Source organism: Pseudoalteromonas sp. McH1-7, from assembly GCF_013366255.1.
In the GTDB taxonomy this organism is placed as follows: Bacteria; Pseudomonadota; Gammaproteobacteria; order Enterobacterales; family Alteromonadaceae; genus Pseudoalteromonas; species Pseudoalteromonas peptidolytica.
Genome location: NZ_JABWPQ010000012.1, coordinates 57,672 through 147,688, shown reverse-complemented (window position 1 = coordinate 147,688; position 90,017 = coordinate 57,672). Strand labels below are relative to the sequence as shown.

Genomic DNA, 90,017 nt, shown 5'->3' with positions numbered 1-90,017 from the left:
GGGAGGCGCGACTAGCCATTGCAATATAGGATTGATGACAAATGAGTTTCAATCCACGCGCCTGCGGGAGGCGCGACTAGCCATTGCAATATAGGATTGATGACAAATGAGTTTCAATCCACGCGCCTGCGGGAGGCGCGACCTTTAGTGGCCTCATCTCCGCGCAGAATCACCAGTTTCAATCCACGCGCCTGCGGGAGGCGCGACTTCAGAAAACATAGGTGGAGTTTGTTTTTTGGTGGGTTTCAATCCACGCGCCTGCGGGAGGCGCGACGCCTGTGAAAACTGTGTAACCCGGCCATTCCTAGTTTCAATCCACGCGCCTGCGGGAGGCGCGACTTCAGCGCAGTCAGGAAGTCCCAAAGACAATTTGGTTTCAATCCACGCGCCTGCGGGAGGCGCGACCGTGCATTTTATCTGATATTGGCTTGGGTAGACGTTTCAATCCACGCGCCTGCGGGAGGCGCGACGGCTTAAACAACAGATCCAGCACTTAGAAGAAGCCGTTTCAATCCACGCGCCTGCGGGAGGCGCGACTTGATACCAAGCATCTGGCTCAGGTGTTATTTTAGTTTCAATCCACGCGCCTGCGGGAGGCGCGACTTAGTTATTACTCAGATGCTCAGCCTGATTATTTTGTTTCAATCCACGCGCCTGCGGGAGGCGCGACATCAGCAATATCCACTATTGTTGATTACAAAGAAGTTTCAATCCACGCGCCTGCGGGAGGCGCGACGTAGCGTAAGCACAGGCCTCTCTGGACGAGAGGGGTTTCAATCCACGCGCCTGCGGGAGGCGCGACTGCCTTCTCTCAAAGGCACAAATACACTATCATGGTGTAGAGGTTTCCGCTAGCCATGAGCAAATGTATCAATATCCTTAGTGCTAATCACCAAGAATAAAATTTTTCTTATATTTTTAAAGAGCTTATAAAATCGCTAGAACCACAGGGATTTCATGAGAACCAAGCCCTAGCGATTACAAAATTAATGGGTCACGAAAAATATCTAACGCAACTTTAGCACCATGATGCTCAACTTTGTTATGCCAATTTTTGCCGAGTTTATAAAAACGCAGGCTATCGACTTCAGGGTCATAGATAGATAAAAGCTTATTTTTAAAAATAAGCCATTGCGTTGCATCTATTTCACACTCAAATACAGAGTATTGCACCCGAACGCCATAATCTAAACATACTTTTGCTAATTGCCTAAGGCGTTTTTGCCCATCTTCACTAGTAAACGAGACATCGTAAGTGACTAATACCATCATGGTTCATAATCCTTATTTTTTAATCACAAATGGCGGATAACTTGCTAAATCACCACGTAAATGGCGTGCTAATAACATTGCCTGTACATGAGGCAACAAACCAATTTGCACTTTCTCTTGTAAAAAGGGGTGGAGTACTTCTTCTTGTTTCTTGGCTTGATATGCTTGGAACACTTGCTTTCGAGCATCATCTTTAATGGTCACGCCACCTAAACAATCAGTTTCAAAATCTCTCAAAGTGAGGGTTTGGTTGTTAAACAGCTTTAACGCAATACTATCGACGATATAGGCTCTAAACTCTTCTAAAATATCGAGGGCTAAACTGTTTCTTCCGGGTCTTTCTTTATGTAAAAAACCTACTTGAGGGTCAAGCCCGACGCCTTGCAATGCACCGCTTATCTCTTGTCCAAGGACTGAATAGAGTAAAGAAATAACGGCATTGACTGGATCTTTAGGTGGCCTGCGTGTGCGTTTATCAAATAGCTGCTTTTCACCATTGCCTTTGAACATATCTGCAAAGGCTGCGAAGTAATGCGATGCGGCTTCACCTTCTAGCCCTAAAATGGTTTCGTAGGCAGTTGCACCTTTTAGTTGCTCAATAATTTGTTTTAAGCGTTCTATGGCTTTTTCGATATGTGGTGTGGCTGTGTGATTACGCCTAAAACGCAACAGCAACATACGTGATGAACGAATTTTTGCAGCAACAATATGTTTTGCCAGTTCGTTTGCGGTTAATTCATCAACATTAAACTGCTGCCTGCGCAGCAATACATTACCCGTTTGCTTACCGACCACATTAGCTAAAAAGCGGCCGTGCATATCAAAAAAAGCCAAGTGTGTACCTTTTTCGCCACAAAAACCCAATAACTGCGGCGAAACCATAATGTTACCAAAGCAAAATATACTGCCTATGGAGTGGATTGGCAGCTGCATCAACTTTTGCTTTTCGCCTGCTATTTTTTGCTCAATCAACAAGGTTTCTCGTTGTTTGTGTAAATACACGCCGTCTTTGGTGATATAGAGCGAATTTTGTAGCTTTTTCATTCAGCCTCCATGTTAAATAACGACTCGATATAACGGTTTGAAGCATCATGTTCAGTTAAGTTTGGTTGGCAAATATCAATGAGCGAGCAAGCTTTACAATGTTTGCCTGTTGTCGGTGCGGGTGTTCTGCCGTTTATAAATAATTGTTGTACTTGTGCTATTAAATCTTTAGTTTGCCTTCGCAAGCTTGTGTCGAATTCAATTTCAATGCGTTTTCGTGTTTGCCAATACCACAGCGCACCTTGCTTTACTTCAACGGCGAGCATTTCTTCAATGCACATTGCCTGCGCACAGAGTTGCACTTTATCTATGTCGTTAGTTTTTGGCTTACCGCGTTTGTATTCAACAGGAATAAACTGGTTACTTGTCTTATGGTGTTCAAGCAAATCAAGTTTGCCCGTTAAGCTAAGTTGTGGCGCAGTCACCACTACGCCACGTTCAAACCGCACGCCTTTTCGCGTTTCAGGCTCGCCATTATCTACACGCTCATGTAGCTGCCTACCATGCGCGGTTAAATAATTTTCTTGCCACACTTCCTCAAGGTGGATCAACGCACATTGGCGCTGACAAAAAGCAAAGTGTTGTAAAGCGGAAATGTTGATAAAGCGTGCGTCAGTCACTAGAAGCCTTCTATGACTTCAGGCTCCAGCCCTTGCAATGCACTGATCAATGAATCATTTAATGCTGCGGTTTCAAGTGGTAAACCTTTCTCGATATGATCTCTTAGGCTTTGGTGTACTTTGGCTGAAGAATATTGCCCCGACTTTGAGCCGTGCTGCCACCACACAAGGTGTGAAATCCCCATTGACCCCTCAGGCCGAGCTGATGATGCGTCTCCTTCAAATAATTTCACTAATACTGCTTTTATCTTTTCTGCATCTGCATCACTAAAGCCGGTTTTTTCAGCCAGTTGCGGAGTCATCGCGCCAAATGCAACATACGTGGCTTTGTCAACTCGATGTTTCATCCCCATCGTATCTGAGGACTTTTTACTGCCATCCCCTTCACCGCTGACACTTTTGGTAATTTGGGTACTCGTAATGCTCACAGGTTCAATACTAAAGGCACTTTGAATAGTGACGGGGCCGCGGATCGGAATAGATACGCCATCGGAGCCTGTCCCCTTAAACGCAAACACTTGGCCAAATGCACGCACATCTAACCATTTTTCACAGCACTTTTTAGCGGCTTCATCAGGCGCTGTTTTTTTGCTGTTAAACGTCTCTTTACCTAACCCAAATTCATCAGACTCAGCACGGTTGCGTAAACTAGTCATACCGTCAGTTTTCTTTTCATCAGATTGTACAAAAATACTCTCTCCCACTTCTTGCAAACGGTCTCGTATTTTGCGCTTTAAGCAAACATCGGTAATTTCGCCAAAACCATCATAATCTGTTCGAGGACGATTGCCGTTGAGTGGATCGCCATTTGGGTTAGCGTTTAACACGTTAAAAATTAATGCAAAGTCGATTTTATTTTGTAAGCTCATTGTGATATTCCTTTTCTTAAACGGTTTCTTCTAGTGGCGCTGTTGTTTGCGTATCAGTTACTTTTTTAACCCACAGACCTTGCTCAACCTTGTGGCTCTCTAACCACATCATTTGATTGTGAAAGCCAAGTAAAAACTCTGGGCTTAGCTTTTGGTTTGACGTAAAGTCAGCGGGGTCAAACATATCCGTTATTTGACTAATTACTGTTTTAGTTGCTTTGTCATATCCTTGGTAATTATTAAATAGCCTTTGTTGGTAAGGCACTAACGCATTGCTGATATTCAGCCAAGTATCAGAAGGTTTGTTGACAAATTGCGTCATAAAACGCTCAGCTGTTGTTAAACGGTTTGTCTCACTACTTGAAAGCGCAATTTTTTCAATCTTATTTGCCACCGCCAGTAAGCGACCAAACAAGTAGTCGCGGCTGGTATTATCTTGTTGTAATGCCATTGGGTATTCCTTTTGAAGAATTGAATTGGTGGTTCTGATATAAAACCCTTTGATCAGTGAGCAAGCTATCCCCACGTTTTGTAACCAAAGCCATGTTTGATCCGATTTATAAGCAGCTCGGTTAATGGCGCGGTGAAAAGCGCTTTGCATGATGTCTTGCGGAATAGATTTACCCTCAACAATGCAGGGGTATAAGCGTGTGATCAGGTTTTTCTTTAGTGTGTCGGCTGACTTAAGCACGTCTCCATAAACACCATCAAGTACCCTGAATAAACTCGGTGCGCTATACACCCATCGCCAATGCTCGTTGATTTTGACTCTTTGCTGCCAACCCAGATCTCGCTGCCATTGCTCTAACCGAGCTAAAAACTCTTTTGCTATGGTTTCACGATAATACAAAATACCCATACGCCCCGGTGTGGCAGAGTCTAACCCCAGCAGAGCAATTTGCTCATTATCGTCTAATTGGTTTTTTACTTTTATGCCGTTAAAATAACGCGTTAACTGACTGGCATATTCCCGCCCTAAATCCTGTGTATGATCAACAATGTTGCTTGTTTCTAATAAGTTTGCGAAGTCAATAAAGTCTGGTTCGGTAGCTTTTGGCACCGTTTTGCCTGACACCGCCCATGCCAGATAAACTTGATCACCATTTCTAAATACACTTTGCTTCGTTAACAAACAACGCAGTGCATTATGGGCTTTTTGTGTCACTTCAAAGCTAATGTTGCACGCTTCTTCATTAGACAAGAAACGACCTCTAAAGGTATAACCGCTTTTGTCGTTTGCGGAGATTAATTTGGCTTTATCACCACTGTGGCGTATTTTTGCAGGATGATTGCTAGCAACAAGTTTATTTTCTCCGGTGGCATAGCACAACGCTGAGTTATCACCATTTTGGCTGTCAAAAGCAATCCAACTTTGCTGAATACTGGGGTCACGCCAAGTTTTCGCTTGCGGTTCGCCGGGAGTTTCTACGCTCCAGCATACAAGTGCTGAGCCTTGATCAAATAGTCCTTTTTCTTTTGGTAGTGTTTTGAGTAATGTGGGAGCTTCTCCAGCATCTTGCCACTTTGTCAGTAACTTTCTATCTTGCTGATGCAGCACTTTTTCAGCAATGAGGTCTGCTACCACAGTACCTTTGGCAATGTATTGGAGCACAGCAGTTACAGCGGGGTGGCTATACCCTGAATCACACCACGCTTTTAATTGCGCTTGATATAGTTCAAACCCTGGCTTTTTAACCCCACCAAAATCAGCGTAGTCTTTCGCAACGTATTGAATTTTATCCGCCAATGGGTGTGCACATAAACCGCTACTACGCCCCGCAGACTGCTCGGTTGCAGGTAATACAATTTGCGCTTTTTCAAGCACCTCAGCACGAAGAAACTCACCTCGATTGTTGATGACAATATGAATGTGTGCATTTTGAAGAGTATGACAAATCGGCATGACTTGCTGTTCAAACGGCAATGTATCGTTGCGTTTTTCAAGCTCATCATAAGTTTTATAGAGTGTTGTTAACCAAGTCATAGGCAGCGCTCCGTTTGTTCAGCGCTCTGAATATTATGTTCAAGCTCAAAACTTTTGGCATTCATTTTTCTCACATGGCGCGTAACCGGACATGCGCTTACATGAGGATAATCAATCACTCCGTTTTTCATTACGCCATGCCAAAATCGGCTGGTCAATTCGTTGTTGCCGGTTTCATCAGGATACCCAAAACTGTGGAACATTAGGCCAAAACCTAGCTCGTCAATGTTGTCGTAAGCGCCTTCTCCTTCGCCAAACACGCAAGGCTCAACATATCCTTGGCAGTCACGAGTGCCTAAAAAAATGTCTTGTCGGCCACCTTTTTCAAGCATGCGATTTGCTATGGCAAAGTGCTTTCCATCAACCCTATCTCGTGCTAGTTCAGGTCGGTGCTCATTCCACTCAAAATGGGCTTCTACTTGGTATTCAACCTCATGCAAAAAGGTGTAATAAGCCAAGGTATTTCCCCCGCTCCAGTTTAATGGTTTGGTACCCTTGGTTTGAGTGCGTAGTGGTTTTATCACCCTAACTCGGTCAACATGCCAAACAAGCGTCGGCTTCCAGTAAATTGACTTTAGTACCCCTTTTATTGCCTCGTAAGTTGGAAGGTGGTATGTGCATTTTTCACCTCCTACTTTTGTTATAGGATCGGTAAACAATGCGTACCTTCCCCATAATCTAAAGCTAATACTGTTTTTCACTTAGCTCTCCTTGTTAAAAACACAATTATTTTTTAAAAAATTAAATCTTGCTGAGCATTTGCTACCTCTAGGCTCAAGCCAAAATCTTGACTGTAAAATGCTTCACTTAAATAAAACACAGCTTCGTCTTGCGCGATTGGGTATACAGCCTGTTGCTCATTGAGCTTTTGCCATACGTTAGGAAAAATGTTCACACTGTACTTTTGCGCGGCTTTTAATAAATTGTGAAAGGTCACAGCATCAAAAGCCTTATTGATAGCACATAGCTGTGTGATGATGGATTGCGCTTCATCATTAAATGGCACGATCACTGAGTGGATCGGCGCATCTATCGCTTTGAATTGTTTGGCGGCAGTCATAAATGACTGCTTTAAAGTAAACTGTGTTGGGTTGATATTATTTAGATTGCTACTTAACAAATTCAGTAAGCTTTGGCCGCCCTTGAGTGGATATGTCATCTCCTTAAGACGCTCGAAAAAGTAGTATTGGAAGTACCGCTCCATCGCCTCTGGTTTTAGTAAATCAGCTTCATCAAACTCCGTAAATATGCGGTTTGTGGCTGCAATTCCAGTCCTAATATCGTGTAACATGCCAATATTCTCGTCATTTGGATTAAGCACAAACACGTTACCTTTTTGCTGCTTACCATTACGGTTACAACGCCCCGCCGCCTGAGCAATAGAATCAAGGCCAGCCACAAAGCGGATCACACAGCCAAAATCGACATCAACACCCGCTTCAATAAGTTGTGTACTGATACAAAGTGTCATCACCCCCTCTGATAACCGCATTCTGATCTCATCTAAAATCGCTTTACGATGCGCTGGGCACATTCCCGTACTTAGATGGAATATTGCCATTTCATCACTAACTTGGTGTTGCAACGCTTGAAATAGAGTTTTAGCCCACGCTTTGGTGTTCACAATCACCAAACAGCTTTGCTCTGCCGCTAGCTGTTTTTGAATAAGTTCGGTGATTTCAGCTGCATTCCACCCTGTTTTTTTAGTGATGTCTTGTATACTTACTCTCTCCAATTGCTGATAAAGCTCGGCAATATTTGGAGTTAATTCATTTTCTCGTGGTAATTGCAGCTCACCTAAATGCTTTATCTGTTGTGGTAATTGATTAAGTAAAGGTTGAGTTGCTGTACACATCAGTGCTGTGGTGCGGCAAAAACGCGTCAAATAATTAAGGGTATTATTGAATAAGTGCACACAACGAATGGGAAGTGTCTGAATTTCATCAAACACCAGCACCGCATTACTAAGCTGGTGTAATCGCCTTGAGCCACGTGTACCACTTGCAAATACTGTTTCAAGAAATTGCACCATGGTGGTCAGTATGATGGGCTTATCCCAATTTTCACAGGCCAGCTTTGAGCGCCACGTTTGTTGCTCTGGTTCCAAATTACAATGGTGCTCTAACACCCAATCGTCTGTATTTAGCCCCTTGAGTACATCACGAATAGCCGCGGCGTTTTGCTCGATAATTGAAGTAAATGGAATAATATAGATAATCCGATCAAGGTTGTGCCTGTTGGCATGGTGCAGTGCGAATCTCAGGCTCGCATAAGTTTTTCCACCACCGGTAGGTACCGTTAAGCTATAAATACCAATCTCTTCTTGAGCGCGATTAACGCAGTTTTCTGATATTTCTGAGCGAATGTGGTCTATCGGGTTAACAGGTACATACTTAGCAATGAAGCTTTCTATTTTATCGCATGCCAGCCCCCAATCAGCTGGCTTAAAGCGTTCAGCTCGATTATCTGGTTGCTCAAAGTCCGCACTGTCGATCCGATCGGCATCAATTAAGCAGCTAAATAGCAATTTGGTAAACATGCCAAAATAATAATCCTGCTCAATTACAGAAAGCTCGTACTTTTGAAACATACTTTTAAGATTTTGACTGCACTTAAAAAGACCGTTATAGCTGGCAAGAGATTGTGCTTGCGTAAGTACTTCAGGATCAGCTTTTTCTACGCATTCACTCAAGTGCGTTAAGTCGTCGTGTTTTTTGATCCGATTAGCAAACACATGCTCATTTTTTGACAAGCAATCAATTAATCCACTGTGGTGAGATGCGATACAGATACTTAACGCTTGTACAATTGTAAGGCCGAAAGGCACTAGCGTTTTGTCTTGTTGCTGTAACTTGTCCAAATGCGCCAGTAATGCCTGATAGACCCACTGCGCCCCCGCACTGGAGTGGTCAATTTTACCTTTTAGACTTTTACTCGCGGAACTTTCAGTACTTCCTTCATCATTATCAGGGTTATAGTCTGTTTGCTCTTGAATAATAAGGCGCATGTAATGCTGGAATGCGCTGCTGTATTTACCAAAATCATGCAGTAAACCGATTAACTGTCCTTGCTCAGTAAAGCCTATTTTAGTTGCTAGCACCGCGCTAATCTGGCTTACCCCCTGCAAGTGTGCAAATACACTTTGATGATTACCATGCTGAATATCTGGATGCGCAATATGCGCTAATGACTTTGCCTGCTGAAAGTTACTCATTCCCATCCCTGTCTTTTCACACCATCCATTAACATAATAAACATATCTATTTACTTTCTTGGAAACAAGTAAATTCATCCTAAGCAAGAAAACGAGTGGCGAAAAATTGCGGTTTACAAAAAAGTACAAGTGTTCTATTTTAAAAAAGTACAAGTGTTCTTTTTTGGAGATAAGGATGAAATTCAGCTACTTTAACGATAAAGATGGGTCTGTATTAACTCGTGCAAGCAGAGGGATAACAGGATTGATGTGTACGCTTGCGCCACCAGTAACGGCAAGGCTTGGGCAAGTACTATTAATGAGTCCACATGGTAAACGTGACTATCAGTTTAAAAATAAAAAGCCTAGTGGCGAGATGAATATTTTGACTTCTCTTGGGCGTGTGCATGTGAACATCTTTGGGCTTGGTTCAAAAACGGTTATTCTCAGCCATGGCTGGGCCGATAATAGCAGTTGTTTCGATACCTTAATACCTGAGCTAGTCGCAGCAGGCTATTGCGTGGTTGCCATAGATCATGCAGGTCATGGTCAATCTTGTGGTAAACGTGCACATTTGCTGGCGTTTATTGAAGCCCTTGACACCTTGATAGAGCAGCTTGAAGCGCAACGCCATGAAATTGTTGCATTAGTTGGGCACTCCATGGGCGCGGTAGCATTAATGAACTTACCCGATTACCATTTGCATAACCGTGTTATCATCAATATTGCAACACCAGTACAGTTTTTTGAGTTAATGTTCGAGCGTGTAACCCGTGCGGGAATTTCTGAAAAAATGCTAACCCAAGTGTTAGACGCTATTACGGCTAAATATGGTACTCACTGGCATCATATTCGAGATAAGTTTCATGATAGTGTGTCTCAGTTTCAACCTACTTTTATTCACGATACTCAGGATAAATTTGCGCCATTTGAGCATGTGCATGCACTCATAGCGACAGCGCCTGAGCGTTTAATTCAAACTTCAGGCCTTGGACATCGCCGCATTTTAGGCGATACTGGCATTATCAAAAGTATTACTCAAAGAATAACCGCATAACTGATGAATAAAGGCGAGAAAACACGGCTAAGCATATTAGAACAAGGGATGCGCTTTAGTAGCCAATATGGCTTGATTGAAGTAACTATCGGCGCTATGGCAAAACTTTGTGGCTTATCTCGCAGTGGACTTATCTCTCACTTTGACAGTAAAGAAGATATGCAGCTGGCGATTTTAGATTACTGCGAATCGCAGTTTATGCTTCACGTTGTAGCGCCAGCAAGAGATGACGATCCACTGACTCAGTTAACAAAACTGTTCTCTATTTGGGCTGATTGGACACGTGAGTTATTTAACGAGCCACATTTAACCTGTCCTTTTATAAAAGCCTTGGTTGAGTTTAACTGCCATACCAATAGCCCAATTCACAAAAAAGTTACCGAGCAGCATAATCGGCTTTTTGGTTACATAAAACACAAAGTAGAGCTCGGTATTCGTGCTGGTATTTTTAACCCTCAGTTGGATCCTCAGTGTGCAGCTTACGAGTTGTACAACTTGTATTTAGGACATGCCATCGCAAAAAACACTATATTAACCGAACACGCAAGTGAGCTATTTAAACGCAATATTGAGCACTTACTCACCAGCTATACTAACAAAACTTAAAACAGGAGCCATTAGGGCATGATAGAACGTGTTTCTACACCAACCGATGAGATAGTTGAACAACTGACTGAGTTGTACATTGCAACCTTTTCAGCCCCTCCTCGTAATGAGGAAATTGATAGTGCTGAGATCCGTTTACTGATGATAAAAGAAATCACAGAAGGCGATGTACATGTGATTTTTGATACCTCAACACAAAAATTGATCGGTAGTTTGTCTATTGTACCAATAGCACACTTTAAAGATAGAGCACGTTTCAAATTACAAACTGGCTTATATATTTCTAATTTTATGGTAGACACCGAAACTCGTGGTAAAGGCATTGGTAAGCAGCTATTACACGCTGCATTAAGTGAAGCTCAGCAAGAGATCCATACACGCTGTCGCGTGGACGCATTAGCTGTAAATCATCTGTTTAGCACCCACGGTTTTGAATTGGTCGCAAATTACACCACAACAATGAATGGCTCTGTCGCTGAACGCAACATCTATACTTATAACGCAAAGCGCTAATATGTATTGTTATTAGGGCTTGGTACTCTAGCAAGCGCCAGTAGTTCAGCTTGCGCCAGGTTTACTCCTTCAAATTAGCAAGTGTTAACTAGGCACATTATTACCGAATTCATCCTCTATTCTTTAACGCCAAAAAAATGCCACCTTAGCGTTACTAAGGTGGCAAAACCACTATCTACAGTGTGTTATATCAACCCACATACATGGGTTAATAGAACTCGTCGAGGGAGTTATTCGTGGTCGTGAGACGCTTCTTCAGCAATACCTAACCAAACAAGCTTTTCAGGTACATAGTCAAGCTCAATAGTGTCTTGCAATGTTGCTGATGCTAAGTCATATTTTTTAATTTGCTGAGCAATTGGGTCACTCACGTAGACCGCTTGCTCTGCTTGAGAAAATGTCATTTGAAATTTGTGGCCTGTCGGCATGGCGGTAAGATCAGCATCACTCACTTGAGTCACACCGCTTATTTCCCAGTGCTGTTCATTGTCATGCTCATGGGCTGTGAAAACGCTCAATTTACCCGCGGTGTCCATTGCTACCAAGTGCTCTCCACCAAAACTAAAGCCATAGCTAGCAATACGATATTGTTCACTCGCTTGCCACTCCAACTTCTCAATATGACCAGTTGCTGGCGCTAGCAGAACAAGATCATTACCGGCAGCAGCGATAAACTGGTTTACTTCATGATGCCCTTTTATGGCGAAGATCCGCTGCCCCTGTGCAAAAAAGTCGGGGTTTGTTACTTTAGTAGCGTTAAAGCTTGAGCCTTGCTGACTGATAAGTGCAACACCGTCAGCACACGCAAACGCAACAACATCTTCGTTTTGTGCACTGCCATGTAAAGCAGGGCAGTTCAAGTCAAATACTTGCGCTTGATGGAAGTGGTCGCCATGGGCATGATACAAACCGATTTGCGAAGGCAGTGACGTTTCACTCTCTGGTGCTCTTATAGTGCTGACCAAATACTCGCCTCTAGCTTGCGCAGCGCCGTGCATATAGGTGTTATATTGCAGTGTTGCGGCCTCACTTTGCTCGCCACTAATGTGATGCTCACTAAACATAGTAACGCCTGCATTTTGCGCCGTTTCTTCGTCACCATCGGAGAATACCGCAATACCTGACTCGCCAACGGTTACATGAGTAGGCTTTACCGAACTTAACTGAAAATCAACCAAAGCAGGCACATGTTGATAGGCATGATAATGATCACCGTGTGCTTCTCGATATAAGCCACCATCAACAAATTCAACTCTACCCTCATCGCGCTGTACTAAAATTGCAAAGCGATGATTTTCTGACGGGTAAATATACTGTGGGTAGCTAGTCGCACCGATTGCATCAATTAATGACTTATCTGCTGCTGAATACAAATTGACAACGTTACTCTCAGCGCTAGTAACTAGGATACGACCCAGTGTATCTGTATTACTAGTGTGGTGATCGGCATCGTGATCATCATTGTGGCTGCTATCATCATGAGTTGATGACTCAGCTTTTACAATTGTGTGTTCAGTACCGCCGCAAGCAGAAAGAACAAGTGCAGAAATGGCAACAGCCAAAAGTTTACCTTTTAGTACCATGAAAGAGTCCTACTCATACATATGTGATGTTATAACTTTAATAAATGCTACATTATAACAAAATAAAAAACAACTCGAGGTTTAATTTGCTTTCTACTGCGTTGTGATATAAAAAAGTAAAGTGACAAGTATTAAGGAAAGAAACTTGGATTATCTGATTGCAGTCACCTTATTTGCTATTGCTTCTTCAGTAACCCCCGGACCCAACAACATCATGGTGATGTCGTCAGGCATGAACTTTGGGTTCAAAAACAGTATCCCATTACTTAGTGGTATATGTGCAGGCTTTGCCATCATGCTACTGCTAGTCGGTCTTGGGTTTGCAACACTGTTTGCCCGCTATCCCATACTGCATTATTTACTCAAGTGTATAGGCGTTGTTTATCTGCTTTTCCTCGCATATCAAATTGCCAAGTCATCAAGTATCAAACTCGCCGAAACCCACACAATGCCATTTTCATTTCTAAAAGGTGCATTATTTCAGTGGGTGAACGCTAAAGCGTGGATAGTTGCAGTTGGGGCGGTTTCAACTTATACAACGACGGGTACAGAGTTTACATATCAGCATGTCATGATTAGTGTCGTCTTTCTTTTGGTGTCGTTTCCCTGCGTGGGAGTTTGGCTGGTGTTCGGTTCAACACTCCAACATGTTTTAAAGAGTGCTAAAGCACGTCGGTGGTTTAATTTTATAATGGCAATGCTCTTGGTACTTTCAGTTGTCCCCATCATCATTGAGATCTTTGCAGGTTAAGCGGCAGACCTGCAAAGATGACCGTGACGCTTGTTACCTTCTAGCAATGACCCATACAGCATGCACAATCCCCGGAATGTATCCAAGTAACGTAAGCAGGATGTTCAACCAAAAAGCACCACCAAGGCCTACTTGTAAGAAAACCCCCAGAGGTGGCAGTAAAATTGCGATAATAACTCTCAATAAATCCATATTTTTCTCCTAGACGTGATGAATACGATGTAGCAGCAACAATGATGCCAGCAATAAACTTACTTCCTTATCTAGCCAGAGAGAACGGGGGTAACACCAGCGCTAATCAGGCGTTCGCATCTAATCGGTTGTCTCGTAATATTATGCGTTGCTGGACTAACAACTAGCTCTGGCCATAGTTAGTTAGAGAATTATTTACAGTATAGAAGATAAAAAATGCAGAGGGATGTAAATTATACCCAACAATTATAAGTGAGTTGACCATGTAGAAGTAATTGACATGTACATTCAAAAATCGTTAAACCAAAACAGGAGAAGTGTAAATATTAGGTTGAACTGCCTCTCTTTTTATTAACAACTTGTTTTGCCGATGAGCGCTCCAATTGTAGCTTCTCACCAAAGAAGTGATCGTATGCTAAAAGCGCAATAAAATAGAAAAAACCGAACACACTAATATCTATTAGCAACTTACCAACATCCAAGGGTTCACCTATCATGAGATAATCGAAATCCCATACATAAAAGACCACTTTGGTTAAGATCAGTGCTGGAAATAGCGAAATAATAAATTTCAAATTAATGTCCTTTTAATTTGTCCGTTAAGCAACTTATTGGCAGTGTACCTCCTTTTTATAGCGATTGCACGCAATATACAAACAACACAAAAAAGACACAAAATAAAAACCAAAAATTAACACAACCAGGTAATGGCAATACTTATACCAATTAGACTTTATGCTTGCTCAATTTGAAGGCGTAAATCTGACGCTAATAGCGTTAAAAATTTCTTATTTAGAACAACTAAATAGCAAAATTTTTGCCTTGCCTACATCGATGTAGGTACCTTAGCGGTAGCTAGGTGCCTCCCAAAGTAAGCAAAGCGAATTTATGCGAAAAACGTGAAAACTAGCCATAAGAAAGACATAATATGACTTTGTTAGTGCGCATACCGATTAGCGCTATTTAAGGAAGGCTGTCGATTAGCCAGTCTATAAATACTTGAATACGTTTGCGTTTAGGTGAATGAGGGTCATAAAGTACATAACGCTGCCAAACTACAGGGTGCGGAATATCAAAAAGCTGTACAATAAGCCCTGCTTGTTGAAAGTCTAAAAATAATTCCTTAGAAACCAATGCAACGCCTTGCCCTTTTAATGCTGCACTCAGCGCTAAATCATTGGATGAAACACGTGTATGCGGCCCTTTTGCACAAGCACTCGTGGCACATAAACCTTGCGCCTCAAACCACTCCTTCCAGCTCACTTTATTGTCATCGTGATGGATTAAATCGCATCTTGCTAAATCCGCGGGCGTTTTAAGATCGAGTTTTGCTTTATAATTTGCTGAGCAAACTGGGTAACTTTTATCTCCCCCCAAGTAAATCTGTTCAAGTCCTATAGGGCAAGCTAAATCGGCCTTAGTTGAGAACCGGATCGCTACATCAATATGATTAAGCCTGATGTCTTCTAAGCGGTTAGAGCCAAGTACACGAATTTGAATATCATCATAAGCGTCATAGAAGGAGCATAAATTGGGCATTAACCATAATGAACAAAATGACTGTGTTGAAGTAATAGTTAAACTCCCTGCCATTTCTTGCATTTGGATCTGATTTAAGCCATCAATTAGACGGTTAAATGCACCTTGAGTTGACGTCAACAGTACCTCAGCGGCTTCAGTTAGGTGCATGTTACGACCTTTTCTAACAAATAATTTAACTTCCAGGGCTGTTTCTAGTTGGCGCATTTGTTGGCTCACCGCAGCTTGTGTAATATTCAATTCTGATGCGGCTTGTGTATAACTTTGCAACCTAGCTGCACTTTCAAAGCAACGTAACGCATTTAGGTATCTGAGCCTCTTATCCATAAGTTCAACTTATATTAATTGTAATTAAACATCGTTGGTATCCTGCCATATTTTGAACCAATATACAGTTATTGATTTCGTAAAATTAGTAAAGGAAAGACGATGCACTACAGCAAACCCAAGCCTAAATGGACGCTCGTGAACTGGTTAAATTTCATTGGCTCATACTTAAAACTTGAACACGTGATAAAGCATAAATAGCCAAGCGCTCGATAATTATTACTTTTCGAGCCACCTACATTTTGCACGTAAATTTGCTTATTTAGCCGTGGTATACCTTGAGCACATTAGATACTAAAACGCGCAATACATTTGTATTTTTGCTATTTAAACTGCCCAGTAGTTAACTTTCAAGGTGAAACACAAAAGCTGTTGAAGAACACTTTTTGTTACATAAAATCTAACGATAAATTGCCTACCTATAGACAGAGAAATTGTTATGGTAAAGGGGACGCAGGTAACCCCTGCTCACCGCGATTGTTTGGTATCGATAAGCCATTCAACGTGCTGAAAAATTGGGCTCTGTTTATCTTTCAAGTTTGTTTTTGCAGCAGTTTGGGTTCACTTGAGTGCACTTAGTTCATTGTTGCTCAACAGTTGCCTAGATCACTAAACGGCAAACCAAGCGCTGCGACTAAAACTCACTCAGGAGAAAAAAGTAAAACGGTAAAGATCAACAAGCCCTTATAATAATAATATTTTTTGCTCAATTTAACCTGAGGTTTGGATAAGGAGTGGGCTAACTCATTGTTTTCAAAACCACATTAAATTATCCCTTCTCTAGTTATACAGTTTTGGGGGAAACACCGCTACCGCGTCTTGCTCTCGCTAAGGTAACTACATCCTGTAGGCAAGGCGAACTTACGTACCAATAGCTGACTATTGGAGGTGAATTTAACGCAGTTAGCGCTAAAACTGGCTGCTAGGAAGGCATTAATTATCCGAAGCTCAGGTTAATTTAACTTATCGCCATGATGTAAGAAAGCCATGCTGACACAGAAGCAGCATTGCGACTCACCTGTTTTATTTAGGGGTTTTCTGGTCAAATTGATAATTAACCAAGCAAAAATAACACTATCACAATAGGCAAGGAATTTTATGCTAAATACACATCATTCAGTCGGTGCTGTCTTGTTAATGATAAGTACCGTATCTCTCGCACAGGATAACGCAGCACTCCATCGCTTGGCACCAGTAGCAAAGCCACTATCGCAAACTGTGGCTTTTAATTTAGATCCCAGAAAAGATGTATTTTCGGGCAGTACAGTCATTACACTTGAGGTTTTAAACGAGACGTCATTCATTGAAGTTAACGGCCTTGATTACAACATTGAAACCGCAAAATTAAACGGTAAACAATTTTGCAATCTTGAAAGTCAAATGCTTAAAACTGGTAAAGTTAAGCTCAGCTGTGAGCATAGCTTCCCCAAAGGTCGTTACACCCTGACGATGGATTATACTGCACCTTATAATCGGAAAAGTGTTGGTTTATATAAAACGATTGATAATGGAGTTCCCTATCTATTCAGCCAATTTCAAATGAGCGACGCACGCCGTGCATTTCCTGTATTTGATGAACCTGAATATAAGATCCCCTTTAAAATAACCATCACAGCGCCTGAAGATCAAAAAGTCTTTACCAATACACCATTGCTAAAAACAACAAAATCAAAAGGGCTGGTTACTCATTACTTTGATAAAACACTTCCACTACCATCCTATTCACTAGCGATCGCGGTTGGACCATTTGAAGTGCTAAAAGTACCGGGAATGTCTGTTCCTGGAAACCTAATTACACCGCAAAACAAGTCAAGTCTTGCCGCATATAGCATTGAAAATACGCCAAAAATATTAACAGCACTGGAAAAGTATTTTGACATTCCCTATGTCTATAAAAAATTGGATCAAGTCGCCGTACCTGAGTTTCCTTTTGGAGCAATGGAAAACGCAGGCCTAGTAACATACCGAGAAGATATTTTACTTATCGACCCAGCTCGTTCAACTCAACGTGTTCGTATTGATCACCTCAATATTATTACTCACGAGTTAGCGCATCAATGGTATGGAAATTTAGTAACAATGAAGTGGTGGAACGATTTATGGCTCAACGAAGCATTTGCGACATGGATTGCATCCAAAATCACCCACCAACTCCATCCTGAACTGGAATCTAACTTGGCATTGCTGCAACACTACGCGATGGACTTTGATGCTCAAGCCACGACCTCTCCTATTCAAAAACCAATCAATACCGAAGCAGACATTATGGATGGCTTGTGGCTAGCTTACAGTAAAGGCAGTGCCATTTTGTATATGGTCGAACAATGGTTAGGAGAGGACGTTTTTAAGCAAGGCATGCGAAACTATGTCCGCCAGTATGCACATAAAAATGCCGAGGCAAAAGATCTCTGGAGCGCATTGAGTAAAGTCTCGAATAAAGAGGTTGCCGCTGTGTTAAACTCTTTTGTTTCTCAAGCTTCTTTTCCACTTCTAACCGTGGAAAAAAATGGCGCAACACTGACAATATCACAACAACGTTTTGCTATTCACGGGCAAACAGTACCATCTCAAACTTGGCACATTCCAATCATTCTACGTTATGGGAAAGGGGAACAATCGGCCACCACATCGCTGCTACTCGACGCACAATCTAAGCAAGTCACGCTGGCATTTGAACCTGAGTGGATATTACCTAATGCCAATGTCACAGGTTACTACCGCTGGCAGCTTTCATCAGAAAACCTCATTGGCTTAACGCAGCACGCCACCAGCAAGCTCAATACACGTGAAAAACTGGATGTGCTTGATAATGTCGAGGCGCTATTAGATGCCGGAAAGATTGATACTGCCACCCTCATGACAACATTAGGCCACTATACTAATGATGACCACCCTGAGGTCGCTAAAACCGCATTGACGAGTTTACTCAGTCAATATCATTTGTATAAAGAGAATATTGACCAAAAGCGCTGGGCGGCATTTTTTGCCACCTATATTGAGCCTGCATTTAAGCATTATGGGCTAACAGCGACTAAAGAGGAGCAGCCAGCTAGCTCTGAGATCCGCGCTCAGCTAATAGAAATACTGGCTTTTGAGACTAAGCATAGCGAGATTATTACCCACGCCAAAAAGCAAGCACTACTTTATCTCAGCGACGCAGATAAGGTTGACCCATACCTAGTAGAAAGCTTTTTAAAAATAGCAGCTTATTATGGCAGTGCTGAGCTATTAAAGGCATATCAGCAGCAGTTTGAGTCAACGAATAATCCAAGCAAACGTACGCACTTGCTGTCAGCGATGGGTTATTTTGGTGAGCCAGCTTTGCAACAAGAAATGCTTAAGTATGCGCTCACTAAGCAGGTCACGGCCTCTGATTTAGGGTATATCTTAGCGGGTAACAAACAAGGTAAAGCGCGAAAAGCGCGTTATCAAAAATGGTTTTATAACAACTTTACAAGCCTTAAAACAAAACTCCCGCCATTTGCGGTTCCAAGGTTACCTTTCTATTTATTTTCGCGTTGTGATACATCACACCTCAATCAAGCTAAGCAGTTTTTCGAACCGATGCGTTCCGATATTGATGGGCTAGAAAAGAGTTTGCAACAGCTTGAGTTAGCTACAAAAACATGCGTCAATAAAAAGCAAAGAGAATTAAGTTCAATAACGGCATTTTTAAACCAATTAAGTTGAGCTTGTGGTAGTTATACCCAACAGTGTTGACACAAAGTCGATTTAAAACTTCGACAAAGGATAATAGCTAAGGGCAACCAATAATTATCCTAAAACAAAATTATATTTATACCAATTATCTTAATTAAGTGGTCTATTTTGAGGCGAGAAAATCTTGTCGGTAACACCGCTTCCGCGTCCTGCTCACGCCAAGGTACCTATATCCTGTAGGCAAGGCAAAAATTTCGCTATTTAGTTGTTCTAAATAAGAAATTTTTAACGCGGTTAGCGTCAGGTTTACTCTTTCAAATTGAGCAAGTATTAAGTCTAATTGATATTAATCACCAACCAAAGGCGGCGTAGCAATTAGACGCCGCCATTTTTAGGACTGCATACATGTTAAGAGCGTTAGTAATCTGCTTACTTTTTCTACCTTTTTGTGCACTTGCACAAACAGTAACAGATCCCTCTCGTGATAGAGAGATCCCCATTGAAACCTACTTTCCTGATAACGCGGTTGACTGCTCACCCACTGCTCGCTGCGCCGTTGCAATGTTAAGTGCAGGGTATGGAGTGTCGCATAAAGACTACCAATTTTTGACGAAAACGCTCAATCGAGCCGGTTATTTAGTCGTCGCGGTTGGACACGAATTACCAAGCGATCCACCGCTGTCTGTAGAAGGTAACTTATACGAAACACGCGCTGAAAATTGGCAAAGAGGTGCAGACACCTTATCTTTTATTCGCGCCCATTTTAAAATTCAGCTTCCAGCGTATAACTTCGATAAAGTATTGCTTATTGGACATTCCAATGGTGGAGATATATCCGCATGGCTTATCAATCATGGTGCTACATTTGCTGATCATATTATTACATTGGATCACCGCCGCGTACCGCTACCAAGGGATCCAAAAATCAAGGTGCTTTCCATCCGAGCAAGTGATTTCCCAGCAGATCCGGGCGTATTGCCAAATAACGAAGAGCTTAAAAAGTATCATAGCTGCGTAGTGACCATAGCAAAAGCAAAGCATAACGATATGTCAGATGAAGGACCTCATTGGTTGAAGCACAGTGTTGCGCAAATGGTGACCGCCCACCTTAACGGGTCACCCTGCCAGAATTAAACAATACTTATAGTAAAGACTTTATCAAAGACAAACTGTCTTATTGGTAATACCAGTTTTCTTAATTAAGTGGTCTATTTTGAGGCGAGAAAATTTTGTCGATAACCAGGCAAAAATTTTGCTATTTAGTTGTTCTAAATAAGAAATTTTTAACGCTGTTAGCGTCAAATTTCCTCCTTCAAATTGAGCAAGTATTAAGTCAAATTGGTATAAGGTCTTGTTAGCCCACACATTTTATTAATTCGGTTTTGGATTTCCCAATATCAAACTGCTCAACCATATCGCGAAGCTCATTCGCTTTACTCAGTAAAGAAAGTCCTGAGGCGTTGGTCATCTCAACCAATGTATTATTTTGCTGTGTAATGCCATCAATTTGCTTAATTGCAAGGTTGATTTGCTCAATGCCAGAAGATTGTGTATCACAAGCTTCTGCTATTGTTTGCACTTGTGAGGCTAAACCATAGACATTTTCAACTATGGTTTTCAAGGTTTTGCCTGACTCTGAAGCCAATTTCGAGCCTTGCTTCACCTTGCTGGTACTATCGCTCAAAAGCTTTGAAATGTCTTTTGAGGCACTTGCGCTGCGTAATGCTAAATTCCTCACTTCAGCAGCTACTACTGCAAACCCTTTGCCTTTTTCTCCAGCTCTTGCAGCTTCAACAGACGCATTAAGCGCCAACAAATTGGTTTGAAAAGCAATTGAATCAATAACCTCTATCACCGTAAGGATTTCGCTCGCACTTTTCGTGATTTCTGCCATTGACCCAATCGTCGCTTCGACCACTTCTCCACCTTGTTTTGCTTGTTGATTAACCGAAATTGCAAGTTGGTTCGCTGATTGTGCATTACTCGCATTAGAATGTACGGTTTCGGTGATTTCTCCCACAGATACACGTGTTTCTTCAATAGAAGCAGCCTGTGAAGATGAGCGCTCACTTAGCTCTTCGATACCTGTGGTGATCTGCTGAACTGAAACAGTGATCGACTCAGCCATCGCAATCAGTTTTTGGATCATATCTGCCAAATTCGCAACACTGGTATTCACAGACTGTTTCAGCAAGGCAAAATCTCCACTGTAACTTTGCTCGACTTGTCGTGTTAAATTTCCCTGCGACAGGCCGTCCATCACATTCATACACTCAGTTAGTGGTGCTTCAATGGAGTCTAAGGTCTTATTCATCGCCAAAATTATGCTGGCATAAGCGCCCTGATGTGTATCAGCCTTTGCTCGATGATGTAAATCCCCCTCGCTGGCAGCTTCTGCAAGTTTCTCTGCATCTGTCAGCATTTTCTCAATCGCATCAATACTACGCACCAAGCTTTGATAAATACGCTCAAATTCGCCCTTGTAGCCAGCTTTATTTAGCTCTGGAAGTTGGCCATTTGCTATACTTTCTAGGTAGTCACTCGTCAATGCTACGGGCTTTGATACCGCATCTAATGTTTCATTAACACCACGGATAATTTTTCTAAATTCACCTTGATGCTTGGTTTCATCAACACGTGTAGATAAGGCTCCTTTGCCTGCTGCTGCAACCAAGCTATACGTATCTTCAATCAGTAGCGATAGGGATGCCGTTGCATGTTCTAATGCGGTATGGATCTGGGCAAACTCGCCTTTAAATTGCGTATTAACTTGCTCAGGGATCTCTCCTTTAGAAAGTGCGATGAGGTGCTGTTTTGTTTGTTTTATAGGTTGCTCTACTGCATCAAGCAGTTTATTTAAACCATTGGCAATCAGCTTCATTGAACCGACATAGCCTTCCAAATTCACACGTTCAGACAGCTTGCCATCAGATGCTGATTGAATAAGCTGTTCAACTTGTTTTTCGGCGCGTCTTACTTGACTCAAATCTGCAAATTCAAACACGGTTCCAAGCAACACACCATTTTGATCAGTGACCGGGTTGGCCGTCGCTGCAATAATGACGGTGTCAACACACCATTCCCACTCCAGTTGCTTTACTAGCGACCCGGCGGCTTGCGCAAGGGCATCTGAGCTATGGAGTAATGCACTGGGAATCGCGCTGTGTACTACTTGCGGTGGTAACTCTAGTTGTGCTTGATAGCGCTGGAATAAAGCCTCACATTGACGGTTTACATAAATAACTTGATTGTGGTCATCACATAGCATCACAGGAGCCGCTACATTGTCGAGCGCATAACGGATCCTTTGATTTTCTCGAGCTTGTAATTCTAGTTTTTTAGTCGCGTCAAGTAGGTTAGTTTGCATTTGCCGCAGGTTGAGTAGTAAGTTACCAATTTCGTCGTCACTGTGAACTTCAACCTCATTGTCGAGTCGTCCCTGTGCAATAGCTTTAGCAACAACAGAAGCATGATGAATTGGTCGCGTAATTAAACGCTGCATATACCATGTCAACAGCGCTAAAGTCAGCAATGCGCTTATAATAGAGCCGATCGTGCTTAACAGGATCACCTGATGCTTCGTCGCTACAGTCACGGCTGTACGTTCTTCAACAAGGGTGTTGATCTGTTTGTTTATTTCAAGTAAGTGAGCACTTGCTTTTCTGTCAATTCCTTGAACAAGGCGATCTGCTAGTTGAGTATCAAACCCTGATTGTTTAAATACAGCAAAAGACTCACGATACTTTTGTCCTAATATGAGATGCTCCTCTTGGTAGCTTTTAAGCTTATCTTGAAGAGACTGTGGCAATGTGTAGCGCGATAAAATTGTGTCCACCTGTGACTGAACGTTACGCTCTTTCGCTTCAAATCTTGTCCAATATTTATCTAATAAAGCAGGATCACTACCTCGAATTAGTACATTTTTCCATTCTTGTACTTGAGTTTTAAAGTCATCCAGCACTAAATTAATCTGCTCTCTGGCCGTCAACTCATTGTCGATAAGTTCATCATATTGCTCGGAAACCTGTTTCATCGTAAAAACGGTAATCATGGCCCCGACTAACATCACCGCTAACCCAACCGTGACTGCTATGATCAGTTTTGCTTTGACACTTTTCATCGCACGTATCCCTAATTATGAAAAGATTATTACATAAAGATAGAGCAGGATTAGGGATGTCACAAATATTGCAATTTTATTCATAAGGTAAAAGTTGTGACATTCGTCATCATCACAGCGTCATATTTATTTGATAGGGTAATTTATTGAGTGATAAAGGAATAACGATACCCAATAACAGCTGTTGGGTAGGAGTAACTAGATGCCTGGCTTTTTTCGCTACCCAACTTCTTGGCTAATAACAACGCTTGTCACTTGGCTAGCGGTTGCTATACCGAGCTTAACGTATGTAAAGCAAAGTGTTCAGTGGCTGCCTTGGTTTCAGCATATCGCAATACTGCTATTGGTATTATTATGTATCAACGAATCTGAAAAGCACTATGGATATAAGGCAAGATATGCAATGCTCGTTGTACTTGCAATACTGATCCAGTCTATCAGTATCACTTCGCCTGCTGCCATCCATCTCATTTATAATGTAAAAGTTGTCGGTATACTGGCATTCTATGTGCCCCTTAGCTTTGCACTTAGCTACATTATATTTACATCGTGCTTTTACGTCGTTTCGCAGCACTTCTTTTGGCACAATGGATTTGAATACTTAAATGCCGTGTTGTTTGCATGCTTTCAACTTTTTGCTTTTGTTGTGTGCAAGCGAATGCAAAAAGAGCAAGAGGCTAAAGAAGCGCTACAACTGGCGCATAGTCAGCTTTCTGCAACCCAGTCTCTACTCAGCCAAAGTATTGCTAAGCAAGAAAGGTTACAACTTGCGCGTGAGTTACATGACGATGTTGGACACCAAATTACCAGCCTCATTGTCAACTTAGACGTTGCACGTCGAACCGCTGCGCAGCCGCTGAACGAGTTGCTTGATAGTTGTTACCAGCAAGCCAGAGAGACACTTACGTGTATTCGTGACCTAGTAAGTGATAAACGTAGCAATGAGCATATAGATTTATACGATGCCCTCATCAAACTAACTGAATCTATACCTAGATTGAACATCGAACTTGATTACGAACATCATCCATTACTTGAAAAGCTGAGTTATGCAAACTGTGTTTTAAAGTGCTGCCAAGAAGCGATTACCAATACATTAAAACATGCAAAAGCTGACAAAATGCAGGTGGCCGTATATAACCACAATGGGTTAACCATAAAGATCAGTGATAATGGTATCACACTTAACAGTATACGTTTTGGTAATGGATTAGTCGGTATGCAAGAGCGGATTGAAGAGCTTGGTGGCAGCCTGTTGGTTGTAACCAAACAAGGTGTCACATTAACTATCCAATTTGGGGCGACTAATGACTAAAATTTCGGTGTACCTGGTCGACGACCAAGCGCTTGTACGACAGGGAATGCGAGCATTGCTGTCACTTAGTGATAACATCGTGTGTGCAGGTCACTGCGGCAGTGGCGACGAGTTTTTACAGCTAGTACGACAGCATAAGATCAATACCGATATTGTTCTTTTGGATATGCGCATGCCTACTTTAGATGGTGTTGATGTACTGAGCGCATTAGATAATTTCAACGTGAATTTTAAAGTGATTATTCTCACCACGTTTAATGACACTACCAAGCTGAAACAAGCTATGGCGCTTGGCGCCAAAGGCTGTTTACTCAAAGATATAGAATTAGAAGAGTTAATCGCCGCTGTCCGACAAGTTCATCAAGGTGAGATTATTGTTCAAGAAGAGTTGGCTGAGACAATGGAAAAGCCAGATCTCACGTTAGACAAACTGACCACCCGCGAGCGAGATATATTACAGCTAATTGCCAAAGGCTATTCTAATAAAGAAATAGCCAACACCTTATATAAAGCGGAAGGTACTATCCGAAACTCCGTATCTTGTTTGCTATCAAAGTTGCAAGTTCGAGACCGGACACAAGCAACATTAAAAGCAAAAGAGCTGGGATTTGGAGAGGAGAATTACTAACTAGAGTGAGGTAACTATGCTTCTATTTGCTTACTCAAACGGACAGTACGAAGACGTGGCAGTATGTCAGTCCATACGATTTGTGTCTTCCCATGCTTCAAAATAGCGCCGTTCGCTAATACAATGGTTAACATACCTATTTGTAACTTTTCCTGAGCTTTTTTTGAACAACCCAAACTTACCGCTGGTTTACCACCCCAATTACTCATTTAACTTTGATCCGCAACATCGCTTTGTGATGAGTAAGTTTGCACGTCTATATCAAGAGCTCAAGACACTAGGGCTAATACAAAATAATGTCTATGAGCCAGAGCTTGGCTCGCCATCGCCTCTTGAGTTGGTGCATTGTGAACAGTACCTTTGGGACTTGTGGCATAATCGACTTGACCCAAAGGCAATGCGAAGAATTGGCTTACCGTGGTCAGATGCACTGATGGCACGTACCTTTACTGCGCCACTTGGCACACTGAAAACAGCAGAGTTAGCATTGCAATACGGTACAGCTTGCCATCTTGCAGGAGGCACACATCACGCACATTTCGATTTTGGTTCTGGCTTTTGTATGGTAAATGACCTTGCTTTTGCCGCAACAGAGCTTATCAACACACAAAAGATCACCAATGCACTCATTTTTGATTTAGATGTTCACCAAGGCGATGGCACAGCAGCTATGCTGAAGCACAACCCGTACGTATTCACCTGCTCAATTCACTGTGAAAAGAATTTTCCATTTCGTAAACACCAAAGTGACTTAGATATAGGGTTAGATATTGGTTTAACAGATAGCCGCTACCTCGATATCGTAGCGAACACGCTAGAGTCTTTGCTGCTGGACCTTAACCCTGATATTGTTTTTTATGATGCAGGGGTCGATGTTTGGCAAGGAGATAGCCTTGGAAAACTCGATATATCTTGGCTTGGCATTGCAAAGCGAGATGCGCTGGTTTTAGGGTTGTGCCATAAACATGGTATTCCCGTAGCCACCGTAATTGGCGGTGGCTACGACAAAAATCATCAGCGTCTTGCAAAGCGTCACGCAATAGTAGTTCAACAAGCTGCAAAAATTTAAAAAATAATTGATCTTTTTTCTGTCACCCTTCGTTTACTATCATGAAGGGTTTGAACAGCCCTCGGGCTATTAGGATAACCCCCCTTCACGATGGCACTGAATACGCGCACCAACGGTGCGCGTTTCTCTTTTTTCGTGTTACTCCCTGTCACTCAAATAAACGAAGTTTCTTCCTGAACAAATATATCGCACAGCTTGATGACAATAGTGTTAGCGTTACGACTGCAATAACAGAACTAAAAGTGTCATCAAGGTAAACCCCTTCACCAATATTTCCAAACCTATACACAGTAGCGGCAGCTAATAAACAAGATAGAAAGTGTATACCTATTATTGTGTAAAACATTTGATGAGCGATACGTACTTTGTCATTTATTAAATTCAGCGCAGCAAATACAATAGGCCAGATAATGGTCATAACGAACATCGGTATTTCCATTCTAAATACTTGTAAAATCGAAGCTTGTGGTTGCATACATTGAAGCCTCGTACAAATGATCAGGTTCGAGTCATCAATCAGAAAATAATAAAAAGACCGGCCAAGCATTATCAATCCAACTAAGACAACCAAGGCTTTGGCATTTTCAGGCTTTGAGATGGTTTTAACAATATTCATAACTATTCAGCACCCCCAACTTGACTCGTTTAAGCTGCACCTCATTTCATCATCTATTAAACGGAGGCAAGGTTTTTAAACTTCAATAAAAAATACAGCACATAACTCATACGTTGGCTGCAAATAACAAGGTAATGACTATGGGCCAACAAATTTATTATTATGCTCAGCCAATGCCCTTCGAACTTTTTTAATTATCAGCGGGTCGGTTTGTTTATTAAAAGCCATACAGCCGCGTTGTTGATTCGCTTTTGTTACTTCTACTAACAGTTCAACATCTTCGTATTCCATGTCAGCGGCAGCAAGCGCCTCCCCCATCAAGTACTCCGTTGACATAACAAGATCGATACGTCCTCTAAAGAATGGCTTGTAAAAACTAGTAGGCTCCGCAGAAACTATCAAATGTTTACCAGCTACAAAGCCATTTTTAAGCAAAAATTCATGATAAATACTGCCTTTGACCACTGCCGAAGTGTAGTTTTTCGCGTCTTCAAGTTGAGTAACCTTAATATCTTTTCTAGATTTCAGTTTAAAAAAATACATCGGCACGGGACGGATCAAGGGACACGCCCATTCGTAGTCTTCCTCACGCTGCGTCGTGCGGTAGATGGTATAAATCAAGGTGTTCGGCCTACTCTTTGCCGTCTCCATTGCGCGGATCCACGGAAAGCTTTTTATTTCATAGTTAACCCCTGCCATCGACAGCACTTCACGTACTTTGTCGGTCGCTCTACCAACAATGACTCCCTCATCATTGGTATAGTTGTAGGGACGCCACTCCTCAGTCACCACAAGCAAAGTGTTGGCATAACTTACACCACTTAATAGTAATATCAGCAATAAAGGCCACATTACAAAAAAAGGACAACGCCAAGCGGCTTTCTCAGTTAAGCTTTTGCAATTCCTATTTAACTCATGCAACATATTGCAAAATATAATTTTTAGATTATTAATATGAAAAGCATAGTACTATTTATTTTTCTTGCCGCTTTTAGTTTGACTTCTTCAGCTTCGGAGCAGTCCTCACAGAACAAGCCATCAGAAAACCAACAACAACAGGCTTTAAGCCAATTACAAGAACCCATGTACCGTCCATTAATCGAGCGTTACATCCTTGATGAGCTAAAAGCGGTAAGAGAAGATCAAATGCGTCTTAGAGCTGACATTGAAAAAAAAATCAGCCATTCACAATTAGATACCGCTGATCGTGCTATCACTTATACCACCGACACCATTAATAACGTGCTCTTTCTTATAACCGCAGCTGCTTCAATTTTAGTGGTCGTTGGATGGTCATCATTTAGAGACATAAAAAGTAAAGTTGAAGATATTGTTAGTCAGCGTGTAGGTACTATTACCGATGAATACGAAAAGCGCCTACAAGTATTAGAAGAAAAGCTACGTGAGCGCTCTGAGGAGATCCTCAATAATCAAAAGAAAATTTCAATCACCAACGAAGTACACTCACTTTGGATGCGAGCAAACCTAGAAAGTGATATGAATTCTAAGATTGAAATTTACGATGAGATCCTCAACCGTAAGCCCGAAGATGTTGAGGCTATTGCTTACAAAGCCGATGCGCTATTGGAGCTTGGGCAAACTAACACCGCTATCGACCTATGTAATCAGGCATTAGAAATCGACAGCGATTACGGCTATGCCTACTGGCAACGGGCTTGTGCATACGCCATGCTCTATCAACATGCAGATGCAATGGCTGATATTCGTATGGCGCTTGAGTATGCACCGAACTTAAAGAATGAGTTACAACATGAACCAGCTTTTGCTAGCCTTGCAGACAACCAAAGCTTTAACGAGCTGGTGAATAGTTAAGGTGTTTTAGCAGCTCGGTTTGTAATTGAGTCACTGTCTCGAGCTGCTTTTTTGACTTGATCAAAGGATTACCTATTTGATGGACCGAAGCACTTTGCAGATTAAAGTGCTTTTTTAGTTCATCCATCAAGCTACTTTCATAGAAAAGTGCAGCTAATGAGCCATCTTTAAGCGCTTGGGTTAAGCCGTATTCCAAGCAACGGTGAAGGTTGTTATCTTCCTTATTGACGTAGAAGTACACTGTAGACGGGTAGAGCAATAGATTCTTTCCATTGTAGCTAAGTCGTTGATCTCCAAAAGACCTTATTTCGGGTATTACTTCAATTATTCCCCTCGGAAAGACCCTGCCGGTACTATTTGTAAGCACTCGATAGCAGGTGAGGCCGTCCATACACGTTTCGACTGTAAAACCTGACTTTTCGAAAATCTCAACATCAGGCCAGTCTTTACCTAATAAGACCTTGAACTTTTGCAACTCCGATAAGGACAAATGTGTATTTAGCTTGGCCTTATCAGCGACATTTTTGACCAATACCCTAATACCAAAACTGCCAAATGCAATTGGGATAGCTACAGGCTGTGCTTGCCCATCCCTTGCAGCTGTAGAGACAGTCCAAAATACATCAATGTTGTGCTTAATTAACTCTTTAAACTGTCGAGACTGGTTGATTGGTAAGTCGATGCGCTCCAACCAGTATTCGCCATATCTATGCTGTGATTTATCTAGGGCCAAGCGTAAAACCGACAGAAAGTATTGATTCTGGGGCGTTCCATTCTCTTTCGCTGCATCTACGACTTTGATGACTTTTGGGACGGCAATAACGCTACAAGATACCAGTGTCAGATATACCAAAAAGATAAACCTAGTCTGCATTGCTATTACCAGTATTGCTCGACAGTGATCTGACCGGGCTTTGCCCGCCTATGACGTTCAAAACCCATCTTCTGTAACTGAGCACTGAGTTGTTTTACCATATCGGGATTACCGCACAGCATAAAATGGCTTTTGTCTGGGAAGTGTAAATAACCAAAATGCGCTAATAATTGCTTGTTTTCCACAAGCTCCGTAACTCGTCCCTGATAACCCACTTCAGGTTGCTCTCGCGTTACTAAAGGGATATAAGTAAACTCACCTCTTTGCGCTTGCAGTTGCTCTAGCTTTGCTCGGTAGCACAAGTCAGCATTGAGTCTAACGCCATGAATGAGGTGCACTTGTTTTACCCGTTGCCATATTTCACCGTCATCCAACATAGACAAAAATGGTCCAATGGCTGTACCTGTGCAGATCATCCATAGTGTATCGCATGGCGGTAATTCATCTAGGGTAAAAAATCCATTGGCCTTATGAGAGACCTCAATGAAGTCCCCAGCTTTGAGCTGATGTAACGCAGGGGACAGGTTGCCTTCAGGTACACTTACAACCAGAACTTCATGAGTTGATTCTGATGGAGAGTTCACAAAAGAGTAGGCTCTGGACGTTCGAACGCCGTGTTCAACTAAACTTAGCTTAGTGTACTGACCGGCCTTAAAAGGCGCGATATCTGCTCTAAATCGAATACTAAAAAGCGTTTGTGTCCAATGAACAATGTCGATCACCTCTCCTTTTACCCACTGTGACATGATTTCTCCAAAAGTAGCTATTCACCAATAAAAAGCAATAACATAACCATGGCAAAAAACAGGCGTTTGTCAAAGGTTTAAACACCACGGCTTGCCCAGTTCAATTGGTAATGGCTCCTTAACCACAATCTGTGCATCGACTTTAGGTATTGAGAGAGAAAACTTATCAATATGGGCATTGACCATCGCTGCGTAATCCTCTTTTGCAGCACCCAACGCATAAGCTTTCATAATATCTGGCGTATTCAAATTTGGTTTATTGCTACCTTGCTTTAACAGGCGCTCTAACTCAGTAAGCCAAGATAGGTAGTGCTGCTTGGCGCTCATCAACTCATCATCTAGCTCAACTTCTGCCAAAACTTTGTGATAGCTAGCAAAGTCTTCATTTAAGAGATGTATTCCGAGGCTGTTTACACTTACTTGCCTCATTGCTTTATAATTTTCATCATCTCGATATTGTTTTGCTGCTTCTTGAAAATAGCGTAGCGCCTCTTCAGACTCACCTAGTGCAAACGTAATATTCCCAAGTGCAGTTGCAAGTCCTGCCCGCATGTAATCTGGAAGGAATCTTTTTTCTATGTTTTTAAGCAAGCTATAACCAAGAGAAGGCTGATTGATTCGCGTATAGGCAATGGCAATATTCACTTTAAGTGCCGCTTTATACTGCGAGCTAGTCGCCTCATTCATTGCGCACCGATAGTGCCAAATGGCCTGTTGATTTTGTTCGCGATAGCGATAAGCGACGCCAATATTGGCGAGTAGTTTGACTTTATTTTCCTCGATGAGTGCATTAAAATCTTTATTTTTTAACGCTTCCAGTGCCGTTAACAACACTGAATTATTAAATGTAATTGCCCCCGCACGAATGGCAAGGCTATGAAGCCGATAGTAGTCACGTAGAGTGAGATCGTCTCGCGAGAGTGCAATTTGGTATGCTTGTATTGCTTCACCTGGTTTATTTTTAACTAGCGAGTTAAGGCTAACCCAATCCAGCCCAACCCCACTATTTGTCATCAAAGTAAAAAGAACTATAGCGAGCATCGTCACTACTCCTAACTCAAACCAGTTTATATCAATTATCTTTATTAAGTGGTCTATTATAAGGCGCGAAAATCTTGTCGATACCTCCGCTACCGCGTCCTACTATCGCTAAGTTACCTACATATATGTAGGCAAGGCAAAAGTTTTGCTATTTAGTTGTTCTAAATAAGAAATTTTTAACGCTGTTAGCGTCAGGTTTACTCCTTCAAATTGAGCAAGTATTAAGTCAAATTGGTATTAATTTGTATGAAACAAAGTGGCTTACTTAAAACTCTACCACCTTTATCTTGTGCGGGCTAATTTTCAATACATCAAAGAATGATGATCAAAAAAAAAGCCGCTAGGAGCGGCTTTTTTGGGTGTGATTCGCTTTGTTTTAGGCGTGTCTCCAAAACTCTGCGATTACGTTACCAAGGAACTTTTTAAATTGTATTAAATTGACTCTAGCGCAATTTTTACCATTTCATTGAACGTACTTTGACGTTCTTCAGGTGGTGTTGCTTCACCAGTAATAACATGATCACTTACAGTGAATAATGCCATTGCTTTTGCACCATACTCAGCCGCAACACCATATAGGCCCGCCGTTTCCATATCAACGGCCATTACACCTAGCTTGTCTAATTCTTTATAAAATTCGCTATCCGCTTGATAGAAAGTATCTGTCGTGAATACATTACCAATTTTTGCATCAATACCTAAACGACGCGCGGCATTTACACCATTTTCCAAAAGACCAAAATCAGAGATAGCAGCAAAATCATAGCCACGTACGCGAGCACGGTTCACGTTTGAATCTGTACTTGCGCCTTGGGCAAAAATAACATCGCGGATCTTAATGTCTTGGCTAATTCCACCACATGTACCGATACGGATAAGGTTCTTAACGCCGAAGCTAACTATAAGCTCACGTGCGTAAATTGACATAGACGGAATGCCCATGCCTGAGCCCATGATGCTGACTGGCTTACCATTATAAGTACCTGTAAAACCAAACATGTTGCGAACGTCAGTTACCTGACGAGCATCTTCCAAGAAGTTTTCTGCAATGTATTTTGCTCTTAATGGATCACCCGGCATTAATACCGTTTCTGCAAAATCACCTGGCTTTGCGCTAATGTGTGGAGTGCTCATATTGTTTCCTTTAGTTAGGCTTTTATTTCGGCCTTAAAGCCTTCACCGTACTGTGTTGCGTCTAAATCAAACCACTGGGCAAGCGTTTGACCTATGTCAGCAAAACTTTGTCTCTCTCCTAACGGAGTATTGTTCATACCCGGTGTATATGCCAATACAGGCACGTATTCACGCGTATGATCTGTGCCTTCAGCAGTTGGGTCACAACCGTGATCGGCAGTAATTAAAAGCAAATCATCTACTTTTAATTTGGCAATAATCTCTGGTAAAAAAGCATCAAACTGAGCTAATGCTTCAGCGTAACCTACTGCATTCCTGCGATGACCAAACTTTTCGTCGAAGTCGACCAAGTTGGTGAAAATAAGGCTGTGCTCCGGTGCAGAGTCCATCACTTCGCTTGTTTTTGCTAGTAGATTCAACAAACCAGGGGCTTTATGCTTTTGCGTTATCCCTTGATGTGCGTAGATATCTGCAATTTTACCAATGCTAATTACTTCGCCGCCGTCGTTGGCTAGCTTATCCAACACTGTTGGCGAAGGTGGTAACACGGAGTAATCTCTACGGTTACCGGTACGAATAAAGTCGGCACTTGAAGTGCCTATAAATGGCCGCGCAATCACTCGTCCTATATTCATTTCATCAAGCAGTGCCCGTGCGATTTCACATACTTGATAAAGCTTGTCAAGGCCAAAAGATTGCTCATGAGCGGCTATTTGAAAGACGCTATCAACTGAGGTGTAGCAAATTGGCTTACCAGTTTGCATATGTTCTTCACCCAGCTGCTCTAAAATAGTGGTGCCCGACGCGTAGCAGTTCCCTAAAATACCTGGGATTTCCGCACGCTTGCACAACTCATCTATAAACTCTTGCGGGAAACATGGGTTAGTATTTGGAAAGTAACCCCAATCAAACAATACAGGTACCCCTGCCATTTCCCAGTGGCCAGACGGTGTGTCTTTACCACTTGATAATTCTTTTGCATATCCCCAAGCTGCACTTGGCTCGATATTTTGTGCAACGATGCAGGTTTCTTTACCCGCAGCTTCACATGCTGCGATTAGACCTAGTTTAGAAAGATTAGGTAAATCGAGTGCTTCACCTTTTTCTTCACTATATGCCTGCAATAAATGTGCGAGAGTATTAGCACCTAGGTCACCAAACTGTTCTGCGTCTGGTGCTGCGCCAATGCCTAGGCTATCCGCCATTAATATGATTGCTCTTGCCATAGATACCTCTCTATACTGCTTAGGCTGTTATTTATTCTTAAATACATGGTTACCGTAAGCGTTGGTTACTTTATGTTTGGTTAAAAAAATCGTACAGGACATAAGTCCGCTGTCATAAAATAGTCACAAAATTCACGAAAAGTTGCGATCTTGCAAATTTCAATCAATTGCCTTCAGCGGACATAAGTCCTGTTTTGAGTCCGCCAAACCCGTTAAATTTGCTCATTAAGCGAGGCAAAAGAGATTAATCGTGTCTTTTTTGCTATTGTGATCTTCCAACATAAACAACTGCTGGGTGTGAACTTTAGTGACACGAACTATTATAGCCATAGCTGGCGCATCTGCGTCTGGTAAGTCTCTTTTTAGTCAAACGATTTACAACGAATTAGTGAATGAGCTTGCCTCAGGCGCTATCGCGGTAATCGAAGAGGACGCCTATTATAAAGATCAATCGCATTTACCTATAGAGCATCGTACTCAAACGAATTATGACCATCCTGATGCGTTTGAACACGAGCTGTTACGCGAGCATTTAACAAAGCTTCGCCAAGGTGAATCTGTAGAGGTTCCTACCTACGATTACGGACAGCATACACGTAGCGATAAAACCCGAATAGTTAATCCTGCAAAGATACTAATCGTTGAGGGTATTTTATTGTTAAGTGATCCTGCATTAAGTGAAGAGTTTGATATAAAGGTGTTCATTGATACACCTTTGGATATTTGTTTGCTGCGTCGCATGCAAAGGGATATAGAGCACAGAGGAAGAAGTTTGTCATCTGTGGTAGAACAATATCAGGCAACGGTAAGACCGATGTTTTATCAGTTTATCGAGCCATCCAAGCATAATGCCGACTTGGTTGTGACCCGTGGTGGTATGAATCGCGTTGCGATTGATATTATAAAAAGTAAAATAAAATATTTGCTACAAGAATAACGGGAAATTGGCATGACAACAATTATGAGCCTAGTGGGTATGATGATGCTCCTGGGTGTAGCATTTGCGTGTTCGACTAACCGCAGTGCTATTAATAAGCGCACCGTAGGCGTCGCATTTTTACTGCAAGTCTTAATAGGCGGCTTTGTACTCTTTATTGAAGCAGGCAAAAACGTTTTAGCTTCAATGTCTAGCGCGGTTGCAAAGGTAATCAGCTATGCTAATGATGGCATTGGCTTTTTATTTGGCCCTTTGGCTCAACAAGACTCGCTAGGATTTATTTTTGCAATTCAAGTATTGCCGGTAATCGTGTTCTTCTCAGCACTTGTGGCTGTGTTGTATCACCTTGGCATAATGAATTGGATTATTAAGATTTTAGGTGGCGGCTTACAAAAGCTGTTGCAAACGTCACGACCTGAGTCGCTTTCCGCTACAGCAAACATCTTTGTTGGTCAAACGGAAGCGCCTCTAATCGTAAAACCGTTTATCCCAAAAATGACGCAGTCAGAATTGTTTGCAGTCATGGTGGGCGGTTTAGCAACAGTCGCCGGCTCGGTAATGGCTGGTTATGTTGCGATTGGTGTTGAACTTAAATACCTAATAGCAGCAAGCTTTATGGCGGCACCGGGTGGTTTCTTAATGGCAAAAATGATTGTGCCAGAAACCGAAAAGCCACATGAAAATTTATCAGATGTTGATAGTGGCGAAGATAAACCTGTTAATGTAATTGATGCAGCAGCATCTGGTGCATCAAGTGGTATGCACTTAGCACTAAACGTAGGTGCAATGCTACTTGCATTTGTAGCGCTAATTGCCTTACTCAATGGTTTATTAGGTAGTATTGGGGGAATCTTTGATTACCCAACACTGACGCTACAAGAAATTTTAGGCTACGTCTTTGCCCCTGTCGCTTGGCTACTTGGGGTACCTTGGTCGGAAGCTGTAACGGCAGGTAGTTTTATCGGCCAAAAATTGGTAGTAAACGAGTTTGTTGCCTACCTAGATTATATGAATTATCGCGATACGTTGAGCACACACACTCAAGCGATTGTCACATTTGCTTTATGTGGATTTGCTAACTTATCGTCGATTGCCATCTTACTAGGCGGACTCGGGGGTATGGCTCCCAGTCGTAGAAAGGATATCGCTCGCCTAGGGCTCAGAGCAGTGTTAGCAGGGTCTATGGCTAACCTCATGAGTGCAGCAATTGCAGGTTTCTTCCTCTCGCTAGCTTAGAAACTTATTGAGATAAGCCGCAGTTGCAAAACAATTGGTTGGTTGCTTTAAGGGGTTAAAGTGACCATACTAACTTGAACGATACTTCACCAAAGGGCCTTTTAGGCCCTTTTATCGTTTCCAGCTATCGCTCACTCTTCCCCCTGTAAACTTTGCTATTTAATACCACATTAAATTATACCTTTCCCTAGCCAGACAGTTTTGGGAATAACACCGCTCCCGCGTCCTGTTATCGACAAGATTTTCTCGCCTCAAAATAGACCACTTAATTAAGAAAATTGGTATAAGCTAAAAAACGCTTAACGCGGCTAAAGCCTTAAATTGAATATGTATAAAAACATCGTAGTATTGCTAACATCACTGTATCTTGGAGCAACTATGATGCTTTTAACCTCTTTAACGTAAACAGCTTTTCATGCAGCCCTGTTACTAAACTCACACCAACTAGCACTAATACGCTGCCTAAAATCGTGTTTATACCTATTTTTTCATCAAGAAATAGATGTCCCCATAAAATGCCAAAAACCGGGATCAGAAAGGTCACTGATAGCGCCGAAGCCGCGCCTAACTCTTCTACAAGCTTGAAATACAAAATATACGCAATCCCTGTGCAAATAATACCAAGCCCAACGACCGCACTTATCACGGTTGAGTTGGGAGTTTCTCTTATCGGCATAAAGAATATGAAAGGTAAAACAAATATGGCAGCTCCCCACAAATTGCCATGAGCATGATTAAATGAAGTCATCTGTGGTGCACGTTTTGTGTAGTGCGATGCGCCCGCATAGCTTAGTGTCGCACACAATGCCGCTAAAATAGGCAACCATGCACCTTCTTTGATTACTGCGCTATCAAACCCCACTAACGTAACAACACCGGCAAGGCCAAACCCACACCCCATCCATACCGACTTATGCGTTGGCACTTTTAACCATAATGCTCCAATTACCACTCCCCAAAATGGCGCAGTTGAATTTAAGATAGATACCATTGACGCATCAAGCGTTTGCACAGCATATGCAAACAACATAAAAGGGATTGCTGAATTGAACATGCCTAAGATTAGAAAATGTTTTTTATAGCGCCAAAAATGCAAATTGCGCTTCAGCAGTAATGCCACCACACTCAGTGTAACCGCACCTAATATCACCCTAAATTCAATCAGTACAGCGGGTCCTAGCTCGCTCGCGGCTAGCTTCATAAATAAAAAAGAGCCCCCCCAAATTGCAGCTAATAGTACTAATCCCAATAATCCTTTCACGATAAACTCCAGAAAAATACTAATGAGCAGCTACCATAAGCCGATACGGTAATCGAGCACAAGCCATTTTTGGCACTCAAATTAGCAAGTGCGCGTTACACAACTTTTATAGCCAGCTTGCTAAGTGAAGTGGCCATTTATTTACGTAATCTGAGAGTGGGATAAAATAAGTTAACTCATTTTTTTACAATCACGTTAAATGATTGTCTTATTCTAGATAAGCGAATTTTGTAGAGCACGCTGCTCTTGCACCCAGACACCTGCACGCATTGCTAGCTAAAGAGACTTTAATTGCCTTAAGCTCAGGTTATGGTTAAGACTACCCTTGATAAAAAAGAGAAAAGCGGAAAGAGCACAGAATGAGACGTTATTTTTGTATATGTATGATTGCTTTGCTTATTCTAACTGGATGCAGCAAAAAGCAGGCTATAGAACCGATAACACAGGTACAGTTAACTCAATTACCTGTTAATCTTGCGACGCTCTCTCATGATGCAGCATTAACCTTACTACTTATTGACGATCATTTACTACAAGTGTGGGATAACCAAAGCCAACAGCTCATGAAACAGATTGAAGGCAGTAAATACCAACTTACTTTTCGTGACGCTTTGATAGCGCCGAGCAAGCGAAGTGTTGTTAGTATTTCAGACACGCAACTCAACATCTGGCAATTACACACGAACGAGGTAGTAAGCTATTCATTACCTGAATTTGACTCATTTATTCGTATTACGAAGGCACAGTGGTCCAGCGATGAGCAGCTTATTGCCCTTGGCTACAATGACGGCAGCGTACTGCTGTTGAGTTTAGATAAACAAACCATCACGAAAATACACCTTCATGAAAGCAGCGTCACACATTTGATTTTTAATCGGAGTTTAACCTCTCTCTACTCTGCCTCTTTAGATGGTCATGCTAAAAGGCTTGAATTACAGAGTAAAGAAATCACGATAGACTATGCGCTTCCTCACCGAATTACCAGTTTAGCTTTATCACAAAATGAAAATAGACTGTTTGTTTCAGACGCCCTCCAAGCACAGGAGCTCATTGATACTCGTTCTGGCGAGCCTGTTTTATCACTCTCCTACCCTCAACGCTTCAAGTTTTTTCGCGGTGCCCAATTTCTAGCTAGCGATGAGTTTTTGTTAACAACCTCATCCAAAGCCTATATCTCGTTATGGGAACTTGTATCTGGAACAGAGATCATAAGCTGGCCAATCGCACAACGAAGCGGTGGCAGTACCGTTTATGACTTCCACCTCTCTGATAGTAACGTGCTTACAACGATTAGTTCGGATGGTATGCTTGAAAAGTGGGCTGTGATACCCATTTTGTTTGATCCTAAGAGACAATAAAAGGTAGCATTCGATATAAGTAAAAAATAATAAAAAATCGTATGGATCACCTAAACTTCGAAAACCAATCGCACTGTTTAAACTGCCACACACCGTTAGCTGGCGAATACTGCTCAGGTTGTGGACAAAAAAGAGCCTCAAGGCTCACTTTCAAACACTTAGGTGTACTACTTCAAAGTGCATTATTCGACTTAGAGTCACCATTTTTTAGATTGCTTTTTGGGCTGCTATTGCAACCCTTTAGCACCATTATTGGATACTTGAATGGACAGAGGAGTCGCTTTGGTAATCCCTTCAAGTTTAGTTTTATTCTACTCACCGTGATCGTGCTTGCCTCACATCTACTTGAAACCAGCTTCATATCCAGCAGTCAACTTTTGGAACAGAAAGAGCAGCTCAAATGGCAATCTGAAATCGCACTATATGAAGCAACGCACATTTATCGCGTCTTTATACTGGCATTCTTACTCGGATTAGCCTCTAAGCTAGTGTATCGCTCTGCGCCCTACACAATGCTGGAGTACACCATAGGACACCTACTCATCCTAACCCTAAGCGTACTGATATTCTCTATTCCACTCATGCTAGAGATCTTCAGCGAGCAGCTTTACGCTATTCTTTCGCTCTTATTTTCTGCTTTGTACAGCATAATACTTAACTATAAAATGGCGGAAAATGAGCTGGCAAAGTGGAAAAATTGGGGTCAGGCAATACTTGCCTACGCGATAGGCTCGACACTATTTTCTGCAATGCTCACATTTTTATTTGGGGTATACAGTGGTTTTACTCACAAGATTTGAGCGGCATGTGAATTAACTTAGCTAGGGCTAGACAAGGCTGAGCTTGTCTAGCCATTAACACTACTGTTTTAGCTGGGCTTTTGCAGCCTCAACCTTTTCAAAATCCAAACCTAATTCATCTACCGCTTCTTTGATCAATGCAGGATTTTGCATTACTAAACCCATTAATTGTTGAAGCTTTTCAGGTGGAATACCTAATTGCTGAATTGTTGCCATTGCCATCATTGGGTTTTCCGTCAGCTGGGTAAACACCGCTTCAATTTGCTCGTCTGAAATATTGTGCTCTTTAAGTAATGCAATAATTGGATTCATCTTGTTTCCTAACTGTTTTTTACTAATCGTGCGGCATAAAAACCATCAAATTCCGAATTTATTCCCGGAAGTAAGCAAAGTGAGTCTTCTAGTTGCCAGTTGGGGTTGTTCTCCAAAAAGCGTTCAACCTGTTGCTCATTTTCAGCGGGTAGAATAGAGCAAGTTGCATAGACTAATTTACCGCCCACTTTGCACATTTGACTGTAGCGCGCCAGAATATCTGTTTGTAAATCAATAAGTGTGTCTAAATTTTGCGAATTCAAGTGCCACTTTGCATCTGGGTTTCGCTTTAGTACACCTAAACCTGAGCAAGGTACGTCCAACAAAACACGATCAAACTTTTCTTTTTGTCGTTTGATGGTTTTGTTATTTTGAATAACGCGGGTCTCAGCAACATAAACCCCTGCGCGTTTCGCCCGTTGCTTTAGCGTTTCAAGTTTATGCTCATGAATATCCAAAGACAGTAATCGACCTTTGTTTTCCATCAATGCAGCTAAGTGCAAGCTCTTTCCACCAGCTCCAGCACATGCGTCCACCACTTTATGTCCAGGTTTCACATCTAAAAATGGTGCGATCTGCTGAGAGCCTGCATCTTGCATTTCAAACCATCCGGACTGAAATGCTTGAGAGCGAAACAAATGGCTATTTGACTCCACTTTTAAGGCAATATGCGCATCAAGTTCAACGTTTGAAACCTTGATCCCCTCTTTTGCTAAAGATGCTGTAACCGTTGCAATATCACTTTTGAGAGTATTGACTCGCAAATATTGCTGAGCACTTTGATTTAGCGCGTTGGCAATCACCTGCCATTTTTTACCGAGCTGTATATGCGCCACTTCATTGAGCCAATCCGGCAATGACAGACGGATAGCTTCGGGGGCCTGCTCTATCAAGCTTTGTAAACGCTCGACATGATAACGCTCGGTATCTACCCACTCCGGCAACGCCTGCTTGGTTACAACTTGACAAGTCAACCAATAGCCAAACCCATCTAATGGTAAATTCTCATGCTCAAGCAAGTAAGTCAGTAATCGTTTAAAGCGGAAAATATGGTAATAGTTACTCACTACATACTGCCTTTCATCAAGGCTCCACTGCGGGTTATTTTGCAGTAGTTGAGTTAATGCTTTATCGGCATGGAGGGAGGTGTCAAGTACATGTTCAATGCACTCAGATAAAGTTTGAACTAATGCGCGAGTTACAGACACAATATGGTCTCGGTTATTGCTAAAATACTATTTTAGCGTGCCTACAGAAGGGCTTCAATTGGAGTTTGTGATCTTTGCAGAGAATCTTGAAGTTGTGGAGCAAAACAATACCAATTTGACTTAATACTTGCTCAATTTGAAGGAGTAAATCTGACGCTAACAGCGTTAAAAATTTCTTATTTAGAACAACTAAATAGCAAAATTTTTGCCTTGTTATCGACAAGATTTTCTCACCTCAAAATAGACCACTTATGGTATAACGCGCTCCACAACGACTGCCGTATTATTTAACAGCTAACCAAGGGCCGTCAGCCGCTGGAATGTTCCCTTTGGTCCACCATTTAGCTTCATATATCACGCCATTGTAGCTAGCACGGTCACCTTTTAAGTAGACTTTATCAGCATCCCAAGCTGGTACACCACCCACTGGCGGTTCAACAGGGGTTGTAGGTAAGTCGTCAACCACTCGAACTTGAGGCCAACTTGCGTGGGATTGATAAAAGTTTGTCACGCATTTTTCGTAGTCTCCTGGCACAAGTGCCGAATAAGCCGTTTGATACCCAACAAGTTTACACTCGAAAGAATAGCCTCCGGGGCGGTCTGCGTAATATGTCCAGTCTCCTTCCCAGTTTGTGTATAGTACGTCAGTTGCGCCATCTAAATTTAAGCTACCATAAGGTGTTTGCTGCCAGCAGGTGTTTTCTTCATCCGCAGCAATGGCAATATTATAGTAATGTGATAGCCCTTCCCAATAACGGATGCGGTTAACAGGTTGACCTTTGTCACGGTTTTGTGCTCCGCACTCGATACCACCATTAATAATATTAATAGTGGTACCAAAACCATAACCAATCCCTGCATCTACCTCACGCTGTGACGGCACCCAAGTTTTGTCAATCACATGCAGCATCGCCGGCTTTGGTGCTTGAGGAGTTAAGAAAAACCAAATTGCGGACGCTAAATTTAGCCAAGAATCAGCAACTAAACCTGGGTTATTAAGCAATACAGTGGCGTCGCCATTAAACATGACTTCACTGAACGCACCGTAATTAAAGTGATAAGATAGCTGCTTTGCACCACGACCAAAGTAGCCTTGCCCAGTGCCACAGGGCCAGCGACGATTCTGCCAATCATTTTGACCACACCCTGTAGTATAACCAACCTCTCCTTCTGACCACCCCATTTCACGTACATGCACCAAGGCTTGTTGCCATTCTTCAAGACCTAATGGGTTATCAGAAATGTTATCTTTGGCAATGTGGCCTCCAGTTTCTTGGGCGAAGTGCGCAAAAGCGGTGACGATTGAGCGTTTACAGATTGCATCAGCATCGCGACCATCGGTGTAGTCGCCGCAAAAAGCAGGAAACTTACCAATAGCACGTAAAAAACGGGTATATGTGTATTCAGGCGCAGCCATTTGGGTTAAAAATCGCCATTGTGCTTCACCAAAGACACGCTCAGCTCGCTTAACGTTATTAGGATTACTAGCAAGGTTAGGGGCAATTCCCTCAACGATTGTGTTATCTCGGGTTTCTAGTGCCTTAGACCAGATGGCATACATTGGATTGTTTGTTTTTGCGCCCTCAGTTGCAGAAAGCTCTGCTCGCGACACGATATAGCCTCCCGGATTTTGCGGATCTGGTTGCGGACTCATAGCTATTGCCTGACTTGCAGTAATAGCCAGCGAAATTACTGTTGCTAATTTAAGCGTTTTCATGTTTTTTCCTTTACACGTTGTTGTTAATAGTGGAACCCACTAACTTAACAATTATTAACAAAATGACATCGCTGTCAAATCTAACGACCCGAAGCTCAATAACAGAGTCTCAAAAAATGAGCACGACCAAGACTTTTTGGTACGTCAGTCAACGTGATATGCTAAGGCCAACGCTAATAAAAATTGATTATAAATAACAACAATAGAGCTTCTTATGAAAATCACTCCCTTGCAACCAGAGCATTTCTTACCCGTTATTGAGCTTGGTAACCTCGTTCATGGTGATAACTACTTAGATGAAACCGGTATCGAACAGATGTACCAAAAAGGTTGTAAAAACGGTATCAATGCTTCTTTTGTTGCGCTGGGCGAAAATGATGAACTACTTGGTTTTAGAACCACCTACAGTGCCGGACAATGGCCAATTGACAAATGGAGCTCGCCAACACTTTGGCCGGTTGATGAAACTGATATGGCTTACTTTAAGTGTATTGCTATCGCGCCCAATGCACAGGGGCAAGGTATAGGACCACAATTATTAAGCCATGCAGTGGCAGCACTAAAACAACAAGGTGCAAAAGCTGGTGTTTCTCATCTATGGAAGCAAAGCCCAGGCAATGGCGCAGTAAAATACTTCACTAAAGCAGGTGGTAAACTCATCAAAGTACACGATGACAAATGGCTAGACGATTGTATCTATCATGGTTATGTCTGCACTATTTGTGGCACACAGTGCCACTGCCAAGCGGCAGAAATGGTGCTGGAGTTTTAATATGTCCGGATTTGATCCTCTAACCCAGCCACATTGTCAGGGGCAAGCTTTTGCCAAGAGTTACTGGGCTGCAACCTGCGACATCGGTGAGCCATCCACAGCACTTGATAGTCCCTTGCAGGTTGATGTGGCAGTCATTGGCGGCGGATTTACTGGCTTACTGACAGCTTATCATTTAGCGACTACTTTCCAGCAAAATGTGGCATTATTTGAAGCCAACCAAATTGGCTTTGGTGCAAGCGCAAGAAACGCAGGGTTTGTTTTACCAAGTACAGGACGTTTAGGTTATTCTCAAATTGCTAAAAGATATGGTGTAGACATCAGTAAATCCATCTACCAAGAATATAATGATGCGGTAGATAGAGTGCGTGATCATATCAAAGTGAACCAGATTGAGTGTAATGTCCAAGCATCAGGTTACCTTAAAGTAGCACATAATCAGCAAGCATTTTCGCTTTTAAAGGCGCAGTCTGAGTACTTAAATTCCACAATGGACTGTAACAAACACCAACTGCTTAACCAGCAACAACTCCGTGACGCTTATATGCGTAATCAACAGGGATTTGGCGCACTGCGTTTTGATAATGCCTTTGGTGTCCATCCATTAAAATTATTAATGGGTTACAAAGCGATGGCACAGCAAGCCGGAGTAAAGATATACGAAAATAGCTTGGTCACACACCACCAAAGCCCAAATGGTAAACACCATTTAGAAGTTAATGGTCACAAGGTATCAGCAGATAAAGTGGTGATTGCAGCAAATGCCTATAGCCAACGCAACTTATCTCCTTTAACACAAGGTCGTTATTTGCCGATCTTAAGCAGTATTATTGTTACCAACCCTCTTAGTGATGACGTGTTAAATGCCCATGGTCTATTCACTGAGCAAGTCGTCATGGATACCCGGCGACTCAAGTATTATTACCGCCGACTTCCAGATAATCGCATTTTATTTGGTGGGCGTGGTGCTGTATTTGGGCACAGTCAAGATAACTTAAAGTATCAACACAACTTACAGACGGCCCTCAAAGATTGCTTTGCAAAACTGCCATTTACAGTAGATTATTTCTGGAGTGGTTATATTGCGGCAGCGCTTGATGATATTCCACATATTTATACTGAAAATAACACCGGTTACATACTCGGCTACTGTGGCTCAGGAGTGGCATTTAGTGCGCAGGCCAGTAAACGCCTTGCTGAAAAGTTAATGGGACAACCTGTACCTAATTTACCTATTTATACTAAACCGCTACCCACATTTCCGCTGCCACAATTACGTCGATTTGGCCAGCTCGCTTATTACCAATACGCACAAATAATGGATAAACTAGGATAATGTACCACTTCCAAATTCGTCCAGCCCGACCATGCGACGCCTCCTCGCTCGCAGCCTTATCTATTCAGGTGTGGCTCGACACGTATGCGTTAGAGGGAGTAAAACAAGAATATGCCGACTATGCACTTACCACCTTTACACAAGCATATTTTTTAGCTTTGTTACAACGTGATGAAATCAGCATTTATGTTGCTGAGCATGATGGTGCAATACAGGGATACATTCAAGCTAACAGGTCTTCACAATACGGCGACCAAGATCTTGGATTCGAGATTGAAAAGCTTTATGTATTAAGAAGATGGCATGGTAAGGGAGCCGGCTCGCAACTCATCACGGCCGCATGTGCCGATCTAGGTGAAAAATATTGGCTGTACACATGGGTAGAGAATGAATCAAATCAATTTTATCAAAAGCTTGGGTTAGCTCACTGTGGTCAGTTTGATTTTTCATTTAATGGCAAAGTGATTGCAAATCATGTTTATACCAGTCAGATTGACTAAGCACGCCATTTTTTAAGCTTAGAAGTTGCTTTGCTTATACAGGGGATCAGAGATACAGCCTCGTTTTACAACGACCTGTATCTCATCATTACATAAACTTGATTAGAAGCTATAACGCAAGTTCAAACCGAAGTTATCGTATTCATCTGCATTTCTGTAGCTGATATTAGCTGAAATACGGTCTGTAAACTGGTAACCAAGCTTAGCTAGGTATACAAAGTTGGTTTCACTTTCGTCGTTTTGAATACGCTCAACACCAAGACCAATGCGCGCAGATAATGCGCCAAAAGCATGCTCATACGCAGCTTCTAAGTGATAGTGGTCACTATTATCACTGTCTTTATCTGAAAGTTGCTGCTGATAAACTTGACCATTGTTATACACTATCGTTGTAATACCTGAATACTCAACGTCTACCTCATACCTTGAGTAGCCACCGTAAATATCCATAAAACCTGCATCACTAACATCAAATTGGTGCCCTACCAACAAGGTCAAGTAGTCTAAATCTGTATCCACTTCTAGGGGTGTATTTATACGTAAACCGTGATGAACCTCTAGCTGAGAGCGACTAATATCATCGCTAAGTACTGCATAACTTCCTTGAAGATAAAAACCATCGAAAGCCTTATTTGCAGTAACCACAACACCCGCTGGTTTTACCTCATCTAAGTTATCAATCGTTATTTTACCATAGCCAAGCTCAACAAAATCTGTTGAGTTTGCAGCACTGGCGGTTGATACTAGTAAGGCTGAAACTGCTACTACTTGCTTTAATACTGAATTCACGATTTACTCCATATTGCTCGTATGTAATACCAATTTGCGGCACCGAACAGTCACGCATATTGGTACAATTCGCGGCGCATACTACTGTATTTTCGAACAAAAACAACAAAACTTTTAAATAAATACGGCTTCACTTTGTAACAAGCTTTGTCTAATTAACTAGTCAGCAGCATAAGTAATAGCGCTTAGTCCACAGTTAACATACCGGACATTATTACTAGCAGGTTATTCTGTTTCTTAGATTCAATATAATTTTTAGCGCTTATTCGTAGCCCACCAGCTCAGCGAAACCTTCTCCATCAAATCCTCCAGAGGTTCTGACTCGCCCTTCCCAATAGGGGATAGAGAGCTGATTTCTAGAGTCTCGATTAATGGCTTCAATGATAATTGGTGACTCACCATCAAGCTCTAACTGCCATTTAGAAGGATAATGAACACCATCAAGCGGTATTGACTTTAGCACCGTCAGTTTAATTTCATTATGTTCTATCTGCTGTGGCGATTTTCCATCGCTTGCAATCTTGGTACCTCGACAATCAGTGTAGCTTTGCTCACTATCACGAATGCAAAACACCATCAGCGCCCCCTGTTTGCTGTCTTTTGCGCGGATACTAAACCAGTCCCATCCACGCTGTGTTTTACTTATAAAAGCTGATGACCACTCTCTATCAAGCCAAGCTTTACCTGATACTTGATGGCTTTCACCGTTAAAGTAAAGCGTGCCAGAGGCATTTAAAAATGGGTAGCTATAATACATGGATGCATGACCATCTGCGGTCTTTTCGCTATAGCCATTTTCCCCATGTAATACCAAGGGACTATCATTAAGCTTAAGATTAATACTGTTGCCGCTTTCGCTTGCATGCAGAGACAGAGGCAAAAAAGCGCTTGAGTCACTTTTTAAATACCAGTCGTCAAGGCGGGCAATAAAAGGAGTAGTCGCGATTTCTATTTGACCTGCGCGACCATAACGCTCATAAGCTTGATGAGACTCATCATTTTGAATCGCAAAATGCGCAAAGTAGAGCTGATCATCCCACCAATGACTCGCGTAATGTGTGTTTGGGGCGGATACTCTAAATAACGTCCATTGCACCCCAAACGCTTTGCCTAAATCGCTGTTAAGATTTGCCGTGATATACCACCATTCAATACCTTGATCTGGATGACTGCCATGATCATGAGGAAAGCGTAGTTGATAATCCGGTGATACAGCAGTGCCTCGCACTTGGCTAAAAAAGCGCGTTTGAGCCTCGGTGTCGTTGGCAGGCTCTGGCGTACAAGCCACACATAGTGCCAATATAAATAACAATAAACACAATCTAGTCTTCATGTAATAAGTCCGCAACTGCATATCGACTGAGCTTAATGAGCGGGGCAATACTTACCAACAAGGCTAAACTATAAATACCCATGATAAACACCATAATACTTTGATACGGAATCAAAAAAGGAATGCTCCAGCCAAACCCGACAGGCATTACAAACTTCAGTAATACCCAGCCCAATAACCCACCTAATACCATTGCTAATACCAGGCTTACCAATAAGATAATCGAGCTTTGCGACAGCTTAATCTGAAATGCTTGTAGTGTAGTGATCCCCAAGGTTTTAAGCACAGCCAAAGGTTGCACCTGCTTGACTCCCAAAGTGAGCAATGACACCCAAAGACCAAATAAGGCAATCACCACTATCATCAGGTTAAGAGCATTGGTCGCGTAAAATGTATGTTCAAATAATTGTGTCGCATATTTTTTAAACACATGATTTTCAACAACTTGTGATTCGGTAAGCTCAAATTGTTGTAAAAGTTGCTGTTTTAAGTCGAGCTCATCAGCTCCTTCTTTTAAACGCAATGAGAAGCCAAAAGCCTCGTAATTAAACTTGGCTTGTAAAATGGCTGTAGTAACCACCACAAAAACACTGCGCTGCTCACCATAATCATAGTAAAACCCTGTTATTTCGCAGTTAATCTGACGCTCACCCTGTTTGATGGTGACGTATTGACCCAATCTTATGCCATGTAATAGTTTACTTGGTTCATTAGCAAGGCACCCACTGCGCGGTATGCTGGCTTCGTGGTACAGCGTTTTTGAAGTTGGTGGAGCTCCAGAAAGCAACGTAAGATTTTGGTGTAAATCAGCATGAGAGCCAAAGCTGATTAATCTCACTGATTGTGTATTAGGGTCACTATCATTGCGCTGATAACTGCCTTCTGCTTGCCAAAAAACACCCACAGTATCAACTTCCTGCCTTGCTGATAACCATTGATACTGCCAGCTTTCTATATGATTTGGCCGAATATAGAGCTCGGCACTTAAACGACTATCTAAATGAATTTGCAACGCGGTGCTAAAGCTGGCAACCATAATTTGCAACCCCACCGACGTACCCACAGCCAGCAAAACTGCATAGACGCTTGTGGTTAATACTCTGATCTGCTCATGACTATCAGCTTTCATCCACTTGAGTAATGGCCGGGTTGTGGGTATACACGCAAACGATATTCGCAGTACCACAGGCGTAATAATAAAGAACACCAGCAATAAACACACACAAAGGCCAAGCGCGAAAAAAGGATTATCGCTACCAATATAGAAGTACCCTGCTATCAGTCCAGTTCCTATGACACAAAGTACTCGAAACCTTTTCTTACGATAGAAAGTCAACACATTGGTTTGTGCATAAGCAATGCTCGCCAATACCAACATATTTAGCATAAAGGCTTGTAAAACAACTACCCAACTGAAATGAACCGGTAAATGCCTGTCCAGTTCGAAGAGACCTTTCAGTGCGAGTGTGATTTCTGCCACCAAAGCATTCGAACCGACAAAAGCGATACCGGCACCGAGCAATGCTGCCAAAAAGCTAAGTAGTATTATTTCTATACTTACGGCGACAACAAGCGTGCGCTGCAGACAACCCAGCAATATAAGTTGCTGATGCAATTTTTGTCGGCTATGCAGACACAATTTAATGGCATTGAAACTTAAAAAAGCGCCAACAACATAACCCAATAACGCAAGCGCTTTGAGATTGAAAAAGAAGGCTTGTGACAGGGAGTCGAATGATTGCGCCTCGGCACTTTGCAGTCGCGCTTTGTTGGCAATAATGGCGTTTACCTGCGCACTATTCAAATGAAAGTCTGAAATTTCTATGTAACTGATTTTTCCTTCCAAATGTAACAGGCGGTCAACCAAGGCTATGTCTGCCAACGCGATATTCCCGCTAAGCCCTGGTAATACGACAAACACACAATCAACACCGGCAATTTGCATACTTTGATGCTGCTTCAAGGAGAAGCGCTCCGCTAATGCATTGGAGATATAAATAGTGTTAAAACCAAACTGCATACTGGGATTTTGATTTTGTTGACGGTCTGACTGACTCCCTTTGCCAAGCCACTGAAGAGTATTTACACCTTTTATACGTACTTTTTGACCTTCGACTATTGTGACCACCCCTTCAGCCACCGGCTCAGCAGAACGTACACCTGCTTTTCGTAGCGCCTGCCAAATAGTCGCTTCAAGTGTTTTACTACCGTGAATTGGCCTCACAAAGTGACTGATTGGATTATTTATCAACGCACTGGTTTGGTGGTAGCGGTTACTCGCTTCTTGATTCAGCCCTTGGATTGCACCTAATAACGCACTCCCCAGCGACAAACCAAGAACCAACAGGAAAAAGAGCCAAAGGTGTCGGCGATAAAACTGGAAAAAAACCCCCAGTATTAATCTAATTTCAAGCGCTGTAGGTAAGGCCATGTTTAACTGAGAGTGCTTAACCATAAGCGCGCTTATTCTCAATGGTCACTTTTCTATCTAGGCTATTGGCAAGGTGTTGGCTGTGAGTAACCATAATCAGGTTCACCGACTGCTCTTGGCATAGCTGACGTAAAAGTGACACAACTTCTTCGCTTTTGGCTGCATCTAAATTGCCTGTAGGCTCATCTGCTAATAGCAACTGAGGTTTATTCAACATAGCCCGTGCAATACCTACTCGCTGTTGCTCCCCACCAGATAATTGATGTGGTAAGGCATTGAGTTTATCTGCAATCCCCAAGCGTGAAGCCAGTGTTTTGACTGTCTGTGGTGCTAGTTTTATATTGTTGAGCTGTGCTTGGAAAGTAATATTGTCGTATACGTTGAGTACTGATAGTAGTTGATAATGCTGGAATATCATGCCCAGGCTTCTGCGATATCTGGCCTGCGTTGTGTCGTTAAATTTGGTAATATCTTGGCCGTCGATAATGATGCTGCCACTGTCAGGCCTGAGTAGCCCACCTATTAAATGGATCAATGTGGTTTTGCCAGAGCCGCTATCTCCTACCACTGCCACTTGCTCATTTTTACCGATACTAAGATTAAGATCACTTAAAACTTCTCTGCGAGACTCTCCGTCACGACGAGAGAAGACAACATTTTGTACTTCTACCACAGACACATATTCCTTTCTTATACTAATTATTTTAATCATACCAATTTACTTAATTAAGTGGTCTATTTTGAGGCGAGAAAATCTTGTCGATAACTAGGCAAAAATTTTGCTATTTAGTTGTTCTAAATGAGAAATTTTTAACGCGGTTAGCGTCAGATTTACTCCTTCAAATTGAGCAAGTATTAAGTCAAATTGGTATTAAGTGGTCCACTATTTTGAAGCGAGAAAATCTTGTCGATAGCACCGCTCCACGCCCTGCTCACGCCGAGGTATTTATGTTCTGTAAGCAATGCAAGGATTTTTATTTAGTTGTTCTAAATAGAAATTTTTAACGCAATTAGGCGTCAGATTTACTCCTTCAAATTGAGCACGTATTAAGGCTAGTTGTTATTAAACATAACTTATGCAGCGATCACCAAGGAATTGCATCTCCTTTGTAGTCATAAAAGCCGCCACTTTGTGCATCAACAAAATGTGATAACACGCTATAAAGCCCAGCAGCCGACTCCTCTGGTGTAACTGGTGCCTCAGCTCCCCCCATGTCTGTTTGAACCCAACCAGGGTGCAATGCAACGGTACGGATCCCATCAACCAGTAAATCATTTGATAAGCTTTTAATCACTGAGTTCACTGCAGCTTTGGAGCTGCGATAAATATATCCACCACCTTTGGTATTCATTGTGTGGCTACCAACTTTGGATGACACCGCGGCAAATATTTTTTCTGTTGAGTTACTTAAGTGGGTATAAAAAAGCTCAGCAAGTCGCATGGTAGCAAAGACATTGACCTCCATCACCTCACGCCACGCTTCAATATCTGTTTCTCCAAAGGCGTAACCCTTTGGTCCATATATGCCAGCATTATTAACGACAATATCAATGGCAACTGGCGCAAGCTTTTCGCTCAACTCCGTCATTTGATCAAAATTAGTGACATCTAGGGCGAACACCTGAAGTTCAGGAAACGTCGCAGATAACGCATTTAAGTCAGTTGCAGCTAGCGGATCTCTACATGTTGCCAGCACATGCCACCCCGATTGCAGGTAGACCTTAGTTAACGCAAGTCCAATCCCACGATTAGCACCTGTTATCAGTATTGTTTTCACAGAGTCAACTCCCAAGCCATTCAGATAAAAGCCGCTGGTGTTTATTCACTATACATGATGAGCAACTGGATAATCCACTTTTTAGACAAATGGGATTTCTGTATTCATCATTGCTCAACAATGTATTACCGTTTTGTGTATGGCTATGATTTGTTTTCAATCCAAAGTATTGCCTGATTTTTATCTCGAAAATATTTTACCTCCCCAGTTATAATCCAATTACCAATCAATGCAGCAAGACGATGCCACTTTTTGCCACCATAAATGGCCACTCTTTTAAACTCGTGGCTGTGAGATAATACTATCTGAAAATCGTCCCACATTGCTCTGAGCTCCCAGCCTTTAAAGTCAATTGCATCAATTAGTGCATACACCTGTGGCGACTTTACCGTTTTTATAACCTCTTCAATAATAGGCATAATAGTAACGTAATCTTCATGGGTAAGTTTACCGCTGAGTGTTAAAGTTAAGTAGATATCGTTTTGACGCCTCTCAGTGCCTATAGAAATACCATGAAACGAGTCTGACATTACGCTTCCTATTAACATGTAAACCAGCTAAAACCGAAGTTGCAAATCCAACTAAAGCATATGTAAAGCTGAGCATTTACGCCAATTCATAAATTTTTGACTTCTGTCAGTTCCTGTTCAGATTTCTAGTACTACTATGCGCGCCGTTGAGTTGATGTAGCTCAATATATGGAAATTAAAGGGATGAACATGAAAAAACTACTATCTATCGCAGCTGTTTCACTACTTGTTTCAGCGACCGCTCAAGCTAACGCAGGAAACGTTCAAAAAGAGTGGTTCAACGCTGCTAGTTACACAGACTACGATAGCTCCGATAACAGCCTACTGATGCTTTCTTCTGATTACTTTTTCGCACCTCAAGAATCAGTTGGCGTATGGGATGACTTTGGTTACCTAGATACAGACAGTAATGTTGGCCTAAGCTATGCCAACGATGATTTCTCAAATGCCTTTTCTGCTCACGGTGAAGGGTTTATCACTAAAGAGTGGTTTGTTACTGGTAGCATTTCAGATCTTGGTGAAGCTGACGATCATTACTCTTTTGGCTTTGGTTACTTATATAACGAGAACCTAAAGCTAAGTATTCGTCAGGAAGAGTTCGAACATGGTGATACAACTTGGTTCAAAGCAGAATATAACCATGAGCTCAACTCTACAGATTATATTGGTTTTACCATTGAAACCGAAGATGAGTTTGATTACCTAAACCTAAGTGCTCGTTATTTGATGCACGTGGGTGGCGAAAGCTACTTCACAATCGACGTGGAACATAACCGCATTGACATCGAAGGCTTTGATGACAATGTGACGAATGTACTAGCAAACTACTACTTCACTCGTAACTTTGCACTTGGCCTTGGTTCATATGACTCAGACTTAGCGGTGGAAGCGAAGTACTTCTTCAATGACACTTACTACCTTACAGGTAGTGTTGTTGACACAGATGGCGGCGAAACAAGCAACCTAACTTTTGTTGCACAGTTCTAAGTTGACACAATATTGAGGTACACCAGTACCTCATTGATACTCCCCCAACAACTCAACATCCCTTCGCGACCACACTCCGCGTTGGGGTGTTTTTCACATTTTGAAACAAGCTACTCATCTAAATTGGGTGCATTTCAGTGCTTAATCGTTATTATGTATCAAAATAATAACGGAAACGCCTATATTATGATGAAAATAAAAACACTCGTGCTCGCCATTGCTACGGCAGCCGCGCCTTTTGTTTCAGCGTATCAAACAGAAGATACTCGCTTACTTCGCTTTCCTGACATTCACAAAGATAAAGTCACTTTTGTCTATGCTGGCGACATTTATATCGCAGATACCAATTCAGGGAAAAGTCAGCGATTAACTGACCACATTGGTTTTGAAACTTTTCCTAAGTTTTCACCAGATGGTAGCAAAATTGCTTTTGCCGCTGAGTACAATGGTAGCCGCCAGATCTATGTCATCAATGCCGATGGTTCAGGGTTAAAACAGCTCACCTATTATAACGATGTCGGCGCGATGCCTCCCCGCGGTGGTTTTGATTATCGGGTGATGGATTGGACGCCTGACGGCAAACATATCGTGTTCAGAGCAAACCGCACCCCATGGGGTAAACGCATGGGTCGCCCATATATGGTACCTGTCGAAGGTGGACTTGAGCAGCCGATGGCCATCCCAGAAACCGGTGGCGGTATGCTCTCGCCTGATGGCAGCAAGTATGTTTACACCCCTATCGACAGGGAGTTTAGAACCTGGAAACGCTCACGCGGTGGCCGTGCACAAGATGTGTGGGTTTACGACCTTGAAAACAACACGTCTAAACAGCTCACCACTGATAAAGCAACGGATCAGCAACCGACTTGGGTAAATGACAGTATCTATTTTGTATCTGATCGTGACTATACACTCAACCTGTATAAATATCGCGACGGTAAGTCTCCAGTAAAAATGACTGACCACAAAGACTTTGATGTTTTGTGGCCATCAGCAGGTCCTGACGCCATCGTTTATGAAAATGGCGGTTACCTATATCGTTTTGATGAAGCGACAAAGTCTGCCAAAAAGCTAAACATTGATGTTGCTGGTGTGCGCCAATATGCCATGCCTTACAGCAAAAATGTCAGTGATTTTATTGATTCAATGGATATTTCACATGATGGTAAACGTGCATTGTTTACTGCTCGTGGTGAGTTATTCTCTGTTCCAGTAAAACAAGGTCCAACTCGCAACCTTTCTTACACTCCAGAAGGCCGAGAGATTGAAGCTAGCTGGTCACCAAATGGCCGTTATATTGCCTACATGAGTGATAAAACAGGTGAATATGAGATCTATCTTAAAGATAGAGCAAATAACAACAAAACCATCCAGTTAACCGACAATGGTACCATCTGGCGCTTTACGCCAATTTGGTCGGCTGATAACAGCAAACTGCTCTTTGCTGATAAAAACCACACGCTATGGTGGGTTGATGCGAAATCTGGTGATACGCATAAAATTGATACCGCCAAATACGATGAAGATGGTTTAACCGAATACACTTGGTCACCTAACAGCGAAGATATTGTTTTTGTTAAAAACAACGAGAACCGCTACGCCTCGCTATGGCACTATAATATCAAAGATAAAAAGGTCACTCGACTGACTGACGAAATGACCAGCGAGCGTAACCCGACTTTCTCGCCAGATGGTAACTACATTTACTTTACGTCTGAACGCGACTACAACCTCACCTTTAGTAGCTATGAATTTGATTATATGTTCAACAACGCCACACGTATTTACAGCGTCGCGGTAAACAATCATATCAAGCCATTAAACGCGTTTGAAAGCGATGAGTTAAGCATTCAATCAGACGATGAAGCAAAAGCTGATAGCACCAAAAAAGAAAATTATATTGATGCCAACGGCTTTATGTCTCGGGTTGTATCCCTCTCCGCTCCAGCCGGTAACTACGGTGCGCTAACAGGTGTCGACGGTGGCGTTCTAACACTAACAGGTGGTGCATTAAAGCTACTTGGTAGCGAACCTGATAGCAAACTAGAAACAGTTGCCGAAGGGGTAAGCAGCTATAAGGTTGCCGCTGGCGGTAAGCATCTAATTGCTCGTGCTGGCAATAATTACAGTGTTATCGCACCTAAGCCAAAACAGGACTTAAAGAGCAGTCAGCTTGACCTATCTAAGATGACACTGAAAATCGACCCTAAAGTTGAATGGCAACAAATGTATGTAGAAGGCTGGCGTACATTGCGTGATTGGTTCTACGACGAGAATCACCATGGCCAAGATTGGGATGCAATTTTAGAGAAGTATCAGCCTCTTGCCAATACAGTTGCGCATCGTAGCGACCTAGACTACGTACTAAGTGAAATTGCAGGAGAGATAAACGCCGGTCACATTTACGTGCAATCTGGTGATGCTCCAACAGCCGAGCGCAAAAAGCACGGCTTGCTTGGTGCAGAAATAAGCGCTCACCAATCAGGTTATGTGAAAATTGAACGTATCTTTAAAGGTGAAAATTGGCATGAGAACTACCGCTCACCGCTTGACGAGACTGGCGTCAATGCCAATGTAGGTGATTACATCATCTCTGTAAATGGTCGCTCAGTAAAAGAAGTAGTTAACTTTTATGAGTTACTTGAAAATACCCAGGGTGAGCAGGTTGAGCTGGTTCTAAGCAAGTCTCCAAGTGCCGAAAATAGCTGGAAGACAACGGTCAAGCCTGTTGCCAGTGAGCAAGGACTACGTTACATGGCTTGGGTGCAATCACGGGCTGACTACGTAAGCAAGCTTTCCGATGGTAAAATCGGCTACGTCCACCTACCAAATACGCATTATGATGGTAACCGTTCTTTATTTAAGAACTTTATGCCACAAACAACGAAAGAAGCGCTGATCGTCGACGATCGTTATAATGGTGGTGGTTTTATTCCTGAGCACATTATTACTTGGCTTGCTCGTAAACCGCTTAATTACTGGAAACGTCGTGGTGTTGAGCCAACAAAAACTCCACAATTTGCCCACGACGGTCCAAAAGCGATGTTGATCAACGGCTATTCAAGTTCAGGTGGTGATGCCCTACCTTACTATTTCCGTCAAGCAGGTCTAGGTAAGCTAATTGGTACACGCACTTGGGGGGGCTTAATTGGGATTTCCGGAAACCCAAGCCTTGTTGATGGAGGCCAAGTGATAGCAGCAACCTTCCGTATCCTAGATAATGACGGCAACTGGATCATTGAAAATGAAGGAGTAAGCCCTGATATCGAGGTGATAGATAGGCCTGAATTGATCCACGCAGGTAAAGACCCTTCTGTCGAGCGTGCTGTCGAAGAGTTATTGAAAGAGTTAAAAGACAACCCGAAAAAAACACTAACAGTGCCACCTGCACCAACTAAGTTTTAAATTCATATTCAAAGTGGTTTAAAGGGTCACCTTTAAACCACTTTTCAGCCTCGCTTAAGTCACCGGCTTCATCACTCACACTAGCACGTTATAAAAAAGTTACTGGTACGTAATACTCCGTAATCGAATTTTTCCTAATTTACGTCTACTTTTATCTCGTGTGTTTATTACATATACCTATATGCTTAAGTTCTAAGTTGCTTTAGGTACGCAATCTGTATCCTAACTTATGCCAATTTGCTTAATCACATGATCTATTTTGAGGTGAAAAGGCTGTACCAGTAATCAGGCAAAAATTTTGCTATTAAGTTGTTTTTAATATGAAATATTTAACGCTGTTCGTGCCTTGTTTACTCCTTAAAATTGAACACATATTTAAACAGATTAGTACTATTTAAGCCTGTGGTATTGCACAACATTCACCGTCACAAAGGAGCAAACCATGAATGTGCAAAACAAAACGGATCAATCTGTTGTTGAAGTAAAAGAAGAAATTGATGCCGGCGCGATGCTAAGTAATGCCCAAAAGCAACAAATTAAAGCCCGTGATAGTCAGTATAAAGCTGCTGATTTATCCTGTTTGAGAGCAATTGCACAGGCTGCAATTAATGTTGAACTCTTTACCATCCCACTTTACATGACAGGACTTTATTCAATTCAAGGAACTCACCAAATTGCAGATCCGTCAGATCTATACCCCGGTCGCTACTGGCCTGGACTTAGCCCAACAGCGGGATATATTCCAGAGCACCGCCTAAACAAAGGCTACGACGTAGAGCTTAAGCCCCTATTTGATATCGATACTTTGGTGGGTGATGATGATGACCCAAACAACCAAAAGAACGCTTTTGAACTTTCTGTGAACCAACAAGTGTTTAACGGCGTGTATAGTGTTTTTATCGAAGAGATGTTGCACTTACAACTTGCCTCAAACATGGCAAGTAAGCTGGGTCTAACACCAAGTTTTACCAGCCCAGCGCTAATTGATGAACAGTATGGCTGGAAGTGCTATAACAACCAAAGTGGTATCCCTCATATTTTAGACTTTGCCGATTGTAGCGATGACTTGTCTAAGCTCAGCCCTGAAGTTCAGGCTTATTTTAAACAGCTCTTTCCAAACAAGACGTTAAAGGATCTCCGTGTCAATGCCACAGAACTTAACAAAGAGCAAACACTACTCTTTATGTTGATTGAGGAAACGGAAGAAAACGCCAAAAAAATTATTGAGAACTCATGTGTTAAAGTGAATGAGAACACCACAAGACCAAAATATTTTGAGCAAGCTCCCTTTGATTGGTGGAAGCCAGATTACACCGAAAATAACCTACCGCTATTTGGTTCGATTGGACACATGTACCTCTGCTATTGGGATTACATTCAGATCCAATATGATGATGGCACGAGCTTGCTCGACTACGCGACCATTCAGCGTGACTATTTTAATGAACGCCCCGGTAATAAAGATTACAAGGCGCAATTCCCTGGAATTAAGGGCTCACTTTACGTTCAAGAAGATCACACTGCATTAAAAGAAGCACTAATGAATAACGTGAATGCCATTACCGATCAAGGAGAAGGCGATGGTGTAGCTGACATGATATGCAAACGCTGGGCTGATGAAAAGTGGGCACAAACTTTACTGGCAGCAAAAGCGGCTAAAGCTGATGATACCCATCTCAGTACCGTAGAAGAGAAGTTTCAACCTAGCGCGGAAGCATTGAAAGCGGATTATCCTGCAAGCCCCGAAGAGGGCCCAATTTCAGGGTCAGCATGTGCACGGATCACCAACAAGTACAAAGACCACTTTCAGATTTTTACAGATACGATGAAGCTCATCGTCGAATTTGAAAAGCCTGCAAACAAGTCAAACGAGCGCTACATCACTTGGCCGACTTGGTTTGCTGAGGGGAATAGCTGGAACGAGGCATTGTTGGATCCCAAAGGTGGTGATAAAGCGGCTAAAGCCAACCCAAATCTACCTTGTGTAACCAGCGTTGTTAAAGCACTAAATAACTTAAAACTGACATCCAATATTGGTAATACGCACCAATTATTTAGTCAATCTGCAGTGGGTACGATTAAAGGGTTAACCACAGCACTTGACCGCTATTGGTCAGGTAAAACCAATGAATTTCCAGGTCCTGCGATGGGTGGCTCTGGCGATAGAATTTCTATCTGTTGGGCAACAACTGGAATTGCACCTGATTTAGTTACAGGGATTAAAGCACAAGATCCAAATACCCTCTACCATGCCTGCCAAGGGATGAGTTACACCGACATTGGTGCAGACAACTTACCACCTCCTGAGGTTTATCATAGCTGTAAGGGCAGTAACGATTGTAAAGCTCAAGGTGGCTGTGGTTTTGTGCATAGTACAACCGCAGGCGGCAGCTGTGGGGGGAGTGTATCGACTGGGCCAAAAAGTGCGCCTGCTGATAACAAGTGTAACAACTTGGGCGGCTGCGCAGTACCTATCTCTGCTTCTCAACTATTCCCAGAGCTTTCTGGTGAAGACAATGAATACGAGATGCAGCTATTTAAGTTTGACTTAAAAGATAACACCTTCTCGCCGATTAAATACAAAAATACAAAAGGTCAAAACGAAGATTTTATGCCCTACAAAAAAGGGGACGCTGTATACGATATTGCATGGCAGGCTTACTGTAATGCCAATGGATTGTTGAAAGAGGATAATACGCCCATGGATAAACCAGAGCCTTCAGATATTCGCCTTGCACTGCCTCCATCAACTTGATTGGGAGCGAGTATGAAAAATCCAATCCGGACACAGCAGTTTGCTGCGTCCGCTACACAACAATTAACCAACTTAGGATTTGGTGTTGGCCTTCGCAGCCAACACTACCCCGTTATTATGTCTCACTTAGCGCGCGAAGTATCACTTGGTGTAGACTGGTTTGAAATCATCAGTGAAAACTATATTGATAATCACGGCTATGGTCGGCATGTGCTTGCTCAACTCAAGGAGCAATATCCACTCGTGATGCATGGTGTATCAATGAACATAGGTAGTAGCGATCCACTCAATCTTGAATACTTGGGTAAACTTAAAGCGTTGGGTGAGTATGTCAAGCCGCAGCTTATTTCTGATCATTTATGCTGGACAGGTATTGCAGGCCTAAATAGCCACGATTTACTGCCAATGCCACTCACTGACGAAAGCCTGCAACACGTTATCAAGCGTGTTGACCAAGTACAGAGTTTTTTAGAGCGCCCTTTAATACTTGAGAATCCATCAACATATCTTGAATTTCAACACTCGACCCTCACTGAAAGCGAGTTTTTTAGTGAGTTAGTCAAAGCAACTGGCTGCGGTATGCTGCTGGATGTAAATAACGTTTTTGTGAGTAGTTTCAATCACGGGTTTGACGCTGAAGCTTTTATTCGTCAGCTCCCTCATCAACACATTGTCCAACTCCATCTAGCAGGTCCTAGTGACTGCGGTGATTATTTAATAGACACTCATGATCATCCAGTACCCGCAAGAGTTTGGCAACTCTATCAACTGGCGCAACATTTAACCGGTGGTGTGTCTACTTTGCTTGAATGGGATGCCAATATCCCAAGCTTTGGTGAACTTGTGGATGAGTTAAACAAAGCAAAATCAGTGCTTGCTGGACACATTCCAGAACAAGAGACTGGCACCACCCTTAACGCCATTTCAACTCCAATCGTTAATGACAGAGCAGAATTAATCAAATGAAAACGCCAGATTTAACGCAAACTCAGCAGTGGCTTAGCACAGTTTTAATGGTGCGAGGCGACCTAGAACAAAAGCTAAATATCGCAGCCAACCCTCATGGTGTAATGCTACATGACTGTATAAAAAGTACGAAAAAATTGGGGGCGATGAGAAGAGTCGACATCTATGCAGCAGGCTATGTGATGCGGTTGGTCGAATGCCTAAAGGGCGAGTTTGCGCTGCTTAACCAATTTATGGGAGAGGAAGTGTTTGAAACATTCGCCAAAGCTTTCATCGTCAGCCTCCCCTCAGAGTCTTGGACACTGCACCAGCTTGGCGGGCGCTTCGCTGACTTTCTGAGGCAAACAAAACCCATTGGAGATTTTTCCGCTCATCAGCAAGCGATGCTGAGTATACCCGCAGAGCTTGCCAAGTTTGAGCGAGCAAAAGCACAAGCTCTACTAAAACCCGGACCAGAAACCGCCCTGCCCACCCCAGCAATAAATGAAATAGAGCTACTGTGTGGGATAGCGGAGGACTTTACTATCGCAGTGCCAGAATCAGCACAGCTTATTCATACCGACTACCCCCTGCTACCACTTATTGCGCAACTTGAGCAATCTACACCATACACGATACCAGAGCCAATGCAGACGCATATTACAGTGTCTCGACAGCAATACCGTATCAAGGCTTGCACGATAAGCGATTGGCAAGCAGACTTTTTACTCCATCTACAAACTAAGCCTCTGCGCTTACGAGATGCAATAAGCTCCTGTGCTCATCACACCAATGTGGCTGTACAAACGCTCCATTCACAGCTAGCCGTTTGGTTACCAAGCGCAATGAATGTGGGGCTGGTAATGCGAGTACCGTAGCAGTAAAAGCCTCTGTAGCCTTTAGGTGAGGTAGGGTTCTCACTGTTTCACAACACAGCGGAGCTACTTTTAATTTTAGCCTATTTGACTTTTTAAACTATTATTTAATCTGGGATTGAAATCGGTTAGTTATGCAAACCTCGATTTTTAACCAACCACAATATCGTTTCGCTGGATCGGCAGCTGATCGTACAAAGGTGACATATCTATGCTCATTTTTGACTTAGGCTCATTGAACGATAACTCTACGGGCAAGGAAAAGCACGCTATCTACCAAATAGGTGTGTTATGAATTTAAGTAAAAAGCTCTTTGTAGCGTTCGGCGCATTAATACTGCTAATGACTTGTTCGAGCGCATTTGTTTGGGTTAAAGTTTCAACCGAAACAGCTCGAGCATTAGAAGTTAAAAATGACGACTTACCCGGTATATTGTTATATAACAAACTCATCGATATAGAGCATAAGCTCAAAACATCAGCGCTTGAATACATCAACGGCGACATTAGTAAAAAAAGCGATTTCAACCAGTTATTTGCTCAATTTAAGCAAACTCAGCAGGAGCTGTACAAGTACGAGTCAGCCAAGCAATCTGATCGGGAAAAAATGGCAATAATCTTAAATACCATGACTCAATTTCACGAAAAAGTTAACCGCCAGGTATTCGATTCCTATGATCCCACATCTCACGAACGGATCAAAAGCCGCGTCTATAAGCTCAAACAAACCATAGGTGAAGATTTAGAGTCCATTTTAGACAAAGCCAAAGAGCAAGAATTCAATGATGCGCTGCAGTCTACCAATTTACAGGAATCCCTCAGCGATGATTTACCTGGCGTGCGCTACTACCTTGAGTTAGTCGATGAATCAGGCGATATGCTCGCGGCAATTATTGCCTACACCATGGGTGAAGCGGGAGCAAAAGCAGAATTTAAGGAAGATTCTGATAGTTTCAAGCATTATCTCGCAAAACTCAAACCACTTGAACAAAAAGCAAACGAAGTAAAAGACATTGCAACCATTGAGTCAATGTATGATGAAATTCAAAAAGAAGCGGAGTACATATTTAGCGAGTATGACGGCGGTGCAAAAGCTCGTGCAGTAGCTAGCCTTCAGCAGCTCGACAACAGCTTATTGGTCGAGCTTGCAAAAATTCTCAGTGTTTCATCTGAGGAAGAGCGCCACGATGCAGAAAGCGCACTCGACTTGCTAGTAGATGGATTAAATACCACGCTACTTATCATCATTCTGATCACATTGATTGCCGCAATATTCGGTGCAACCATTGCATTTTTCATCAGCAAATCAATTGTTTCTAGATTGAACAAGGTACTGGAAGTGGCTGAACGGATCAGCGAAGGAGATATATCCCAACCAGATATTAGTCACGACGGTGTTGATGAAATTGACGGTCTTGCGGATGCCACAAACAAAATGTCAGCATCGCTGAATACTCTACTTGTGGCTATCACTAAAGTGGTTCACGATGTGCAAGTCTCCAGTAATGAAATCTCGGATACTAATAGCCAGATAGCAAATAGAAGCCAAAGCGCGTCAGAGCAATCTACACAGGTCGCAACTGCAATTGAGCAAATGAGCGCAACGGTTTCTGAAGTAGCCTCGCAAAGCCAAGTCGCTGCGGGGCATGCAGATCAAGCCAGAGTTTCAGCCAGTGCAGGTGGCGACTCGGTTGGTCAAACCATAACTAAAATAAAAGAAGCATCAAGTAATGTACAAAACACCGCTGATAATGTAACCAACCTAGGAGAGCTTAGTAATCAAATTGGTAATGTAATAAGTGTGATCGGTAGTATCGCAGAGCAGACGAATCTACTGGCGTTGAATGCAGCCATAGAAGCTGCTCGTGCAGGTGAGCAAGGACGGGGTTTTGCCGTGGTCGCAGACGAAGTAAGGACATTAGCAGAAAGAACATCCAAAGCCACCGATGAAGTAGTGTCAACTGTTCAATCTATCCAAACACAGACGGAGCATGCCGTAGCCTCAATGGAAAGCAGCGTTGCACAGGTTGAGCAAAGCGTTACTATGGCTGAAAAAGCCGGTTCGCTATTAGAAGACATAGTAAAAGGCGCATCGGAAATCGCAACGATGATTCAATCTATTGCAACAGCAACTGAGCAACAATCTGTTGTGGCCAGTGAAATGGCAAAAGATATTGCTCACATAGAGCAATCTAGCCAAAGTTCATTGAATGATACTCAAGTCGCTGCGCATTCGGCCAAAGAACTAAACCAACAAGCTAAAGCGCTATCGGAGTTAGTTCAAAGATTTAAGCTAAAACGTTAGCAAATTAAGTGCGGTTAAAGCCACCGCACCTCTCCTTATCAACAATTATTCTTATTCGTCTCAACGGGTTTTCACATCCATAAATTCGCCTTTTAAATGGCTGATTCACGTCAAATAAAATTCAACTAAGCGCAATAAATAATGCAATAACCCTCAATCCAGTGTATAAGTAAATCAGTGCAAAATGCCTCTTTACGCTGCGTGCTATATATCTAAAAATGAAATACTCCGGTATGTCTAACTGGCCTATCTCATTTTCCTCGATGGCATTTAATCATAACAATTCGTTACGATTAAATGCCATGAAACCGCAGCTTTACTAAAAACTAATTACAGTGCACATAAAAATAATTTATCTCAATAAAGACTCTCTACTCTCTGGTTGTAACAATGAAGCTAAGTAAAAAACTCTATTTCGCATTTGGTACTCTGATTTTACTCATGACACTATCAAGTATTTTCGTATGGTTTAAAGTGTCGACTGAAACAACGCTCGCACTTGAGATCAAAAATGATGATCTACCCGGTATGATCTATTACAACAAATTATTGGATATAGGTCATAGACTTGAGGCATCTGCACTGGAATATGCGAATGGTGATCTGAGTAAAAAGCAGCAGTTTAATAAGTTATTAGAAGACTTTAAAGAAACACATGAAACCTTGTATTTCTATGAATCGGCCAAAGCATCTGACCGACAAAAAATGGCTGAGATTATGCGCTTGATGTCTCAATACAATAAACAGATAGATGCCACGATTTTCGCCAGCAACGGTAATGCACAAAGCAGCACCCGTGCTATTCAGCTCGCAGACAAAAACTATCTCCAACCTTTGAAAAAAATATTAACTGTCTCTGCAACTGAGGAACGAGACGATGCGACTCAATCTCTCGACCAGTTGGTTAATGGATTAAACTCAACGCTTTTGATTATTATTACTATTTGTATAATTGCCGCGATATTAGGCATAGTAATTGCTCACTCATTAAATAAATCTATTATCACTAGATTAAATCAGGTACTAGAAATTGCTGAGCGTGTCAGTAATGGAGATATTTCTCAACCTGATATTATTCATCAAAACCAGGATGAAATAGACAGCTTGGCAACATCAACAAATAAAATGGCAGCCTCCCTTAACCACCTTCTAAAAGAAATTAGCAAAGTTGTCGGTGAGGTGCGTACCTCTAGCCATTGTATTGCTGAAACAAATAATCAGATAGCTGTGCGAAGCCAAACATCTTCAGATCAATCAACCCAAGTGGCTACCGCAATTGAAGAAATGAGTGCCACAGTGTCGGAAGTGGCAGCACAAAGTCAAATTGCAGCTGGGCATGCAGAGCAAGCTCGCTCTCTTGCTAGCCAAGGCGGTAAATCTGTCGGCGAAACAATAGACAAGATAAGAGCAGCGTCAAAGGACGTACAAAACACCGCAGGCAATGTTACTAGCCTTGGAGAGCTGAGCAGCCAAATTGGTAATGTGATAGGTGTCATAGGTAGTATTGCCGAGCAAACTAACTTGCTCGCGCTTAATGCAGCCATAGAAGCAGCGAGAGCTGGAGAGCAAGGACGAGGCTTTGCTGTCGTAGCAGATGAAGTTAGAACCTTAGCGGAACGCACTTCACAAGCCACTGAGGAAGTCGTTTCGACAGTACAGTCAATACAGCAACAAACTGATCACGCGGTCAACTCAATGCAAAGTAGCGTCAGCCAAGTAGAGCAAAGTGTCGTGATGGCCGAAGCCGCTGGCTCTCAACTTGGAGAAATCGTGAAAAGTGCCTCAGAAATTGCTTCCATGATCCAATCTATTGCAACAGCAACAGAAGAGCAGTCAGTTGTGGCAAGTGAAATGGCGCGTGATGTTTCGCATATTGAAGAATCAAGCCGAAACTCACTGCAAGACACTCAAGTTGCCGCACGCTCTGGTGAGGCTCTGAGTACTCAAGCAGCAACACTGGCGCAACTGGTGCAAAAATTTAATTTGCGCACGTAAGGTTGATCAATCAAGCGCTTTATTGCCATTTTTAATCTATAAGTTTAACCTTACGTGCTTGTGTCTCAAGTGCGTAAGCATTCTTATCTTGTAGGAATGAATATCGCTGCGCAGACGCCACTCTCAATTACGCAATAATTGGCCTATGAAATGGCTAGCTTACATCTATAACCCGCGAATTAAATTAGCCTCAGGTAGGGTCGAAACTAATTTCTTGTGTAAACTTGGAGCAATGGGAATTTACTCTCACCAAACGATAACGTTAACGAGAGGGTTTCCCCACCATTAAAGTGCTCTGAAAGCTCCATAGGCATGATCCGTTGACCATTTGCCGTCAATGCTAACAGGTGTTTGTGCGTTAATGTGCGCCGTCCACTTGATTGGTTTTTAAGGGTAACTGTTGCAAATCGTTCACCGCTATCATTACTCATCAGCACAGCGTTAAGCACTGTAAAATCACTGCTGTCTGGATACACCTTAGCATCGTTTGGAAAGGCCAGCTCCATATGACTTGGTACTACACTGTCTATTGTCAACGCCTCTTCTGCAGCTTGGCTCTGCACAGCCAACAACATCCAAAGCGCGCTCATTATCCTTTTATACATTTTTTATTTTCCTATTCCTGTGAACTGTTTAACCTGAGACTGGGACTATGAGTAAGTTAGCTCGTTGTTTTTGAAAATGGAAGTAGCGCCAAACCAAACGTGTTAAAAAAGACATCCCTCATCCGAAGCTCAGATTACTCGAGTATGCCTACGATTTATATACGCTATAGCTGCCAACTCACTTGAAACTCAACTAGCTTAACAAGACTTGTCGCCACACAGGCTACTTTCTGTTGAACACAAAGTTGTGAGCCTTTAGTAAATCCCGCAGGCTGCGTCAATTATTTGCTTTTAGCTTCGCGATAACTCTCTCTGCGAGCAGTGTTGCTGATGCTGGGTTTTGTCCCGTAATTAACTGACCATCTTCTATTACATTGGTTTGCCATGCAGCTGATGAGGAGTAAATACCGCCACGTTCGATAAGCCGGTTTTGCAATAGAAATGGGACGATATCCGTTGTCCCTAAATCACTTTCCTCTTGATTGCTAAACCCTGTAACCCGCTTACCTTTAACTAAATAATCTCCGTTCGCAAGTTTAACATTCGTGATCGCTGCTACACCATGACAAACAGCAGCAAGTACTCCATTTTTATTTAAAATATCGGAAGCGACACGCGCAACATCACGATTGTCAGGGAAATCCCACATAGGCCCAGATCCGCCACTAAAAATTACCGCATCATATTCATTTGCATCTATTTGGTTTAGTGGGATCGTATTGATCACCTTAGTCATTAACTCCGCGTCATTTAAAAAAACCTGATGGTAATCGTCCGGCTCAGCCAATGCTTTTGCATCTATTGGTGCAAGGCCACCTTTAATGCTGGCAATATCCACGTTGATATTAGCCTTTTTTAAACGGTAATATGGGTGTGTTAATTCAGGGAGCCAAAACCCTGTTTTTCGCCCCGTAGTGCCAAGTTGATCATGGCTGGTTAGTACGATTAATACTGTGTGCTCATTAGATGCGTTTGCCGCCGAAGTAAAACTGCCAATCGTCAAAATAAAAATCAAAAATATCTGTTTAATCATATGCTAATCACCCTATTTGTTTTCAGTGATTACACTGTAGCGCGCTTCATTACCTACTTCATTTACATAGGTTGATAACACCTGAAAGTTAAACTCATTGGACTCAAATAGATTGGTCCAACTCAAGCATTGCGATAAAGGTTGCTTGTTAGCGACACTTTTACTTTGTCTATATGGGATAGCTATCTTGTTGATAGCACACTGCCGTAGCAAGGTTTTTGACAGCATTTTTTTATTGGAGAGTAAGTTTCTTAATTACGAAGATTACGATTAAAAGTCGCAGATACAACATTAACCGCCTGTTTTTGTATCGGAATAACAACGACTCAAAGACGTTGCTATTCCGCGTACAGTTTTATTATTCAATCAATGATGATTGTTATATTGACTATAGTGTCTCATCTAACCACTTGAAGAATTCGCGCTGCCATACTATGCCGTTTTGCGGTGTCAGTACCCAGTGGTTTTCTTCAGGGAAATATAAGAAACGGCTTTTTAGTCCACGTAATTTAGCTGCCTGAAAAGCTTGCATGCCTTGGCTTAGAGGAACTCGGTAGTCTTTACCACCATGGATCACAAACATGGGAGCATCCCATTTGTCGACATAGCTGATTGGATTAAATTGCGCGTAAGCCTTGTTGATTGCCGCGTTATTTTTCTCCCAATACGCACCACCAAGTTCATTGTTCACGAAGAACATTTCTTCCGTTGTGCCATACATACTGCGTAAGTCAAAAATACCACAGTGAGAGATAAAGGTTTTAAATCGCCCTTCATGTTTACCAGCTAAGTAAAATGCAGAGTAACCACCAAAACTTGCACCAATAGCTGCAATTCGTTTGTTGTCAACGTAAGATTCTTTAGCCACATTATCTATCGCATCAAGGTAGTCTTGCATTACCTTGCCACCCCAGTCTTGGCTTATGTCTTTATTCCACTTCACACCATGACCTGGCATACCACGACGATTTGGTGCCACCACAATGTAGCCCTGTGATGCCATCACTTGGAAATTCCAGCGGTATGAATAAAACTGAGACAACGGTGACTGCGGACCACCTTGTAGATATAACAGGGTTGGATATTGCTTGCGCTTATCAAAATTAGGTGGATAGATCACCCACGTTAGCATATCTTCACCGTCTTTTGTCTTCACCATTCGTTTTTCAACATTCGGTAAATCAAGACCTGCATACAGTGCTTCGTTTACGTTGGTTAGCGCGACAAGCTTTTTGCTATTAAGATCAAAACGGAAAATCTCTTTCGCTTGGTTCATGCTATTTCGCGTAACCACCAGCTGACCATCCAAGGCTGCAACGATGCCATTGACATCAAACATACCCTTGGTTAACTGCTTAATTTTTGGCTTATCTTTTGTTTTACGATTTACTGCAACCTGAAACAGCTGAATTGTACCGTCTATTGGCGCGATAAAATAAATGTGCTTACCATCGTGGCTCCATTCAAAGCTACTCACCGTGCCATCCCAGTGTGCCGTCAGGTTTATTTCTCTTTCACCCAGATTAACAATTATGTCGTTTTTATCAGCTTCGTTACCAGGCTCATCCATACGCAAAAAAGCAAGCTGGCCTGTTGGCGAAAATTCAGGACTTTTATCATAACCTAAGTTTTGCTCTGTCAGGTTTGTGGTTTTCTTACTGGCTAAGTTGTAGCGATAAATATCAGTGTTGGTGCTTGTTACATACTCTGTGCCGGTCAGTTTTTTACTGACATAGTAGATATTCTCACCTTTAGGGCCCCAAATGTAGTCACTGGAGCCACCAAATGGTGACGTTGGACTATCAAAAGGCATCCCTTTCATAATGTCGACTTTTTCTTCCGTGATAAGGTCTTGATAAAAAACATGTTTAACGCTGCCATCTTTCCATGTATCCCAATGACGGTAGTTTAAATCGTCAAATACATAAGCATTGGCTTGAGTTAATGCTTGGTATCTATCTGTGGCTAAAACAGACTCTACTTTAACGCTATCATGGAATAACTTTTTGCTACCATCAGGTGACACATTGTTATCTGATAGCACTCCCTGATAAGCGGTGAGTAGCTGCGCAGTGCCGCCTTTTAATGGTACTTGATACACTTTACTATCAAAATCATTATTCTCAACGCTTGGTGTAGTAACTCGGTAAATCACATGTGTTTTATCTTTAGATAACCCAAGTGCACTTACGCGCTTTACTTGCCATAGCTTCTCTGGGGTCATTACCTCTTGGGCTGATACCCCCACTATTGGTGCTAACCCTAAGCTAGCACATAAAAAAATTCGCAACATCGGCAAATGTCTCCACTAATCAAAACCCAGTTAGACTACATAATAAGAAGAAAACTTAAAAGAATACGCGACAAGATACTTTAACCCTAAGCAAAGTTGATGAAGCATGGCCACTTTACACCATAAGGTGATGGAGTTTTACTCAATGTAGTAAGCCAGCCTGCGTTTTACTGTAAGTTATCAGTACGGTACTTTTTTGGTGTTTGGTTGAATAGCTTCTTAAAAGCTTGGACAAAAGCAGAGTCAGAGGCATAGCCCAGCTCAACGGCAACTTCCTGTATGGTTTTTTGCGAGTCCAACAATTGCAAAGATAACACTAACCTTATGTTTTGCCGCCATCGTGCAAATGATTGAGAAAACTCTCTAGCGCATAATCGAGACAAAGTACGCTCTGAAGCACCCACTTTAGTTGCCCATTCCTTTAACGTAAATGAAAGATATGGCTGCGCTTTTAGTTGGGAGAAAATGGATAAAAGCCGCTTATCAGCAGGAATGAGCAAAGGGATTTCATAACTTGTTGCCACATCAATTTGATCTCGCAATACCGTCAATAAATGCGTGATATTCGCTTGTGGTTGCTTGTGCGTATTGGTTTCAAACAGCATTAATATCAATGCTTTGATAAAGGGTGTGACCTGACAAGATTTAGGTTGCTGCGCATATTGAACATACTTTTCAGGGTTGAGGTAAATCGCTAAAAACGTTGTATTGGTCACTGCGATGGATTTATGAATTGTATGTGCAGGTATGTAAAGCATGCCATTGTGAGGCACTATGCTACGTTTATCCCCAATATTTGACTGTAGTAGCCCTCGCAATGGAAACACGATTTGGTGCCACGAATGACAGTGTAAGTCATCAATATAACCAGCCGCCATATTAATCGTCTTTGTTATGAATTGTGTATGCGGAGCGTTTTTGATTAGGTCATTTGCTTGCATTTTGGCGACTTATCAACATTAAACGTCAGTTATTATAAATGACGCCATGATAATTTGATATAACATCTATGGCTTACATTAATCGAAAGGTTGAAAGATGAATATTCACTTTATCATCCATGAACATTTTGAAGCGCCCGGTGTCTACGAAGTATGGGCTGAAAAACGCGGCCACACCATCACCTACTCACGAGTTTATCAAGCCGAATCACTTCCAAAAAGTATCGAAGACATAGATTTTTTAATAGTAATGGGCGGCCCTCAAGATCCGTCAACAACGATTGAACAATGCCCACATTTCGATGCAAAAAGTGAGCAAGCTATTATTTTAAGCTCCATTACAGCAGGAAAAGTTGTGCTTGGTATATGCTTAGGAGCCCAGCTTATTGGTGAAGCACTAGGAGCAACATTTGAACCTAGCCCTGAACGTGAAATCGGAAAATACCCGATAACCTTGACAGAAGCCGGGATGCAACACACGCTATTTAGTCATTTTGGACAAGTATTGGATGTGGGTCATTGGCATAATGATATGCCAGGGCTTACCAATGGAGCACAAGTAATTGCATATAGCGAGGGGTGCCCAAGGCAAATTGTCGCCTATCAAGAGTTGGTATATGGCTTCCAGTGCCATATGGAGTTAACGAAAGAAGTCGTCGCATTACTTATGGCAAATGAGGACTTAACTAAAGCGTCTCACTATCGATTTGTCGACGAACCAGAGGTATTACTTAATCATGACTATCAAGAAATGAATCAAAAGCTGCATGATTTTTTAGATAAGTTAGAGCGCTTTTATAGCAATTCGCTTAATTAAGTGATCCGCAACAGTTAGCGTTTTAACAATATAGCGTGATATGAAAGCGTTTAAGTACTACGGTTGCCCATACCTGAATAAAGCGTAGTGCTTTTTAATTTGTTTGTTTAGTAGAGGTAACACTATTGCAACCACTGAATAAAACGCCGACATAACACATTCTACTATAAGCTCTTCAGATATGAGCACCGCGCTCGTGTTTTTTAGTTGTAGGCACTGCTGTTCAAAAGAGTACATCTTTTCAAATGGCGATTTTCCTCTCGATGTCCGCTTTGTTCTTTGTGGTGTAAGTCGGTATTTTTATATTGATCAAAGTGGCAACGAACGCAATAAATCCTTGGTCAGAAAAGGCGGGGCTTTTGCAAGTATAAGCTAAATAATAGTTGGGGAGACTTAGTGCGCAAAATGTTAAAACACTGAGTGTGGAAGAAAGAAAAGAGAGAGGCTGGCTTTATTTTACTATCTGCGAAGGGGCGTTACTTGGCGTTTCTAAATACATTCAGTGATGACTGTCAGTGTATGCCCTTCGCCGTATTACGATGTATTTAGGTATTACGAATGTTACGCTCTCGTGTATTCGTCGCGAGATAGGCTTAACATAGGTCAAGGTACTGATAAAATGATTCTTGTATGCTCAAGCTTTATCAAAGGAGTGCTTAGATGAAAATGCTGTTACCACCATTTTTGTTCTTAATTTTTATTATTGCTATGGGCCTTATTTGCTGGGCAGCAGGCTTCCCACATTCATTCGGTTTTCCATATAACCTAATTGGCATATCTATTATTGGTATTGGCTTTATCATTTCAATGACAGGTAAAAAGTTATTCAAAAAACTCGAGACTAACATTATGGCGTTTGATGAACCGACGGTCTTGGTAGCAAGTGGGATTTATAAATATACTCGAAACCCGATGTACCTTGGATTCACTGTCGCCATATTTGGTTTTGCTATACTTTTAGGTGGCTCTCTTTCATCTTTTTTACTGACAGCTGCTTTCTTCTTAATAACTGATAGATGGTATATACCGTACGAAGAGCGAATGATGCACGCCAAGTTTGGTGCAGAATATGAAGTATACTGTAGAAAAGTTCGCCGCTGGATTTGAAGCGTAACAGAGCAGCAACATACTCTAACTCTGACACCCACGCCAATTTGCATCGACATTGTGGTGGGTGCCTGTGTTTGGAGGGGTGCTAAGGTGAATTAAACAGTATCTAAAAAAGGGGGATGCCAGTAAAACCGGCCCTCCCCTTCACCGAAAATATATTACCGTCAATCCCTTGTAGGTGCGCTGGCATAAACAAGCTCAACTAAGTTACTCATCGTTTTGGATTTCTGCATATAGGCTTTTTCCATGTGCGCAAGCTCTTGTAGCTCAAATAGCGTCGTTTCCACAAGTGATAGCCACTTAACCGTTGACTCAGGCACTTCTGGTTCCTTCATGCTCGCTTTTTTTAATGCCGCATAGTAAATATGCAGATCGTTATACTGGCGTAGATAATCCATATAATGTCCTTAATAACTAACCCTTATGTTTATGAAATTAAGCTTATCAAAAACTTCGCCTGAAAATTCTGCCGAACAGAACATTTCACAAAATAAAAAAATACAAATAAATAAAAATCAGAAGCTTAAAATTAATCCGAACCATTTTAGCAACATTAAAGTAAAACAAACTTGCAAATTTAGTACATGCAGTTACAATCCAGATTTTACAAAATAGAAACAGTAACGGCGTAAAATTTACCTTTCGCATATCCGCGAGCCCGATTAAAAAGGATTAAGTGAGTGGGCAGAACCCGATTTAAGTGTACAGGTGATGATCTTCGAAGACTGCGAATGTCGGCTGATAAAACCACCCAGCAGATGGCTGACTTAGTAGGGATCCGGCGGCAAACCTATGAAGAGTATGAAAAAGGAATTCGAAAGTTTTCATTCGAGTACTTTTTAGAGTGGAGTACTTATTGTGGTATGGATGTCAACCCAATTACAGACTATTTTATGGATTTACGCTCCAAAATGAAGGACGTAAAACTATGGCGAGAAAGTCCTTCTCCTGCAAAAAAACGTAAAAGCCCCAAAGGTCAGTAGCCTTGATGTGTTAACACCTACTCGTTAATAGTACCTCTTTAGTTTCACTTGTTTACAGCATAAGCAACAAGTGATTCTCATTTTTGGTGTTTCGCGATAAAGTAGTGCTAACCAAAACACCGAAAATAATCCTGAAGGGAAATCAACATGCAGCTATTCAAAAATGTAAGAGTAAGCATACTAACCTTTTGCTTTAAAGTGATAAGGGACTTTACAGATAAAATAAACCGTAATCTCCACATTAACTTGTTTATTCGTTCTAAATGCAAAAAATATTGCTTAAAAATAACCAAAACCTATACCAAAAATATAGCAATAATAAGTACACCAATAGACCAAACAGCAGATAGTTCAGTTATAAGACAGTACCAATACCTACAGAGCAACTGTATTCAAAGTAAAAGCAAATTAATACATGATTGTCGAAGTATACAGCAGGTTACTGGAGGTTCTGGCGGACATCAGCATGATGAACCACGTGGAGATCGCTTTTGTCACGAAACCAAGTTGTTACAAAACAATCAATATCTACGACAGATAAATGGAGGCTCTGGTGGACATCAGCATGATGAACCACGTGGAGATCGCTTTTGTCACGAAACCAAGTTGATACAAAACAATCAATATCTACGACAGATAAGTGGAGGATCTGGTGGACACCAACACGAAGATCAAAGAGGGTGAACTTACTATACTCGGAGACTACTCACTCTGGCTGCATAAACATATCTGCTTAATACTAAGAAAAAATTAAAAAATACTAAATCAGTAAAGGTCAGCAAGGAACAAATCATGAAAACGTCTTGGCTCTTTTATGTCACAGCGTTGCTGTTTGCAGGGTTGTTGTCGTATATACATCTAAATACAGATTTTTTTTATGGTGTGGCAACTCTCGTTATAATGACAGCTCTTGTAGTCTATTATAGAAATCAAGTAAATATTGTACACATTGTCATCGTTATATCTATCTTTACCTTGATAGAGTTTAGTCTATTTGAATTAATAGAAATCTATATGCAAGAAGACCCTGCGTACAAAAAGAACTTTATGGTCTATTTAATGCACTTTTTTGTTGATGTCTCTGTTCTTTTAATACTAAGAAAACGGGTGATGTATTCTTTATTATTTATGCGCCGTTTCCAACCCGATAACTGGAGAGCGATATACATTACCTATGCTGATATTTTATTATACGGTATCTATATATTATTTATCGTTGTGGACTTAGCCGCATTTGTAGAAAACTTGTTTCGAAATATGGACTATATCTTCGGCGTCTCAGAAGCAACGGCCAAACCCTTCTGGAGCTGGAATTGGGTTTACAAAAGCTACCCCTACGCTAAAAGTATTCTACTTTCTTGTGTTGTAACTATTTTACTCGCCACTATTTTTGTAGAAAATCAACGCCCAGAACAGGAAGACGATGAAGATGATGGCAATGGCAATGGCAATGGCAATGGCAATGGCAATGGCAATGGCAATGAGATAATGCACAAAACCAATAAATAATCGCTGTGATAAAAAGAAGGAATTAGCACAGACACCCACGCAAATTTGCAACTATATTGTGATGGGTGTCTGCTACCTAGTTTCGCGAGATTCTTGCTATTCTTCTGTTGATTTGGTCACCCTACAACCCTTGACTTGCTCAAGGTTTGGGACAGATGTCCGTGAAACTTCCCCAGCAAGACCGCAAAAGTAGTGCAAAACAAGTGACCCGCTCACTGCGTTTTGCCACTGCTTTCTCCCTTGAAACAACAAAATTTTGTATGTAAATCTCCTTGGTTGTTTTAGAATGGATGTTGAACAATCTCAGGTGTTTTTTCACCCTCGGTGGCAAGCCTCGCTGATCAGGAAATTTCTAGTGCAATGAAGTTAAACACACGTATTATTTATGTCGAAGATGAGCAAGATACTGCTGATATAGTTAGTGCTTACCTTGAACACGCGGGTTATTGTGTAACTCACTTAACCACCCACGAAATTGCGAAAAAAGCGTTGTATAAAGAGGATTTTGACTTAGCCATTCTGGATATTATGTTGCCTGATGGCAGTGGCCTTGAACTGTTGCAAAGTGCCGTTGAGCACAATATCCCGAGTATTTTATTGTCGGCCAAAAAAACAGAGGCTGAGCGCATAGAGGGGTTCAGATTGGGAGCTGATGACTATGTCTGTAAGCCATTTAGCCCGCGAGAGCTAACGTACAGAGTAAAAGCGCTATTAAACAGACTACATCCCACCAAACACGGTCGTGTTCTTTACTTTAACGGGTTACAAATAGACCCTGAATACCATACTGTAACACTCAACGATACCGCCATCCGTTTTACAAGCCTTGAGTTTGCGCTGTTATACACACTAGCCAGCAACGCTAAAAAAGTCTTCTCACGGGATATGCTGATCACTCAGGCATGGCCAAATGCTTCCGACATTACTGACAGAGCAATCGATACACATATTGCGAACCTGCGCAAAAAGCTCAATGACAATCGACAAAACCCCTGCTGGATACAGACCATTTACGGCCAAGGCTACCAGTTTATTGCGACCCCATTAAATGAAACTACAAACTAAGTTACCCCTAGTGGTAGCAATGTGCACCATTGCCCTACTTGGCAGCTATTATCTACTTTCCAGTTTCAGTGCTAACAAGGCGATCATTAAGTTTGATAGCAGTGCACTCATCACGCTCTCACGCGCATTCACCCAGGAGCTTGAGATGTTTCAATTTATACATGCCCTCTCTCCCCTTGACTCCCAAGCTGAGTTGATTGCATTGTTAGAAAAAACGTATCCAAATCATTATTTTATCGTGCTAGTCAATGATAAAGTCGCACAGCATACATTTCATCAACATGACTTTAAATTAGAGGTACTTATTTCATCTCCTAGTCATCAATTTACTGTCACAGATGAAAACAAGACGATCGTTATGCAGGCGTTTATGGAACCTGTCGTGGTACAAATCAGTCAGCAGCATACTGAAGTACTATGGTTTTCAAAAGACATTCTAAAACAGCATAGTCAGGATATCGATATGCGCGCTTTACTGCACAGAGACTTTGCCTTTTGGCTCGCAATACTCTGTGTGTTGGCGGTGCTCGTGTCATGGCTTAGCGCATGGTACTTCCTGAAACCCATAAAGTCTTTGAGCCGTGCCTTTAGACGTATTGAGTCAGGCAATTACCGTACCCAGGTTGAGCATATAAGTAATGACGAATTTGCTGTACTGATCACGCGCTTTAATCAAATGGCGGCTGAGCTGGCAAAAACCACTGCACAGCGCGATCAGCTTACGGCCGATTTGGCCCACGAACTCAGGGCTCCCCTGACCAGTTTAAGAGCAAGAATAGAAGCGATCCAAGACGGTATATTACCTGCCGAATCCGATCAATTTAACACTCTGATAGGTCAGACCGTTTCATTAGATAAGCTGATTGAGGACTTACATGCGCTTAGCAGTGGTAAGGTCTCTCTCACCGCTTTAGATATACAACTCTTACAGCCAGCAAACCTTATCAGAGACTTATGTGAGACTTATCGGCCATTGGTTGAGCAAAAAGGAATGACGCTGTTTTGCAATTGCACCGACAACAGAAAGGTAATGCTAGATGCCCAGCGCTTAAATCAGGTGCTGCTAAACTTGATTGAAAATGCGATTAAATACGCTGCTCAGGGCGGTGAAATCCGGCTTATTGTCGAACCTCAAGGGACCCAGCTTTGCATCCATGTTATCGACAAAGGGCCTGGGGTTGATCCCAATAGAATAGAAGATATTTTTAATCGTTATTATCGTGAACCTGGGCAGCAAGACACAAAAGGCCAGGGTCTTGGACTGGATATTTGTGCCCGCCTCACCCGTCAAATGGATGGTAATATAGGCGTAAACAGTAAGTCCAACGAGGGAGCCTGCTTTACGCTAACATTTACTGCTTTGGAAGGACCCTAGTTAGACTGTCTGTTAAACAGGCTCACCAGACATAACGCTTACTGGGTGTCGATTGATATTGCCATCATCTCACTCCCGGTTCCTTGCACGACAACATGATGTTCCGACACTGCATCGATATAGTATTCATTGTCAAGATAGTTGTGCCACAACACACCTGAAAACACTTTGTGTGCATCATGAGCCGACAGAAGCCATAGCTCTCCTGTTGCATTCGTGCTGCTGGTGTCACCAACATAACCCAACAAATAGCCTCCTTGGGCCACAACTTGGGTTGAGACCTTACTGTGATTTTGCGGGAAGTAGAGATCCTGATTTCGCCAGTTTGGTAGCACCACATAAATATCCTTATCGGTTACCAGCCTAGCTTTTAACCCTGCGAGGTTGATTGCCACGTCACCACTTTTGATATAACTTAAGCGACCAAATTCATCCCCCTCATTTGCCGTGCCGGCCAATAACGTGGTCAGGTCGCCTCCCAGCCAGTTAACAGGTTCACTGTTTAGCTCGTCTAAATCAAGAGCCACAGTTCCCTCAACGCCGTTGATTTTGACATTGAACTGCTTTGCCTGATTGTTCTGCAAATAAAACAAGTACTGATTTTGTTGGCTATCTTCCCAAAGTGTTACATCGCCGACATTTTCGTACTCAAATACCGCCTCATCCCGATAAGGCAGCACAGTGTCCAGATAATTCACCAACAAGTTACCCTGCTGGGTATAACCTGCAAAATAGTTGCGCCCATCGTAATTAAACGCAGGCAGTAAACTGGGTACGTCTATCTGCTCAGAAATTACTTTAGGGTAAATGTACCCACTGTCTTTAATTTGACCCAATGCATGACCCCCTGCGTCCTTATTCAGGTTAAAATACAGGTCTTCATTATTCTGTGAAAAACCACCTGAGATCTTCATATCATCATATATGGCAACCGTTTCCCACTGCCCATCAACGAACTGCGCTATCTGATTAGCGTCACTACCGACAGGAGAGGATAGCGCATAGAGTTTGCCTTTGTTCGCTTTTACCGTGTATGCATCAAAACTGAAATTAACAACCCCCATGGGCTGGCCATTTTCAAACTCAAGTTTGTGAACCATGTGCACATTCTCGTCCCAGGAGCTAAACCACACTCCCTCATCAAACCATTCATAACCCTGTCTTATCAGGCGCTTATTGGCATTCTCCCAGACAATTTTCGGCGCTTGATTATCTCTTGATATCGCCAGTTTTCTGCCCAACAAACTAACAGTAAAACTCTCACACGCCAGCTGATACTCTAATCCCGACAGTTTCTCAGCCAGTGTACACGTCTGTGGTCCCTGTAAATCTGCAACTTTTGGCACTATACCTGGCTGATAATCAAACACAATCGTTTCTGAATTGAACGGGTGTACCGTGTCACCATAGCGAATATCCAGCCCGTATGCAGGGCCAATGTCGGCGTGTACCTTCACCTGGCTGGTAACACAGTTTACCGTTAACTCATAAGTATGCTTTTCACTTTCCTTTATTTCGGAATCACACTGTGTCGCAATAGACGATACCTTGATGTCTGGCGCTTTAAACTGTTTTCCTGCCTGCGTAAACTGATAGTCTTGTTCAGCACTCAACGTTTCATTGTGTCCCATCCATTGCAAACTCACCGTTTCAAAGTCTCCCGACGTAGTTACGTTCAGTACATATTGATTGTGGTCATCCGTTTCACGTTCAAGCGGGAGTGTTGAGTTTTTTGAACCGCCACAGCCTGTCAATATACACAGGCTAAATAGGCTTAAACCTAAGGAATAATGCATAGTAAATCCTCGATAGTTATGGTTAATAAGTCACCTTCGATCCTGAGTCAGTATTAGTCTGACAAAACGATAACTTAAATACGCTGCGTGTTATCACACCCGAGGGTATTCGTAAGTCATCACTGAAAGCACTTGTAATTACAGAAAAAGCAAATAATGCCTTGATCAGTCCCCAGTTTAATGACCAATTGTTAGGGAATTATCAGGGGGAAGTTGTTTTGTGATTTCATATCAGCAAGGCGCTGAGCGAAATAGACTCAGCAGCCAGCCTATACTTAGCCCGTACTTCATCAACTAATCGACGTCTTGAGCTATTCGCTCGCTCGTGTGGGGCAAACTGAGCACTCACACTGTCTAACAAGTTAACGGCAAAAATCAGTGTTTCACGCTCTGCTTGGTTTAGTGTTTTTAACTGGCATAGCTCATTAATTTTTATGATGGCAAATTCCTTGGCAGCAATGTCCTCTGGCAAGCCAGTTTGAGTACACAAGCCATAGGTGCCATCCAAAAAGTGCTGCCATTCATCCGCAATATGGTTCGACAGAGAGGTCGTTAATTTAGGATGACTGGAGACATATCCAAGGCGACCAAGTCGCGTAAGCGTTTTTCGGTAACGTGCCGAGAATAAAGCATAAATCTTGGTTTGATCCTGCTCTTCCAAAATAACGTTCAGCCAAGATGCATAACCCTTTGCGTAAAAAGTCAGTATATGGTTTTCTTTAAATTGACCAAAGAAGGAATCACACCCTAAATTCACGTTGAGCGTATAGGAAGCCCGAGGCATTAATTGACTATCCTGAAGCGCTTTCAGCTCTTGTTCGGAAATATTGGCCACATCCAGTAGCTCTTGCATAGTATAGAATGTTGTATTGAGATATTGGTAAAGCACCACTGTTCTTACTCCTTTATATCAAAGTCCACGACTTAAATAGAAAATTAAACAGACTGTTTTCTTTGTTAGATAACATATATACATTCAGCGTTTCACTGTGCCCCATCCATTGCAAACTCACCGCTTCAAAGTCTCTCAACGTGGTTACGTTCGGTACATGTTGATTAGGGTCATCCGTTTTGCTCTCAAACGGGAATATGAGTTGGTTGAACCGCCCCCCCTGCCAATATACGTAGGATAAAACCTAAAGAATAATGCATAGTAAACCCTCGATAGTTACGATTAATAAGTCACTTTCGATCCTGAGCCAGTATTAATCTGACAAAGCGATAACTTTAATACGCTGCGTGTTATCACACCTTGGGGTATTGGTAAGCCATCAATGAAAGCAGTGCAATGATAGAAAAAAGTAAAATAACACCTTAATCCCTACCAGTGTAATGAACAATTGTCAGGGAATTATCAGGCTGGAGTCATTTTGTCATTTCATCTCGGCCAGGCGCTGAGTGACATATACCCAGCCGCCAACCCATAATTAGCCCTTATTTCATCAACTAATCGACGTCTTGAGCCATCTGCTCGTGTGGGGCAAACTGAACACTCACACTGTCTAACAAGTTAACGACAAAAATCTGTGCTTCACGTTCTGTTTGATTCAGTGTTTTTAACTGGCATAGCTCATTAATTTTTATGGTGGGTGTCTGTGTTGGGGAGCTTAGCATCTGTGTTGGGGAGCTTAGCACAGACACCCACCACGATTTGCATCTATGCTGTAGTGGGTAGACTGTAATTTTTCCCCCTTAAAATGGTCATTCACCAACTCAGGAAAATACAGTACACCCAACATATGTATAAAAATATAATTGCTTATATAACCAGCTTTAGGTGTAATGGGTACATCGTTAAGCAAAAGCCACGCTGATTTGCCCAGCTATTTTACCGTCATTGAGAAAAGTATTAGTTAGTTCAATCTAGAGAGGTTTTCACTTGAAAGAAAAAATCAATTTAAAAGAAAAATTTTCAATGTTCAGCGAATTCTGGACTCCCAAAGTTATTGCTGAAATGAACGACTATCAATTTAAATTAGCCAAATTTAAAGATGATTTTACTTGGCACAAGCATGATGACACTGATGAGGTTTTTCTAGTGATTGAGGGTGAAATGGTAATCGAGTTTCGAGATAGTGAAATTGCGCTTGCAGAGGGCGAAATGTTTGTTGTCCCCAAAGGTGTTGAACACAAGCCATCCGCTAGAGCGGAATGTAAGGTGTTACTCGTTGAGCCAAGGGGTGTTATCAACACAGGTGAAAGAGTTGGCGAGCTAACTGCTGAAAATGATGTTTGGATTTAAACTGCTAACCTATCGCTCTAACGGGCGTTATATCACTATACGGCGTGACTCGCTTTTATTTATCCTTTTGGTATTGGTTAACCTGCTAGGGTGCTCTGAACAACAAAAAGTAGATAGTAAAATTAGCAAACAAGTAGTAGATGAGTGGAACGCTAAAATCGAAGGACAACGTCAAAAATCCAATAATTATAATGATTTTAAAGATTGGTTATCTTCTAACACACCAAAAGAAGACAAAAATTCTACTATGATAAAAAGCCTTACTGGCACTTCTAACTACGTAACATTAGATACCATAGCAAGTAAAACAGATCCGAACTGTTATATCGACATATCTTTACAATTTGAAGTTTCAGTCGATTCAATCGTCGAACATTATAAAGTTAGTGCTACACAAGTATGTCGATATAAAAATACTATATAAAAGGCTAGCCAACCCAAAGTTAATTCAAATCAATAATGAGAGTTAAAGCAAATTAACACAGACACCCTCTCAAATTTGTATCTATATTACGATGGGTGTCTGCTCTCTAATTTCGCAGCATGTTGACCAAATAAAACCAATAAGTTTTATCTGATAGTATTTGTTTATGCGTTAATAAACACTTCTGCTAACTTATCTAGCCGATCCGCTCTTAGACAATCGACAACCTCTGCCTCTACATCAGAAACTATTCCGCTGTGTTTAAGCTCAGCGAAGGCAGCAATGTATGATTCCTCGTGTTCATACCAAGCACAACGTTCACCGAAAGATGAAGTGAACTGATAGGTGATTAAATAATACTCCCGAGATTCTTGCCATACCTCGGTTGATTCGGTCGCCTTACGACCCTTGGCTTGCTTAACAAACAAGCGGAAAATTTCAGGGTTAAGATGATAAAAGCCGAAGCATACGTCGAGGCACTCGGTGAATTCCTCTTCTGAAAACGTACTAATGTCAATCTCAGGACGTTGTAGTAAACGGAACAGATAATCAGCTGTATATGGAATGGGATCTAGATAACCCACGATATCACACACTAATTTGAAAAATACAGTGATAGACATTCTCCCAGCTTGATGCAATTGCTTGAAACCAGGCTCAACTGTACTTTCGAAAAACTCAACATCAAACTCCATTCGGTTTGCGGTCATTTCAGTTGAGTAATAGTCATAAAATGGGAAGCCAATTCCAAGCGCAATACTATTGCGACAAGCCATTTCAATATAATCTGGCTGATGGTGATCCACCAATTCTCCCATGCAAACATCAAGCTTGATATCAGTGAGCACATCTCCCATTATTTCAGCATATTTTTCAATTTCTTTTATCTCAAGCGCTGCGGTTACATCAAGATAACTATCAAATAATTCTTCACTAAGCGCAACCACTGTTTTGGTATCTCCCGCTTCCAATGCGTTTTTCAATACAGTTAGATTCCCTGAGGTATAATCATTATACCAATTGCCAAAATAGTGTTGAGTCATGATGCGGTTTCCTTGTTGGTTGTGTGTACTACAAACTGGCTTTGATGGCGCAAAGGGTGAAACAGGATGTAAGGTAAACGAACACAAGCAACAGCGACGCGTAACGTGCGAACAATCGGGGTAAAATACATCCTTGTTTGAACTTTACTATTATTTCTAGCCAGTCACATAACTGGCGGCGAGCTTATCTTATTCAAAGATATTTGACCACAATATGAGGCGCTTTATTCGTCTTATTTTTAAAACTTGGATTATTAACTGTTCAAAACGCTTTCTATGACAACTCAAACCCGGTATTTATGATGGTAACAAGGTAAAAACTAACACAATATTTTTATATATATTATTGTGGACACCATATAAAGGAAGTTAAGGGACGGTGCTCAAAGCCACTTTAAATCGATTATCTTCTATGTACGTGGACAAAATCTTATTATATTCGCCACTTCCTTGGATTTGGGCAAGACCAAGGTTGAAGCGCCTGATGATCTGTTCGGCATTGGGATGTAACATGCTCACGCCAATATGAAGCGGCCAGCGAATAAGCGCAGGGTGATATGCTTGTAGTTGATTGTATTCAAGCTTTTTTGAGCGTTCATATTCAAACGCAAGATAATCTGCAATGGCAACTTCAGCTCTTCCTTTATTCACCAGCTCCAAGCAGGTATGTAAATTAAGCACATCGATGATGCGTAATTCATCAATACCATCGAGTAACGCGTGATAACCGTATCCTCGAACAGTCGCTACACTTCGATAGCGCAAGCTTTTAAGCCCCTGATAGTCGATTGGGTTGGTCTTTTTACTGATTAGTACCATTTCATTGTAAAAGTAAGGCGCGCTAAATAAGATACTTTTACGTCTTTCTTCAGTTTCCCAAAGTGCTACAACTAAATCTATTTGCCGATTTTCAACCATCATCATAATACGACTAAATGGTGCGGTTTTTATTTCAAATTCAATTCCTTGTGCTCGAAAGGCTGCCGACACAATATCATTGATAAGACCCTTGCCGTTTTCTTCGATATAGGGTGGCCACGCATTATGCCCACCTGTCAGCTTAGTTATTTTTGGCTGTGCTTGTATTGAAGTTAATGTGAATAAAAAAACAAGGTAGATGAGTTGTATTCTCATAAGTACACCTGCCACCAGCTGCTTACTCATAGTTTAGACTAATAAAATACATTTACTGAGTTGACTGTACGTAGCGCACTTTTCTTCGCGTGTGAGTTCTTCATGATATAAGCCCTAAAATTAATTGTTAGAGCTTGCCAAAGTTCTTTGTTATCTTACTTCTACAAGATCGCTACAGAGAAACCTAGATGGAATTTACAATCACTAGAATTCAAACCCCAATAGGGATATTCAGATTAAAAGGTCTTATGCCAGAGACTGCGGTGCTCAGTTTCTCTCATGCTGAATTTATGGGGTCGGATGGTTGGGTTGAAATTGACCTTGAATCTGATGGTGGGCGCTCAATTTTAAGCAGGATCGAGGCCGATATTATCTTACATTTACGGAGTTAATTGTATGAAATACATAAAGATAAGTTTATTTTAACTAGTCGTGATAATTTATAAATACTAACACAGACACCCACTGCAACTTCTATCTGTGCAACCTTGGAACCTGTGACTTCCCTTCAGCTTTCTTACTGCACTTTGTACTTATATTGAGCGTGGAGTGTGTGTCCGTGGATTGGCGACTTATTCATTGATATTATAATTTATCGCTGATAGGTTATTAAAACTACAAAATAAATTTAGCTGAAGCTTTGTTTTTCAATTGGTAGATAAGTGGGTAATCAAGAGTTAACCGCTTATTTACTGTTATAGCGCTAAGGAAAGAATATGCGAAAGCTGGTAAGTTCTGGTTCTCATCTAGAGGAACCAATTGGGTTCTCTCGCGCGTGTCGTATAGGTCAAAACATAGCCGTAGCTGGCACCGCTCCGATAGCCAATGGTAAAACGGTATTTATTGGAAACGTGTATGAACAAACGAAATATTGTTTGGAGATTTCGCTCAAAGCGATTGAAGAAGCAGGTGGCAGCATTGAAGATGTCATTCGCACTAGGATAATGCTCACTAATATCAAAGAGTGGGAACAAGCAGCTAAAGCCCATGGAGAGCTATTTTCGACTCAGCGTCCTGCTTGTACGTTTGTCGAGGTTAAAGGTTTCATTGATCCTGAGTGGCTGGTAGAAACTGAAATTGATGCAGTGGTATCTGAGTAGTAATAATTGCTTGAGAAAATAACTTGGACATCTATTACAAGAGAGATTATGTTTTGGTGAGAGTCTGCAATTTCCACAACCTCTTAATTTGTAATTAATTTTAGCATTTAGCGAAACTACCAAAAATATTATCGAGATATTTTTGTGTTATTTTTCAAGGAAAGGCAAAGTGAATTTTCCAAAAATAAAAACATCACGACTAATTTTAAACCAACTTGAAAACGCAACGAGCGCAGACACCCATTGCAATTTCTACCTTCGTTATAGTGGGTACCTGCTATCTATTCCTTCTATCAATTCTCTCTTGGGTCACTAAAAATATTTAATCCAGTGCGCTGATGTCTTGCGTTTGTATTCCGCAAACCATTTGCATAGAGGGTATAAAAGTACACTTAAGCACATCGCAAAAAGCCACACTTGCCAGACGTGATAAAAGCCGAAATATGCAGTTTTATCAATGCCATAATGCATGTTTTTGCCAAATAACCACTGCGCCACCATGCTAGAAACAAGCAATGCGTATAAGTGCATGATGTAGAAAAACATGGGAGCCGAGCCCAAAATTCTTACAGGCTCTAACAGCTTGAATGCGCTTATTTCTAACGCCGCTAATACAAATGCGCCAATTCCCAAAGTCAATAAAATAAAATCAAGAGACGGTGGATATTTGGTGAAGTTGAAAAAGTCCATCACAGTCAAAAGCGCGGTTGCCTGTTGAGACCATTCAAGAGTTTCGCCGTAAATGTTTAACCCTCTTAAAATCAATAACCCTAATAAAAGCAGCGCTCCACTTTGCATCAACATAGTTCTTCGCTTTTGCGAAGTTATTGAACTAGAAAATAAAGGTCCCACCGCATAGCCACACAGAATAACACCAATCCAAGGTAAAACTGGATAAGAGGCTTTTACCTTAATTAAAGCGCCTGTGACTAAATATCCTCGGTCATGCAAAATCGTCCATAGCGAATAACCAATCTCATGCGGCGCAAACTCTATGGGCGATAATAAGTTATGCCCCGCCACTATAATTACACCCAATATTGCGATGGTGCTTCGAGGTAAAGCGACCACAATGGCTAAAGCCACCATACTCACGCCAATGGCCCAGATAACTTGCAAGTAAACTGTTTGATAAGCGCCAAACCAAGAGAAATTGACTAATGTCATTTCTAGCAAAATTAAAAATAAGCCTCGCTTTAGCAAGAATGACTGAGCTGAACGCTTTGCACCGTTTGCGGGGTTTTCATACAGCCAAGCAGACAGACCTGTCAAAAACACAAAAATTGGCGCACAAAAATGTGCACTTAAACGGGTAAAATATAGTTCTGGACTCGTAGTTTGAATGTCCATAGGGTCAAGCACTTGAGCATGTAAGAAGAAACGTTCTCTCACATGATCAACCAGCATAAATAACATCACGATGCCACGGAGTATATCAATGGACGGCAAGCGCGTTTTACTGTTTTGAAGATGATTCATTACACCTTTTCTCGTGTTTTAAATGAAAAAACAGCCTAAATAACCTGAATTCGGGCTAATAACTTGTTCTCTGGCCGCTGTTATCCCAACAGCTGCGTTAAATTTGTTTGCAATAGGCTAACTATTAACACACAAACTTGTCTTGTATTAAGAAATAACTTTTGGCTAGCGTGATATTGCACCTTTTGAACTTAGGTATTTTTTATTAACCAAACACTTACCCCAAGTTCAAGTTAAATTCGATTACTCAAGCTGCTGCTTTTCAAATAGTGAAATTACTTAGAACACACTAAGACTGTTAGCTCATATTTAAGATCAGAACTGATACTTCACCGTCGCGCTGTAAGTTGTTGGTGAACCTGGCATAGTCCAAAGCTTGTGGTAAGAATTTTCAAAGTAAGCCTTATCAAACAGATTATTGATATCGAATTTCATGCTTACCTTGTCACTTATCTCTATCGATGCTGACAAGTTAACGAGAGTGTATGATGGCAAAATGAAGTTTGCATCTGTTGTTTCGCCTAAACGATCACCCACATAATTTACAGTTGCACCAAGGTAAGATACTTTACCTAAAAGTGTGGTGTAATGTTTTAGTGAAACATGGCCAATATGATCAGCAATATTAATTAAACGCGAGCCTTTTGGAATAGGCACGCCCCAATCGGCATTAACCACGTCATTTGCTGTTTTTGCATCTGTGTAAGCATAAGCAAATTCAAGCACTGTATCACCTGTCAGCTCAGTGGTTAGTTGAAAATCAACACCTTGGCTTTCAACTTCACCTAATGTTGCCGATAAACCCGTATCTGGCTCAGCGGTTAACATGTTGGTTTTTTGCGCATCAAAAAGTGCAATACTCCCCGAAAAACGACCTGCAATACTTTGCCACTTTGCACCGATTTCGAATGATTTGGTTTCTTCTGGTTCGAACGCATTACGGTTTGAATCAAGACCCGGATTTGGTCTAAAGCCTTCGGCATAACTTGTATACAGATTAACTTGATCATTCGCACTATAAATAAGACCAAAGCGTGGTGTAAACTCAGTTTGCTCTTGGCTTTGAGCTTCATCACTGCGTAAGTTAAGAATGTTTTGCTCAAACTTATCAACGCGTACCCCCACTAACACCTTTGACTTTTCAGTCAGTTCAATGAGATTTTGGGCATAAAGGCCTAAGCCTTTTTGATTTTCCTCTGTCAGCGTTTTTTGTACTGGTTCAGGTTGAACTTGAGTGTAATCTGGATTGTGAGGATCAATGGTATAAGTCGTATCACCCGAGCCCCATGCCGTGCGCCATACTTTGTAGTCGGTATCTATATCAAGATTATAGTGATCAACACCCACTAAAATATTATGTGTTAAGCTGCCAAGTTCAACTTCGCCATTTAATTCAAAGCGGGCTGATACATCGAGAGCTTGATAATCTCGATCTCTTCGTTGGCGCGACAGTAGATTTTCGTCGGTATAAACCAGTTGTCTACCGGCTGATAACTCAGTATCAGAAGATAGGCCTTTAAAAGAAGAGTCTCGGTAAGCAAAACCTGTCAGTAAATGCCAATCACCGTTTAACTTATGAGTTAACACTAACTGATGACCTAGTGCCTCAACTTGGTGCGCGCCATCACGAATATCTCCGTAAAAAGCATCCGCTTTCACACCATCAAAGCTATTATTCAGAATATATACACCTCTATCTAAAGGCTTTTTCTGATCGAGTACTTCCATTTCGTAGCTCAGGCTGGTGTTATCAGAAATATTCCACACTACCGATGGCGATAAATGTAAGCTTTCGACTGAAACATGATCTCGGTGTGTATTTGAGTCTTCGTATGAACCATTTAGTCGATATGCGGCCTCTTTATTCAAGGCATTGGTATAATCAAATTCAAACTGTTTCTTACTGTAATTACCCAATGTTGTTTGAATATAACCTTGTTCGTCGAATTGCGGTTTTTTGGTGATGATATTGATAGTGCCACCCGGTTCACCTTGTCCATAAAGTGCAGAGCCTGGACCTTTCATCACTTCGATACTTTCGATGTTAGCGGTGTTCCTATTACCGTTATAACCTCGAGAATTAAAGCCATTCACTAGGTAACCTGATGGGTTATTTTCATCTCCAGAGAAACCACGAATGGCAAAGCTATCGAACATACCACCTGAGTTATTCTGTCTAACTATACTTGGTGAAAGCTCTAGGGCTTCCATAAAACGGGTAATGCTCTCACTCTCTAGCGTGTCAGAGCTAATCATATCGACTGCTTGCGGAGTTTGAACTATAGGCACATTACCACGGTAAGGTTGCCATACACGTTTAACTTCAATGTGTTCAATGTCTTCACTTGAGTTTGATTGAACAACATCTTGCGCAATGACACCATTAGATGCCACCAAAAGTGAGAGTAGTAATTTATTTTTCAAAAAGACCTCGATTTCATGAATGATAAATTCAGTACAATATAACATAGCAGAAGCCATTGTTGTTATATACTGAAAAGTAAATTGACTTTATCTTTGCGCATTTAATCGAAAATTATGACGTGATTGAACTTTAAAGTTCACTCTTCGAACAACTAAGGAGCACGCTAATCATTCATTTGAGTGCGATGGTCGCTGTTATGATACTAATTCCCTGAATTAACTTGAGATTGAAGTAATTAACCTATAAGCACACTAACGTAAGCTGCTCTTGTATTCGCTATTTGTGATGTGTATGGTGGCAGGCATTATACACTCCCCCAGATATATCCAATGCGTGATTCTTTAAGAACCAAAGTGATAGAGGTTTGCACTAAAAAGATTAAGCACAAAGGTGAGAATGTTGGTGTCTCATTTTACGCTTTTTTTGCTAATAAAAATGATGATCCAGAGCTGTTAATGGAAGCTGCTACTTGGTGGATAAAAACACACCGGCTAAATCATTTCGAGAAAGCCAGCAAAATCATTGAAATGATAGAACTTGGTAAATAATTACTTGAATCACTAGAAGTCAACAGCATCCATTTTCTACCTTTGAGTAAAAGGGCTCGTTTATAGAGCCCTCTTCAATATCACTAGCCTCATACTAGCTCAAGTATTATGCAGCGACTTGTCCTTTATGGATCAACCTTTCACACAGTGCTTGCCATTCGTTGGTTTGTTTTTTGCCTTCAATTCTGCGACCAAACAATGTTAATACCGTCTCACGATTGGCATCGAAAAACTCTATTGAAGTCACCACAGTGTCCCCATTATCCGTTGGTTTTCTAACCACAAATGCACGTGTTAGCTCATCAGCTTTTATGTGTAGGTTAAAATCAGGATCAAGCACATTATACCAAGAACCAACTTGTTTGAGGTTGTCGACTTTGCCAGAAAAAATCTGCACCGCACCTTGATTACCTACGAATACCATGATCTCTTGCTTGAATGTTTTTGCCTGTTGAAAAATATCTTCAAGTGCAAAATTATGAAGCTCAAAACTCCACGGCGAGCCTACCAATTCCAGTGCTTGTAAGCGCTCAAGTTGATGCGACGCTAGCAATTTTGGAAAGTGGTGTACATCTTCAAGTTCACCCCATTGCGTTCTAAAGTTGTCTAGCTGCGATGTGCTCGGTGATGTTAATTCAACCTCTGCTGACTCAAAAGGTACAACGGTCAATGGGCGCGATGATATCGATTGATAGCGTGCTTTTATATTTACTAGCTCA

Annotated in this window: 79 protein-coding genes and 1 CRISPR repeat array (1 of these 80 only partly in view); of the genes, 36 read left to right on the top strand and 43 right to left on the bottom strand. The window is 41.8% G+C overall.

The window, feature by feature from the left end:
- Positions 1–45 precede the first annotated feature (45 nt).
- Positions 46–802: a CRISPR direct-repeat array (repeat unit 32 nt; unit sequence GTTTCAATCCACGCGCCTGCGGGAGGCGCGAC).
- A gap of 176 nt (positions 803–978) precedes the next feature.
- From cas2 to cas3, 7 genes are read right to left on the bottom strand one after another with little or no spacing between them, the layout of a single operon-like run.
- A complete protein-coding gene (cas2, locus tag HUZ36_RS10645; protein WP_147390926.1) occupies positions 979–1,272 on the bottom strand; it encodes a CRISPR-associated endonuclease Cas2 in 294 nt (97 codons plus the stop codon).
- 12 nt (positions 1,273–1,284) lie between these two features.
- Positions 1,285–2,316, bottom strand: coding sequence for a type I-C CRISPR-associated endonuclease Cas1c (gene cas1c, locus HUZ36_RS10640; RefSeq protein WP_176032817.1), 1,032 nt, complete (start codon positions 2,314–2,316; stop codon positions 1,285–1,287).
- The gene (gene cas4, locus HUZ36_RS10635; RefSeq protein WP_176032816.1) at positions 2,313–2,936 is read right to left on the bottom strand and encodes a CRISPR-associated protein Cas4; all 624 of its coding nucleotides are present in this window, start codon (positions 2,934–2,936) and stop codon (positions 2,313–2,315) included. The genes cas1c and cas4 overlap by 4 nt, the downstream gene beginning before the upstream one ends.
- Entirely contained in the window at positions 2,936–3,805 is an 870-nt protein-coding gene (cas7c, locus tag HUZ36_RS10630) for a type I-C CRISPR-associated protein Cas7/Csd2 (RefSeq protein ID WP_147390923.1), read from the bottom strand. The genes cas4 and cas7c overlap by 1 nt, the downstream gene beginning before the upstream one ends.
- Before the next feature lie 16 nt (positions 3,806–3,821).
- Positions 3,822–5,789 carry a type I-C CRISPR-associated protein Cas8c/Csd1 gene (gene cas8c / locus HUZ36_RS10625; protein ID WP_176032815.1) on the bottom strand — a complete coding sequence of 656 codons (1,968 nt, stop codon included), beginning with the start codon at positions 5,787–5,789 and terminating at the stop codon, positions 3,822–3,824.
- The gene (gene cas5c / locus HUZ36_RS10620; RefSeq protein ID WP_147390921.1) at positions 5,786–6,490 is read right to left on the bottom strand and encodes a type I-C CRISPR-associated protein Cas5c; all 705 of its coding nucleotides are present in this window, start codon (positions 6,488–6,490) and stop codon (positions 5,786–5,788) included. Before cas5c ends, cas8c begins: the two co-directional genes overlap by 4 nt.
- A gap of 32 nt (positions 6,491–6,522) precedes the next feature.
- Positions 6,523–9,003, bottom strand: a complete 2,481-nt coding sequence (gene cas3 / locus HUZ36_RS10615) for a CRISPR-associated helicase Cas3' (RefSeq protein ID WP_176032814.1) — start codon at positions 9,001–9,003, stop codon at positions 6,523–6,525.
- Positions 9,004–9,178: 175 nt separating this feature from the next.
- Between cas3 and HUZ36_RS10610 the strand changes: the two genes are divergently transcribed.
- From HUZ36_RS10610 to HUZ36_RS10600, 3 genes are read left to right on the top strand one after another with little or no spacing between them, the layout of a single operon-like run.
- Positions 9,179–10,039, top strand: coding sequence for an alpha/beta hydrolase (locus HUZ36_RS10610; protein WP_176032813.1), 861 nt, complete (start codon positions 9,179–9,181; stop codon positions 10,037–10,039).
- 3 nt (positions 10,040–10,042) lie between these two features.
- The gene (locus HUZ36_RS10605; protein ID WP_176032812.1) at positions 10,043–10,645 is read left to right on the top strand and encodes a TetR/AcrR family transcriptional regulator; all 603 of its coding nucleotides are present in this window, start codon (positions 10,043–10,045) and stop codon (positions 10,643–10,645) included.
- Between the two features lie 18 nt (positions 10,646–10,663).
- Positions 10,664–11,158: a GNAT family N-acetyltransferase gene (locus tag HUZ36_RS10600; RefSeq protein WP_147390917.1), complete on the top strand. Its 495-nt coding sequence runs from the start codon at positions 10,664–10,666 to the stop codon at positions 11,156–11,158.
- Between the two features lie 230 nt (positions 11,159–11,388).
- Here HUZ36_RS10600 and HUZ36_RS10595 read toward each other — a convergent pair whose 3' ends face one another.
- Positions 11,389–12,741, bottom strand: a complete 1,353-nt coding sequence (locus HUZ36_RS10595; RefSeq protein WP_176032811.1) for a hypothetical protein — start codon at positions 12,739–12,741, stop codon at positions 11,389–11,391.
- A gap of 145 nt (positions 12,742–12,886) precedes the next feature.
- Between HUZ36_RS10595 and HUZ36_RS10590 the strand changes: the two genes are divergently transcribed.
- The gene (locus tag HUZ36_RS10590; protein WP_128731971.1) at positions 12,887–13,492 is read left to right on the top strand and encodes a LysE family translocator; all 606 of its coding nucleotides are present in this window, start codon (positions 12,887–12,889) and stop codon (positions 13,490–13,492) included.
- Positions 13,493–13,525: 33 nt separating this feature from the next.
- Here HUZ36_RS10590 and HUZ36_RS10585 read toward each other — a convergent pair whose 3' ends face one another.
- From HUZ36_RS10585 to HUZ36_RS10575, 3 genes are all read right to left on the bottom strand, one after another.
- Positions 13,526–13,684 carry a YqaE/Pmp3 family membrane protein gene (locus tag HUZ36_RS10585; RefSeq protein ID WP_176032810.1) on the bottom strand — a complete coding sequence of 53 codons (159 nt, stop codon included), beginning with the start codon at positions 13,682–13,684 and terminating at the stop codon, positions 13,526–13,528.
- A gap of 326 nt (positions 13,685–14,010) precedes the next feature.
- Positions 14,011–14,259: a hypothetical protein gene (locus tag HUZ36_RS10580; protein WP_125251814.1), complete on the bottom strand. Its 249-nt coding sequence runs from the start codon at positions 14,257–14,259 to the stop codon at positions 14,011–14,013.
- 388 nt (positions 14,260–14,647) lie between these two features.
- A complete protein-coding gene (locus HUZ36_RS10575; RefSeq protein ID WP_176032809.1) occupies positions 14,648–15,550 on the bottom strand; it encodes a LysR substrate-binding domain-containing protein in 903 nt (300 codons plus the stop codon).
- A gap of 1,098 nt (positions 15,551–16,648) precedes the next feature.
- Between HUZ36_RS10575 and HUZ36_RS10570 the strand changes: the two genes are divergently transcribed.
- Together HUZ36_RS10570 and HUZ36_RS10565 are read left to right on the top strand one after the other, a co-directional pair.
- A complete protein-coding gene (locus HUZ36_RS10570; protein ID WP_176032808.1) occupies positions 16,649–19,240 on the top strand; it encodes a M1 family metallopeptidase in 2,592 nt (863 codons plus the stop codon).
- Positions 19,241–19,615: 375 nt separating this feature from the next.
- Positions 19,616–20,344, top strand: a complete 729-nt coding sequence (locus tag HUZ36_RS10565) for an alpha/beta hydrolase (protein WP_176032807.1) — start codon at positions 19,616–19,618, stop codon at positions 20,342–20,344.
- Between the two features lie 220 nt (positions 20,345–20,564).
- Here the strand turns inward: HUZ36_RS10565 and HUZ36_RS10560 are convergent, their stop codons facing one another.
- The gene (locus tag HUZ36_RS10560) at positions 20,565–23,330 is read right to left on the bottom strand and encodes a methyl-accepting chemotaxis protein (RefSeq protein ID WP_176032806.1); all 2,766 of its coding nucleotides are present in this window, start codon (positions 23,328–23,330) and stop codon (positions 20,565–20,567) included.
- A 202-nt stretch (positions 23,331–23,532) separates the two neighbouring features.
- On the opposite strand from HUZ36_RS10560, the gene HUZ36_RS10555 reads away from it, so the two are divergent.
- Both HUZ36_RS10555 and HUZ36_RS10550 read left to right on the top strand, forming a co-directional pair.
- On the top strand, positions 23,533–24,645 hold the full coding sequence (locus HUZ36_RS10555; RefSeq protein WP_128729835.1) for a sensor histidine kinase: 1,113 nt from the start codon (positions 23,533–23,535) through the stop codon (positions 24,643–24,645).
- Entirely contained in the window at positions 24,638–25,273 is a 636-nt protein-coding gene (locus HUZ36_RS10550) for a response regulator (RefSeq protein WP_176032805.1), read from the top strand. The genes HUZ36_RS10555 and HUZ36_RS10550 overlap by 8 nt, the downstream gene beginning before the upstream one ends.
- 14 nt (positions 25,274–25,287) lie before the next feature.
- On the opposite strand, the gene HUZ36_RS10545 is transcribed toward HUZ36_RS10550, so the two are convergent.
- Positions 25,288–25,482 carry a hypothetical protein gene (locus HUZ36_RS10545; RefSeq protein ID WP_170178628.1) on the bottom strand — a complete coding sequence of 65 codons (195 nt, stop codon included), beginning with the start codon at positions 25,480–25,482 and terminating at the stop codon, positions 25,288–25,290.
- On the opposite strand from HUZ36_RS10545, the gene HUZ36_RS10540 reads away from it, so the two are divergent.
- Positions 25,437–26,342, top strand: coding sequence for a histone deacetylase family protein (locus tag HUZ36_RS10540; RefSeq protein ID WP_147391050.1), 906 nt, complete (start codon positions 25,437–25,439; stop codon positions 26,340–26,342). The two genes, HUZ36_RS10545 and HUZ36_RS10540, sit on opposite strands and share 46 nt — an antisense overlap.
- A gap of 148 nt (positions 26,343–26,490) precedes the next feature.
- Here the strand turns inward: HUZ36_RS10540 and HUZ36_RS10535 are convergent, their stop codons facing one another.
- Positions 26,491–26,958 (bottom strand): hypothetical protein, encoded by a 468-nt coding sequence (locus HUZ36_RS10535; protein WP_147391049.1) that lies wholly within the window; start codon positions 26,956–26,958, stop codon positions 26,491–26,493.
- Positions 26,959–27,096: 138 nt separating this feature from the next.
- Positions 27,097–27,798, bottom strand: a complete 702-nt coding sequence (locus HUZ36_RS10530) for a substrate-binding periplasmic protein (RefSeq protein WP_252095683.1) — start codon at positions 27,796–27,798, stop codon at positions 27,097–27,099.
- Between the two features lie 114 nt (positions 27,799–27,912).
- Between HUZ36_RS10530 and HUZ36_RS10525 the strand changes: the two genes are divergently transcribed.
- A complete protein-coding gene (locus HUZ36_RS10525) occupies positions 27,913–28,791 on the top strand; it encodes a TPR end-of-group domain-containing protein (protein WP_147391047.1) in 879 nt (292 codons plus the stop codon).
- Here HUZ36_RS10525 and HUZ36_RS10520 read toward each other — a convergent pair.
- From HUZ36_RS10520 to HUZ36_RS10500, 5 genes are all read right to left on the bottom strand, one after another.
- Positions 28,769–29,665, bottom strand: coding sequence for a hypothetical protein (locus HUZ36_RS10520; RefSeq protein ID WP_176032803.1), 897 nt, complete (start codon positions 29,663–29,665; stop codon positions 28,769–28,771). The two genes, HUZ36_RS10525 and HUZ36_RS10520, sit on opposite strands and share 23 nt — an antisense overlap.
- 5 nt (positions 29,666–29,670) lie before the next feature.
- Positions 29,671–30,411: a ferredoxin--NADP reductase gene (locus HUZ36_RS10515; RefSeq protein ID WP_176032802.1), complete on the bottom strand. Its 741-nt coding sequence runs from the start codon at positions 30,409–30,411 to the stop codon at positions 29,671–29,673.
- A gap of 69 nt (positions 30,412–30,480) precedes the next feature.
- On the bottom strand, positions 30,481–31,452 hold the full coding sequence (locus HUZ36_RS10510) for a hypothetical protein (protein ID WP_217704653.1): 972 nt from the start codon (positions 31,450–31,452) through the stop codon (positions 30,481–30,483).
- A 432-nt stretch (positions 31,453–31,884) separates the two neighbouring features.
- Positions 31,885–32,586 carry a purine-nucleoside phosphorylase gene (gene deoD, locus HUZ36_RS10505; protein WP_125251827.1) on the bottom strand — a complete coding sequence of 234 codons (702 nt, stop codon included), beginning with the start codon at positions 32,584–32,586 and terminating at the stop codon, positions 31,885–31,887.
- A gap of 14 nt (positions 32,587–32,600) precedes the next feature.
- Positions 32,601–33,812, bottom strand: a complete 1,212-nt coding sequence (locus HUZ36_RS10500; RefSeq protein ID WP_176032800.1) for a phosphopentomutase — start codon at positions 33,810–33,812, stop codon at positions 32,601–32,603.
- A gap of 307 nt (positions 33,813–34,119) precedes the next feature.
- Here HUZ36_RS10500 and udk point away from each other — a divergent pair, with 307 nt between their 5' ends.
- Both udk and HUZ36_RS10490 read left to right on the top strand, forming a co-directional pair.
- Positions 34,120–34,749 (top strand): uridine kinase, encoded by a 630-nt coding sequence (udk, locus tag HUZ36_RS10495; RefSeq protein WP_125251829.1) that lies wholly within the window; start codon positions 34,120–34,122, stop codon positions 34,747–34,749.
- A gap of 12 nt (positions 34,750–34,761) precedes the next feature.
- Entirely contained in the window at positions 34,762–35,985 is a 1,224-nt protein-coding gene (locus HUZ36_RS10490; RefSeq protein ID WP_125251830.1) for a NupC/NupG family nucleoside CNT transporter, read from the top strand.
- Between the two features lie 376 nt (positions 35,986–36,361).
- Here the strand turns inward: HUZ36_RS10490 and HUZ36_RS10485 are convergent, their stop codons facing one another.
- A complete protein-coding gene (locus tag HUZ36_RS10485; protein WP_147391399.1) occupies positions 36,362–37,246 on the bottom strand; it encodes a DMT family transporter in 885 nt (294 codons plus the stop codon).
- Between the two features lie 359 nt (positions 37,247–37,605).
- On the opposite strand from HUZ36_RS10485, the gene HUZ36_RS10480 reads away from it, so the two are divergent.
- A complete protein-coding gene (locus tag HUZ36_RS10480) occupies positions 37,606–38,604 on the top strand; it encodes a WD40 repeat domain-containing protein (RefSeq protein WP_176032799.1) in 999 nt (332 codons plus the stop codon).
- A gap of 41 nt (positions 38,605–38,645) precedes the next feature.
- Complete coding sequence (locus HUZ36_RS10475) at positions 38,646–39,404, top strand: DUF3667 domain-containing protein (protein WP_176032798.1); 759 nt, start codon at positions 38,646–38,648, stop codon at positions 39,402–39,404.
- A gap of 60 nt (positions 39,405–39,464) precedes the next feature.
- On the opposite strand, the gene HUZ36_RS10470 is transcribed toward HUZ36_RS10475, so the two are convergent.
- From HUZ36_RS10470 to HUZ36_RS10460, 3 genes are all read right to left on the bottom strand, one after another.
- Positions 39,465–39,716 (bottom strand): DUF2999 family protein, encoded by a 252-nt coding sequence (locus HUZ36_RS10470; protein WP_099640869.1) that lies wholly within the window; start codon positions 39,714–39,716, stop codon positions 39,465–39,467.
- An 8-nt stretch (positions 39,717–39,724) separates the two neighbouring features.
- Positions 39,725–40,924, bottom strand: a complete 1,200-nt coding sequence (locus tag HUZ36_RS10465; RefSeq protein WP_176032797.1) for an RsmB/NOP family class I SAM-dependent RNA methyltransferase — start codon at positions 40,922–40,924, stop codon at positions 39,725–39,727.
- A 283-nt stretch (positions 40,925–41,207) separates the two neighbouring features.
- Entirely contained in the window at positions 41,208–42,641 is a 1,434-nt protein-coding gene (locus HUZ36_RS10460) for a chitinase (RefSeq protein ID WP_176032796.1), read from the bottom strand.
- A 214-nt stretch (positions 42,642–42,855) separates the two neighbouring features.
- Between HUZ36_RS10460 and HUZ36_RS10455 the strand changes: the two genes are divergently transcribed.
- Genes HUZ36_RS10455 through HUZ36_RS10445 form a run of 3 tightly spaced genes read left to right on the top strand, consistent with a single transcriptional unit; the run spans position 42,856 to position 45,249 of the window.
- Positions 42,856–43,413 carry a GNAT family N-acetyltransferase gene (locus tag HUZ36_RS10455; protein WP_176032795.1) on the top strand — a complete coding sequence of 186 codons (558 nt, stop codon included), beginning with the start codon at positions 42,856–42,858 and terminating at the stop codon, positions 43,411–43,413.
- Position 43,414: 1 nt separating this feature from the next.
- Entirely contained in the window at positions 43,415–44,749 is a 1,335-nt protein-coding gene (locus tag HUZ36_RS10450; RefSeq protein WP_176032794.1) for an NAD(P)/FAD-dependent oxidoreductase, read from the top strand.
- Positions 44,749–45,249 carry a GNAT family N-acetyltransferase gene (locus tag HUZ36_RS10445; protein ID WP_147391164.1) on the top strand — a complete coding sequence of 167 codons (501 nt, stop codon included), beginning with the start codon at positions 44,749–44,751 and terminating at the stop codon, positions 45,247–45,249. The genes HUZ36_RS10450 and HUZ36_RS10445 overlap by 1 nt, the downstream gene beginning before the upstream one ends.
- Before the next feature lie 102 nt (positions 45,250–45,351).
- Here the strand turns inward: HUZ36_RS10445 and HUZ36_RS10440 are convergent, their stop codons facing one another.
- The 6 genes from HUZ36_RS10440 to HUZ36_RS10415 all read right to left on the bottom strand — a co-directional run bounded on the left by HUZ36_RS10440 (position 45,352) and on the right by HUZ36_RS10415 (position 52,110).
- Positions 45,352–46,038 (bottom strand): porin, encoded by a 687-nt coding sequence (locus tag HUZ36_RS10440; RefSeq protein WP_176032793.1) that lies wholly within the window; start codon positions 46,036–46,038, stop codon positions 45,352–45,354.
- A 262-nt stretch (positions 46,039–46,300) separates the two neighbouring features.
- Entirely contained in the window at positions 46,301–47,371 is a 1,071-nt protein-coding gene (locus tag HUZ36_RS10435; protein WP_176032792.1) for a lipocalin-like domain-containing protein, read from the bottom strand.
- The gene (locus HUZ36_RS10430; RefSeq protein ID WP_254879536.1) at positions 47,361–49,826 is read right to left on the bottom strand and encodes an FtsX-like permease family protein; all 2,466 of its coding nucleotides are present in this window, start codon (positions 49,824–49,826) and stop codon (positions 47,361–47,363) included. The genes HUZ36_RS10435 and HUZ36_RS10430 overlap by 11 nt, the downstream gene beginning before the upstream one ends.
- On the bottom strand, positions 49,819–50,475 hold the full coding sequence (locus tag HUZ36_RS10425; RefSeq protein WP_176032822.1) for an ABC transporter ATP-binding protein: 657 nt from the start codon (positions 50,473–50,475) through the stop codon (positions 49,819–49,821). The genes HUZ36_RS10430 and HUZ36_RS10425 overlap by 8 nt, the downstream gene beginning before the upstream one ends.
- A 412-nt stretch (positions 50,476–50,887) precedes the next feature.
- Entirely contained in the window at positions 50,888–51,580 is a 693-nt protein-coding gene (locus HUZ36_RS10420) for an SDR family oxidoreductase (RefSeq protein WP_125251842.1), read from the bottom strand.
- A 143-nt stretch (positions 51,581–51,723) separates the two neighbouring features.
- Positions 51,724–52,110 (bottom strand): STAS/SEC14 domain-containing protein, encoded by a 387-nt coding sequence (locus HUZ36_RS10415; RefSeq protein WP_147390708.1) that lies wholly within the window; start codon positions 52,108–52,110, stop codon positions 51,724–51,726.
- Positions 52,111–52,299: 189 nt separating this feature from the next.
- Here HUZ36_RS10415 and HUZ36_RS10410 point away from each other — a divergent pair, with 189 nt between their 5' ends.
- The 7 genes from HUZ36_RS10410 (at position 52,300) to HUZ36_RS10380 (ending at position 65,376) form a co-directional block, all read left to right on the top strand.
- The gene (locus HUZ36_RS10410) at positions 52,300–53,097 is read left to right on the top strand and encodes a putative porin (RefSeq protein WP_128730631.1); all 798 of its coding nucleotides are present in this window, start codon (positions 52,300–52,302) and stop codon (positions 53,095–53,097) included.
- Positions 53,098–53,250: 153 nt separating this feature from the next.
- Positions 53,251–56,502, top strand: coding sequence for a S41 family peptidase (locus HUZ36_RS10405; RefSeq protein ID WP_176032791.1), 3,252 nt, complete (start codon positions 53,251–53,253; stop codon positions 56,500–56,502).
- A gap of 442 nt (positions 56,503–56,944) precedes the next feature.
- Complete coding sequence (locus HUZ36_RS10400; RefSeq protein WP_176032790.1) at positions 56,945–59,257, top strand: ferritin-like domain-containing protein; 2,313 nt, start codon at positions 56,945–56,947, stop codon at positions 59,255–59,257.
- A gap of 12 nt (positions 59,258–59,269) precedes the next feature.
- Positions 59,270–60,223, top strand: a complete 954-nt coding sequence (bufB, locus tag HUZ36_RS10395) for an MNIO family bufferin maturase (RefSeq protein ID WP_176032789.1) — start codon at positions 59,270–59,272, stop codon at positions 60,221–60,223.
- Positions 60,220–61,080: an HvfC/BufC N-terminal domain-containing protein gene (locus HUZ36_RS10390; RefSeq protein ID WP_176032788.1), complete on the top strand. Its 861-nt coding sequence runs from the start codon at positions 60,220–60,222 to the stop codon at positions 61,078–61,080. Before bufB ends, HUZ36_RS10390 begins: the two co-directional genes overlap by 4 nt.
- A gap of 288 nt (positions 61,081–61,368) precedes the next feature.
- Positions 61,369–63,381: a methyl-accepting chemotaxis protein gene (locus tag HUZ36_RS10385; RefSeq protein ID WP_176032787.1), complete on the top strand. Its 2,013-nt coding sequence runs from the start codon at positions 61,369–61,371 to the stop codon at positions 63,379–63,381.
- Positions 63,382–63,771: 390 nt separating this feature from the next.
- On the top strand, positions 63,772–65,376 hold the full coding sequence (locus HUZ36_RS10380) for a methyl-accepting chemotaxis protein (protein WP_176032786.1): 1,605 nt from the start codon (positions 63,772–63,774) through the stop codon (positions 65,374–65,376).
- Between the two features lie 206 nt (positions 65,377–65,582).
- Here the strand turns inward: HUZ36_RS10380 and HUZ36_RS10375 are convergent, their stop codons facing one another.
- From HUZ36_RS10375 to HUZ36_RS10360, 4 genes are all read right to left on the bottom strand, one after another.
- Positions 65,583–65,981: a hypothetical protein gene (locus tag HUZ36_RS10375; protein ID WP_128730637.1), complete on the bottom strand. Its 399-nt coding sequence runs from the start codon at positions 65,979–65,981 to the stop codon at positions 65,583–65,585.
- Between the two features lie 277 nt (positions 65,982–66,258).
- A complete protein-coding gene (locus HUZ36_RS10370; protein WP_176032785.1) occupies positions 66,259–67,014 on the bottom strand; it encodes a type 1 glutamine amidotransferase domain-containing protein in 756 nt (251 codons plus the stop codon).
- A 388-nt stretch (positions 67,015–67,402) separates the two neighbouring features.
- Positions 67,403–69,307 (bottom strand): S9 family peptidase, encoded by a 1,905-nt coding sequence (locus tag HUZ36_RS10365; RefSeq protein ID WP_176032784.1) that lies wholly within the window; start codon positions 69,305–69,307, stop codon positions 67,403–67,405.
- Positions 69,308–69,474: 167 nt separating this feature from the next.
- A complete protein-coding gene (locus HUZ36_RS10360) occupies positions 69,475–70,185 on the bottom strand; it encodes an AraC family transcriptional regulator (protein WP_252095694.1) in 711 nt (236 codons plus the stop codon).
- Positions 70,186–70,345: 160 nt separating this feature from the next.
- On the opposite strand from HUZ36_RS10360, the gene HUZ36_RS10355 reads away from it, so the two are divergent.
- Both HUZ36_RS10355 and HUZ36_RS10350 read left to right on the top strand, forming a co-directional pair.
- A complete protein-coding gene (locus tag HUZ36_RS10355) occupies positions 70,346–71,065 on the top strand; it encodes a type 1 glutamine amidotransferase (RefSeq protein ID WP_176032782.1) in 720 nt (239 codons plus the stop codon).
- A 660-nt stretch (positions 71,066–71,725) separates the two neighbouring features.
- Positions 71,726–72,172 (top strand): methyltransferase family protein, encoded by a 447-nt coding sequence (locus HUZ36_RS10350; protein ID WP_176032781.1) that lies wholly within the window; start codon positions 71,726–71,728, stop codon positions 72,170–72,172.
- A 167-nt stretch (positions 72,173–72,339) separates the two neighbouring features.
- Here HUZ36_RS10350 and HUZ36_RS10345 read toward each other — a convergent pair whose 3' ends face one another.
- Positions 72,340–72,573: a hypothetical protein gene (locus HUZ36_RS10345; RefSeq protein WP_176032780.1), complete on the bottom strand. Its 234-nt coding sequence runs from the start codon at positions 72,571–72,573 to the stop codon at positions 72,340–72,342.
- A 282-nt stretch (positions 72,574–72,855) separates the two neighbouring features.
- On the opposite strand from HUZ36_RS10345, the gene HUZ36_RS10340 reads away from it, so the two are divergent.
- From HUZ36_RS10340 to HUZ36_RS10320, 5 genes are all read left to right on the top strand, one after another.
- Positions 72,856–73,158, top strand: a complete 303-nt coding sequence (locus tag HUZ36_RS10340) for a helix-turn-helix domain-containing protein (RefSeq protein ID WP_147391086.1) — start codon at positions 72,856–72,858, stop codon at positions 73,156–73,158.
- Between the two features lie 147 nt (positions 73,159–73,305).
- Entirely contained in the window at positions 73,306–73,842 is a 537-nt protein-coding gene (locus tag HUZ36_RS10335) for a hypothetical protein (RefSeq protein WP_176032779.1), read from the top strand.
- A 108-nt stretch (positions 73,843–73,950) separates the two neighbouring features.
- Positions 73,951–74,667 carry a hypothetical protein gene (locus HUZ36_RS10330; RefSeq protein ID WP_176032778.1) on the top strand — a complete coding sequence of 239 codons (717 nt, stop codon included), beginning with the start codon at positions 73,951–73,953 and terminating at the stop codon, positions 74,665–74,667.
- A 360-nt stretch (positions 74,668–75,027) separates the two neighbouring features.
- A complete protein-coding gene (locus HUZ36_RS10325; protein ID WP_176032777.1) occupies positions 75,028–75,732 on the top strand; it encodes a response regulator transcription factor in 705 nt (234 codons plus the stop codon).
- 145 nt (positions 75,733–75,877) lie between these two features.
- A complete protein-coding gene (locus HUZ36_RS10320; RefSeq protein ID WP_176032776.1) occupies positions 75,878–77,107 on the top strand; it encodes a sensor histidine kinase in 1,230 nt (409 codons plus the stop codon).
- Positions 77,108–77,145: 38 nt separating this feature from the next.
- Here the strand turns inward: HUZ36_RS10320 and HUZ36_RS10315 are convergent, their stop codons facing one another.
- From HUZ36_RS10315 to HUZ36_RS10305, 3 genes are all read right to left on the bottom strand, one after another.
- A complete protein-coding gene (locus tag HUZ36_RS10315) occupies positions 77,146–78,903 on the bottom strand; it encodes a hypothetical protein (protein WP_176032775.1) in 1,758 nt (585 codons plus the stop codon).
- 226 nt (positions 78,904–79,129) lie between these two features.
- On the bottom strand, positions 79,130–79,795 hold the full coding sequence (locus HUZ36_RS10310) for a DUF6058 family natural product biosynthesis protein (protein WP_147391091.1): 666 nt from the start codon (positions 79,793–79,795) through the stop codon (positions 79,130–79,132).
- A gap of 554 nt (positions 79,796–80,349) precedes the next feature.
- Entirely contained in the window at positions 80,350–80,538 is a 189-nt protein-coding gene (locus tag HUZ36_RS10305) for a hypothetical protein (protein WP_176032774.1), read from the bottom strand.
- A gap of 244 nt (positions 80,539–80,782) precedes the next feature.
- Here HUZ36_RS10305 and HUZ36_RS10300 point away from each other — a divergent pair, with 244 nt between their 5' ends.
- Both HUZ36_RS10300 and HUZ36_RS10295 read left to right on the top strand, forming a co-directional pair.
- The gene (locus HUZ36_RS10300; RefSeq protein WP_252095701.1) at positions 80,783–81,145 is read left to right on the top strand and encodes a cupin domain-containing protein; all 363 of its coding nucleotides are present in this window, start codon (positions 80,783–80,785) and stop codon (positions 81,143–81,145) included.
- Positions 81,129–81,569 carry a hypothetical protein gene (locus HUZ36_RS10295; RefSeq protein WP_147391093.1) on the top strand — a complete coding sequence of 147 codons (441 nt, stop codon included), beginning with the start codon at positions 81,129–81,131 and terminating at the stop codon, positions 81,567–81,569. Before HUZ36_RS10300 ends, HUZ36_RS10295 begins: the two co-directional genes overlap by 17 nt.
- A gap of 164 nt (positions 81,570–81,733) precedes the next feature.
- On the opposite strand, the gene HUZ36_RS10290 is transcribed toward HUZ36_RS10295, so the two are convergent.
- Together HUZ36_RS10290 and HUZ36_RS10285 are read right to left on the bottom strand one after the other, a co-directional pair.
- Positions 81,734–82,612, bottom strand: a complete 879-nt coding sequence (locus HUZ36_RS10290; protein WP_176032773.1) for a hypothetical protein — start codon at positions 82,610–82,612, stop codon at positions 81,734–81,736.
- A gap of 369 nt (positions 82,613–82,981) precedes the next feature.
- Positions 82,982–83,746 carry a substrate-binding periplasmic protein gene (locus HUZ36_RS10285; protein WP_176032772.1) on the bottom strand — a complete coding sequence of 255 codons (765 nt, stop codon included), beginning with the start codon at positions 83,744–83,746 and terminating at the stop codon, positions 82,982–82,984.
- A 188-nt stretch (positions 83,747–83,934) separates the two neighbouring features.
- On the opposite strand from HUZ36_RS10285, the gene HUZ36_RS10280 reads away from it, so the two are divergent.
- Positions 83,935–84,138, top strand: coding sequence for a hypothetical protein (locus HUZ36_RS10280; protein WP_176032744.1), 204 nt, complete (start codon positions 83,935–83,937; stop codon positions 84,136–84,138).
- A 324-nt stretch (positions 84,139–84,462) separates the two neighbouring features.
- Entirely contained in the window at positions 84,463–84,846 is a 384-nt protein-coding gene (locus HUZ36_RS10275; RefSeq protein WP_125252655.1) for a RidA family protein, read from the top strand.
- Between the two features lie 312 nt (positions 84,847–85,158).
- Here the strand turns inward: HUZ36_RS10275 and HUZ36_RS10270 are convergent, their stop codons facing one another.
- Positions 85,159–86,325: a DUF1624 domain-containing protein gene (locus HUZ36_RS10270; RefSeq protein WP_176032771.1), complete on the bottom strand. Its 1,167-nt coding sequence runs from the start codon at positions 86,323–86,325 to the stop codon at positions 85,159–85,161.
- 315 nt (positions 86,326–86,640) lie between these two features.
- A complete protein-coding gene (locus HUZ36_RS10265; protein ID WP_176032770.1) occupies positions 86,641–88,749 on the bottom strand; it encodes a TonB-dependent siderophore receptor in 2,109 nt (702 codons plus the stop codon).
- 330 nt (positions 88,750–89,079) lie between these two features.
- On the opposite strand from HUZ36_RS10265, the gene HUZ36_RS10260 reads away from it, so the two are divergent.
- Complete coding sequence (locus HUZ36_RS10260) at positions 89,080–89,298, top strand: DUF6500 family protein (protein WP_128730658.1); 219 nt, start codon at positions 89,080–89,082, stop codon at positions 89,296–89,298.
- A gap of 106 nt (positions 89,299–89,404) precedes the next feature.
- Here the strand turns inward: HUZ36_RS10260 and HUZ36_RS10255 are convergent, their stop codons facing one another.
- Positions 89,405–90,017: the 3' portion of a hemin-degrading factor gene (locus HUZ36_RS10255; protein ID WP_176032769.1), read on the bottom strand. Its footprint extends 455 nt past the window's final position; 613 of the gene's 1,068 nt are visible here — the last part of the coding sequence; its start codon lies off the right edge, out of view — the gene reads right to left on this strand; it ends in the stop codon at positions 89,405–89,407.

Coding starts and splice junctions, on each gene's coding strand:
- cas2 (WP_147390926.1), bottom strand. CDS start 1,272: ATGATGGTATTAGTCACTTACGATGTCTCGTTTACTAGTGAAGATGGG.
- cas1c (WP_176032817.1), bottom strand. CDS start 2,316: ATGAAAAAGCTACAAAATTCGCTCTATATCACCAAAGACGGCGTGTAT.
- cas7c (WP_147390923.1), bottom strand. CDS start 3,805: ATGAGCTTACAAAATAAAATCGACTTTGCATTAATTTTTAACGTGTTA.
- cas8c (WP_176032815.1), bottom strand. CDS start 5,789: ATGACTTGGTTAACAACACTCTATAAAACTTATGATGAGCTTGAAAAA.
- cas3 (WP_176032814.1), bottom strand. CDS start 9,003: ATGAGTAACTTTCAGCAGGCAAAGTCATTAGCGCATATTGCGCATCCA.
- HUZ36_RS10610 (WP_176032813.1), top strand. CDS start 9,179: ATGAAATTCAGCTACTTTAACGATAAAGATGGGTCTGTATTAACTCGT.
- HUZ36_RS10605 (WP_176032812.1), top strand. CDS start 10,043: ATGAATAAAGGCGAGAAAACACGGCTAAGCATATTAGAACAAGGGATG.
- HUZ36_RS10600 (WP_147390917.1), top strand. CDS start 10,664: ATGATAGAACGTGTTTCTACACCAACCGATGAGATAGTTGAACAACTG.
- HUZ36_RS10595 (WP_176032811.1), bottom strand. CDS start 12,741: ATGGTACTAAAAGGTAAACTTTTGGCTGTTGCCATTTCTGCACTTGTT.
- HUZ36_RS10585 (WP_176032810.1), bottom strand. CDS start 13,684: ATGGATTTATTGAGAGTTATTATCGCAATTTTACTGCCACCTCTGGGG.
- HUZ36_RS10575 (WP_176032809.1), bottom strand. CDS start 15,550: ATGGATAAGAGGCTCAGATACCTAAATGCGTTACGTTGCTTTGAAAGT.
- HUZ36_RS10570 (WP_176032808.1), top strand. CDS start 16,649: ATGCTAAATACACATCATTCAGTCGGTGCTGTCTTGTTAATGATAAGT.
- HUZ36_RS10565 (WP_176032807.1), top strand. CDS start 19,616: ATGTTAAGAGCGTTAGTAATCTGCTTACTTTTTCTACCTTTTTGTGCA.
- HUZ36_RS10560 (WP_176032806.1), bottom strand. CDS start 23,330: ATGAAAAGTGTCAAAGCAAAACTGATCATAGCAGTCACGGTTGGGTTA.
- HUZ36_RS10555 (WP_128729835.1), top strand. CDS start 23,533: ATGCCTGGCTTTTTTCGCTACCCAACTTCTTGGCTAATAACAACGCTT.
- HUZ36_RS10550 (WP_176032805.1), top strand. CDS start 24,638: ATGACTAAAATTTCGGTGTACCTGGTCGACGACCAAGCGCTTGTACGA.
- HUZ36_RS10545 (WP_170178628.1), bottom strand. CDS start 25,482: ATGAGTAATTGGGGTGGTAAACCAGCGGTAAGTTTGGGTTGTTCAAAA.
- HUZ36_RS10535 (WP_147391049.1), bottom strand. CDS start 26,958: ATGAATATTGTTAAAACCATCTCAAAGCCTGAAAATGCCAAAGCCTTG.
- HUZ36_RS10525 (WP_147391047.1), top strand. CDS start 27,913: ATGAAAAGCATAGTACTATTTATTTTTCTTGCCGCTTTTAGTTTGACT.
- HUZ36_RS10520 (WP_176032803.1), bottom strand. CDS start 29,665: ATGCAGACTAGGTTTATCTTTTTGGTATATCTGACACTGGTATCTTGT.
- HUZ36_RS10515 (WP_176032802.1), bottom strand. CDS start 30,411: ATGTCACAGTGGGTAAAAGGAGAGGTGATCGACATTGTTCATTGGACA.
- HUZ36_RS10510 (WP_217704653.1), bottom strand. CDS start 31,452: ATGCTCGCTATAGTTCTTTTTACTTTGATGACAAATAGTGGGGTTGGG.
- deoD (WP_125251827.1), bottom strand. CDS start 32,586: ATGAGCACTCCACACATTAGCGCAAAGCCAGGTGATTTTGCAGAAACG.
- HUZ36_RS10500 (WP_176032800.1), bottom strand. CDS start 33,812: ATGGCAAGAGCAATCATATTAATGGCGGATAGCCTAGGCATTGGCGCA.
- HUZ36_RS10490 (WP_125251830.1), top strand. CDS start 34,762: ATGACAACAATTATGAGCCTAGTGGGTATGATGATGCTCCTGGGTGTA.
- HUZ36_RS10480 (WP_176032799.1), top strand. CDS start 37,606: ATGAGACGTTATTTTTGTATATGTATGATTGCTTTGCTTATTCTAACT.
- HUZ36_RS10475 (WP_176032798.1), top strand. CDS start 38,646: ATGGATCACCTAAACTTCGAAAACCAATCGCACTGTTTAAACTGCCAC.
- HUZ36_RS10470 (WP_099640869.1), bottom strand. CDS start 39,716: ATGAATCCAATTATTGCATTACTTAAAGAGCACAATATTTCAGACGAG.
- HUZ36_RS10460 (WP_176032796.1), bottom strand. CDS start 42,641: ATGAAAACGCTTAAATTAGCAACAGTAATTTCGCTGGCTATTACTGCA.
- HUZ36_RS10455 (WP_176032795.1), top strand. CDS start 42,856: ATGAAAATCACTCCCTTGCAACCAGAGCATTTCTTACCCGTTATTGAG.
- HUZ36_RS10450 (WP_176032794.1), top strand. CDS start 43,415: ATGTCCGGATTTGATCCTCTAACCCAGCCACATTGTCAGGGGCAAGCT.
- HUZ36_RS10445 (WP_147391164.1), top strand. CDS start 44,749: ATGTACCACTTCCAAATTCGTCCAGCCCGACCATGCGACGCCTCCTCG.
- HUZ36_RS10435 (WP_176032792.1), bottom strand. CDS start 47,371: ATGAAGACTAGATTGTGTTTATTGTTATTTATATTGGCACTATGTGTG.
- HUZ36_RS10430 (WP_254879536.1), bottom strand. CDS start 49,826: ATGGTTAAGCACTCTCAGTTAAACATGGCCTTACCTACAGCGCTTGAA.
- HUZ36_RS10415 (WP_147390708.1), bottom strand. CDS start 52,110: ATGTCAGACTCGTTTCATGGTATTTCTATAGGCACTGAGAGGCGTCAA.
- HUZ36_RS10410 (WP_128730631.1), top strand. CDS start 52,300: ATGAAAAAACTACTATCTATCGCAGCTGTTTCACTACTTGTTTCAGCG.
- HUZ36_RS10405 (WP_176032791.1), top strand. CDS start 53,251: ATGTATCAAAATAATAACGGAAACGCCTATATTATGATGAAAATAAAA.
- HUZ36_RS10400 (WP_176032790.1), top strand. CDS start 56,945: ATGAATGTGCAAAACAAAACGGATCAATCTGTTGTTGAAGTAAAAGAA.
- bufB (WP_176032789.1), top strand. CDS start 59,270: ATGAAAAATCCAATCCGGACACAGCAGTTTGCTGCGTCCGCTACACAA.
- HUZ36_RS10390 (WP_176032788.1), top strand. CDS start 60,220: ATGAAAACGCCAGATTTAACGCAAACTCAGCAGTGGCTTAGCACAGTT.
- HUZ36_RS10385 (WP_176032787.1), top strand. CDS start 61,369: ATGAATTTAAGTAAAAAGCTCTTTGTAGCGTTCGGCGCATTAATACTG.
- HUZ36_RS10380 (WP_176032786.1), top strand. CDS start 63,772: ATGAAGCTAAGTAAAAAACTCTATTTCGCATTTGGTACTCTGATTTTA.
- HUZ36_RS10375 (WP_128730637.1), bottom strand. CDS start 65,981: ATGTATAAAAGGATAATGAGCGCGCTTTGGATGTTGTTGGCTGTGCAG.
- HUZ36_RS10370 (WP_176032785.1), bottom strand. CDS start 67,014: ATGATTAAACAGATATTTTTGATTTTTATTTTGACGATTGGCAGTTTT.
- HUZ36_RS10365 (WP_176032784.1), bottom strand. CDS start 69,307: ATGTTGCGAATTTTTTTATGTGCTAGCTTAGGGTTAGCACCAATAGTG.
- HUZ36_RS10360 (WP_252095694.1), bottom strand. CDS start 70,185: ATGGCGGCTGGTTATATTGATGACTTACACTGTCATTCGTGGCACCAA.
- HUZ36_RS10355 (WP_176032782.1), top strand. CDS start 70,346: ATGAATATTCACTTTATCATCCATGAACATTTTGAAGCGCCCGGTGTC.
- HUZ36_RS10350 (WP_176032781.1), top strand. CDS start 71,726: ATGAAAATGCTGTTACCACCATTTTTGTTCTTAATTTTTATTATTGCT.
- HUZ36_RS10345 (WP_176032780.1), bottom strand. CDS start 72,573: ATGGATTATCTACGCCAGTATAACGATCTGCATATTTACTATGCGGCA.
- HUZ36_RS10335 (WP_176032779.1), top strand. CDS start 73,306: ATGCAGCTATTCAAAAATGTAAGAGTAAGCATACTAACCTTTTGCTTT.
- HUZ36_RS10330 (WP_176032778.1), top strand. CDS start 73,951: ATGAAAACGTCTTGGCTCTTTTATGTCACAGCGTTGCTGTTTGCAGGG.
- HUZ36_RS10325 (WP_176032777.1), top strand. CDS start 75,028: ATGAAGTTAAACACACGTATTATTTATGTCGAAGATGAGCAAGATACT.
- HUZ36_RS10320 (WP_176032776.1), top strand. CDS start 75,878: ATGTTTCAATTTATACATGCCCTCTCTCCCCTTGACTCCCAAGCTGAG.
- HUZ36_RS10315 (WP_176032775.1), bottom strand. CDS start 78,903: ATGCATTATTCCTTAGGTTTAAGCCTATTTAGCCTGTGTATATTGACA.
- HUZ36_RS10295 (WP_147391093.1), top strand. CDS start 81,129: ATGATGTTTGGATTTAAACTGCTAACCTATCGCTCTAACGGGCGTTAT.
- HUZ36_RS10290 (WP_176032773.1), bottom strand. CDS start 82,612: ATGACTCAACACTATTTTGGCAATTGGTATAATGATTATACCTCAGGG.
- HUZ36_RS10285 (WP_176032772.1), bottom strand. CDS start 83,746: ATGAGAATACAACTCATCTACCTTGTTTTTTTATTCACATTAACTTCA.
- HUZ36_RS10280 (WP_176032744.1), top strand. CDS start 83,935: ATGGAATTTACAATCACTAGAATTCAAACCCCAATAGGGATATTCAGA.
- HUZ36_RS10275 (WP_125252655.1), top strand. CDS start 84,463: ATGCGAAAGCTGGTAAGTTCTGGTTCTCATCTAGAGGAACCAATTGGG.
- HUZ36_RS10270 (WP_176032771.1), bottom strand. CDS start 86,325: ATGAATCATCTTCAAAACAGTAAAACGCGCTTGCCGTCCATTGATATA.
- HUZ36_RS10260 (WP_128730658.1), top strand. CDS start 89,080: ATGCGTGATTCTTTAAGAACCAAAGTGATAGAGGTTTGCACTAAAAAG.